Here is a 114,256-nt window from a genome sequence, read left to right on the forward strand (position 1 = left end):
GTCGAGCGCAGTAATCGCGACGTCGTCAAGCGAAAGCTTGCCCTGATTGATGAGGTCCTGTGCGCGTCCAGGGGTTGCCACCAACAGATCTACGGGGCGGGCGAGCGAGCGGATGTGGTGGTTGATGTTCACGCCGCCGACCACAGAAAGGACGCGCAAGCCTAAAGCATTCGCGGGCTCATCGAGGCGATCGTGGATCTGCGTCGCGAGCTCACGCGTCGGTGCAAGCACCAAAGCGCGCGGGCGAGCCGGCTTCGAGGCACCAGTGTGAGTCAATCGGGTGAGGATGGGAAGGCCAAAGGTGAAGGTCTTGCCAGAACCCGTCGGACCGCGGCCGAGGACGTCTTTGCCAGCGAGGGCGTCGGGGATTGCCGCCTGCTGGATAGGGAAAGGTTCCGTGATGCCCTGCTTGTTGAGGACACGTACGATTTCTTGAGGTAAGCCGAGGTCGGCGAAAGTAGTCATTGCCCTTTAGCTTAGTGGCCAAGCCTCATGATTCCGTAATCCCGAAAGCACACAAAGTCCGGATTGACCGGCGCGGAGGCCCTAGGGCTAAAACGAGTGCAGCGCCAAGACCCCAAGAAGAGGACCTAGCGCTGCGCAAGATTCGGTGGCGTCAAGCCAGCTGAATCTAAAGCTCGCTCAGGCTGCGATCGGCTGACCACTCGATGTGGAAGGTGCCTTCCTTATCCACGCGCTTGAAGGTGTGAGCGCCGAAGAAATCGCGCTGACCCTGGATGAGGGCAGCGGGCAGGCGCTCAGCGCGCAGGCTGTCGTAGTAGGACAGGGAAGAGGCAAAGACCGGTACCGGTAGGCCTAGTTGGGTCGCGGTGACAACCACGCGGCGCCAAGGCGCAATGAGCTCGGAGAGCTCGCCCTTGAAGTAAGGATCGAGAATCAGGGCCGACAGCTGCGGGTTGGTGTCATAAGCCTCGCGGATGCGGTCCAGGAACTTAGCGCGGATGATGCAACCGCCGCGCCAGATGGTGGCAAGGTCGCGTGGGTCAACGTCCCAGCCGAACTGCTCAGAGCCCGCCTTGATCTCATCGAAGCCCTGGGAGTAAGCGATGAGCTTGGAAGCATAGAGTGCCTGGCGCACGTCCTCGATGAACGCCTGCTTGTCGACGTCGGTCTCGATGACGCCGGCTGGAAGCTCACCCTCCTGGGCCGCTGCGCGCTGCTCGGTAGCCGAAGAAAGAGCGCGAGCGAAGACAGCTTCAGCGATGGCAGTAACCGGAACACCCAGCTCTAGGCCATTGATGGCGGTCCAGCGGCCGGTGCCCTTCTGGCCGGCGGCGTCAACGATGACGTCGACAAGCGGCTTGCCCGTTTCCGGATCGGTCTGTGCGAGAACCTCAGCGGTGATCTCGATGAGGTAGGAGTCGAGATCGCCGGAGTTCCATTCCTTGAACACAGCAGCGATCTCGGCAGGCTCGAGGCCAGCGCCGTAACGCAGCAGCTGGTAGGCCTCGCCAATAACCTGCATGTCGGCGTACTCGATACCATTGTGGACCATCTTGACGAAGTGGCCGGCGCCATCCGGGCCGATGTGGGTCACGCACGGGGTGCCGTCAACCTTGGCAGCAATCGATTCCAGGATGGGGCCGAGGGTCTTCCAGGACTCAGCAGGGCCACCGGGCATGATGGACGGGCCGTTGAGCGCGCCTTCCTCGCCACCGGAGATGCCGGCGCCAACGAAGTGCTTGCCCTTGGCAGCTACTTCCTTCTCACGACGAATGGTGTCGGTGTAGAGGGCGTTTCCGCCATCGATGATGATGTCGCCTTCATCCATGGCTGCAGCCATCTGGTCGATTACTGCATCGGTAGCCTTACCTGCCTGAACCATGATGATGGCCTTGCGCGGGCGCGCAAGCGATGCGACGAAGTCCTCGACGGTCTCGGAAGGGATGAAGTTGCCCTCGGAGCCGTGTTCTTCGATGAGCTTGTGGGTCTTCTCCGGGCTGCGGTTGTAGACGGCTACGGTGTTGCCGTTGTGGGCGAAGTTGCGGGCCAAGTTAGAGCCCATAACAGCCAAGCCGACAACGCCAATGTGGGCGAGTTCAGTCTTTTCAGTCATGTGCTCTATCCTACGTCAGACTTTCCCGCTATTCTGTCATGGCATGAGCCAAGAAAACCCAGACAAGTTTGAACTCATGGCGAAGATGGTCGCCACCGTCCAAGAACGCCCGCTTTCCGCTGAGGAAATCGCGGTTTTCAACGCCCACAACCACGGCCTTGGCGGGCTGCTCGGCCTGGACTTTACTTTTGTGTCGAAGGACGAAGTACGTGCCCAGCTTGAGGTCAAGCCTGAGCACCACCAGCCGTGGGGCGCGGCCAACGGCGGCCTTTATTGCTCCATCGCGGAATCCGTGGGCTCCATTGCATCCTTCGTTGCAGCGGCTGCACCAGTAGTTGGAATCAACAACAACACCGACTTCATCCGCTCAGTGTCTGACGGAATTCTGGAAGCCGTGGCAACACCAGTACAGCTGGGTCGGCGCACCCACATCTGGTGCATTGAGATGCGCCAAGCCGGCAAACTCATTGCGCGCACGAACCTGCGCACAATGGTCAACCCATAGTGCTGCGGACCCTAGGGAGTGCTGTGTACTCCCTAGGGCTTTGTTTCCGCCCTAGAGCCAGTGGTTGCGGCGGAACCACCACCACATGACCGCGACCACGAGCACCATGACGCCTAGCGCCATGAAGTATCCGCCAGCCCAGTGCAGTTCCGGCATGACATCGAAGTTCATGCCGTAGATGCCAGCGACCAGGGTAGGAGCAGCCCACATGCCGACCACGGCAGAGATGGTGCGCATGTCGCTGTTTTGCTGCATGGTCACCTTGGCCACAGAGGCGTCGATAAGCGAGGTGAGGCGCTCGTCAAAGCCTGCCACCTGGTCCTTGACCACGAGCTCGTGGTCGTTGACGTCGCGCAGGTAAGAACGAATCTGCTTCGAGATCAAGTCCTTGTGGTCATTGATCATGGCTTTCAGCGCGACCGAAAGCGGGTCAATGGCGTGCTTCATCTCCAAGATCTCACGCTTGAACATGTAGATCCTGTCAATGTTGAACTTGGTCTGCGGCGTAAAGACCTCTTCCTCGATCTCATCGACCTCGATGGCGAGCAGGCGCACGATCTCGGAGTAGCGATCCACCATCATGTCAAGAATCTTCCATGCCATGGCTACTGGTCCGAGTTCGACCAAGTCCTGCTCGTCCTGGACCGTGTAGGCCAGGTTTGGCAGCTTGGCAGAGTGGCGGACCGTAATGATGAAGTTGCTCCCCAGAATCATCTGGATTTCACCTGTGGAGATGATCTGGCGCTTATCAGCAACCTCATCGTGGTCGCGGTAGTTGACCGAACGGGCGACCATAAACAGTTGATCGTCGTAGCGCTCGAGTTTGGGGCGCTGGTGTGCTTGGACGGCGTCTTCCACGATCAGTTCGTGGATACCAAACTCGGACGCAACCTTGGTCATCTGGGACTCATAAGGCTCATGCAGGCCTACCCACACGAATCCGCGTCCGTATTCCTCCACAGTCTGCAAAGCCGTGTGCGGGGTGAACTCGCCCGGAAGTGACTCGCCATCGACGAAGACCCGGCAATGTTCTATTGCTCGTTCTGCCGGAACAGAGAAAGTGCGGGAGGAACTGGGTGGATCGTTCTTCTTGCGTGGCCTGAAGGGCGACGGTACAGACGGCATCGTTTCAGCCTCCTTCACTTTATGAGCAGACGTGAGCCGAAATTGGTTTCGGCAGGCAATTTTTAACTAGCGGGTAAAGCCTACACTGCCACGGGGCATATACTAGTTTTCATGCCTACTTGGAAAGAAGTCACCGCTGCCAACCCTGCACACTCAGAGAACTTTGCCCGCAAGTGGAAAATGCTTGCTGCGCAGGGCAAAGATATCCACGGTGAGGCGCGTCTAGTGGACGCAATGGTGGAGCGAGGCTCCCTAATTTTGGATGCAGGCTGTGGCACAGGCCGGCTTGGTGGCGAGTTGGTCAATCGTGGCCACAAGGTCGTCGGTGTCGACGTCGATCCCATCCTCATTAGCCACGCGGAGCATGATTTCCCGGACGGCCAGTGGGTGGTAGGTGACCTCTCGGAGGACGAGATTCCGGAGGGTAACTTTGACTTGGCCGTGGCAGCAGGCAACGTTATGACCTTCCTCGCAGTTGATGGCCGCGAGGCAGCCATTCGCAACATCTACAACTCGCTGCATTCTGACGGCCGTTTTGTCGTCGGTTTTGGTGAAGGCCGCGGCTGGGCCTTTGATGACTTCCTGACCCTAGCCAAGGAGGTGGGCTTCCGCGTTGACTTCCTTTTCTCCTCGTGGGATATGAAGGTATTCAAGGAGAGCTCGACATTCTTGGTAGCGGTGCTGACCCGCCCAGGCGCAGACCTGCTTTAGCGTCCAGATACAGTCCTAGAGAATGACCGTCCTAAAGAATCTCGAGAAGGGTTCGAAAACAGTTAACAGTTCGCGAACTGTTCTAAAGCAGCCCGGCCTGTCGCCGCAGCTGGTGTCCGTGATCCACAGGTCCGTGCCCGTGTCCGACGCGCAGACCATCGGCGTTTTCAATGGCTTCATGCAACCATGTGGTGGACCACTCAAGAGCGTCCGGCAGGGTTTCCCCCGCGCCAAGGCGTGCGGCTAGTGCCGACGAGAGCGAGCAGCCGGTGCCGTGCGTATTTTTCGTGTCTACCCGCGGGCTTGAAACCCGGCAGAGCACTCCTTCTGGCCCCACAGCGGCGTTGTCTGCGTGGCCTGCCTGCAAGTGACCGCCTTTGGCGATGACATAGGTGCCCGTTTCGCTGGCCCAGTCCTGAGCTATCGAAATCGCCTCGTCGAGACTGCTCGCCTGCGGCGTGGACGTTAGCACCGCAAGCTCTTTGAGGTTTGGCGTGATGACGGTGACCTGGCGGCAGAGTTCCCGTACTGCGGCTTCCGCCTCCTCGTCGAGGAGCCTATCCCCGCTAGTGGCCACCATGACAGGGTCCAAGACAACTGGGGTATTTGGGGCGAGTGCGTCCAAGAAGCGAGAAACACTGGCCACAATGTCCGCGGTGCCGAGCATGCCGATCTTCACTGCGTCAACCGCGACGTCGTCAAGCACAGCGTCAAACTGCTCCTGCAGGAACGATAGAGGGGGAGTGTGCACCGCACGCACTCCCTGCGTATTTTGCGCCACCAAAGCCGTGACCACCGACATGCCATAGGCTCCTGCGGCCATAAAAGACTTTAGGTCGGCTTGGACGCCGGCACCGCCCGTGGGGTCCGTTCCGGCAATGGTCAAAACGCGTGGCAAAGTGCCACGTGGATCCGTGGATTCCACAACTATCCCTTCGCTAGTACTAACTGAGTGCAGGTTCTTAGGGTCTAATCTCAGCCGTTTTCAACGGCACCCCTTGTCGTAAGCTTTGAGGTTAACAAAAAGCACTATCTGGCGGAGATAAATGGTGGCAGATTCTGCAGATTCGGCAGAATCAGTAGCTTGAGAACAAAACAGAAACCGCCCCCGCGTGAGCAAGCTTAAAAGCTTGGCCAGGCGGGGGCGGGATGCAGGATGGCTGGGAGGCGGCGCTGAAGTGCGCGCCTGGCCCGTCATCGGCGTGACTTCATTTACTTATTCTTGTTGATGAAGTTGCGAGCGATGCGCTGCTGATCGGTGATCTCCAGGTTGCCGCGGTCGCGGGAAATCATGTTTTGGATCCAGTTGACAGCAACAGTGGTGCGGTTGCGGAAGCCAAGGACGTACATGATGTGCAAGCCCATCCAGGAAACCCATGCCGGGAAACCGTCGAACTCGGTCTTGCCCATCTTCACAACAGCGTTGAAGCGGGAGATGACGGCCATGGAGCCCTTGTCGAAGTACTCGAATGCCTCGTGCTCGTTGGCGGTGGACTCCTCGTCGACCTTTGCCTTGATGAGCTTGGCAACGTGTGCGCCACCCTGGATAGCAACCTGTGCTACGCCTGGCAGGCGGTTCAGGGAGATCATGTCGCCGACCATGTAGACGTTGTCGTGCTGGCCCACGGTCAGGTCGTCGTTGACGGAGACGCGGCCAGCGCGGTCTGCTTCGACGCCAGCCTGGTCAGCAACCATCTTGCCCAGCGGGGAAGCGGACACACCAGCGGACCAGATCTTGGTTGCGCCCTCGAGGGTGACAACGTCCTCGTTCTTCATGTTCTTGTAGGTGACAGCGTCCTCGGTGACGTCGGTAACCATAGCGTTCAGACGTACGTCGACGCCGAGACGCTCGAGGGAGCGCTGAGCCTTGCGGCCAAGGCGCTTGCCGAACGGCGGCAGTACCTGTGGCGCACCATCCAAGAGGTAAATCTTGGCGCTGGTGGTGCCGTAGTTGGAATACTGGTCGCGCAGCGTGCGGTTTGCAAGCTCGGCGATCTGGCCGGTTAGCTCCACACCGGTTGGGCCAGCACCAACGATGATGAAGGTAAGGAGGCGCTCGCGCTCGACAGGATCGTCAACAAACTCAGCCTTTTCGAAGGCAGACACGATGCGGGAGCGCAGCTCAAGTGCGTCATCCAGGGTCTTCATGCCCGGCGCGAACTCAGCGAAGTGGTCGTTGCCGAAGTAAGACTGGCCGGCACCAGCAGCTACGACGAGGGAGTCGTATGCGAAAGTACGGCTAAAACCGTCGAGCTCAGCGGTAACGGTCTGATCCTCGATGTTGATATCGGTTACTTCGCCGTTGACGAAGTGGGCATTATCCTGGCCGCGCAGCAGCTGACGGGTAGAAGGAGCAATCTCACCGGCGGAGATCATGCCGGTTGCTACCTGGTACAGCATCGGCTGGAACAGGTGGTGATTCTTCTTGTCAATCAGGGTGATCTCGACGTCAGCATTCTTTAGCTGCTGTACTGCGTTGAGACCGCCAAAGCCTGCGCCGATAACGACTACGTGGTGGCGGCCGCCGGCTGGGCGGTAAGGGGTTTCAGCCATGGTGGGGTGATACCTTCCTGAGAAAGCGAAAATTTTTGTACCGAATCAGTCTAAACCCTAGATACCGTACATGCATACTTTATATACCTTAAACTGGCTCTTCCTCGGCATGGCGAGGTATTTAGGTGGGCTTTTCAGATTAAGGTGAGTGCAAACCCCTTAGTGCAGCTGGTCAAGGAGACCCCAAGAAAATGGTCAATTTTCCACACCTAGACACAATTGACGCTGCGCAATGGCCAAGCGTGGCGAATGTTCCTTCAGTGAGCTTTGGGCAGTTTAAAGCCCGACGCGCAGAGGCGGAATTTGCCAAGACATGCGACCTGGCGGAGATCGACCTTGATCCGGAAACGGATTCAGAAGACGGTCCAGACATGGAGGTCCTACACGATGCGCTGTTTACTCGCATTGCGGCTACGGGATGGCTTGGTTTTGCGGAGTCTTATCTAGCAGGCGAGTGGACTACGGAAAACTCGGAGAAGCTGGTGAAGGTTTTACGCTGCCTGCTGCAGACTGGGTATCGGCCCAAGGCTAAGGACCTTGCACCGGAACTTTCTGCTCCGGGGGAGCTTCCTGTGGAGCTGGTCCGTTTATATGCAGGCGACGGGTTTACACACAGCGGTGGCATTTTTGCCAGTGGGGTTCCCACGACGGTCCGCGAGGCGGTTCCTAGCTTTAGCCAACAGGCGGGCAGGAAAGAGCCTAAAGAACACCTTGTTGACGTAACTAAAGTCAGTGAGCCAACGAGCGTGGATCGTAGTGATTTGCGGGACGGCCAGCGGCGCAGCGCACAGTGGCTCCTCGACGCCACGCATTCCGGTGCGGGTACGCATCTTTTGGTTTATCCCGCGACGGGGTTGAATGTGGCGGTGGAGGCTGTGAGTCGACGCGCAACGGTGGATGTGTTGACGGCCGATGCTGAGCAGCTTAACGAGTTCAACGAGATCTTGTTGCTCGAAGGCGCTGCGGATTCGGTACACGTGCAGCTTAGCGACGCCGTGATTCCTCACCCCAAGCAGTGGCGTGGGCGTTATGACGCGATTGTGAGCGTGGAGAAACTAGAGCTGCTCACTCCGGCTGAGCGCAAGCGCTTTGTGAGCGTCCTGGACCGTTCCTTGGTGCCAGGCGGGCGAGTTGCATTGGCCTCTACTTTTGCGACGGATGCGATGACGCCTGCTGGGCGGGCAGCACTGCAGGTGCTGCGGGCTTATATCTGGCCGGGTTTGGATTACCCGACCATCGAGGAAACACACCAGCTCTTTGACAAGCAGTCCAATCTTCGCATCGTGGCACAGACTCACGTGGGTAGCCATTATGCGGAGTCGCTGCGTGAGCAGCGTAGCTACTTTGACGGGCACCTGCGCGAAGCAGCAGCAGCGGGATTCGATCCGGTATTCCGCAGGCTGTGGACCTTCCAGTTCGCGTTGCGTGAAGCGCTCTTCGAGCTGGGCATGATCGACGCCGTACAAGTAACGGCGACCCATCGCAATCGCGGCGGCCGCCGTTAGGACGCCATCGGCCACGCAGTAGCCCCAGGTAGGGTTAAGGGGCTAACGGGCTGAGAGGATAAGCGGTTAAGGAGTAACCACAGGGCGCGAGGCACGCTCGAGCAAGACAGCGATGGAGTCGTAGCTCTTGCCGGAGATCATCTCCAGGCCCATCTCACAGGTGCGGTTATCGGAGACATAAGCATCGAAGTGCTCAGCCTCAAGGGAAGCGCGCTCCTCACGGGTAGCCGATTCCACCAGCTCTGGGTGGAGCATGATGCGGTCACCGGCGGAGCCACAGCACATAGCGCCTTCTGGAACCTTGGCATGGCCACAGAGGTTGGCCAGCTGCACCAAGTCATCGCTGATGCCCATGTGCGCAGTGGAGCAGGTTGGGTGAACGGCGATGGTGCCCATGTTCTGGACGATCGGTAGGTGAGGGGCAACCTCATCGCGTAGCCACTCGACGACGTCCATGATGCGCAGCTGGGACCATAATTCCTTGTCGGCTTCGGAGAGCGCCTCTGGGACACTGTCGAGCAAGCCGTGGGTACAGCTGGCGGCATCCACGATGATGGGGAGCTTGCCGTGCTCAGACCAGTGCCACAGGTCGCGGACGATCTTGGTGGCCTGGTATTCGAAGCCCTCGGTGTAGCCCTTAGAAGACCAAGGAGTACCGCAGCAGTCGCCTGCTACATCATCCGGAATCCACACCGGTTGTCCGGAACGGCGGCCAAGCTCGACGACAGCGCGCGGCAGATCCACCGAATCCGGGGCGGCGCCAGCAGGGCGGCCAAAGATGCGGTTGATGCAAGCCGGGAAGTACAAGGCCTGTGCGCCTTCACGCGGTGTCTCCGGTAGACGGGACGCACCCTTAGGGAGTGGACCTGGCACGGTGGGCAGCAAGTCAGGGGAGATGACGTTGCGGGCCATGTTGGCGCCGAGCTCAAGTGGCTTGTGCGGAATCTTATTGGCGGAAATGACGCCAGCACGCGCGAGCTTCTCGACGAGCGCCCAACGCTGCGCGGTCGACAGGGCTACCTTCTCGGCCTTGGGGCCAGCTTCCTGCTTGCGCAGCTGCTTCATCACTGCGCCGGTGTCGATGCTGATGGGACACGGAATGGAACAGGTGCCGTCCGCCGCACACATGTCGACGGCATCGTACTGATATTCCTCTTGCAGCTGGCGCAGGACCGCAGAGCCTTCTGGTTGGCGGGCCATCTCGCGGCGCAAGACGATGCGCTGACGTGGGGTGACCGTGGCGTGGCGGGACGGGCAAACGGGTTCGCAGAAGCCGCACTCCACGCAAGGATTAATCATGTCCTCGACCTTGGGGAAGGACTTGAAATTCTTCAGGTGCACGGACTTGTCGCGGGTGAGCTTCACATTTGGCGCGAGGATGCCTTGCGGGTCAATCATGTTCTTGACTTCCCAGAAGAGCTCGAAGGCTTCGGAGCCCCACTCGTGCTCGAGGAATGGAGCCATGTTTACGCCGGTACCGTGCTCGGCCTTCATCGAACCTTGGTACTTGTCGATGACCAACTCAGCCAGCTCGTCCAGGAAGCTGGCATAAGATTCGCGTTCTTCGTCTAGATCGAAGCGCGGGGTAAGGAAGAAGTGCAGGTTGCCGAAGGCGGCGTGTCCCATCACCGACTCGGGGTAGCCATACTTGTGCTGCAGATCCAGCAAATCGGCGGCTGCGTTGCCTACCTCTGCGGGCGGGAAGCAGACGTCCTCGGTGATGTAGGTGGTGCCGTTCGGGCGGTCGGCTCCGAGCAGGCCGTACAAACCGTTGCGGAGCTCCCATGCGCCGCGCATGCCCTCTGGTGTGGTCTCGAATTCGAGTGGGCGTAAAAGCGGCGCGTCCTTGAGGACCTCCTTGAGGCGCTCCATCGCGGATTCGAGATCGGCGAGGTCGGTGCCGCCTACCTCGACGAGCAGTGCTGCTGCATCGTCATCAAGGTCGATCCAGGACTTTGGCGCGTGGGCGTAGTGTTCTGCCGAACGGCGCATCACCGGTGCGACGAGGAGTTCGCAGGCTTCAGCGCCGGCCTCCATGATTGGGTGCACGAAGTTGGCTGCATCGCGCAGGTTCGGTAACTCGACCCAGGTCGTGGCCTTGACCTTGGGAAGTTTTACCGTCTTGATGACGGACTCGACGATGGCGCCGAAAATGCCTTCGGAGCCGACGAGGAGGCGCTTTAGGATCTTGACCGGCTCGTCCTCGTCGAGGAAAGCGTCAATGCGTAGGCCGTTGGTATTGCGGATGGAGAACTTCTTGCGCAAGAACTCCACCATCTCGGTGTTCGCTCGCAGGCGGTCGCGGAAGGCGAGGAGGTTGGCGTGAAGTTCAGGTTCCTGTGCACGGAAGGCATCGTCGCCGCGAGCGGTATCGACAATGGTTCCGGAGGGCAAGACGAAGACGAGCTCATCGACGCAGTGGTAGCTATCGCGCTCCAGCGAACAGCGCATGCCGCCGGAGTTGTCGGCGAGGACGCCGCCGATGGTGCATACAGAGGTTGATCCTGGGTCCGGGCCGAGCATGAATCCGTGCCGGCCGAGGACTGCCTGGGCGTCGCCAAGCACAACGCCTGGGCGGGACCACAGCTTGCTGCCGCCATTCCTGACCTCCATGCCGGTGAAGTTGGTCTTCACATCAACCAAGATGTCATCTGACATTGCTTGGCCGTTGAGCGAGGTGCCCGCGGCGCGGAACGTCATGTGGCGGCCGTTCTCGCGGCAGTAGGTCATGAGCCTAGACAAGTCGCTGGCACTACGCGCTGACACTACGATTTGAGGAATAGATCGGTAGGGGCCGGCGTCGGAAGAGAATCGGACAAGGTCTGATAGGCGTCCGTGCACGTTTTCCGGACCGACGATGGCCTCCATGTCTTTGATGAGCGACATGGGGGAGCCGTTGGTGTACTTCGCTGGTACAGCATCTGCCTGGCTCGTTGATCCCTGTGGGCGAGAAATCTTTGTTGAATCGGGACTCAGAAGCTTTTGCATACACTCAACTTAGTCCCAGATATCTGTTGACCGATAGTAAGTGTGGCCTAAGGTCACCTTTGTTTAACCACGGTTGGGGGCGGCGAGTTTAGACCCCTTCATTAGCGGTATCCCAACGTCCGAAACTGCTAGTTCATTTAACGGGATGTTGTGCTATGGTTTGGAAATCAATCAATCCATAGAAAGATATTCACCACGTCGGTGGGATCGGGAAAGGGAAGTTGGGCTCAGGGGTGTCGTTCCTGGGGGCAAGGTCCCTAACCTTTACCCCCACAGATTCCACTCACAATGAAGGTGCCTGATGGCAAGCCGGACATGCGAGTGGGGGAAGAGGTGGGTAACTTCCAAGTAGTAAGGGCGAGCCACATGTCGAGTATGACTTCTCACCAGTATGAAGTAGCCGATCCGTCGGCGGCGCAGGATGCGCAAAGCAGCTCTGAGAAGCTAGCGGTTTACGCATTTCCCATCGTGATTGTGCTGTGTGCAATTGCAGCCTTCATGAGTCCGTCGACCTTTGTCCCGGTTAGCTCTTATACGAGCCAGCTGCTTATGGTCATTATGTTCTCGATGGGTCTTACTCTGACGGCCCCGGATCTTGCGCTCGTTGCCAAGCGTCCATTGCCCATCCTTATTGGCGTTGTATGCCAGTTTGTGGTTATGCCGACCAGTGCGGTGCTTGTTGCTAAGTTGCTGGGGCTTAATGACGCCGTTACTGTCGGCCTAATCCTGCTTGGTTCGGTTCCTGGTGGTACGGCATCCAATGTCATGGCGTACTTGGCAAAGGGTGACGTGGCACTGTCTGTCGCTATGACGTCCGTTTCTACCTTGGTTTCCCCAATTATGACGCCACTGTTGATGCTGTGGCTGGCAGGGCAGAGTGCTGAGGTTGATGGTATGGGCATGATGTGGTCGCTGGTTCAGACGGTCCTCATCCCGGTCGCACTTGGCCTGTTGCTGCGCGTTGTGGCAAGCAAGGCGGTTGATTATGTCATCCCGGTGCTCCCGTGGGTGGCTATCGTCGGTATTGGTGCAGTGGTTACTGCGGTTGTGTCAAAGTCGCAGGATAAGCTGCTGACGGTTGGTCTTGTTGTATTCCTCGGTGTGGCCATTCAGAATGTCATTGGATTCCTCTTTGGCTACTATACGGCGAAGGTAACTCGTCAGCGCGAAGCAGCAGCGCGTACGACGGCTATCGAGGTTGCCACCCAGAACTCCGGTTTGGCCTCCGCGCTGGCGCTGCAGTTCTTTACGCCTGAGGCTGCATTGCCAGGCGTTGTGGCAGCCGTGTGGGCGAACATCACGGGCGCGGTATTCGCAGCACTCGTCCGCCGTAAGCCTTTGCCCGCTGAGGAGGCCCCAGAGGAACTACTGAATGAGCCGGCGCACGTGAGCTAGTGGTGAGGTTAGGTGGGCCCCTTATATAAGGGGCCCGGGGGATAACGACACAAATCCTAAATGACATAATGTACATTATCGGACAATTATTGAATAGTGGCGTTACGTCTATACGTCCCCGTGCATCTATATCGATTTGTCGGCACTCACGTATCAATTAGTTCTTGTGACGCGCATTTCCCCGGCTGGGTGCAGACGTCGCCGAGCGGCTTGGCTTTGTCCTGGGCTACTCGCGCGGCTCAACTCGTTGGATTTATATTGACCCGGTTGTTGGTCTGGCTTGTTGGTCCGACTGCTTGCCCCCGGTTTGGGTCCGGTTTTGGTCTGGCTCGGACGCGGTGGCTGAATTTGGGCTTTTTCGGCTTTTGGGGTTGCTTCTGCCCTAACTGAGTACACCACCGTTTAATGTCACTGTGACGTTAAACGGTGGTGTGAGTGGGAATTGCGGGTGTGCTCTAACGGCGGTTGTATGCAGTGATAAGTTGCCAGCCCGTAAGAATGCCGAGCAATACTGCGATGCCAAGGAGTAGCCACATTTTCTGGAAGCCGACGAATACTGCGAAGCTAATGAGCACCACGAGTCGGAACCAGATGACTGGGATTAGATGTTGAGAGTTCATGCCTGCGTATTGCTAGTTACTTCCGTATTGCTAGTTATTTCTGAAGCGTGACGCGAATGTTTACTTCGCCTTCTTTTTCAATCTTGGCCGCGATCATCTCTGGAGTCTCAATTCCGTAATCTAGACGGTTGACCGGAATGTTGCCGCCCATAACGATGGTCTCACCGTCGCGAACAACGTCGAATTCCTGGGTGACCTTCTTGGTCTTGCCCTTGATCGTTAGGTCGCCGGTCAGCTTAACCTTGGCCACCGAGCCGTCGTCTGGCACTGCAGAAATATCAGCAGGCTCAGTCAGAGTGAACGTGGCTTCAGGGAATTGGCGCGTGATAAACAGCTTGTCCTTCATGTTTTGGTCACGAACCTTTTTATCCGTGGTCAAGGTGGTCATGTCCACGGTGATCGTGCCTTCTTCGATCTTGCCGTCTTTAATGACAGCCTGGCCGGTCACGTCCTTGGTGGAGCCGGAGGTCGTGGTCTTCTCAGCAGGCAGAACCTCGTTGATGGTGAAACCAACCGAGGTGAAATTATGTGGCGTACCAGCAACAACGTTCCAGGTGCCATCGACATCGGTGCTAGCTGGCTTGGTGTGCGCTGCATCAACAGGCTTTGTCTGGACACCACGGCCCATGTAAATCGAATAGAACAACGGGCCAAGTGCAACCACCGTGGCGACGAGAATTAGCACCACGAAAATGGAAATGACCAGCTTGCGGTTACCTAGAAGTTTCTGCATTTTTCCTTATCTCAATTCCTCGAGCCGACGTGCCAAGGCGACGAGTTCAGAACACAGTTCCTGGAGCTCATCTCCATCTGCACCTTCCTTCGCTGCCATTGCGACGTCCTCGGCTGAGCAGCGTAGTTCAAATAATCCATCCCGCAATTCATCAGCACGCTCCGGAGTCATGATCACAGCGTTCTTCGGAATTGATGTACCCGAAACGTTATTACGCTGCTCATATGCGCGTTGCTTGCATGATGCGCTACAGAATTTGCGAGGGCGTCCGCGCCCTCCTTGTGGGATCTCCTTGCCGCACCATTGACACGATGCGACAGCACGGTCGCGGCTAGCTTGACGGATCACCTGTTACACCTTAGTCCATTTAACCCGGGGTGGGAACAAACGCACGCTGTACTTCGTTATACTGTTAGTTTCTTGGGTGATTTATATCAACCCTTCCGAGCACTCTTTATGAAAAGGATGATGTTGCATGGCAGATCGCGTACTCCGTGGTAGCCGTATGGGCGCCGTCAGCTACGAGACGGACCGTGACCACGACCTAGCACCACGCCAGATGGTCAAGTACCGCACCGAAGACGGTGACATCTACGAAGTTCCTTTCGCAGATGATGCGGAAATTCCTGAGGAGTGGATGTGTAAGAACGGTAAGCTGGGCACCCTTATGGAGGGCGAAGGCGTAGAATCCAAGCCAGCCAAGCCGCCACGTACCCACTGGGACATGCTGCGTGAGCGCCGTTCCATCGAGGAACTCGACGAACTGCTTACCGAGCGCATCGATCAGCTGCGCTCCCGCCGCCGCTCCGCTGCTCGTCTGCTCAAGGAGCAGCAGGAGAATCAGAGCTAGAACTCGGTTTCTGCAGCGCCGCACATGCTGTACATAGCGCACAAAAGGGGCGCGCTACTTCCCCATTGCTGGGAATGTAGCGCGCCCCTTTCGTCTTAGTAGGCGGCTCATGGTGAGCCGCTCGGAGCCTACTCGGCTTGCTTTGCCTACTTAGACTTGCTGCCGAACTGGTGCTTCAGCAGGGACTGTACCTCGTCAGCGAAGTCGCCGGTCCAGGCAAAGCCTTCTTTGAGCTTGCCAGCCAGGCCCGGAAGGGAGCTGTGGCGGTAAGTGTAGGACGCGATGTTGCTGACCTCGCCAGCCAAGTCCTTGGCCTGCTCGGAACGGTGTGCAATGCCCCACTTGGTGACCTCGAAGAGGGAATCCTTGACGAAGGAGCCGTCCAGCTTCGACTCACCGTACTCGCGCTCGGTGAAGGTGATTGGTACCTCGCGTACATCCCAGCCATCCTTGACAGCGCGGAAAGCCAAGTCAACCTGGAAGATGTAGCCAGCTTTCGACAGGTCGTCGAAGTCGATGGACTCCAGCAGCTCACGCGTGAATGCGCGGTAGCCTGCGGTCATGTCGGACAGGCCGGCGCCCAGCGCCACGGAGATGTACAAGTTGCCCAAGCGGGACAGGTATTCGCGGGAAGCAGGCCAGTTGATGGTCTCGCCGCCCGGTACGTAGCGGGAACCGATGACGAGGTCCGCGCCCTTGTCGATCTCAGCGAGGAGCAAGTGCAGCTGCTCAGGTGCGTGGGAACCGTCAGCGTCCATCTCACAGAGGACCTGGTAGTCGCGCTCCAAGCCCCACTTGAAGCCAGCAATGTAAGCACCTAGGAGGCCGCCCTTGCCCTCACGGTGGAGGACGTGCAGCTTGTCATCCTCAGCAGCCAGCTTGTCTGCAGCCTCACCGGTGCCGTCAGGCGAGTTATCGTCCACGATCAGAATGCTGACCTCTGGGGTTGCCTTGCGGACACGGCCGGTGATCAGCGGAAGGTTCTCAATCTCGTTGTAGGTCGGGATGATAACCAAGGTGGAAGCGTGGGTAGTGCTCACGTTTTAAAGCTCCTCGTTGTTTGCTGCCGGTGTAGCAGAGTTTTGTTTAGGCGCACGTTGCTTGCCACGGGCTCCTGGCTTTTCAAGATTGCCTGTCCTGCGTGCAGAACGGAGAGCAAGTAGTGCGCTGACTGTTCCAATGATAACCATGAGCCATTGCAGGAGCGAACCATACCTCACGGCAAAGGTCACTCCCTTGCGCAGCGGCAGCGTCTCAATGAGATACTTCGGCTCAAAGATTTCGCTGTGTTGGCTCACCCGGCCATCCGGATGGACAATGGCCGAGACTCCCGATGTTGCGGCGATAACCACGGCGCGGTCAGTCTCCAAGGCGCGCAGGCGGCTCATGGCTAGTTGCTGATAGGTCATGTCGGAGTAACCGAAGGTGGCGTTGTTCGTAGGCGTCGAAAGAATTTGAGCACCGTTGTTCACCGAACTGCGGAATGCCTGGTCGAAAGAGACCTCGTAGCATGTGGCCACACCGACGAGAACGTCGTTCATCGTGACCACACCGGGGCCGTCGCCCGGCTTGAAATCGCTGGCTAGGTCGACCATGTCCGTGAACTTGCGGAAGAAATTCCGCATAGGCATCGTCTCGCCGAAGGGCTGCAAATACTTCTTGTAGTGGTGCTCTCCTACTTCCCCACCTGGCTCGAAAACCTGCATGGTGTTGCGGTAGCCCACCGCGTCCTTCGTTAGCGTACCCACCAGAACGGGCGCGTCGATGGCGTCGACGGCGGCGTCGATAAGCATGCGTGCCTGCGCATCCTTAAGAGGATTGACGTCGGAGGAATTCTCCGGCCAGATCACCAGATCGATGGGGTCTTCCTTGTTTTCCTGGGCCGCATTGGCGGCTTCCTGTGTGACTCGGACGTGGTTTTCCAATACGGCCCTGCGCTGGGCGGCAAAATCCAGGCCCATCCGCGGGACGTTGCCCTGAATCGCGGCTACCTTGACTTCGCCCACAGTATGGTCCGGGCGGTTGATACCGAGTCCCGCCGCGAGCCCTGCCACCAAGGGAAGCACCACTGCCGCCAGCGCAGCCGCACGGAGTTTTCCGCGGGCCTGTACCAAACCCACCAATCCGCACGCGCACATGACGGTGGCGAAAGTGATGAGCGCTGGCCCGCCCCACGGCGCCAGATTAGCCAACGGCCCTTCAATCTGTCCCCAGGCAAGGCGGACCCAGGAAAAGCCGCCGAAGGGAACGCTCGAGCGCAACATCTCGACCGCTACGTAAAAGAACGGGAACAAGAGGAAACCCGACCTCATGCGGGCAAGTGCAGCCCCGCCGATACCTAGCAAGATGGCATAGAGGGAGAGCCAGAATGCCAAAGCAATGTAGGGGAAATTACCCACCAACTCCCCGATCCACGGCAAGGTGAGCAGATAGAGAAAAAACGCGTGAAGGCTGGCGATTGCGGCTCCAGCTTTCAGGCTCACGCTTGAGGCTCTCCACGGCACCAAGGCGGCAAAGAGCAACGCGATACCGAGGATCCCCATGGGCCACCAACCCAGTGGCTCAACAGCGCAAAAAGTAACACCGCCTGAAACGCCGGCAAGCGCTAGGCGGCACAGAAATTGTTTCATTACTTCTTGGAGTCTCCCGCATCGTTTCCGGAGTCGTCGGCCGAGCCACCGGTGAAGTCATCAGGATCGAGGTTCTCGGTCCACTGACGGATCTCTTCCTCGTCGAGGACCTCCGGCTCTGGGCGGCTCCCCTGGGCACCGCCTGGATACCCGGTTGCTGAACCGTAGTCCGCAGCGTTTCCGAAGCTTCCATAGGAATCATGGTGCTGCGCCATGGGCGAAGCTTCAAAGATGCGGGTGCCCATGTGCTCAATCTTGCGCACCATAGAAGCCGCGAGAATCGTGCGCGCCAGGGAGCGCGTTGGCGCAAAGATGAGTAGCGCGCCGATGAGCGTTGAGACAAACCCTGGCATCGATAGCAACAGGCCGCCTGCCAGCGTCAGGCCCACGTTGCCGGCGGTCTTGCCAGCTTGGTTTCCGTCCATGTAGTAGATCCCGTCTTGCCCGCGCACAATCTGGCGGCTCATGATGCGGCGGATTTCAATACCTGCGAGGGACATGCCGAAGAACATCGACACGAACAAGGCCACGAGTGCCCACAGGATTCCAATCCACTTGGCCACGGCCCAAAAGGCGAGTGTCTCAAGCAAGGTATAGGCGATAAACAGAACGAATGGCATGGCCTCTACCCTACCCATCCGCGGTGAAGCGTCCTGGGTTTAGTTCCGCTTCTTTTACGGCCCTGTGTTGATGGGCTGGGTGAGATAGTACTCGGTTTCTACTTCCTGTGGGGTGGCGTAGTCCAATGCTTCGTGAAGTCGCTTAGTGTTCCACCAATGCACCCACCGCAAGGTGGCCAGTTCGACTTCTCCGACCGACGTCCACGGGCCCTGGGCATGAATCAGTTCCGCCTTGTAGAGACCGTTGACTGTTTCGGCTAGAGCATTGTCATAAGAATCGCCGATTGTTCCCACACTCGGGCGGATTCCTGACTCAGCTAGCGCGGTGGAATACTTCAGTGACACGTACTGGCTGCCCCGATCGCTGTGGTGAATTAGTTGGTTTCCATGGATTCGTCCTGCAGTCGTTAACGCATGTTCCAATGCCTCCATGGGCAGCGCATCGGTGCGCATTGTCGAGCGTGTAGCAACACCAACAATTTTTCGGCTGAAGACATCCACGACAAACGCGGTGTAGGCGAATCCTGACAGGGTGCGAACGTAGGTAATGTCGGCAACCCAAAGCCTGCCTGGTGCCTGCGCACGGAAGTTTCGGCGCACTAGGTCCGGGCGATGATCCGGTGTCTTCGGGCTAATCGTTGTCACAGGGGTTCGCCCACGTCTGCGGCCAGAAACACCTGCAAGTTTCATTAGTCGTGCAGTCTTGTCGCGACCAATATGAAAGCCTTCACGGTTCATCGCGTGCCACATTTTGCGGATACCGTAGACCGAGAAATTCTCCGCATGCACACGCTGTATCTCTGGGATGAGCAGGCTATCGCTTAAGGCTCTTGCACTGGGAACACGTGTGGTAGCTTTGCGGTAGCCGCGTGAAGTAATGAATCCACGATCTGCTTGTTTAAGGACTCGACAGATGGCCTCGACCCCAAACTGATCTTTATACGTGTCGATGTAGGAGATCATTTGGTCGTGGGTCGGTCGAGTTCCGCTGCGAAAAAAGCCGAAGCTGTCTTAAGAATCCCGTTTGCTCGTTTCAGTTCGCGGTTTTCGCGGCGCAGACGCTTGAGCTCTTCTTCCATTGTTTCGCCGCCTGAAGCGTCAGAATTATCGCGTACTGAAGCGCTGTCACGGTACCAAGCCCGCAACGTGTGGTGAGATACTCCAAGGAGCTCGCCGACCTCCGTGTAGGCGCGTTGCAGTGAGCAAGATTCCAGGCGGACCATTTCGATGATCTGATGGACCGCCTTGTCCTTGAACTCGACGGAATACTTTCTAGGCATAGTTCAATCCTTCCTTAGCTGAGGTAGGAACTAAACCCAGGACGCTTCACGGCATACATGCCGTGGCCAACACCCGCTGACGTGTTTTCTACAACCGGAATCTAGGGGCAGTGAACGCAACGGTTAGACTCGCAGCCATGACTGATACCCCTGAAACGCCTCACGTAGGTTCGCCGCTGCTGCTTGACGACGCCGTCCATGGAACCGTCGCGCGTTTCCAACCGGTAGCCGGTGCGACGACGGCGGAAGACTGGATTGAAATCGCAGGACTGGCTCAGGATTTCGGCGACGGCAATGTCTACCTCGCCCAGAACGCAGCATTGGAGCTGCGCGGTGTCCACGACGTAGCGCAGCTTGTTGCTCGCGTTAGCGCTCCTGCATTGAGCACGCTAAGCCGGCCTGTCTTGGCTTCCCCTCTCTCGGCAGCAGCGCGCGAACTGGCCCGCGATATTGCGGCGGTTTGTGAGGGGCTGGAGGCGGCTTCTGAGCTTGTCCTAGGCGTCGATGACGGAAGCGGCGACATTGTTGCGGAGGGCGTCGACTATGGCGTGCTCTTACGCGGCACTGACAGCGCTCAGCTGATTGCGCAGGGCGTGCTTTCCGACGCTGTGCTGGCCATCGAGGACCTCGTGCCCGCCTTGGTTAATGCGATTGAAGAAGCGGCGGCGAAGGCGCCGGAGGAAGCGTCTGCGGATACAGGCCGAACGGAAGAGCTGAAGCTGTCTGCAACGGAGACCTCGGACAAGCCGACCCAGCCCATCGGCTGGCTGGCTGAGCATACCCCTGAAGAGCGCGTTGACCTAGGAGCAGGACTGCACAAGGGAGTAATCCCAGCGGAGTTCGCGGACCTGATCGGACGCCTCGACGTCGATATCACGGTCACCCCGTGGCAGGGGCTCGTGTTCCATGACATCGCGGAAGGCGACGCCGAAGTGGTCCTGCGCGTGCTGGCACCACGTGGGTTTATCTTCGACGTGAATTCGCCTTTGCTGTAACAAGTAAGAACAAGCTAGCGCGGCATATGGCGCCACACGGGGCGCGGAACCACGCGCATGACCCATGCCAACGCTTGGAGGGGACGCGGAATCCAGAGGGTGCGGCTGCGCGGCGCGTCAGCAGTGCCCGCGCCCTTGCCAGACATGGCATCAACCACGGCGTCGGCAACCGCGTCTGGGGTCACCGAAAGCGGTGCTGGCTTCATTCCGGTGGTCATGGAACCGATGACAAAGCCCGGGCGCGCGGTAATGAGTGCGAGCGGGCTACCGTGCAGGCGATCGGCAAGTCCTTGGCAGAAAGCATCGAGACCAGCCTTGGTGGAGCCATATACGTAGTTGGCGCGCCGGGCACGCCACCCAGCGATGGATGAGAAGGCGACGATGTGGCCGCGGGTCATCTCATCAGCAAGTACCGTCAGCATCGATACCTGGGCGCCATAGTCCACCAAGGCGATATCGAAAGCATGGGCTTCATCGCGCTCAGCACGGTCTTGGTCACCAAGGATGCCGAAAGCCACTACGGCGGTGGTGATTCCGTCGCTGTGCTCGCACAGCTCACGTGCCGCCCGAAATACGGCACGGTGCTGCTCGACGGCGGTGGCGTCGAAGTCGAGAGTATGGACTGCAGTTGCGCCCGCGGCACGAAGCTTCTTAATGTGCTCGTCCATGCCGTGGGTGCCGCGTGCTGCAAGGACAATCTCGTTTCCCGGAGCAAGACGCTGCGCAATCTCGCCACCGATGTCACTGCGCCCGCCGAGGATCAACACACCTGCCATCTAGCGGACCTCGCGGGGTGCCTGGTTGACGGATTCGTATCCATCCGCGGTGGTGTACACGATGTCCTCAAGACGCATGCCCCACTTGCCTGGCACGTAGATGCCCGGCTCGATGGAAAAGGCCATGCCCTCCTCAAGGACCAACTCGTTGCCAGCCATAATGAAGGGCTCCTCGTGGGTAGACAGGCCAATGCCGTGTCCGGTGCGATGCGTGAAGTACTCGCCGAAGCCGGCTTCCTCGATGACCTCACGGGTAGCGCGGTCGACTTCCTGTGCAGTCGCGCCGGGCTTGGCTGCTGCGCGGCCAGCTGCCTGGGCGCGCTCCAGTACTGCGTAAGCGTCCTGGAAGTCCTGAGGCGCTGCGCTCAGATCTCCGCCCACAACGTAAGTACGGGTGGTGTCGGAGTGATAACCCGAAGGCAGGGTGCCTCCGATGTCAACGACCACTGGATCGCCTTTGCTCAGCACGCGGTCACCGTAGTCGTAGTGCGGGTTGGCACCGTTAGGGCCAGAACCGACGATGATGAAGTCGACCTCCACGTGTTGGCGGAGGATCAGGTCGCGCAGGTCCGCTGCGACGTCAGCCTCGGTGCGTCCTGCCCGGAGCAGACCAGGAACAGCAGCGTGGACGGCGTCGATAGCCGCGCCCGCCTTGGTCAGCTCCTCCAGCTCGGCGGCGTCCTTGCGGGTAAACAACTCGGCCAAGGAGTAGGTGGCCAGCACGTACTGAGGCTGTGCACCAGACTGGGCGGACTCAGCAAGCAGGCCCTGGATGCGCAAGACGTGGTCAGCGGTCAGCGATGCACCAAGCGCCACCGTGGGGGTACTGGAAGATGTCGTGGCGCGCAGAGGCTCGCAGGCGAGCTCATAAGGGTTCTCGCCATCGCTCCAGCCGCGCAACTCCAAACCGAGCTGCGCCACAGGCGAGGAGCTAAGCGTTTCGATGTCCGTAGACGGGGCAACGATGAAAGGCTTGCCCGTGGGGCCAAGCACCAAAGCGGTTAAGCGCTCGTGGGAGGAGACCCAGGAACCAGTGAGATAAGCAAAGTCGGCACCGGTACCCAAAATAAGCAGGTCAATCCCCTTTTCAGCGGATACCTCTTGAGCCCGCTGCAAGCGGTCGGCGTATACAGACACTGGAAAAGCACTGTTTGAATCAGACATGTGCACGAGCCTACCCCGCGTACCCCGCGTGCCTTCATTTCAGGGGACGCGGTGTGCTTAAGCGCCGATGGCCACGACGCCGCGCTGAATTGCATCGATGGCGCGCCGGGCATTGCGGCGGATGTCTTCCTCGTAGCCGGTCTTGGCGATCTGCTGCAGCATGTCCACCACCTGGCGGCACCAGCGCACGAAGTCGCCGGGGGTAAGTTCCGCACCGGCTTCGTTCGCGGCAGCCATGCAGTATCCCAGCGGGGCTCCGGCGGTCCACTGATGGATGGCAAGTGCGAAGCCGGCCTCCGGTTCACGGGTGCGTGGAAGGTTGTGGCGGGCCTCGTCGGCGATGAGCTCGGTGTAGATGCGATATGTAGCTTCCATGGCGTCGGCCATGGCATCCGTGGCCGCTTCCGGCTCGCCGCGGGTTTCCTTGCGGTTTTCAAAGATGCACAGGGATGCCACACCGGCTAGCTCCGCTGGGTCTAACTCATTCCAGATGCCGCGCTTCAAGCACTGCGCTACGAGCAAGTCTGACTCGCTGTGGATCTGGGAAAGGCGCTCGCCTTCATCGGTGATGACTGGGCGGCGGTCTTCGCCAAAGCCTTCGAACTCGACGTAGTCCATCTCAGAGAGCAAGTCGACGATACGTCCGAAGGTCTTGCCCAAGGTATCGGTAGCCCGCTCGACCTTCTTGCTGACCTTCTCGAGGTCCCTTTCGCGCCGCGCCAGTTTTTGCGCGATACCCGCCAGTTGCTCGCGGTCGGTTGCTGGCCACGAGTGGGCCGGATGGTTGCGGATGGCGTCGCGTAGCTCGCCCACCTTCTTGTTGGTGCGGTTGCGCGGCGCCATGCGCATCTTCTTTGGGCGGTCGTAGCGGTTGCGCTTGAAGGAATCTTGTATGAACTTGGTGTTGCGACGCGGGTTTTTCTGCACCGGACGCGGGAGCTTCATGCGGCCCACGACGATTGGCGGATTGTTGATGCCGGAGACATCGATGCGGCCGGACCATCCAGTTTCGGTAGTCACCCATGGGCGTGGGTCCGCGGTTTGATTCGCGGGAGTGACCACGACGGCAAGAATGGGATGCTTCTTTCCAGCGATGGCGATGACGTCGCCCAGCTGGAGACGGCTGAGCACCACGGCGACCTCTTGGTTGCGCTGCGCATTGTTGTTGGCGCGCACCGACTTCTCCTCGTCGGTGAGCTTGCGACGCAGGCGGATGTAGTCCATGAGGACCTCTGCTGGGTCTTCACCATCGCGTGATGGAGGTGCGAGTGCATCGATGGCGTCGTCAAGCTGATTGCGCAGCTCCCGCACGCGGTGCTCCGCCTTTTCGATCTCACGGGTCTCCTCGACGACCGAGCCATCAGCTTGGAACTGCGCGAAGGACTTCTCGAGCAGGCGTAGTGACTCCTCGAAGCCCAGCATGCCCAGCAGGTTGATAGCCATGTTGTAGCCGGGCGCAAACGTGGAAATCAGCGGGTAGGTACGCGTGGAGGCCAGACCTGCGACCGCATGCGGATCCATAGCTGGGGCCCACTGCACCACGGCATTGCCGATGGTGTCGATGCCGCGACGACCCGCGCGGCCGGTTAACTGTGTGTACTGGCCCGGGGTGAGATCGACGTGCGCCTCGCCGTTGAACTTCACCAGCTTTTCCAGGATGACCGTGCGAGCAGGCATGTTGATGCCCAAGGCAAGAGTCTCGGTGGCGAATACGGCGCGGACTAAGCCTTGCACGAAGAGGTCTTCGACGATGTGCCGGAATGCAGGAAGCATTCCCGCGTGGTGGGCCGCAAAGCCGCGGGACAATGCTTCGCGCCATCGCTTGAAGTCAAGGACCTGAAGATCTTCTTCTGGAATGCCCTCGACACCTGCGTCGATGATGGCCTTGATGCGCTCGGATTCTTCTTGCGTGGTGAGCACCATGCGGCTGCGCAGACACTGGTGGAGCGCGCCATCGCAACCCGCGCGGGAGAAGATGAACGTGATGGCAGGGAGCATGTCCATGCCCTGCAGAACCTGGAGAGTCTCAGGGCGGCCCAGCGGACGGTAGCGGTCCTGCGGGCGGGAGGCGCCGGAACGGCCGCGGCCACCGCGGGAGTTACGTGAATCGCGGTCACCGCCCTTGTGGCGGGCACGGGCGCGGAAGCCCTGGCCCGAATGGGCGTCGTTGCGCCCGTCGTCGCTATCGCCCGCCTCAAGACGACGGATGCGCCGTGCCAACTCGGCATTGACTTGGCCGCCGGACTCGGGCTCAAACAGTGGGTAGATCTTGCGGCCAATCATCATCCACTGGTCCAGAGGCACCGGGCGATGATCAGAGACGATAACCGTGGTGTCGCCGCGCACGGCGGAAAGCCACTCGCCGAACTCCTCCGAGTTCGACACCGTGGCGGACAGGCCGATGATGGAGACACTCTCGTGGAGATTCAGGATGACCTCTTCCCACACTGCGCCGCGAGAGGCATCGGCGAGGAAGTGGACTTCATCCATGACCACGTGGCTCAGGCGGTCCAACGCCCCGGACTCTGCGTAGATCATGTTGCGCAGAACCTCAGTGGTCATGACGAGGATTTCTGCCTGGGAGTTGATGGAGACATCGCCCGTGAGCAGGCCGACGGCGTCCGCGCCGTGTGCGGCGACAAGATCGTGGTACTTCTGGTTGCTCAGCGCCTTGATGGGCGTGGTGTAGAAGCAACGGGTTCCGCGGCTTAGCGCCAGGGACACAGCGAACTCGCCCACAATGGTCTTGCCCGCGCCGGTGGGCGCGCAGACGAGGACACCGTGTCCTTCTTCAACGGCCCGGCATCCCTCGACCTGAAAATCATCCAGCGGGTGGGACAGTCTATCGCGGAAGGTATCCAGGTGTGTGGAAGTCATAAGTCCTCAGGTTACCCGCTGCTACAGGACGTCGTCGAAGAAGCCCGCGTTAGGCGGCGTACTTGGCGCCGAGTTAGGCGCTGCGGAAGGTGCGGTTGGCGGCGCGCCATGAGTGCGGGGTGCCAGGTGCGAGGAAGAAACAGGTTGTGCGGCTTCAACCGGCGTAGGCAGCCCGATACCCGTGGTGTCGTCATCCAACGCCGAAGCAGACTCGTCGTCCACATCCAACCAATCCGGACGGTTGCGGTTGCGCCGTTTGTCATTGATGCGGCAGAACTGGAACGCGGACTCGATGAGGACCTCGAGCGCTACGCCCAAGACGATCATCGAGAAGACTTCCTGGCCCGGAGTAACCACCGCCGCGAAGATGAGGATGACCACAAAAATGATGCGGCGCTTGTTCCTGATCACTCGGTATTCCAAGATGCCGATGATGTTGAGCATGACTACCAGCAGCGGGATCTCAAAGCTCACGCCGAAGATGAGGAGCATCGCGAGAAGGTAGTAATAGTAGCGCTCACCAGTCAGAGCGGCCGTTTGGAACTCCTCGCCCATGCTCATGAGGAACTCAAGGCCGACGGAGAGAATGTAGTAGGCCAGTACGGCGCCGCCAACGAAGAGAATGACGGCGGTGGTAACGAAGATGAAGGTGTACTTCTTCTCGTTCTTGTGCAGGCCAGGCACGATGAACGCCCAGATTTGGTACAGCCAAACCGGTGAGGCCAGCACAGTGCCAGCGAGTGTGCCCACTTTCAAGCGCAAAGTCAGCATTTCAAACGGGCTGGTGGCCAAGAGGCGGCACTCCCCGTCAGCGCTGAAGGAGGCGCGGCGCTCAGCAGGAAGTTCACAATATGGGCCACGCAGGATCTCGCCTAGCGGGCGCAGCCCCAAGGGAGCTTGTTCGTACCAGATGAATCCGATGACGGCGCCGATGGCGAGCACGACGAGTGAAATGACGATGCGCTTGCGCAACTCCTGAAGGTGCTCAACCAGCGTCATCTCGCCCATGGGATTGGACTTACGCTTGCCGAACCTCTTGAGCAGGGGTCGCTTACGCGCTGGCCTTTGTTGGCCAGCAACACTTCCCTGTGCAGACATTGACATCGACCTTCCGTGAAAAGAAAAATCTGGAACAAATAAAGCGCCTCCGACACGGCTAATGCGTGTCAGAAGCGCTCACCACATCTATGAGTTTGGGTTGCCTTCAGAACGCGGCTGGGACTGGCGAGGCTGCATTTCCGGGCTGTTCCAGAACTCTTCGTCAGTCTGCTTCGCAGGCTTTGCGAGCTGGCCCTGCTGTTCATTCTCAGCCTTCATCTCGTTGACCTCAGACTTGAAAATGCGCATCGAACGGCCCATAGAGCGAGCCAGCTCAGGCAGCTTCTTGGCGCCGAAAAGCAGGACGACGACGAGGAGGATAATAAGTAATTCCCTAGGACCGATTGGCATGGGTGCCTCTTTCTGTTCGACAGGCTCATGTGGAGCTGGTCTATTGAGTTAACTTTCGGCTATTGAGTATAACGCTCAAGGGCCGTGATTCGCCGATCTGCAATTGCTTGAACAAGTGGTTCAGGGCCCACGACTCGCACTCTATCAGCTTGGCTGAGTGCGAAACGAATAAACCAGTCCTCGCCGCCAATTGGCATCGTTGCAGCTACACGACCATTTTTTAGTGTCTCACCTAAAGTTATATCGTGCTGCTCAGCAAGCCAAGTGAATTCTGGTTGAATCTCTAGTTGCGCAGTCTTGGCGTGTCGCATTTCGAAAGGCTGGTCAGGGTCAAAGTCGAGCTGACGAACGCGCGGATTAGCCTTTTCTTCCAGCACTTTTACTTGACGCATGCGGTCAAGGCGGAAGGTGCGGTGTGCGCCTACAGACTCGTCCCAGGCCACGAGGTAGGGCTCCGATTCGAAGATGAAAATACGCGCCGGATCGACGGTACGTTCCTTTTCTTGGTTGCTTGATGCGGACCAGTACTTGAAGCGCACGCGTTGGCACTTGTCGACGGCGCCCGCAAGCGCGGCCTGCACCTCGGACTCAGTGGGGTCGATGTGCGCCAGCGAGTCGTAGATGGCTGCGGTCTTTTCGTCCATGATGTCGCGCAGCTTTGCAGCGGCGGACCGCACAGCGGCAGTGTCGATTAGACCCGGCATGGCTTCCAAGGACTCGAGGGTCAGCAGCAACGCGCCCGCCTCCGTAGGCGTGAGACGCAGTGCCTGGGTCAAGCCCTGATCGTTGTAGATCTGGATACCGTCGCGGTAATCAAAGGAAAGATCGATGAGGTCCTCTGTATTACGCCCAACGCCTGAACAAAAGAGGCGATCCACCGCGTCCTTGAGCTCCGCTGGTGTCATCCCCAGGTCCGTGGCGGCCTCCATTGGGCTTTGCCCTGGGTGGTTGCGGAAATAGGGAATCAGATTAAGTGAGCGCACCAGCGCCTGGAGCTTTTGGGAACCATCAGCCATGTCTACTTCTCCCCTTCCTGCGGGCGTTCTGCGGTAAGCAGCTCGATGATGGCGGCGCGAACCGCGGCGGGCTCGAGGACCTCAACGCCTGGTGCATAGCTAGCAGCAGTGCGAACAAGCCAGTCCTTTTCCACCCCATTCATGGCATAGAGCCCATCTTCCCGCTGTTTGCCAGCAGCAGCGAGCTCGAGCGCGCTGCCCTGCGGGATCGAAACGAGCGCGTCCACGGTCTCGCCGCGTTGGAGAGCCTCAACAACGAGGTCTTGCAGCGGGCCAGGCACAGTAAGGTGCGTGGCGTCCTGGCGCGACCTTTTGACGTTATCGATGCGCGTTGCACGGAACACGCGGGCCGCCTCACGGTCAACGTCCCAGCCAACCAAGTACACGCGGCTGTTGTGGTTGACTAGTCCCCACGGGTCCATCGTGCGCCGCACTGCCGGCGAGGAGGGCGTGGCGTAGTAATCAAAAGTAATGCGGAGATGCGCGCGCACCGCCGTGATGACTGCGGTGGTCAGCTCCGGGCTGATGCGGGTGATGTCGTTGACCGCAACGTAGACGGGTGCGCCGCTCAGGTCGCGGGATGCACCAGAGGCTGCGATCTTCGTCCACGCCGACAGCGTGAAGTCACTCAAGCCGCCTGGCTTGCCAATTCCGCCAGCCACGCCCAAGACCATGGCCTCCTCAGGAGTGAAGTCAACGGGCGGCAGCTGGTACTCGTCCTGGTTGAGGCGGTACATCGATCCATCCTCGCCACTGGAGTGGACCACTGGGACACCCGCGCGCTGCAGCGTGACGACGTCGCGCGAGAGCTGTTTTAAGAAGGCCTCATCGCTGCGATTCTGATAGCCCTCGACATTCTTGCGGATCCAAGCCGCGCTGCGGTCCGGGCTGCCGCCACCATGTGCCGCGCCTTGCAAGGCAAAGGAAAGGTTGGTCAGCCGCTCGACGGCCTCGTCGCGCTTTGCCGGATTCCCTTCAGCCATGCGGGCATGCTCCTTCACATCGGTTATATGCAAACAGGTTTATTTAAGAATACAGCGCGCATACCTGCACCGCGCCAACCATACGCACGGGATATAGGCAGGCACGGGAACTAGGCGTTGTGCTCCATGTAGTCTAACAACGCTTGCAGGCGGGGATCCTCTGAAACGAACGGGTCAGAAAACTCCTCCGTCATGGGCTCAGGGCGGTTGACCTTCAAGCGTGTCCAGTCCACAGTGACATTAGATCCCAGCCTGCGCGCCTCCGCCAGGAACTGCCCGCGCAACTTGGCGCGCGTGGTCTGCGGCGGGGTGTTGATGCACTTAGCAATTGCTTCGTCAGTGGTCCAACGCTCCACCATTCCGCGGCTTTCCAAGATGCTGAACAAACCGCGGCCCGGCCGGATGTCGTGATAGGTCAGGTCAATCTGTGCCAGCTTCGGGTGGCCCCACTCCCCGCCCAGGCGGTCGCGGTAACGGTCTAGCAGTCCGCGCTTAATAACCCAATCGATCTCGCGGTCAACGCCCGAGAAGTCCTGGGTCTCAATGGCATGCAATGTGCGCTCCCACAAGTCGACCACGCGCGCCATCTCAGCCGACGGGGTGCCTGCGTCTTCGCGCTCGTTAAGCCAGCGGCGGGCGGCGTCGCATAGCGCCTGCTGCACCTCCAACGCAGTGATCGTGGAACCATCAGCCAATGGCAGCGGCGTTCGCCCCGTCGTATCCCTGGCAATCTCGCGAATGTGGTGAATCGGATCAACAACCTCGAAGCGCGGAACGTCGAATCCGGCCTCGAACATCTCCAGCATCAACAACGCAGAGCCGACCTTGAGCGCCAACGTCGGCTCGGACATGTTGGAATCGCCCACGATGACGTGCATGCGGCGAAAGCGCTTTGAGTCACCGTGCGGCTCGTCGCGGGTGTTGATGATGGGGCGCGAACGAGTGGTCGCGGAAGAAACGCCTTCCCACACCTGGTCGGCGCGCTGCGAAAGCAGGAAGTGCGCTGATTCCTCGCCTCGCGCGGGCTGAACCTTTCCCGCACCGCAGATCAGCTGGCGGGTAATCATGAATGGAAGCAGGGCTACGCCCAAATCCTTGAGCACCACGTGCCGGCTGATGAGGTAGTTCTCGTGGCAACCATAGGAATTGCCGACCGAGTCAACGTTGTTCTTGAACAGGTACACCGCGCGGGGCTGTTGTTCCGCCGCGAGAGCTTCCTCAGCGCGGCGTGCTAAGTCATCAACCACGCGGTCGCCAGCGCGCTCATAGTTGATGAGCTGGGTGAGGCTATCGCACTCCGCGGTGGCCACCTCCGGGTGGGAACCTACATCGAGGTACAAGCGTGAGGCGTTGGGATGAAAGATATTCGAGGAGGAGTACTCGTCCACCACGGGACGGAAAAGGATGCGGGCGATCTCGTCCGGAGTCATTCTCCGTTGATCGCCGCTGGCACTCGAGGTGATTCCGTATTCGGTCTCAATTCCCATAATGCGGCGGGCATAGACCGGACCTGTGGCGAGTTCCCCCACGATTATTCGCCGCCCTTTTGTACGTAAGCGCGCACGAATTCCTCGGCGTTGTTCTCCAGCAGTCCGTCGATCTCGTCAAGGAGATCCTCGGTGCCGGCGCTGTTGATGCTAACCTGGCCTGCGGCCAAGTCCTCAGATGCGTCGCCGTCGTTTCCGCCGTTGCCAGCGTTGACCTGGGATTGGTTTCCACTCATAGCTCTACTTTTCCTTTCTTAACCATGTTTAGAGTACTCGACGTTTACGCCCATGTGGCCGAGCTTGGCCAATAGCTCCTGGGAGTCTGCGGAGTCCGCAATGAGCTTCTCGACGTCGTCAGCGCCAAGCCCGCGCGTATCGTCCAGCGCTACGGTTGCCGTGCCCGTCGGGGTGCGGAAAGACAGTGTCTGCCAGCTGGCCGCCAGCAGATCTTCGCTGTACTTCTGCGTGATACTGCCGCGGAAGAAGGCGCGGGTGTCGCGAGGCGGATTATCCGCAGCGCGGGCGATGTCCTCATCGCTGACGAGCGTGCGCATGCGTCCCTTGCGCACGAGCGCGTGGTATAGCGACTTCGCTGGGTCGATGTCAGTGTACTGAAGATCGATGAGCGCAAGCTTCGGGTTCGCAGGATCCACGCCGCGGTCCATATAGCCCTTGATGAGCTGGTACTTGGCCACCCAGTCCAAGAGATGCGCTGCCGACATTGGGGCGGCAGACAGCAGGCCTGTCACCTCGTCCCAGGCTTCGAGCACGCGCTTGTCGACGTCCGTCACCGCAGCGACGCGCTTGCGGTAGACCGCGAGAATCTCGAGTGCTGTGAGTTCGCGGTCGTCTTTGAGCTGCAGCTTGTGGGTCAAGGTGAGGTCGTGGCTGACCTTAGATACCTCGGCCACGGCGTCGCGCAGCTGCAGATCGCTAAAGTCAACGCCGGCTTCGATGGCATCGAGGACCAAGGAGGTCATGCCCAGCTTCAAGAAGTTTGAGGTCTGCGACATGTTCGCGTCGCCGATGATGACGTGCAGGCGCCCGAAGTCCGCTGCCACGGCATGCGGCTCGTCACGAGTGTTGATGATGCCGCGGTTGAGCGTGGTCTCTAGCGAGATCTCCTGCTCGATGTAGTCGGCACGTTGGGAAATTTGGAAGCCGGCCTCCTCGCCGTCTTGTCCCCTGCCCACGCGTCCTGCACCAATGACTACCTGGCGGGCGACAAAGAAGGGAATGAGTCCCGCAGCGATGTCGCCAAAGTCGGTGCTGCGGCGATACTGGTAGTTCTCGTGGGAACCATAGGAAGCGCCTTTGCCGTCCACGTTGTTCTTGTAGAACTTCAGCGGCGGGCACGGATCATGGTTGGCGAGCACCGAGGTGCCCTGCTCTGTGAGCTCCGCGACGGATGCGGCGGCGCGGCGCAGGATGAGGTCACCGGCAGCGTCGTAAAGCATGGCGTCCCAAGCATTGGTGCACTCTGGCGAGGAATACTCGGGGTGTGCGTGATCGACGTAGAAGCGCGCACCGTTGGCGGTGACCACGTTGGCAACACCAATGGCATTGGGGTCCACGATGGGTACCGTCTGGTAGCGCTTGAGGTCGAAGCCCCGGGAATCTCGCAGCGGGTGCTCCTCGCGGAAATCCCAGCGCGAGCGGGCCCCTGTATGCAGCGCGGCATAAGCGACGACCGCGTGAGTCGAGGTGACAATAGGTGACATCTCCGGGTTAGTTGGCGTGGAGATGCCGTATTCAGTTTCAGTTCCTAAGACGCGTGCCATGAGGTGCTCCTAAAACCCATCAGCTCAACGCGGGTGACCTCGGCGCCGGCCTCGGTTCCCGCGACAATCTTTGTCCACTCCTCCGGGCTTGCGGAGGTTGGGACATACTCGGACTCCGCTTGCTCCGCGGCGATCGCTTGGCGCAAGTGATTCTCGGTGATGCCTTGGGCTGCGCGGGCATCCCCGGCCAGAGCCTCCTTGATGGCCAGCTTCTTCGCGCGGGCGATGATGTTTGCGATCATCGCGCCGGACACGAAGTCGCGGTAGTAGAGAATGCGCGGCTCATCGTTCAAGTAGTGCAAGCGCACGAATGGGCGCTCCGAATACAGATCCTCTACCGCGGCGTCGATAAGAGCATCGACATCGCCCTGGTGCGGGACCTTTTCCCCCAAGTGGCGGGAGAAGATATCGCGTGCGCCCTGCTTGTTGGGGCGGTTCACACGAATCTTGATGTCGAGGCGGCCCGGGCGCATAATCGCGGGGTCAATGAGTTCCTCGCGGTTGGTGGCACCGATGACGATGACGTTGCCCAGCTTCTCGACGCCGTCGAGCTCCGTCAACAGCTGTGGGACCACGGTGGTCTCCATATCGGAGGACACGCCGGAGCCACGCGTGCGGAAGATGGACTCCATCTCGTCGAAAAAGACGATGACAGGACGCGCGGCGTCGAGAGCCGCCAGCTCGCGGGCGCGCTCGAAGATGAGGCGAATGCGGCGCTCGGTCTCGCCGACATACTTGTTGAGCAGCTCTGGGCCCTTGACGTTGAGGAAGTAACTCGGGCCGGCGCTGCCCATCTTATTGGCAAGAGAATTGGCCACTGCCTTGGCGATCAGGGTCTTGCCACAGCCGGGAGGGCCGTATAGGAGCACGCCTTTGGGCGGCTCGAGGTCATACTGGCGGTAGAGATCCGGATGCAGGAAGGGTAGCTCCACGGAGTCGCGGATTTGGGAGATCTGCGCGTCGAGGCCGCCGATGTCCTCGTAGGTGACGTCAGGAACTTCCTCCAGCGAGAGCTGCGCAACCTCGGTCTTTTCGATCTTCTCTAGTGCGACGCCGGACTTGGAGTCGATGAGGATGGTGTCGCCAGCGCGTACGCCCTCGCGGAGACGGGTGGCGAGCAGAACGACCTGTTCCTCACCAGAGGAATTAGCCACGATGGCGCGAGAGTCATCGACTTTTTCCTGCACGGTGGCAAGGTTGCCGGTATCTGGATGCCCGCAGCCTTCGACGACCACGAAGCCGTCGCCAAGCCGCACCTGCTGGCCCACGCTGAGGCTGCCCGGCTCCAAGTTGGGCGAGATCTTCAGGCGCATGGGCCTGCCGTTGGTATAGACCTCGGCATCACGGCGGGAGTCGTGCTCGCGGCCTGAGTATCCGAGGAAGACGCCATAGGTCGAAGCAGGCTCGGAAAGGGCGTTGACTTCAGCGAGCATCTGCTGCAGCTTGTTGCGAGAGTCCTGCAACAAGGATGCGAGCTTGGTGTTGCGCTCGGCGAGCTGATCAATCTGCCGTTTGAGGTCGGCGGTGTGACTTGCGTCGTTCATAGCTACACACTAGCGCGTACGGCTCTCCGCAAGGTTAGGTACCCCTCATTCGTGAGGGTGCACCCTGGTGTGCTGTGTTTGGCGCGCAGGGCTTGGGCGGCGTTACTTGCGAGCGCGGCGCTGCGGGCGCGGCGGGGTTACGCCGTCGGCAAGGCGGCGCGTCCAGATGAGGAATGCGGTGTGTGCGTTCATGCGGTGTTCTGGGCGGGTAGCCAAGCCCTCGACCTTCCACTCGCGCACGAGGGACTCCCAAGCCTTAGGCTCGGTGAAGCACTGCAGCTCGCGGATGCCCTCCATGACCTTCATCAGCTGTGGGACGGTGGCCACGTAGGTCATGAACACGCCGCCAGGAATCAGGATGTCGCGCACCTTCTCGAGGTGCTCCCATGGCTCGAGCATATCGAGGATGACGCGGTCAACTGGGCCGCCCAACTCGTCGACGGTGACATCGGCCAAGTCACCCAAGCGCGGCGACCACCACTCCGGCTGATTACCGAAGTATTCCTTGACGTTGTCCACCGCGTACTCGAGATGATCGTCGCGAACCTCGTAGGAGAAGACGTGGCCCTCTGGGCCCACAGCACGCAGCAGAGTCATCGAAAGCGCGCCAGAACCCGCGCCTGCCTCCAGGACGCGGGCGCCCATGAAGATGTCGCCCTCCACCAGGATCTGAGCAGAGTCCTTGGGGTAAATGACGGCGGCGCCGCGCGGCATCGACAGCACGTGGTCCACCATGAGGTGGCGGAAGAGCAGGAAATCGCTGCCCAAAGTCGAGCGCACGACAGAGCCCTCGTCCATTCCGGCGATCTCGTCGTGGCGGATGATGCCCTTGTGCGAGTGGAATTCCCCGCCCTCTTCGAGCACCACGGTGTAGTGGCGGCGCTTAGCATCGGTCAGCTGGACGCGATCGCCATAGTGAAATGGTCCGGAGTAAGGCATCGTGGGGATTCCTATGCTTTCTGTGGAGAGGGTCTAGTTAACCTACCAAGTATGCCTCAATGGCCTCGCCCATCCATACTTGGTCGCGTTCGCCGACCATTTCGCGGGCCGAGTGCATCGAGAGCATGGGCACTCCGACGTCGACAGTGTCGATGCCGAGCCGCGTTGCGGTGATGGGGCCGATGGTGGAGCCACACGGGACGTCGTTGTTGCCCACGAAGCGTTGGAAAGGAACTCCTGCTCGCTCACACGCGCGTTCCCACAAGGAAACAGTGGTGGCGTCGGAGGCATAGCGCTGATTACCGTTGATCTTGGTGACCGGACCCTTGCCGATGATCGGATGGTGTGTCGGATCGTGCTTGCCTACATAGTTCGGGTGTACGGAGTGCGCGGCGTCGGCAGATACGCAGGAGGAGCGTGCGAACATCTGGTAGCGCTCCTCTTCGTTGGCGCCGAGTGCGCGGCCGGTACGGCCCAGCACGTCCGCCAGGATTGGACCAGCAGCACCAAAGCGGGAGGAAGAGCCCACCTCCTCGTGGTCGAAGGCGGCCATAACGAGGACGTCGTTATGCGCAACCGCGCCCTTCTGTGCCGCGTTCTTCATGGCTACTAAGGAAGCATGGACCGAAGCCAGGTTGTCCATACGGCCAGCTGCGATGAGTGGTTCACCGACGCCGAAGACGGCACCGCGCTGCGCGTCAGCGGTGATGAGATTAAAGGCCGAGATCTCGTCTTTTTCCACACCGATCTTTTCCGCAACGACGCTCAAGACGGAGGCATCAGGAGTGCCAACGGAAAGCACTGGCTGCATGTTGTGCTGGCGGTCCGGCTTGAACTCGTCTTGACGGTAGAGGTGGATGGCCAAAGAAGGCAGACGCAGGATTGGGCCGGTGTTGACCAGGTGGTGCTCGCCATCCTTGGTGACTACCTGGCCAGCAACGGTGAGCTCGCGGTCGAACCACGTATGCAGGAGCGCGCCGCCGTAGATTTCCACTGCGACTTGCTGCCAGCCGGCGGAATCAAAGTCCGGGGTGGGTTTTAGGACCAAGCCTGGTGAGTCAGTGTGAGAGCCTACGATGCGGAAGGCCGAGTTCTTGTCCGCACCTTCGGGCACATACCAAGCCATTACTGCGCCACCGCGAACCATGACGTGTCCGCCAGGCGCCGCTGACCACTCGGCGGATTCATCTTGACGGACGAAGCCTTCCTCCTCCAATTGGCGCGCTACTTCGTGCGCTGCGTGATAGGAAGAAGGGCTTGCAGCAATAAAATCGAGGAACTCATCCGAAATACTCATACCCCCTACTTTGCCATGAATGCTCGGGCGCTAGGCTAAAAGGACCATGGCTGATGCACGCACTCCCCGACCGCTGGCGCTTTCACCGTCACGGGCCTCTGACTATAAGCAATGCCCATTGCTCTACCGCTTCCGAGCAATTGACAAACTCCCCGAACCGAAGACGCTGGCACAGGTGAAGGGAACGCTGGTTCACGCGGTTCTCGAAAACACCCACAAGCTTCCCCGTGAGCAGCGCGACTACCCCACTGCGGTGAAGATGATTAAGCCGGAGTGGGAGAAAATGGTGGCGGCGGATTCGGAGCTTAAGGAGCTGGTGCCTGACGACGCCACTCTCGACTTCTTCGTCTCTGCCCGGGACCTGGTCAAGGGTTACTTCCAGATGGAAAACCCGCAGGGCTTCGACGCCCAAGAATGCGAGATGTACGTCGATACTGTCTTGCCCAACGGCGTACCGGTCCGCGGATTTATCGACCGTGTTGATGTGGCGCCAACGGGCGAGGTGCGCGTTGTTGACTACAAGACGGGCAAGAAGCCGCTCCCCCGTTACAGCCACGATGCCCAGTTCCAGATGCGTTTTTATGCGCTGGTCTATTGGCGCATCCTCGGGACCATTCCAGCCCAGCTGCGCCTGATGTACCTCAAGGTGCTGGACTCGATGTTCCTTGCACCAACTCGGGAGGAGCTGGAGTACTTCGAGCGCGACCTTGGCGATTTGTGGGCGAAAATCGAAGGTGACGGCAAAGAGGGCGTCTTCCGGCCAAAGACCTCGAAGCTGTGCGGCTGGTGCTCCTTCCAAAAGCTGTGCCCCGAGTTCGGCGGCACCCCTCCGGAGTACCCGGGCTGGCCCGGGTCCACGGCGGACGTTTCCTAGTTAACAGCTAGCAACTCATAAACAAAGGCTGCCGAGTACACATTGTTATCTTCGAGTACTCGGCAGCCTTTTTTGATTTTCTGTCTTTAGAACAGACCAGAGATGGTTCCGTTGGTGTCAACGTCGATGTTGTTCGCGGCCGGCTTCGTAGGCAGACCCGGCATGGTCATGACGTCGCCGGTAAGGACGACGATGAATCCAGCGCCGGTACGTGGCAGAAGCTCGCGCACATGCAGGGTGTGGTCTTCCGGTGCCCCCAGCGCAGACGGGTTGTCCGAGAAGGAATACTGCGTCTTAGAGATGACGACTGGGAATTCATTCCAGCCGTTGTCCTTGATGTACTGCAGGTCCTTCTTCGCCTTGGGGCCATACTCGATGTGGGTGGCACGGTAGATTTCCTTGGCGACGGTCTCGATGGACTTCTCGACGCCCTCTGCTGGGTCGTAGAGCTGGTGGGCTGCGCCGTCCTGCAGGTTGTCGATGAGCGTCTGAGCAAGTTCCTTTGCGCCTTCGCCGCCCTTGCCCCAGACGTCTGCCTCGGCGAGAGCAACACCGAAGTCCTCAGCCCACGTGCGCATGAACTCACGCTCGGCGTCGGTATCGGTGAAGAAGGAATTCAGAGCGACAACTGGGCGTAGGCCAAACTTCCGTAGGTTCTCTACGTGGCGCTCTAGGTTTACGATGCCCTTGCGCAGCGCATCCAGGTTTTCGGTGGTGAGGTCTTCACGAGCCTGGCCGCCGTTGTACTTCTGGGAGCGGATGGTTGCTACGACCACTGCACCGGCGACGTCGAGATCGCCAAAGCGAGCCTTGATGTCCATGAACTTCTCGCCACCAAGGTCTGCACCAAAGCCAGCTTCGGTGAGGACGATGTCGCCGAACTCCATAGCAGTCTGGGTAGCCAGCAAGGTGTTGCAGCCGTGGGCAATGTTGGCGAACGGGCCGCCGTGCACGAATGCCGGGGTGCCGCCCAGGGTCTGGACCAAGTTCGGGTTCAGGGCATCGCGCATAAGCGCGGTGAGCGCGCCTTCTGCGTTGAGCTCACGTGCGGTGACGGGCTTTTGATCGTAGGTGTAGCCGACGGTGATGTCACCGAGGCGCTTCTTCAAATCCTCGAGGTCCGTAGCCAAGCCCAGGATTGCCATGATTTCGGACGCTGCGGTGATGGTGAAACCAGTTTCTGCCGGGACTCCGTGGGCGGGTCCACCGAGTCCGGTGACGACGTTGCGCAGTGCACGGTCGTTGACGTCGAGGCAGCGCTGCCAGGTCACGCGTCGAGGATCGATGCCTAGTTGGTTGCCTTGATGGATGTGGTTATCGATGATTGCCGCAAGAGTGTTGGTGGCGGCGGCAATGGCGTGGAAGTCACCGGTGAAGTGCAGGTTGATGTCTTCCATTGGGACGATCTGAGAGTAACCGCCGCCAGCGGCACCACCCTTGATGCCCATGACTGGGCCTTGAGAAGGCTCGCGCAGAGCGACGATGGCCTTGTGGCCGAGGAGGGAGAGCGCATCGGTGAGGCCGATGAGCGTGGTGGACTTGCCTTCGCCGGCAGGAGTTGGCGAAACACCCGTTACCAAGACCAGCTTGCCCTTGGGCTTAGAGTGATCCAGCTTGGTGATGTCGACTTTGGCTTTGGTGTTGCCGTAAGGGATGAGAGCTTCTGCCGGGATGCCGGCGCGGTCTGCGATATCGGTGATGGGCTCGAGGTGGTGAGCCTGGGCGATTTCAACGTCTGTCAGGTGGGTAGTCATGGCTTTATGCTACCGAGAAAAAGCCGCTTGATCCGGCCAAATTCAAAGATTTGGGGGCCAAGCGGCTGGCTTTAAACTTACCTTTTGTGGTGGGTAATTCAGGTGCCTCAAGAAGCTAGGCGATAACTGCACCCAAAAGGTAGCTCAGCAGGACAGAGGCCACGATGGAGACCGTACCCGGGATGAGGAATGGGTGGTTGAAGACGGCCTTTCCGATGCGGGTAGAACCAGTATCGTCCATCTCGACCGCTGCAAGCAGAGTTGGGTAGGTCGGGAGAATGAACAGAGCAGAAACTGCTGGGAATGCTGCCAGCGCGGTAAGTGGGCTTGCACCCAGAGCGAGAGCAGCTGGAAGCAGTGCCTTGGTGGTAGCTGCCTGGGAGTACAGGAGCGCTGCTGCGAAGAAGAGAACCACGGCGAGCATCCACGGAGCGGACTTGATGATGTCACCAGCCATTGCCTGGATGTCTTCGAGGTAGTGGTTGATTAGGGTGGTGCCGAGCCAAGCGACGCCCAGAACACACATCGAGGCAGACATGCCGGACTTGAACACTGGGGTGTTGAGAACGTCCGCGGCCGGAATCTTGGTGATCATCACGATGAGTGCAGCGGCGGTCAGCATGACCGTCATGATTGCCTCGTTACGTGGCAGGGTCGGGTCGGTGATGAGGCCGACCTGCTCAGAGGTCAGGGTTGCCCAGATCATGACGATGACGATGGCGGCGAGGAAGATACCGATGGAGGCCTTAGCGCCCTTCTGGACAGTATGGCCGGACTCCCCCTTCGGCTTCGATACGAGGCCTTGTGCAAGGCGCTCCTGGTAAACCGGATCGTCGTCGAGTTCCTTACCGGCGTGGTTGGCAAGCCAAGCAGCCGGGAAGATGCTCAGGAAGGTAGCTGGAATCAATACTGCGAGAAGCTGCAGGTAACCAATGCCTACTGGCTCGAGGAGCGAGGCCAACAGGACGACTGCTGCGGAAATCGGGGATGCACAAATTGCCATCTGTGAGGCAACGACGGCGATGGACAGCGGCCGGGAAGGACGAACCTTGCCTTCCTTTGCGACCTCGACGATAACCGGAAGAGTAGAGAACGCAGTGTGGCCGGTACCAGCCAGTACGGTCATCAACCAGGTAACGATTGGTGCGTAGTAGGTAATGCGGCGAGGGTTCTTACGCAGGAAGCGCTCTGCGACATAAACCAGGTAATCCATGCCGCCAGCGCGCTGCATCGCCGCGATGGCAGCGATAACGGTCATGATGATGCCGATGACATCGAATGGGATGTCTTCGCGGGTAACGGGGATACCGGTAAGGCCAAGGGCCAGTACGCCGAGGCCGCCGGCCATACCGATACCGATTGAGCCGATGCGGGCGCCCAAGTAAATTGCCGCAAGGACAATGAGGATATGGACTATAACCATGAGAGTCTCCACAGGTTTGAAATGAATGGCTTCCTCAGCCCAAATTCATGAGGGAGCCATGCTCTGTCCCTCCTATTGTCCCCCAAACAATGTGGCTTTTGTTAGCCAAATCGCCCGTTTGTGTTTGTTCCCACATATTTAATTCTTTATATTACGGTTGGTTAATTGAAATTCACCAAACCCCCTGGATATACAAAAAGCCCGGTTCGAACGAAGCTTTCCGTCCTCGCGTCACCCTGCCCTTTTAAGGGGGTGCCACGAGTCGAAAACTAGTCCGAAACGGGCTTTTGAAACTCTTATCTCTTAAGGCCGCGCAGATCCCCACACGGCCTTAAAGTGGGAATTAATCCTCGTCGACGTAGAGCTGGCCGCGGAACTCTGGGTGCATAAGGTTCTCTACGGACAGGACCTTCGACAGGGTTGCCTCGTCCATGAGACCCTTCTCCAGGACTAGCTCCTTGACGCCCTTGCCAGTCTTCAGGGACTCCTTGGCGATTTCGTCACCGTTGTGGTGGCCGATGAACGGGTTGAGGTAAGTGACGATACCGATGGAGTTCTCGACGTATGCGCGGCAGACATCTGCATTTGCGGTGATGCCAGTGACGCACTTCTCGCGGAGTGTATCAACGGCGTTGCCCATGATGCGGATGGACTGGAACAGTGCCTCGCCGATAACCGGCTCCATGACGTTGAGCTGGAGCTGGCCGGCTTCAGCGGCCATGGTGACGACGTGGTCGTTACCGAAGACCTTGAAGCAGACCTGGTTGACAACCTCTGGGATAACCGGGTTGACCTTACCCGGCATGATGGAGGAACCAGCCTGGCGAGGAGGCAGGTTGATTTCACCCAGGCCAGCGCGTGGGCCAGAGGCCAGCAGGCGCAGGTCATTACAGATCTTGGCGAGCTTCATGGCGGTGCGCTTGATCACGGAGTGCAGAAGCACGTAAGCGCCACAGTCGGAGGTTGCCTCGATTAGGTCGCGAGCGGTCTTGATCTCGAGGCCGGTGACCTCGGACAGGGCGGCGGTGACCTGGTGGCGGTAGCCGGCTGGGGTGTTTACGCCGGTACCAATTGCGGTTGCGCCGAGGTTGATTTCCAGCAGACGCTTCTGAGCGTCACGCAGGACAGCTTGCTCTTCGGCCAGGTTGTGGGCGAAGGCCTTGAACTCGTCACCAAGGGTCATTGGGACTGCGTCCTGCAGCTGGGTACGGCCCATCTTCAGAATGTCCTGGAACTCGTTGCCCTTCTCGTGGAAGGATGCCTGCAGCGCGTCGATGCGCTCAATGAGGGCATCAAGCGAGAAATACAGGCCGAGGCGGAAACCGGTTGGGTATGCGTCATTGGTGGACTGCGACATGTTGACATCATCGTTCGGGTTGATGATGTCGTAAGCACCCTTTTCCTCGCCGAGGTACTCGAGAGCGAGGTTTGCCACAACCTCGTTGGTGTTCATGTTCAGTGAGGTGCCAGCGCCGCCCTGGAATACGTCCAGTGGGAACTGGTCCATGCAGCGGCCCTCATCCAGAATTTGGTCACAAGCCCAAATGATGGCTTCTGCCTTCTTCTTTGGCAGAACGTGCAGACGGCGGTTTGCCATCGCGGTGGCCTTCTTTACCATCACCATGCCGCGGATAAAGTCCGGGATGGTGTTGATGGTTACGTACGAGATTTGGAAGTTGTCGATTGCGCGAAGGGTGTGGACACCGTAGTACGCGTCATTCGGAATTTCCAGGGAGCCGAGAAGGTCGGTCTCGGTACGAGTCTTCTTCGAAGACTTCGTTGCCTTAGCAGCATCCTTTGCTTCAGAGGCGGATGGCTTTACACCTTCCTCCTTGGCGTCAATCTCTACATCCTTCTTAGTGGTCTTAGCCATTTGGCGGGACTCCTTAGTAGGTTAATGCTCGCTATTTATTCACGAACATTTTGAACGATGAAAGGGTGAGTAAACTCAACGCCCATCGTAGCCAGCCCCGCCGTATGGGTGCCCGATCTATGGGATAAATCTAATAATTACCCCTAAAAGCGGGCGATACGGAGATCGGAAGCCAAAATGGCTTCGGCGCCCAGCGCAGATAGCTTGTCCATGATGTGGTTTGCCTCCTTGCGTGGGACCATTGCGCGGACCGCTGCCCAGTTCTCGCGAGCTAGCGGAGATACGGTCGGGCCGGTGAGTCCTGGCGTAACTGCGGATGCGGCATCGAGATTATCCGTCGAAACGTTGTAGTCAATCATCAAGTAGTTACGTGCGTGCAAAATACCTTGGATGCGGCTGAGTACTACTTGCTCGGCAGGCGTGACTTCCTGTCCCTCGCGCTTAATCACCACTGCTTCAGAGGTGATAATTGGCTCGCCAAATGGCTCGAGCCCCTGCTGTCGCAAGGTGGTGCCTGTCGAGACAACGTCAGCGATCGCATCGGCGACGCCTAGGTGGATGGAGATCTCTACCGCGCCGTCGAGGCGAATCACCTCGGCCTCAATGCCGCGAGTCTTTAAGTCGTCACGAACCAAGTTCGGGTACGAGGTAGCAATGCGCTTTCCAGCGAGCTTCTCAACCGTCCAGTTTTCGCCTTGGCGGGAGGCATAGCGGAAGGTCGAAGTGCCAAAGCCCAGGCCGAGGACCTCGTTGAACTTGGCCTTGGAGTCTCGGGCAAGGTCGCGGCCAGTGATGCCAAGGTCTAATACACCTTGTGCGACGTAAATAGCGATGTCTTTGGGGCGGAGGAAGAAAAACTCAACGTCGTTCGCCTCGTCGACGATGTTAAGGGCTTTGTTATGGCCGCGGCCTTTGTAGCCTGCTTCGGCCAAAATCTCTATTGCTGCCTCTGACAGTGAACCCTTATTAGGGACGGCAATCTTGATCATGATGGAACCTTCGCAATAAGCCACATCGCTCTTGCTGCGTTAGCAATCAGAGGGCGGTGGGAGTCTTAAGTGAATGGGATGACGTTACGGGAAACGCGTTTACAGATATTTGTAAATGTCTTCTGGCTGCAGGCCGCGCTTGAGCATCATGACCTGAGTCCAGTAGATGAGCTGGGACATTTCTTCAGCGAGTTCTTCGTCCGACTGATATTCGGAAGCAATCCAGACTTCGCCAGCTTCCTCGATGATCTTCTTGCCAAGATGATGGACGCCCTTGTCGAATGCTTCTACGGTGCCGGAACCCTCTTGGTGGGTGGCAACCTTCTCGGACAGTTCAACAAAAAGCGACTCAAAATTCTTCACGGTTTCCTATTCTTCCACAGATACGCATACAATGTCATAATTGGTGTTTAAAATATCTCTTCTGGAGCTACCACTACCCTATTTGTGAGGGCTTGACCTACCTGCATCAACGGCGTACTTATGAGGCGTCTAGCTTCGAATCTGCGCAAACCACGCGTAAATGTCAGCGGCGCCCGCGCCGTGCAAGTGGCGAGAATTATGCAGGGAGGATATTTCCACAACCTCTTCTGGGACCTCCACGCGATTGTCTTCCGGGAGACCAATGACCGTGCACCCCGCGTCAACGGCGGCGCGCATACCTGCGGCTGAATCCTCGAAGACCAAACAGTCACGCGGGTCCAAATCCAATCGACGGGCCGCTTCGACATACATGTCCGGGGCCGGTTTGCCTGTGGGTACTTCGTCGCCACAGATCGTGTCCACAAAGAAGTGCTCGCCCAACTCAGCGATAGCGGAGCCAGCCACATAGCGTTCCGTATTGGTGGTGACCATCATCGGGATCCCGTCGGCGTGGAGCTCGCGCAACAGCTCCGGCACACCAGGGAAGATTTCGAGATTGCCGTGGAAGAGGCCTTTTACATAGTCGAACATCGCCATGCGGTAACGCTCGACTTCATTTGGGGCAACCTCTACCCCAGCCAAGCCTGCGCAGATATCTAGCGTCGTCTCAAAAGTGACACCGACTGTGGCCAAGCGCTCCTCGTGCGTCATTTCGTGGCCCAAAAGGCTCGACAGATAAAGCGTCGCCTCCGCCCACAATGGCTCCGAATTGGTCAGCGTTCCGTCCATGTCCCAAAAGATGGCAGCGGGACGGATAGTGTGGTTAGGAGGGGTCATAAAGAGTGAATGTGTCTTAGAAATCTAGCTCTGGAAGTTGAGAAAGGGCATCGTCGTCAGCGCCCGTGGCGGCGGATGCGTTGTAGATCAGTTCAGTGAGCTCTTCCTTTTCCTCCGGCTCTAAGATGGCGTCAGCATTCTTGCGGTTGAAGGCGCCGAGTTCCTCGACGGAGCGGTTGATCACAGCCGTCAAAGTCGGGCCATCAGGATCGTCCGGCAATGCATCGAGGTCGTCGAAAAGCTTCTCCACAATGGTGCGCAGCTCCGGCAACGCTGCTGCATCGAAAGGCGCTTCCCAGAATTCCTTCTCATCTTCTTTGAGGTAGCTGCCGGTGGCAAAAGACTCTAGGTTGCTGATGAACTCATCAATGTTGGGCTGAAAATCTACGCGAATGCTCATGCAGTGAATTCTGCCCTAAGTTCCCTAGGCCCGCACGCCAAGCAGCGAATCAAGTGCGGTGCGGATGAGCTCCCCAGCCTCGTCATTGTTCGCGCCGCGATCTGCAGATGCCCACGCATCAACGGCCGCAAGTACAGCTGGGGTGTCCAAGTCGTTGGCCAGTGCCCCGCGGATTGCGGCCACGAGCTCCTGCGCAACTTCGAGAGAACCTGGGTTCTGCAGCGCATCGCGCCATACTCCGAGGCGCTCATTTGCCTGTTCTAGGACCTCATCGGACCAGTCGCGTTCAGCACGGTAGTGGCCTGCGAAGACACCGAGACGGATCGCGGAAGGATCAACGCCTGCTTCCACCAACTTGTGAACGAAAACCAGGTTGCCCAGCGACTTCGACATCTTGACGCCGTCGAGGCCAATCATGCCGGTGTGGACATAAACCTGGGCCATGCGCTCTACCCCAAGGGCCGCTTCAGCATGGGCTGCGGAGAACTCATGGTGCGGGAACTTCAAGTCGCTGCCGCCTCCTTGGATATCAAAAGGCGCGCCTAGGCGGTTGGTCGCAATGGCAGAGCACTCGATGTGCCAACCAGGACGGCCCGGGCCAAAGGGAGAATCCCAGGCAGGCTCGCCTTCGCGGTGCGCGCGCCAGACCAATGCATCCAACGGGTTGCGCTTGCCGGGGCGATCGGGATCACCGCCGCGTGCGGCAAAGAATTCCGCCATCTCGGCTGCGGTGTAGTTGGACTCGTAGCCAAAGTTCTTAGTGGCGTCGATCGAGGCATAAACGTCGGGGAACTCAGGATCGTCAACTACGTAAGCCGCGCCGGCGTCGATAAGCTTGCTCACCATCTCAGTGACTTCATCGATGACTTCCATTGCGCCCACGTAATCCTGCGGCGGCAAAACGGAAAGAAGCTCCATGTCGGAGCGGAACAAATTGATCTGCGAGGTCCCCAGCTCACGCCAGTCCACTCCGTCGCGCTCAGCGCGCTCGAACAGTGGGTCATCAACGTCGGTGATGTTCTGGACGTAGTGCACCTGGTAGCCGTTATCCAGCAGCTGGCGGTAAGCCAAGTCGAACGTCAGGTAGGTCGCTGCGTGGCCCAAGTGCGTCGAATCGTAGGGGGTGATGCCACAGACGTACATGGTGGCAGTTTCGCCGCTGACCTCTACCTTGCGGATGGTTTCATCCGCAGAATCGTAAAGATGCAGTGCGTGAGGTTTCCCGGGAACAGTATCAACGCGGGGTGTGGGCCAAGAATGCATGCGGTCTATCGTAGCCCCGCACCCGCACCTAATGCACGTTCAGATGCATTAGGCATGAAGTAAATCCTCCTAAGGCTGCAGGACGCCGAGCGCCAGCAGAATCATCACCAGAATGCCCACTGGGATGCGGTACGCAGCGAACCACTCGAAGGAGTGGTTGCCCACGAACTTCAGTAACCAGGCAATGGAAGCATAGCCAATGACGAAGGCGATGAGCGTGCCCACCAACAACTGCGCGCCAGTGGCGGACTGGCCGACGGAGGGGCCAAAGGCGTCGCCAAGCGAGAAAAGCCCCGAGGCCAGCACAGCAGGAATGGCGAGCAGGAAGCTAAAGCGCGTGGCGACCTCGCGGTCCAAACCCATGAAAAGGCCGCCCGAAATGGTACCGCCGGAGCGCGAGACACCTGGGATGAGCGCAAGGCACTGGCATAGGCCCATGACCACGGCATCTTTCATCGTAAGCTCGTCGAAACCGCGCTCCTTCTTGCCCACCCGTTCGGCCGCGATGAACACGAAGGAGAAGATGATGAGCATGGCGGCGGTAATCCACAGGTTGCGGAGGTTATCGCGAATCAGGTCTTTACCAACAACGCCCAAGATGCCGATCGGAATGGAGCCGACGATGACCATCCACCCCATCCGATAGTCCTGGCCCCGCTGCTCCTTGTTGAAAAGTCCGCGGAACCAGCCGGTGATAATTTGCCAAATCATGCCGGCAAAGTAGACCAAGACGGCTGCTTCAGTACCCAGCTGAATGACTGCGGTAAAGGAAGCACCTGCATCCTCGCCCCAGAAGAGCTCTGAGATGATGCGAAGGTGCCCGGAGGAGCTCACGGGTAGAAACTCCGTGAGGCCTTGGACGATGGATAGGACAATGACCTGGATCCAGGACATCGCGTCTGTTGCTGCTGCGGTATTCACTCGGGAGAGCATACATACCGCGGCACACTTCGGGATTTACCCACGCTGGCTGCTACGATAAACAATCGTGAAAGCACAGGCCAAGACAAAGAAATTGATGCCTCTAGCGCTGGCCATTAGCACTCTCGCGTTGAGTGCATGTCAGCCGGAAACGGGAGTCGGAGGAGATCCTGACTCGGCTCTGAAGGCAAACGCTACCCCGGCGCCGAGTTCCTCGTCTGCCGGCAAACCCGCTGGCAAGCTCGCCCAAGTTGATGCGGATGTCGTTGACTTGGCCGCTCATGGCGATACCATTGCAGCGCGGACCAAGGCAGAACTTTTGGTTGGCTCCCAGAAGGACTTCCTAGGCGGTTCCCCGAAGAAGGTTGCCATCGATGACAGGTGCGGCGACCTTAGCTCTTCCGAGCAAGGCTTTGTCCTCGCGTGCGGCGACAAGGTCTTGCTCATTGACCCCGCCAAGCCGGAAGCGCCTGAAGAGGTCGCAATGGAAGAAGAAACTCCGGTCACCGTGGCCACGCAGCTTTCCTCGGGCGAGCTCTTCGTCGGTTCCCACGAGTCCAACGCCGTGGGCATTTACGTCGATGGCAAGCGCGACCGCGAGATCAAGGTCGAGGAAGGCTCAGATCAGCTGTTGGCCGTTCCGAATCTCGACGGCACCGATAACGTGGTTCGAATTCTGCGCGCTGACTCCACGATTCAGTCCATCGACTGGGAGAAAGATCGTGCGGGCGGCCGTTTGCGTGCGGGTCAAGGCATCGGCCAGATTGCGGTTGGTGAGGGCGCGATTGTCCTCGGCTCCGACACCTCCGGCAAGCGCCTGGCGGTCTATACCGCGGACGACGTAATCCGCCTCCACCAGTACGGCAACGTCGACGGCACCCCTTGGGCCGTGGCCTGGGACCCTGCTCGCAAGCTGGCATGGGTGACCACCACCGATACCGGGAAGGCACATGCGTTCTCGATCGAATCCGGAGTGCCGATGGCTAAAGGTAGCGTAGACACTGTCGCTGATGCGCAAAACATCGCCGTGCTTGACGACGCCACCCTCGTCACCGCCTCAGCCACAGGTGACGGCATCCAATTCATTTCCGATCCTGACGTGAAGTAGGACCCCAAAATGCAACAAACACGTGTCGATAAGGCCCGCAAAGCGGCGTATCAGCTTGCTCTGAAGGGCATGTTCAAACTTTCGCCAGAGCGTATCCACCTCATCATGATCGGTGCCCTCAGCGGTCTGCAGAAAGCGCCCTTCTTGCACCGTGGTCTGCACAAGATTGTACCGGTTAATGATCCGGTCCTCTCGCAGGAAGTATTTGGAGTTACCTTCCCGCGCCCGCTGGGTTTGGCAGCTGGCTTCGATAAGAATGCAACCGCGGCGGATACCTGGAGCGGCGTGGGCTTCGGCTACGCGGAGCTAGGCACCGTGACTGCGAAGGCACAGCCTGGTAACCCATCCCCTCGCCTGTTCCGTTTGAAGGCAGACCGCGGCATTCTCAACCGCATGGGCTTTAACAACGAGGGTGCCGCTGCGGCGGCACGGCACCTACGTGCTCGAAAGACCTCTGACGTCATTGGTATCAACATAGGCAAGACCAAGGTGACTCCGGCTGAAGAAGCCGTAGCGGACTACCGCCAGTCTGCTTCCGTTCTTGGCGACTTGGCCGACTACCTCGTGGTCAACGTTTCTTCGCCGAACACCCCGGGCCTGCGTGACCTTCAAGCGGTCGAGTCCCTGCGTCCGATCATGGCTGCGGTTCAGGAATCCACCTCTTCCCCGGTTCTGGTCAAGATTGCCCCGGACCTTTCTGATGAGGACGTTGACGCCGTGGCAGACATGGCCGTTGAGCTTGGCTTGGCGGGCATCGTGGCAACCAACACCACCATCTCCCGTGAGGGGCTCAAGACCCCAGCCGATAAAGTTGCCGCGATGGGCGCTGGTGGCGTCTCCGGCCCTCCTGTGGCAGCTCGTTCCCTGGAAGTTCTAAATCGACTGCACGAACGCGTCGGCGATAAATTGGTGCTTGTTTCTGTAGGCGGAATTGAGACCCCCGAACAGGCCTGGCAACGCATCGCAGCGGGTGCTTCCCTCCTACAGGGCTACACCGGACTCATCTACGGTGGCCCGGACTGGATCCGGGACATCCACCGTGGAATCGCGCAGCAGATTCATGCGCACGGCTTGCGCAACATCTCTGAGGCAGTCGGCTCTGGGCTGCCTTGGAAGAGCTAAGCCCCAAAAATAAAAGCGTCCCTGCCTCGATTCCTTTAGCTGAGGCAGGGACGCTATTCTTGCCGCTACTGCTGTGGTGGGACCTTGGTCATGCCGGTGCGCCTAATGATGAAGGCACACAGCAATGCGCCGACAAAGTAAGCGAATACGAGCGGCTGGCCAGTGACCATAAGCGGCTCGGTGGGCATGAAGCGGCCCGCCACGATGGCGATGAGCGCCATAACCAGGGCGATGAGCTGGGTGCGGCTGCCCTTCTGGTCTTTGCGAACCGTGCTGAATGCGCCGACCAAGATCGCAGCGAAAACAATGAACACCACGTTCCACGTCCACTCGAAGGGGGCGCCGAATCCGTCGTTGACGATGGCGAGAACCCCCAGCAACACGAGCACGAAGGCCAGTGCTGAAAAGGCACCGCCAACGCGCCATGCTAAAGGAATTGTCACGCCCTCGGGGTTATCCATGGCAGGATCGCCTGCGTGTCGATTGTTTCCGGCGGTTCCTTCGATGGGTGAATGCTTGTGGCTCATAGAAAGAAATACTAAGTGGTCTCGTACCAACCCCAGGTAATGGCACGGCCAATTGCGTGGAAGTTTAGGTTAAAGCCCAGCACAGTTGGGGTGGACTCTGGGTCGATGTCAAGTTTCTCGACGTCCACCGCATGAACCACGTAGAGGTAACGGTGCGGTGCATGTCCGGCCGGCGGGTTGGGGCCGTAGTAGGTCTTTTTGCCCGAGTCGCCGCGCAGGCTGACGACGCCCTCGATGCCAAGGTCTTCAGCCGAACCAGCGCCGGTAGGAAGCTCGGTGATGTGGGCCGGAATGTTAAATGCAGCCCAGTGCCAGAAGCCTGAGGCAGTTGGGGCATCAGGGTCGAAGCACGTAACGGCGTAGGACTTGGTGCCTTCTGGTGCTCCACTCCACGCAAGCTGCGGGGAGATATCCTCCGGTGCGCGGAATCGCGCTTCGATTTCTTCGCCCTGGGTGATATCGGTCGAGGTCAACGTGAAGGATGGCAGGTCCTTGAGCGGCGCATATGGATCTGGGCCAGGGAAACGGGAGTCATTTGTGTATGAAGTCATAACTCAGTTGTACCTGAGGTCACACCTTGCTGTCGATGGGGCGGGCATCACCCTCCGGAGACTATGGGAGACTCCGGCCAGTGTCATGCTTACATTGATGTGTTTTCATCTTCGAGTAAGAGCCATAATTAGTGCAGCTTTTTGCGCTCTGAACTGCCGATTTGTTTATGTGCGGCGTTTCGCGCTACAGTATTCGAGTGCCCAGCCGAGAGGCTGAAAATCACCCAGCCCGGGTGGCGGAATGGCAGACGCGCTAGCTTGAGGTGCTAGTGTCCTATTAACGGACGTGGGGGTTCAAGTCCCCCCTCGGGCACAATTGTGAAGTCTCGCGACATCGTTCCTACGGTGTCGCGACACTTTTCGTTTTGCTACTTAGCCCCTGGTCGATCTGCGTAACTGACGAGGAAGCCGCGTCCGGGGCAGTACCGGTGGGCTTCGTTGTCAGTTGTGCACGTTTCAGCTTCTGCCGTCGGTCCTCGGCGCGATGTGCAGGGCCTTGCGTCGTGTTTGTGGCAGGTGCCGGCTCCGCGGCGTCCTGCTTTGCCCGCTGGATCTGCATAACTGCCAACGAGAGCCTCTGTGAACGCAAAACTGACGCTTTCGTTGTCAACTACGCACATCGCACCGCCACAGCGCATCACTGCACCGGGCGGCCGCCACAAAGAAAGCGCCCATCCCCAAGCTTGGGAACAGGCGCTCAGTTTTGCTGGTGCTGGCGGCCCTACGGCCTCAATGTTGCTTTAAACGGTCTCAGGCTCCGCGGCATCAGGATTGAGCGCTGCTACCTTCGGCTCCTTGGTCGCCTTGAAACGGTCCAAGACGTACTTCACCACGATCGGGAGAACAGACAAGCCAATAATCAGCAGCATGATCTTCTCGATAGAATCTGCGATGCCCGGAATGTTACCCAAGAACATACCAACCAGATTCATGGAGAGCACCCAGGCAATTGCGCCAGAGACGTTCCATACCACGAAGTTCTTGTACGGCATTTCCGCAGTACCGGCAGCAACTGGGATAAAGGTGCGTACAATCGGCACAAAGCGGCCCAAGACCAAAGCTACTGGGCCGTGCTTCTCAAAGAACTCCTCAGCCGACTGCAAGTGCTCGGTCTTAAGAACCTTCGCGTCGTCCTTGAAGAGTCGACGGCCGAATCGGTGTCCCAGGTAGTAACCCACCTGGTCACCCAAAATGGCCGCAACAATTCCTACAGCAAGCAGCGTCCAAATATTGACATCCAGCTGCTCACGCAGGATAGCTGCGGTAACCAGCAGTGAGTCGCCCGGTAGGAACGGGAATAGCACGCCGGACTCAATAAACACGACGATGCCAATGCCGGCAATAACCCAAGGGCCAAAGGCCTCCAAAAGGGTTGCGGCGTCCATATAGGACAAGAGATTGGAAATTGCGTCCATTCGATTCTCCAAAAAAAGGCGCTGCAGGCCGCAGCGCGAGTAACCGCCTTCTAGTATCGTCTGCAGCCCGCCCATCTCCTAGCTCGACGTGCGATTTCACCGCAAATTGTCGTGAGCAACACAGCTTAGCCACAGGTAACCCAATTCCACATCGCAAGTTCCGAGCGCTACTGTTTTAGCCTATGACCCAATTTCTAGGATGGTTGCGCTCTTTCGGAGCCTTTCTCGCGGAACTGTCCAAGTCCGCGCTTTCATCCATCCACAATTGGTCGATGGCCCGGTGGGCGATGGCTCTAGGAGCGATCATCGCCATTGTGGTCGCAGCATTGCTTGTCGACGTCCCCGACATCGCCGACCTACGTTCCTGGGCGGAGGGCCTTGGGCCCTGGTTCGTCGTTGCCTTTGTCCTAGGTTATGTCATATTTACGCAGTTTCCGCTGCCCCGCACCATTTGGACCGTGGCGGCTGGCGTCTTGTTCGGGGCGTGGTTCGGCCTCGGCCTATCTCTCCTCGCTTTGACGCTCTCGGCGATGATTTCGCTCCTGCTGGTTCGCTGGCTCCTCGGTGACTGGATCCGACCTCACCTCTCCCACCCTGCTGTCTTCAAGATCAATTCGCGGCTGGAAAGGCGCGGGTGGCTCGCTATCGCCAGCCTCAGAATGGTGGCCGGTGTGCCCTTCTCCATCCTCAACTATGTAGCCGCATTGACGCCCATCCCCGTCGGGCAATTTACGCTTGCGACACTGATCGGTTCGATTCCCACGACTGCCCTAGGCGTATTCTTCGGCGACGCCCTCACCGGCAAATCCGAACCGTGGCTTTTCGTTGCCATGGCCATTCTCGCGGTCTTGGGCATCGGCGGATTAGTCCTAGACTCCAAACTGCCGCAACGTCCTTAAATCCTCCGCCGGAGGCGCGGGGTCAAGTTTCATATATAGATTTTGGCGACTATGCTGAAGCGCAAACAGCTACTCGTTGCACTATTTGAGGAGACAGCATGCTCGCTGTACACGCACGTTACCGCGGCCGTTCGGTTCGCCGCGCTGAATTGGTTCAGCGCTCTGCTTCCGCGCTGTCAACATTGGACGGCGTCGGCGAGTTCCAGGTCCTCGGCGTTGAGGACATCTGTGCAGTTGCTTACTCAGCGTCTTCAGTATGCGACGTTGTCATGGCATTGCTTGCCGACGGCGACTGGGCCATCGGCATCGGAGTCTCTCCAGGTTTGACTGGCGACGAAGAAGCAGCGCGTGAGGTCGCCACCGGCGCACTTAAGGGATCGGCCCGCGCGGGACAGGTCTACGCCAAAGTAAGCAAGCGTGGTCGCGCTTCCGAAGCCGCCGACATTGCCGCAACCTTTGCGCTTCTCGGCTTTGTCCTCCACAAGCGCACCATGGAAGGCCGCGAGGCGACGTCGCTAGTTCGCGCGGGTCTCAACCAGAACGAAGCAGCTGAAGAGCTGGGAATCTCTAAGCAAGCGATGTCGCAGCGCCTGCAAGCTGCCGGTTGGGCTGCTGAGATGGCTGGCTGGCAACTTGCAGTACACGTCATCGAGCGCGCCAACACTCCTTCTTAGTAGCCCAGATCAGCCTTCGTGAGCTCTGGCGTGGTGACGAAGTCGACGAGTCTTTCCACCGCACCGATGAGAGTGGAGTCGAGGTCGCGGAAGGAATTCACAGCAGTGTAGACACGGCTCCAGCCCTCCTTCGGGTCGGACCAGCCCACCCGCTGACAGATTCCAGTCTTCCAGTCTTCCCCGTAGGGAACCTCGGGCCATGCCCGCAGGCCTAGCCGCTCGGGCTTTACCGCAGCCCAAATGTCGATGAACGGGTGGCCGGTGACGAGTACGTGCTCTCCTACTGTCTGCGTTAGTCGAGTTTCTTTGGACCCCTCTACTAAGTGATCTGCCAGAACTCCGACCCTGCGACCAGGACCTGGCTGGAATTCGGCGAGTCGCTCCTCGAGGTTGTCGAGGCCTTCGAGGTACTCGACAACAACGCCTTCTACTCGCAGGTCGTGACCCCAGACCTTCTCTACGATAGCTGCGTCGTGGATACCCTCGACCCAGATGCGCGAGGGCGCAGCAACCTTGGCCTCAACGTTGCTAACGCGGCGCGAGCCGGAGTTGGACTTTTGCGGAGCCTGCTTTTCCACATAACGCGTCAGTGTGACAGGCTGGCCTTCGAGGAGAAAACCACCTTCGACCAAATTGAAGACACGCTCATTGCCTCGCCGATCCTCGAGGCGGACCACGGGGCCATAGACGGTCTTGTCGACTCCCATCACCGCGCCAACAAAGTCGTCGCCGCGGACTTCCACGACGAGCCCCGGCTCGGCTGGGACCTTGGGATACTCCTTCTTCTGTGTCCGTTTGTGACCTGCAAAAATGTCGCCGCCATATGGATCGATACTCATGGGGAGAAAGTCTATCCATTAAACTTTCTGGCCATGGATATGCGCGCCGAGGTTTGGTCTCCTTTACAAAATACTGCCGTCTGGTTGGGAGCATGGCTGTGGGGATATGAGTCGACAGATGATCTTCTGGATGTGCTGCAAGAGCTCGGAGGGATGCAGACGATGGAAAATGAGGAGCCCTTCATCGAGCTCCTTTCAACCTTGCGAGCCGAAACTTCAGAACTCATCGAGGCGCAGCAGCGCGAGCCCGTCTTTAGGCTCATCCTCTCGGGCCCTGGTGAGTCACCGGCATTGCCGGCGGGTTCGGAGTCGTGGAAGGCGGCGTCGGAAAGCGCTGAGGGCGCAATCGTGGTGCGCACCAATGATACAAGCCGTCACTTAGTTCTCATCCCCCACTATGGCAACACCAGTACCAGCTGGAAGCTCTATGAAGAGACTCTTCCACTGCCCGCACCCTCGTGGTTAAGCCCCGGCGAGGCCGACGCATTGCTGAGCCAGGCGACCAACCAGGCCGCCACTCTCATCGAGGCCGGCGGTTATTCCACAGATGCGCTACATAATCCGCGTCTTGCCGTGGGGTCCCTCAGTGACTTCTACGACACTCCTGGCTTGCCGGAATCGGTGCCACCGCGCGCTGCGAAATTGTTTGCCCGTGCGGATCGCGTCGGCGCAATCATCGAAACGGTGACCGAGCGAATGGCTGACCACAGCCTCGACCATCATCTTTTGGCACTGTGGCGACATATTAGGCAGGCTCGCATGGCGGGTGTGTCCTATGCGTTAACTGACTTTGCCCGCTGAAACCGGAAGGCTTCAACGGGCAATGCTTCTAAGGGTGGATGCTACTTGGCAGCGGCTGTCGGCTTGCGAAGCGACCAAATGTCGCAGCAGCCTTCAGCGCAAGGTGCGCCGTTGACGGTGCAGCCCTGAACGGTGACATCGCCTAGGGACTCCCATGGCTTTTCTTGCTCCAGCTCCTCGATGAGATCGACAACCATCGACGAGAAGGCATCGGTGGGGCCCGCGGTGCGGGTGCGCTCCACGATTACTCCCATTTCGTCGGCAGCCTGCTGAAGCTCGGTGTCGAGGTCCCATACGACCTCCATGTGGTCGGAAATGAACCCAATTGGGCAGACGACCACTGCGTCGACGCCGTTCTTCTCATGGATTTCAGTGGTGTGATCGACAATGTCCGGCTCGAGCCAAGGGGTCTTCGGGCTGCCCGAACGAGACTGCCAAACTAGGTCATAATCGGTGATACCTGCGGCCTCGGCAACGAGACGCGAGGCCTCGGCGACCTGGCGGGAGTAGATGTTCTTGTCCCCTTCTCCACCACCGACATTGTCGTGCGCGGTGGGTACGGAGTGGGCAGTAAACAGCATGCGCGCTTGCTTACCCTCGGGGATCTTTGCATAGGCGTCCTTGACGGCCTGCGCCATTTCGCCGATGAACTTGGGGTGATCGAAGAATTGGCGGATCTTGGTGAATTCGATCTGCGGAAGGCCCTTCTCCTCGAGGTGTGCCCGCAGCTTGACGATGTCCTCGTCGTACTGGCGGCACGCGGAGTATCCGCCCCAAGCGGAGGTGGCGAGGACGGCTACGTTGCGGACGCCGTCTGCGGCCATCTGCTCAACCGCTTCTGTTCCAAAGGGATGCCAGTTACGGTTTCCGAAGTAGATCGGTAGATTATGTCCGCGTTTTTTGAGCTCCGTCTCGACATGATCGATGATCTCGCGATTGAGTTGATTCAGCGGACTTACTCCGCCGAAATGGAAATAGTGCTCGCCTACGACTTCTAGGCGCTCGCGTGGAATGCCCCGCCCGCGGGTGACATTCTCTAAAAACGGAACGACCTCCTCGTTTCCTTCCGGGCCACCGAAAGAAAGAACGAGGAGGGCGTCGAAGCTGCGGGCATGCTGTTGTGCGTCAGTCATACCCCAACTTTACCAACCAAAGGCTGGGGCTTAGAGGAGGCGCACGACATTAGGGGCCATGCCGGATTGGCGCACAGGGGAAATCTGAACGTTGGATCCAGACTGAGGGGCCTCAATCATGGTGCCGTCGCCAAGATAGATAGCTACGTGCTGGTTGCCGCCAGGTCCGTAGAAAATAAGGTCGCCGCGCTGCATTTGGCTAGCTGGGACCTGGGTGCCCTTCTGGTACTGGTATCCGGAGTAGTGCGGAAGCGAAATGCCCGCGCCGGCGAAGGCGTAGAGCGTCAGGCCAGAACAGTCGAAGCCGACCTTGTTGTAATCGCCGTAAGAGTCGGCAACACCGCCGTCGCGGATGCCCTTGGTCGGGCCATTCGCGTCACCGCCGCCCCACGCATAAGGAACTCCGATCTGGGACTGGGCGCGAGCGATAACCGCTTCAATCTTTGAGTTACGGTCAGCATTGCCCAGAACGTTCGTCGCTTCCTCTGTGACATCGTCAGTGGTTTTCAACCCACCCAGGACATCCGAGACGGCGCCCGTCAGGGAGTCGTCGGCGGTGTTCGTGTTGCCGGAGCCTTGCAGTGCGGCCAGCTGGGAAGAGCCCTGCGCGAAAGCGTCGAGCTCTTCCTGGGTTAAGCCAGTGTGGTTAGGCTGTGCGGCGCCAACAATGGCTGCCGCCGCACCAATAGCGGTGGCTGCAAGTTTCAGTGAGCCGGAATCCAAGGAAGAACCTTGCATGGAAATTCCGTCAGAAGAGAGCTTCTGCACGTTTGGATCAGAGGACAACTCTTGGGCCGCTTGAGCAGCCTTCCGAACGTCGCTCGCAGAAAGCTGGTTGCCGGACTTCTCAGCGTGGAACTCACGCTCTACCGTTTCCTCGGAAGTAAAACCACTGTTGTCATCCGATGCCCCTGCAGTTGGCTGCTCCTGGGATGCCGCCGTGGTGGCGGATTCGGTTGCAGACTGTGTGTCTGGCTGGGCAGCAGACTCGTTCGCCGACTCGGTGGCCGATTGTGCAGACTCCGGGGCCGCAGCCTGGGGGGGTGCTCCAGGAGTCTGGGGAGCGGTCTGAGAGTCGGTGGATTGCTCACCAGTCGACTGGTTTGCCGCACCTTCGGTCAAGTTATTTGGCTTGACGTTTTCTTCATTATTGGAATCGGGTTGTTCGCTTGAATCCAGCCCTTTGGCTTGATTTAGCGCCTTTTGAACCTCGGCGTGCTGCTGCATGAGCGCTTCGCGCTGGGACGAGAATTCTTCGACCCGGGAAGCGCTGTCTTCCAAGGTCTGACGTGCAGCTGCCTCGGCCTCAGTAGCGTGCTCTTCGCGCTGCTCGGCCAACTGCTGGGTTTTGCGAAGCTGCGATTCCTTGTTCGCCTTTTCCGTGCGCTCCCGTTCCAGCTGATCCAAGATTGCTTGCTGATCCTTGGTTTGGGTCCGCAAGTAGGACTGACGCTCGAGCATGTCTCCGCGTGCGTCGTTGCCTGCTGCTGCAGATACTGCATCGGAGGTGTTGGCGCGGCGATAAGCAGTACGCGACAGTTCGTTGAGCTTGGCCTGGGCCCGTTCAACGTCGGACTGTGCGGTGTTGAGTTCGCCGCGTGCCGTGGTCGTGCCGCGGCGTGCTTGCTCGGCTTCGGTACGCGCATCCTGGAGATCAACGAGCGCGCGGTTGACGTCCTCGCGACGAAGGCCGATCTCGGCCTCAATTTTGGCAACCTGCTCCGCGATGGAAGCGATGGCGCCGGCGAGGTCCGCAATTGATGGGTTATCAGAGGACAGCAGGGACTGGATGTCTACCGGTGCTGCTTCCTGAGCAACAGCGGGAGTCATGGTGGAAACGGTTGACAACGCCGCAGTAGTTGCGACGGTAGCTAGAAGCGTCTTCAGACGCCTAGAGCCAAACTTGAAGGTGGTGGCCACGAGAGGTATCTCCTAGACGCCCACGTAATCCTGGATTGTCGACTCGCATCTCACCTAGATATGCCCGTTCAGAACCTATGCAGCTGCCAGCTGCTACCCGTTGAGGAGCAGGAACTTTGTTGCAATTGGCATAGGTATGCCCGGGACTAATGGGTCTCGAGGACGAACATGTCGTGGTCTATGGACCCTTCTCCCCTGACTAATTCGCACAAAGTCAGGAAAATCGACGTCGTCTAGCGCAGCGCTCTCTACGCAACCGTCCAGGAGTACCTGGCGCCGGATATAAAAGTAGAGGGTGCTGTCGAGCACATCAGCCATAAGTGAAAGTGCGTGAAGGAAGACTCTGCGCCGCGGTGCCGCGCGATGAGCTTCAAGGCGCCTGCCCTATTCGATAGTCCTCCCATTAGGTGGCCTATAGCTATGGCAAACGCGGGACTGCATTACGCGTCATCCTCGCCGTCGAATCGTATGAACCGCTCTAAAGTCCATGGCCTCCCGGACGCCGCGACACCGTGACACCTTGTGTCACTGAGAGGGCTGTCCGTCTTGCAGCCACGAACCTTGAACGGGCCGCACGAAGCGAACCCTAACGAGTGACTCGCTGTGGCTCAGTACTGCCGTCCCCTTAGCGAGAACCCGTCGATAGTCTCCTTCGACCGATGCCCGAAAAGCCGGCGACAGGGAAAGAGCGCGTTGCTAGTCCCCAATCGGAATGTGGGTGTCTTAATTTTGAAAAATTCGAACACTGTAATCGGCTACGTGGGATTGAACTTGTCGCTTCCGCTGTGTTCGAAAATCTGGCGACACGTCTGTATCGCTTTGTTCGAGTTGGCCTAAGCCAATGAATGCGATTGCCGAACAATCAAGAAGCTTCCATTGCGTCCTCCTGAACCAGGCGGCGATTCTCAATCCTTCTGCTTCCACTCGAGGTGTGCTTCCCCACATACCCGTGTGTCTACTCGATTGAGAGTCAAGGCTTGGCCCATGAACGTATGGAACAAGAATCAACCCGTGAGTCGATACTGGAACCATACGTCACCGACACACCCTGGCGCACACTTTGCTCAAAATTCACATGCGTCCCGCTGGGCCACAGGGCGTTACACCGGCGGTCAACCTGCAACGATTTTGTTACATTCCCGTGACTGTGACTTTGGTCACATCTAAGGCTTGACTGGCCACTTAAGGCCCCTTCCGCACCCCTCCCCCACCTCCTGTCAAGTCAGGGTGGTTGACCAAACCCCTTCCCCACTGCCCTCTTTGCGGGCGCGGTGGTCGGCCTGATGGCCGATTTCGCAGACGTCTCCGGTGTCGTGAATCGCGGTTCGGAGTCCAAGTTGAGCCCCTCTTGGTAACAGGGCTATCGGGTTTCGGGCGTAGTTCGAGCGTTAAAAGTTGGGGATTTTTGGGGCCGTTTTCAAGCGTGTTTCCCGGACTGGTTTCGGCGTGTGGATTGCTCGTCGGGATGAGTGTGGGAGGCGTCGGCTGAGTCTCGTGAGGGGTGCTCGTAGGGCTGTCCGAATCGGGTTAGTGTTATATTTTTTCGAACAAAACTAAGCCGTTTTAAACATCCTGCGGTGTCTCTTTCTGAGATGCCTCGCGGCTAATTTATTGCCGTCCGCGTAGCGCTCGCCGCGCGATAGGCGGACCATCCCGCGACGCCGGCGAGGGCTAAAGCGAGGGCTATGATCGCCATCCAGTGAACGGTGAAGTGATCGGTTCCGGAATAGAACTGCTCCAACACGGAGGTCTGATCGAGGCCCTTCGGTATGGCTCGCTCGGCGGCTTCGATATTTGCCCGAGTTAGTGAATCGCTTACGGCCGAGATATGGGTCGGCGTCTGAACGATGACAGTATCGAGCCCAGTCGCCGACTGGAGATCTTGTGCAATGTCGCGTGCGTCAGCGGCGCTAGCCGAAAAACTGTCCACTACGGCGATGCCGTGATCTGGATGGAGGGATTTAATGATCTCTTCCTGGATTTCTAGATCATTGGCGATGCGGGGATTGCTAAACGCTACGCCGTCCTGACTGAGTTGGTCGGAAAGGTTTGCTGGGTCGACGTCTTCTGGGATCATTGCGATTGCCCTCCCCTATGTCGATCGTTTTCCTGAATTCTCCAGTGGGCCTGCTGTGAGCTACTTGGGTCTGCCGCCCACGGTGGCTTGATTGCTGTTACTGAAACTATCGCTCGGCGCCCAAATTTCGGTGGGTGACGCGCCGGTCCCCCTAAAATGATGAAACAGAACGCTCGTACTGTTATAGTTAACACGGTCGTCGGTTTGAACCACTAGACTGGTTTCTGAACCTTCGCGTTCTTCTCGCTTCTAGTGCCTGAAATTCAGCGCTTGTTCCGTTCCTTATATATAGATGTATAGGGTGCGGGCTAAAGCGCTCCAGTTCGGGTAGGGCTAGAAGCAAGGAACAATTTGTTCTATCAACAAGGAATGGAGCTCCCTGTGACTGAAAGCCTGAACTCCTTCGGCGCCAAGAAGACCCTTGATGTCAACGGTAAGTCCTACGACTACTTCGACATCAACGCGGTTCCAGGCCTGGAGAAGCTGCCGTACTCCCTTAAGGTGCTTGCTGAGAACCAGCTGCGCTACGAGGATGGCAAGAATGTAACCAAGGACCACATCAACGCACTCGCTAACTGGGATCCGTCCGCTGAGCCGGACACTGAGATTCAGTTCACCCCGGCCCGTGTCCTGATGCAGGACTTCACCGGCGTTCCGTGTGTGGTCGACCTCGCCACCATGCGTGAGGCAGTTTCCGCACTCGGCGGCAAGCCAGAGCAGGTTAACCCGCTCAACCCGGCTGAGATGGTTATTGACCACTCCGTCATCGTTGAGGCTTTCGGCTCCCCTGAGGCTCTCGAGAAGAACGTTGAAATCGAGTACGAGCGCAACCAGGAGCGTTACCAGTTCCTGCGTTGGGGTGCTGAGAACTTCTCCAACTTCCGCGTAGTTCCTCCAGGAACCGGTATTGTCCACCAGGTCAACATCGAGTACCTCTCCCGAGTTGTCTTCGATAACGAGGGCGTTGCCTACCCAGATACCTGTATCGGTACCGACTCCCACACCACCATGGAGAACGGCCTCGGCATCCTCGGTTGGGGCGTTGGCGGCATCGAGGCTGAGGCAGCAATGCTCGGCCAGCCGGTTTCCATGCTCATCCCGCGCGTTGTTGGCTTCAAGCTGACCGGCGAGATCCCGGTAGGCGTTACTGCAACCGACGTCGTTCTGACCATCACCGAGATGCTCCGCGAGCACGGCGTAGTTCAGAAGTTCGTCGAGTTCTATGGCAACGGTGTTAAGTCCATTCCTCTGGCAAACCGCGCCACCATCGGCAACATGTCCCCAGAGTTCGGTTCTACCGCTGCGATCTTCCCGATCGACGAAGAGACCATCAAGTACCTCGAGCTCACCGGTCGCCCAATCGAGCAGATCGAGCGCGTCGAGGCTTACGCAAAGGCTCAGGGCATGTGGCTCGAGCAGGATGCTCCAGAGGCAGAGTACTCCGAGTACCTCGAGCTCGATCTGTCCACCGTTGTTCCTTCCATCGCTGGTCCGAAGCGCCCACAGGATCGCATCCTGCTCTCCGAGGCTAAGGAGCAGTTCCGTAAGGATCTGCCTACCTACGCAACTGGCGACGTCGTCGTTGACGAGTCTTCCATTGAGGCAAAGCGCATGACCGCTGAAGGCGACGCTGACGAGTCCTTCGTCGACGTCACCGGTGGCCTGAACAACTCCCGCGAAGGCCACGGCGAGTCCGCAGCTAAGGGCGGCTCCGGCCGTCAGTCCAACCCAGTTACCGTCACCTCCCCGAAGGGCGGCGAGTACACCCTGGACCACGGTATGGTTGCTATCGCTTCCATTACCTCTTGCACCAACACCTCTAACCCCTCCGTCATGGTCGGCGCTGGCCTCATCGCCCGCAAGGCCGCTGAAAAGGGCCTAACCTCCAAGCCATGGGTTAAGACCATTTGCGCACCTGGTTCCCAGGTTGTTGATGGCTACTTCCAGCGTGCAGACCTGTGGAAGGACCTTGAGGCTCTGGGCTTCTACCTCTCCGGCTTCGGTTGCACCTCCTGCATCGGTAACTCTGGCCCGCTGCCAGAGGAGATCTCTGCAGCTATCAACGAGCACGACCTTGCTGCTACCGCGGTTCTTTCCGGTAACCGTAACTTCGAGGGTCGTATCTCCCCGGACGTCAAGATGAACTACTTGGCTTCCCCAATCATGGTTATCGCTTACGCTATTGCTGGCACCATGGACTTCGACTTCGAGACCCAGGCTCTTGGCCAGGATCAGGACGGCAACGATGTCTTCCTCAAGGACATCTGGCCTTCCGCCGAGGAGATCGAGGACACCATCCAGAAGGCTATCTCCCGTGAGCTCTACGAGGCTGACTACGCTGACGTCTTCAAGGGCGACGACGCATGGCGCTCCCTCGATGTTCCGGAGGGCGAAACCTTCGAGTGGAACGAGGACTCCACCTACATCCGCAAGGCACCGTACTTCGACGGTATGCCAGCAGAGCCAAACCCAGTCGAGGACATCAAGGGCGCTCGCGTTCTTGCCAAGCTGGGCGACTCCGTCACCACCGACCACATCTCCCCTGCCTCTTCCATTAAGCCAGGCACCCCAGCTGCTCAGTACCTGGATGAGAACGGCGTTGAGCGCCAGGACTACAACTCCCTCGGTTCCCGTCGTGGTAACCACGAGGTCATGATGCGTGGTACCTTCGCCAACATTCGTCTGCAGAACCAGCTGGTTGACGTTGCAGGTGGCTATACCCGCGACTTCACTCAGGAAGGCGCTCCTCAGGCATTCATCTTCGATGCTTGCCAGAACTACAAGGCAGCTGGCATCCCGCTGGTTGTTATTGCAGGTAAGGAGTACGGCACCGGTTCTTCCCGTGACTGGGCTGCCAAGGGCACCAACCTGCTCGGCGTTAAGGCTGTCATCACCGAGTCCTTCGAGCGTATTCACCGCTCGAACCTCATCGGCATGGGCGTCATTCCGCTGCAGTTCCCAGAGGGCGAGTCCCACGAGTCCCTAGGCCTGGACGGCACCGAGTCCTTCGACATCGAGGGCATCGCAGCTCTCAACGAGGGCGGTATCCCGAAGACCGTTCACGTCACCGCAACCAAGGAGTCCGGCGAGACCGTCGAGTTCGACGCTAAGGTCCGCATCGACACCCCAGGTGAGGCTGACTACTACCGCCACGGCGGCATTCTGCAGTACGTTCTGCGCCAGATGGTCAAGTCCTAATCGGACTGACTCTCGGAGGATGGCTTCCTGCTAGCAAGTATTTGGTAGAAGGCAGCCGCCTCCGCTTATGGGCCGCCGGCTTTCGCCGTGCGGCCCTCCTTTATCTTATTTTGATTATTCTTATTGCACTTTTGAGGAGACTTCCATGCCTATCGTGAGCGATTCTGAGCTCAACCGACGTCGTCACGAAATCTTGGTAGGTGCCCGAAAGTGTTTTGCCGAGCATGGCTATGAGGGCGCAACCGTGCGCCTTCTCGAAGAAGCTACGGGAAAGTCGCGTGGTGCGATTTTCCACCACTTCGGTGACAAAGAGTCCCTATTTTTGGCACTGGCCCAGGAAGACGCCGCTCGCCAGGCTGAAGTCGTTGCAAACAACGGTCTGGTTGAGGTGATGAGCGAAATGCTTCGCCACCCAGAGCGCCATGATTGGCTGGCCACTCGCCTCGAGGTGACTTCCATGCTCCGCACCGATCCCTCCTTTGCCATGCGTTGGCGCGACCAGCAGGAAGTCTTGGATCGGGCGGTGCGTGCACGTTTGGAGAGCAACGCCGAGCAAGGGCGCATGCGTGACGACGTCTCCATTGACACGTTGGTGCTTTATTTGGAGACCTTCATGGATGGTTTCATCAACCGTCTTGCACTAGGTGATACCGCGAACCTAGAGGCGGTTCTGGCCTTGGTCGAGCAATCTATCCGCGGCAGCCGTCCGAGAAAGCAAGCTTCTACACCAAGCTGAACCTAGATGCTAGAGACCGGGTTGGTGCCGTTGTAGAACTCCAACGGGGTGTTCGGGAACTCATCGCGTCCCACGATCTCGGCCACAACCTGTGCCACGAGATCGCGGCTGGTCTCCTTTTCCGTGGACGGCGACTCGAGAACCTCGATGCCTTCTGCGGGTTCATCACTCAAGGCGGAAGGGCCAAGGATGAGGTAGTCGAGCTGTGAGGCATTGAGGCGATTGTCCACTGCCTTCTTGGCCTCGACGTAGGCGTACCAGGATGTGTCGTCAGGGTTAGCAGTATTGTGGGTCGCGCCAACATAGGAGATCATCACGTACTTCGGGGTGGGCTTGCCAGCTGCTTTGAGCTGCTCGAGTGCGTCGATCGTGGCAAGCGCGCCATCGCGATCCACAGCAGTTGTGAGCTCTGCTCCCCCGCGGCCGCCGTTTCCGGCGCCCCAAACCACGACGTCGTAAAGCGTGAGCAAATCTGCCCACTCGTCAACGCTGAGCTCAGTGATGTCCTTGATGACTGGGGTGGCGCCGAGTTTCTCGATCTCTGGGGCTTGGTCGGGGTTGCGGACCAGTGAGTGAATCTCGTAACCCTTCTCAGAAATAAGAGGTGCGGAGAGCAGACCGATCTTGCCGTGTCCGCCGATGTACAAAACTTTCTTAACTGTGGTCATGACGCCCCACCCTACGCTAACTGTGAGCTTGGCCCCGTTTATTGGTCGCCAGACAATTAAGAGGTGAGAAGCACTAGAATCAACTCCATGATTGCCATCATGACTGTGACCGGCGCTGATAGCACCGGAATTATTGCTTCTGTAACTACTAACCTCGCTGAGCTCGGGGTGAACATTGTCGACGTTTCGCAGACACTCATGTCCGGTTTTTTCACCATGATTCTGCGCGTGGAATTTGATGAATCTGAGGTATCGATCCAACAGATTCAAGAGCGCATGAATAAGGTGGGCGAAGACATTAACCAGTCCATCCGCGTACAGTCTGAGGCGCTGTTTACAGCGATGAATGAGATCTAAATATGCTCAATCGTTTTAATACCGTAAGTATTCTCGACACGATCGAGATGATCGACAAGTACCGTCTCGACATCCGCACGGTGACCATGGGTATCTCCTTGCTGGGATGTACGCGTTCATCCATGGATGCGACTGCCCAGGCGGTATATGACCTGGTGACTGAACGCGCAAAGCACCTGGTTGAGGTGTGCGAGGGTATCGAGGCGGAGCTCGGCATTCCGATCGTTAATAAGCGCATCTCCGTCACGCCGGTATCGCTCATCGTCGCAGGCGTCGAAGGAAACCCCGTTGAGGTGGCCAAGGCACTCGATCGCGCAGCCGCTGAGACCGGCGTGAACTTCGTCGGTGGTTATTCTGCTCTCGTGGAAAAGGGCGCTACCACCGCGGAAAAGAAGCTCATCAATTCGATCCCTGAGGCCCTGTCTACGACAGAGCTCGTATGCTCTTCCGTAAATATCGCGTCCTCGCGCGCGGGCATCAACATGAATGCCGCCAAGCGCATGGGCGAGGTCATCAAGGAGGCCGCCGAACTGACCAAGTATCAGTCGGCGATCGCCTGTGCCAAGCTGGTGGTCTTTGCAAACTCCGTGGGCGACAACCCGTTCATGGCGGGTGCCTTCCACGGCATCGAGGAACCGGATTGCGTGGTTTCCGTGGGCGTTTCCGGCCCCGGCGTGGTGGACCGTGCGTTGGGCAACCTCGAGGGTGCCACCCTGGATCAGGTTGCCGAGGAGGTCAAGAAGGCCGCGTTTAAGATCACGCGTGCTGGCCAGCTCGTGGGCAACATGGCCTCCGAGCGCCTTGGCGTTCCCTTCGGCATCATTGACCTTTCCCTGGCACCAACCGCCGAGCTCGGCGATTCCGTGGCACACATCCTGGAGCACATGGGCCTTGACCAGGTCGGTACTCATGGCACGACAGCCGCATTGGCACTGCTTAACGACGCCGTGAAGAAGGGCGGCATGATGGCATGCTCGCGCGTCGGCGGCCTTTCGGGTTCCTTCATCCCCGTCTCTGAGGACAAGGGAATGATCGACGCAGTGCGTTCCGGTGCCATCTCCATGGACAAGCTGGAAGCCATGACCGCAATCTGCTCGGTCGGCTTCGACATGATTGCGCTTCCTGGCGATACCTCTGCGGCAACGATTGCCGGCATGATTGCTGATGAAGCCGCCATCGGTGTGATGAACCATAAGACCACCGCGGTCCGCGTTATTCCAGTACCGGGGGCCAAGATTGGCGACGAAGTCAACTTCGGTGGCCTGCTCGGATACGCTCCGGTCATCCCGGTCAACACCATGGGCAACTCCACGTTTGTCAATCGCGGCGGCTTCATCCCCGCCCCGGTCCACGGCTTCCGTAATTAATGGCGCGTGAGTAATGGTGAAGGTTTCACCCTTCACCGTTGCCCGTGCTCCACGGATTCTCATCCATGAGGTTTCGGGCGCTGCGTCAGTTCGCTAAATTCATTTCGTCTACCGTTGCGTAGGTGGCGACCTCGGCCACAAACGCGGGATCGTGGCAGGTCAATACTATTGCCGTCGATGCGGAGAGCGCGTTGTGAATGAGCCGATGGACCATCACTCTGCCACGGGCGTCGAGAAGCGTGTCCGGCTCATCAAGAATGAGAATACTGCGGCGCAGTGCCACCGCGTAGGCGACCTGCGCGACCCGCAATTGCGAAGCCGAGACGTCCAGAGGGTGCTCCTCTAGAGGCAGGTCAGGTATGAGATCTGGCTCCTGCACCCACGCCCCAATGGTGGATTCGAGCACCTGGTCCATGGGCGATTGCAGCGCCATCGCGATGCTGGGATGGGCGGGTTCATCGCTGTCGAGGCCAGCGGCTGCGCGCAGCAACGTGGTCTTGCCTGAACCGTTTCCGCCACGCAGCCACAGCACTCCTCCAGGCCGCAGCTTCAAGTCCACCGGGCCAACCTCAAAAGTGCTGGATTCCGGAGCTTTGAGGTGCCACCAGCGCCTGGGTTTCGCACCGCGCGTAGCACGTACCTGGGAAATAGTGACGCTTTCCGAAGTCGGAGCCACGCGGGCAAGGTCAAAAATGCCGTCTGCGCTGGTGTCGTGTTCAACGAGGATGACCGCGGTTTCTTTCAGCGTTCCGAGATAGCTGGCGATGCGCTCGCGTGAATCGGGATCGAGGCCTGCCCACGGCTCGACCACGATGAGCACGGGTGGCTCGGCTATTGCGACCTGCGCGAGCGCAAGCCGGCGTGTTTGACCACCAGACAGGCCGGAGGGTTTGCGCGTGCCGTCGAGGGCGACGTCGCATAGCGCCTGCTCTACCCTGGATTTCATGTCCTGCGGATCCATCCCAAGGTGTTCCAACGCAAGCGCTAGTTCTTCCCTGACTGTCTCGCGCAGGAGAGATACGTGTGCTGCCGCATCGGCGCCGATTACCGTGGCAACACCCAAAATCTCTGCGAGTTGATGCGCAACGTCGTCGGCATTTTCGCTAAAGCCCACGCGAATGGTCTTGCTTGTTCCAGGGACTAGATCCATAGCAATACTCCAAGAACGCTGATGATGGGCAGTGCCCACCGTACGATACGCTGAGCCAGGCTGTCTGGAACGGGGGCCAAAACCGTGCGCCGGCCTGGTCTGTCGAATCCGATCGCAGTTAAGGCCTGGCCCCGTTGCGCACCCTGGGTGAGCAGGCGTGCGATCACCGGGATGATGACGCGGGAGGCAACGTTGCGTATGGAAACCTGCACGCCGCTGAGGCGGTTGGCGTCGCGTACCGCGGCGATGGCGCGCGCACCCTCGGGCAGGGATTGTAGGGAGGCACCCACCACGTAGGCAGCTTTGTGGCCGAGGCGGGAGGCTTGGAGCCACTTGGCGACGTCGCTGACCTTAACCATGGCGGCAGCCGCCACGATACAGCCCATCAAGGCGGCGAAACGTAGGGAAAGTTGGCCTGAAAGAAGCAGGCCATCACTGGTGAGCAATGGGAATATACGGTCAGTGCCGTAGGGCGCGTGAATGAGCACCATCGATGCCGCGGCGGGAAGGGCAAGCACCGTGGTGGTGGCGACCACCGCTATCGAGCGTGATGCGATGGTGCCAAGTATGAGCCACATGATGAGCACAGCCGCATTGAGCAGGGGTGAGTTTACGGCCACGATGAGAAACCAGGTGGAGGCTGCGGCGCTAAAAACAGTGGCTGGGTGAATCATTAACGCGGGCGCAGGCTTTCGAGGGTGCGCTTCGGCAGTGCCTTGATTGCTGCCCACACGATGAGGAAGACGATGGCCTTATCGAGCGGATCGGAGATGAAGGACTGCAGGGTCACCGAAGCGATAAGCGAGTTACCGAGCTCGCGGAAGAGCGAGACCACGGCGCCCGTTCCCAGGCCAGCGGTGCCGCCGTAAACGAATGCTGCGACGGGCGCGGCCAGCATGCCGGAGATGATTCCGATGATGGCGCCGGAAAGGATGACGGACCACCACTTCTTGAAGGCACCCTTGTTGATCGCCCAACCCGCAAGGAAACCGGTCGCAGCCGATACAGCCGCAAATGGCAGGGCTGCCGGGTTGAGAAGACCCCACACCACGGAGGATAGAGTACCCGTGGCCAGGCCAGCGATAGGGCCGGCAATGGCGGCGACGAGGATGGTACCCACGGAGTCGATGTAGAGCGGTACACCAATGGAACCGATGATCTCGCCGACGACGATGTTGAGGACCAATGCGACAGGGATGATTGCGATGGTTCGGGCGGGAAGCGCTGGCAGCGCGCCTGCAAGCAGCAAGGCGGCACCGAGCAAGTAGCCGACCAAGGTGATGAGTGCTTCAGTGGAGCCCGCGACGGACTCCCAGGAAGTCGGACGGACCAAAACGAGATAGATCCAGGTGGCTACGACGATGAGCGCACCGGCGATTACCAGGCCTTTGCGGGCTGGCGTTAAAGAGATCTGTGACATGAAACTTTCACTTTGGGAAGTAGTAGATGTACAAAGTGTTGGCAAAATTCTGCCCTATGTCACCTCGGGCAGCCCATCAATAATAAGCGCACTAAACGCGACGAGCCAAAATCCCGGCCGCACGGGTGAGCTCTGCGTGCGCGCCTACGATATCTACGGCGGTCACCACGTGTGCGTTGGCCTGTGCATCCCAATGTCCCCGTAGGTCCGCTACGGATGTTCCGCGCAGCAACTGCGACTCAGCCTCCACGTCCACGGTGGTGGTGTGCTTAAGGAAGTCCACCTTGCCGAGCGCGATCATGCAGGTGAGCAGGTCATGGATTTGAGCCTGGTAGCCTTCCCCTTGCTCTTGATGGAACTCGAAATAGAAGCGCAGGATCTCTGGAAGGTGGCGGGCCACCGGATGCTCGCCAAGCTCCGCGATGAGTCGCTCCAAGCGTGGCGGCGCGATGAGAAACTGCTCGGTCACTTCCAGTGAGCACAGCGTCGCTTGGCTGTCGCTTTCGCGCAAGGCGGCAAAGACCTGCTTTGCGGCATGCGGGTCTACCCAGAAGTTCCACTCCGCTGTGGGCGTGGTGTTGCCGCGGTAGTTTACTGCGCCGCCCATCACCGTCATCTGGCTGAACTTGCTCACCCCGGCTAGCGCTGCATTGGTGAGCGGACCGGTGACGATGAGCTGCACGCCCTGTTCAACAGAGTTGTTCCACAGGTCCCGCCAGTTGTAATCGGAGTGCCAGTCTGGGGCAGTGACGTAGCCCAGGCCAGCTGGGCCATGGGTTTCCGGGGTCGTTACCAGTGGAACCTTCAAGGGAACTGGGTGGCCGGGTGCCACGGGAATCTCCCCTAGCCCGCATTCGCTGAGAATGAACGCCGCGTTGCGAGCAGTGGTGTCGACGTCGATGTTGCCGGCCGTCGTGGTGACACCAACGAGTTCAATCTCGCCAACGTGGTGAAGCGCCGCGAGATAAATGAGGGCAAGGGCGTCATCAATTCCGGGATCGCAATCAAGCAGGATGCGGGGCGTGGTCATCGGCTAAAGACTCCTAAAAGACGAGGTTATCGAGGAATTTCTGGGCGCGCTCCGTCTGCGGGTTGTCAAAGAACGCATTGGGTTCGCCGGTCTCTACGATACGTCCTGCGTCCATGAACACAATCTGGTCCGACACTGCAATGTTTAGGCGAGCTCAACAATCTCCATGTATTCGTCGTTCCATAGATCCTCATCGCCATCAGGCATGATGATGACGCGCTCGGGCTTCAGCGCCTTGACCGCACCGGGGTCGTGTGTAACCAACACGACGGCGCCGGTGTAGGTGGAAAGTGCGTCGAGCACCTGCTCACGAGACTGCGGGTCCAGGTTGTTGGTCGGCTCATCCAGCAGCAAGACGTTTGCGCGCGAGGACACCAGGGTTGCCAGCGAAAGGCGGGTCTTCTCACCACCGGATAAGGTACCGGCGGGTTGCTCCAGCTTGTCGCCGGAGAACATAAAGGCACCGAGGAGGCCGCGGAGATCCTGTTGGCCTGCGTCCGGGCAAGCTTCAATGGTGTTCTCCCACACGGTCTTGTTCGCGTCGATGTTGTCGTGCTCTTGCGCGAAGTAGCCGATACGCAGACCATGGCCGGAAACAATGCCGCCCTCACCGTCGGTGCGTTCTACTCCCGCAAGCAGCTTCAGCAACGTGGTCTTACCAGCGCCGTTGTAACCGAGAACAACCACGCGGGAGCCCTTGTCGATGGCGAGATCGACGCCGGCAAAGACTTCCAAGGAACCGTACATCTTGGTAAGACCCTTAGCGTTCAGCGGGGTCTTGCCGCACGGCGCGGGCTCAGGGAACTTAATGTGCGCGACCTTGTCGGCCACGCGCACTTCGTCCAGTTGGTTCATCATGCGGTTCGCGCGGGCAAGCATCTGCTTGGCAGCGGCCGCCTTGGTGGCCTTCGCGCCGAGTTTGGCAGCCTGCTTCTGTAGGGCCGAAGCCTTCTTCTCCGCATTGGCGCGCTCACGTCGGCGGCGAGCTTCGTCGGTAGCGCGCGCATCCAGGTACTTCTTGAATCCCATGTTGTAAATGTCGGCCTCGGCGCGCACCGCATCAAGGAACCAGATCTTGTTGCACACAGCCTCAAGGAGGTCCACATCGTGAGAGATCATAATGAGGCCGCCCTCGTGCTTGGACAAGAAGCCGCGCAGCCACGTAATGGAGTCAGCATCCAAGTGGTTAGTCGGCTCATCCAACAGCAAGGTGGTCTGGGATTTGCCCGAGCCAGTCGACGCTGCGAAGAGGATCTGCGCAAGCTCCACGCGGCGGCGCTGACCGCCGGAGAGAGTCTTCAACTGCTGGTCAAGGATGCGCTGCGGCAATCCTAAGTTGTCGCAAATCTGCGCACACTCGGCGTCGGCTTCGTATCCGCCAAGAGCGTGGTACTCCTCCTCCAGGCGGGAATACTTGCGGATGGCTTTGTCGCGGAACTTCTCATCCGTGGCAGTCTCCATCAGCTCCTGCTGCTTTGCCATACGACGCTTGATCTCGTCCAAACCGCGGGCGGAGAGAACGCGCTCTCGCGCGGTGATCTCGATATTGCCTTCACGGGAGTCCTGTGGCAGGTAACCAATGGGGCCGGAACGCGTGACAGAGCCGCCATAGGGCTCGGTCTCCCCTGCCAGGATGCGCATCGTGGTGGTCTTGCCTGCACCGTTGCGTCCGACCAGCCCGATGCGGTCACCCGGCTGCACTCGCAGGTGCTGGCCGGGAGCGTCGAGAAGCGTACGTGCGCCCACGCGCACCTCGAAATCATTGGTCACAATCACGAGGAATCAGTCTATCAACCGGCGCTAACAGGTCATAGCTGAGCCAAAACCAGAAAACAAGAAGAGTCCCGCGGCCATTCGGCAGCGGGACTTATCAGGATGTGGAAGTTTAAATTACTCGCTTAGACTGCAAAGCCCAAAGCCTGCAGCATCTCTCGGCCTTCCTCGGTAATCATATTCGGACCCCATGGCGGCATCCAGACCCAGTTGATCTGGACGGCGTCGGCAAGCTTGTTGCCCACCACTGCGTCTTCAACCTGCTCACCAATGACATCGGTAAGCGGGCAGGCCGGCGAGGTCAGCGTCATGTTGATCATCGCTGTCTCCTTGCCGTCGACGTCCTCGAGCCAGACGTCATAGACCAGGCCCAGATCAACCACGTTGATACCGAGCTCCGGGTCAATGACGTCACGCATGTACTCGGTGATGTCGAAGACCTTGGCAATCTGTGCCTCGGTTTGGGGCGGACGGTCGCCGCCGCCATCGAAGTTGGCGTTGGCATCCTGGTATGGATCTACTGGGTCAGACATTTATTTCTCCAGTTCATTGAGCGCTTCCACGGATGCGGCCTGGAAGGCCTTCCATCCGAGGAGAGCGCATTTAACGCGGGCGGGGAACTTTGCGACGCCGCCGAAAGCAACACCGTCGCCGATGATTTCATCATCGCCTTCGACTTCGCCACGGGAGGTCACCATCTTCTCAAACTCTTCGAGCTTTTCTTTGGCCTCAGACAAAGATTTGCCAATGATTTCCTCAGCCATCACAGAAGTCGAGGCCTGCGAAATGGAGCAGCCCTCTGCCTCATAAGAGACATCCTCAACGGTCTTGCCATCTGCGGAAAGCTTTACGCGCAAGGTGATCTCGTCCCCGCAGGACGGATTGACGTGGTGGACCTCAGACTGGCCCTCGCGCAGGCCAGCGAACTTCGGGTTCTTATAGTGGTCCAGGATGACATCCTGGTACATGGAATCTAGATTCATTTACTCCACTCCAAAGAATTCGCGTGCAGCCTTGACGGCTTCGATGAGCTTGTCCACTTCTTCCTCAGTGTTGTAGAGGTAGAAGCTAGCGCGGGCAGTCGAGTTGATGTTGCCCGCACGATGCAGCGGCCACGCGCAGTGGTGGCCAGTACGGATGGAAACACCGTGCGAATCGAGCACCTGACCCAGGTCATGCGGGTGGATACCGTCAACCACGAAGGAGATGGCACCACCGCGTTGCTCGGTGGTGGTTGGACCAACGATGCGCAGACCAGGGATCTGCTTTAAGCCTTCCAGTGCGCGAGCAGTGAGCTTCTGCTCGTGGGCGTGGATGTTTGCCATGCCCACTTCGCTCAGGAACTTGACGGCTGCGCCAAGGCCCACGACCTGGCTGGTCATCTGCGTACCCGCCTCAAAGCGAGTAGGCGGGGCTGCAAAGGTGCTCTTTTCCATTCGGACGACTTCGATCATGGAGCCGCCGGTCAGGAATGGCGGGAGCTTTTCCAACAGCTCTGCCTTTCCGTAGAGCACGCCGACACCATTCGGGCCGCACATCTTGTGTCCCGAGAAGGCAGCGAAGTCCACGTCGAGCGCGTGGAAGTCCACGGCCATGTGCGGAACTGACTGGCAGGCATCCAAGACGACGAGAGCGTTTACGGCACGAGCGCGGCGAACCAGTTCTTCGACGTCAGCGATTGCACCCGTGACATTGGACTGGTGCGTGAACGCGACGACCTTGACGCTCTCATCAAGCTCGAGGGAATCGAGGTCGATGCGGCCGTCTTCGGTCATCGAGTACCACTTCAGCGTGGCGCCGGTGCGCTGGCACAGTTCCTGCCATGGGACGAGGTTCGCGTGGTGCTCGAGCTCGGTGACGACGACGGTGTCGCCCTCCCCTACATAGAGATCACCTGCACGCTCATCCGACAGCGTGTAGGCAACCTCATTGAGGGCCTCCGTTGCGTTCTTGGTGAACGCAATCTCGTCACGGTCGGCGCCAACGAAGGCAGCGATGGCCTGGCGAGCAGACTCGTAAGCATCGTCGGCCTCTTCGGCCAGCTGGTAGGAACCACGGTGGACTGGAGCATTCGTGCCAAGCACGAACTCCTCCTCCGCCTTCCAAACTGGCAGTGGCCTTTGGGAGGTAGCTCCCGAGTCGAGGTACACCAGCGGCTTATCGCCGCGCACGGTGCGCTCGAGGATCGGGAACTGCTTCCTAATGGCAGTTACATCGAAGTTAGACATTAGCCTTCTTACTTAACAAACTGATCGTAGCCGGACTCTTCGAGCTGGTCAGCGAGCTCTGCGCCGCCGGTCTTGATGACCTGGCCGTTGGCAAAGACGTGCACAAAGTCAGGCTTGACGTAGTTGAGAATGCGCTTGTAGTGGGTGATCATCAGGATGCCGCCGTTGGTTTCCTCCTGGAAGCGGTTGATGCCCTCAGAAACAACGCGCAGAGCGTCGACGTCGAGGCCGGAATCGGTTTCATCCATGATGGCGAACTTAGGCTTCAGCAGATCCAGCTGCATAACCTCGTGGCGCTTCTTCTCACCACCGGAGAAGCCCTCGTTAACAGCTCGGTGTGCGAAGGACTTATCGATGGAGAGCTTCTCGCGAGCCTCGGTTAGTTCCTTGTTCCACTCGCGCAGCTTCGGAGCCTCACCGCGGACAGCGGTGACAGCGGAGCGCATGAACTGAGCCATCTTGACGCCCGGGACCTCGGTTGGGTACTGCATAGCCAGGAAGAGGCCAGCGCGAGCGCGCTCGTCAACTTCCATCTCGAGGATGTTTTCGCCGTCGAGCAGGATCTCGCCCTCGGTTACTTCGTACTTCGGATGGCCGGCGATGACGTAGGACAAGGTGGACTTACCGGAGCCGTTAGGGCCCATGACAGCGTGGGTCTCGCCGGAGTTGATGGTGAGGTTAACGCCCTTGAGGATTTCCTTAGGCTCGCCGTTCTCGTCGTTCGGGAGGACCTGCGCGTGGAGGTTCTTAATTTCCAGGGTAGACATTGAGTTATACCTGCTTTCGGGGATTGTTAAGCGTTGATTTTTTCGAGCTCGTCAATGACGCGGGTTTCCAGATCCTCGCGCAAGGACTCAACCGGAATACGGGAAATGACCTCGGAGAAGAAGCCGCGGATGATGAGTCGGCGTGCCTCGGCAGCCGGAATACCGCGGGACATGAGGTAGAAGACCTCAAGATCATCGAAGCGGCCTACGGTTGCGGCGTGGCCTGCACCCACGATCTCACCGGTCTGGATCTCCAGGTTCGGGATCGCATCGGCGCGTGCGCCTTCAGTAAGGATGAGATTGTTGTTGGTCTCGTAGGTATCGGTGTTGTTTGCATCCTGGCGGATCAGAACGTCACCGACCCAGCAGGTACGGGCTTCTTTGCGTCCAGATTCGACGGTGCCGTCAGCCTGGTTGGTGCCCTGCAGGGCACCCTTGTAGAACACACGGGAACGGCAGTTCGGCACGGAGTGGTCCACCAGCAGACGGTTCTCAAAGTACTGTCCAGCATCTGCGAAGTAGACACCGAGCATCTCAGCGTCGCCGCCAGGAGCTGTGAAGGCAACGCGTGGAACGATGCGCACGATCTCGCCGCCGAAGATGGCGGTGTTATGGCGCAGAACAGAATCTCGACCCATGGAGGCGACCTGGTGGCCCAGGTGTACCGCGTTGTCTTCCCAATCAGCGTCGACAACAACGGTGACGTTGGCGCCGTCGCCAAGCAGGAATTCAACGTTGTCAGCATGGGTGCCGGAACCGACGTACTTGAGCACGACGGTGGCCTCTGCGTGGTGGCCAACCTGAATGGAAGTAGCACCAAAGGAGGTGACTCCCTCGCCTGCACCGGTGATGGTGATCTCGACGGGGTCGTTGACCTGTGCATCCGCATCGATGGTCACGATCTGTGCCTCCGGCATGGATGTCCATGCCTGCGCGGCAACGCGATCGGCAGGAGCGCCAGCGGTGCCCAAGCGGGCGTCATCGGGAGCAACAGTCTCAGTCGACACGCCTGCTGGGGTGGTTACGGAAATCTTCTGTGCAACGGCCGGTGCGAACTCGCCGTTGTGCAGACCGCGCAGGTGGCGCAGCGCGATGAAGCGCCAGACCTCGTCGCGGCCGTGTGGAACCGGGAAGTCATCGACGTTAAACGAGGTGAACTGGTCACCCTTCGTGACGTCAGCCGGATTGAATTCGTTGGAGGCAACCACTTAGCCCACCGATCCTTCCATCTGTAGTTCAATAAGGCGGTTGAGCTCGAGGGCGTACTCCATCGGGAGCTCCTTCGCGATTGGCTCCACGAAGCCGCGCACGATCATCGCCATTGCCTCCTCTTCCGCAATGCCGCGGGACATGAGGTAGAACAGCTGCTCCTCAGAGACCTGGGAGACAGTTGCCTCGTGGCCGAGGGTCACGTGATCGTTGCGGATGTCGTTATACGGGTAGGTATCCGAACGCGAGTTGTTGTCCACGAGCAGTGCGTCGCACTCGACGTTCGCGGTGGAGTTGGAGGCGTTCGCGTTGACCTGCACCAAGCCACGATAGGCAGCGCGGCCACCGTTGCGGGCAACGGACTTCGACACGATGTTGGAGGAAGTACGCGGTGCCATGTGAACCATCTTGGAACCGGTGTCCTGGACCTGACCCTCGCCAGCGAAAGCCAGGGAGAGGACCTCGCCTTTAGCGTGCTCACCAGTCAGCCAGCAGGACGGGTACTTCATGGTGACCTTGGAACCGATGTTGCCATCGACCCATTCCATGGTGCCGCCCTCTTCGACCTTGGCACGCTGGGTAACTAGGTTGTAGACGTTGGTGGACCAGTTCTGGATGGTGGTGTAACGGCAACGTCCGCCCTTCTTGACCACAATCTCGATAACGCCGGTGTGCAGGGAGTCCGAGTTGTAAATCGGAGCGGTGCAGCCCTCGATGTAGTGAACGTAAGCGTCTTCCTCAACGATGATGAGGGTGCGCTCGAACTGACCCATGTTCTCCGTGTTGATGCGGAAATAAGCCTGGAGCGGGATGTCCACGTGAACGCCCTTCGGGACGTAGACGAAGGAGCCGCCGGACCAACAGGCGTTGTTCAGTGCGGAGAACTTGTTGTCGCCTGCCGGAATAACGGTGCCGAAGTACTCCTGGAGGATCTCCGGGTACTCCTTAACTGCAGTGTCAGTGTCGACGAAGATGACGCCCTGTGCTTCAAGGTCTTCACGGATCTTGTGGTAGACCACCTCAGACTCGTACTGAGCCGCAACACCAGAGACCAGACGCTTTTTCTCTGCATCCGGAATGCCGAGCTTGTCGTAGGTTTCCTTAATGTCGGCGGGAAGGTCATCCCACGTCTGGGCCTGCTTCTCCGTGGAACGGACGAAGTACTTGATGTTGTCGAAGTCGATAGCGGAGAGATCCGGGCCCCACGTTGGAACCGGCTTCTTGTTAAAGATGCGCAGCGCCTTCAGCCGGGATTCCAGCATCCACTCCGGCTCGTTCTTCTTCTCAGAGATATCGCGGACAACGTCCTCGCTGAGTCCTCGGTGAGCTGCCTGACCCGCTTCGTCGGAATCGTGCCAGCCGTACTCGTAACCGCCGATGGAAGAGATGATCTCGTCATCACTCATCTTGGTCTCGAGGCCTGGTGCTGGTTGTGCCTGAGTCATAACCCGCTCCTTTCGTCTAAAGATTTGTTTTCCGGTCAGGGCTGACCGGAGTCAAGGGGATGTTTGTGGTGCAGATTCCGTGGCCATCCGCAATGGAAGCCAAGGGCTGCACGTGTTTACCTAATAGGGCAGAAAAGACTTCCTGCTCAGCCTCACACAACTCCGGATGTTCCGCAGCCACGTGGGCTACGGGGCAATGGTGCTGGCAAATCTGCACACCGTTGCCCGCACTATTTACCGTGGCAGCGTAACCATGTTCATCAAGAACCTCAGCGAGTTTCTTCGCCACTTCCTTTACAGACTCGTCATCCCGCACAAGTGGTTTAACGTCTGCCAGAAGTTTCTCGAAACGTGCTTTGGCAAAGCTACGCACTGCCTCGGCACCGCCGGCCGCGCGCAGGGCGTCCAGGGCATCGGAAGCAAGCGCGTCGTAAGCATGACCAAATTGCGCACGCCCACGGTCGGTGAGGCGGAAATGCTTGGCAGGGCGGCCACGCCCGGCAGAATGGGGCCGGCGATGGACAACCTCTGTTAGCTCTTCTTCCACCAGAATGTCTAAGTGCCGGCGAATTCCGGCGGCCGAAAGACCTAGGCGCTCGCCGAGGTACGACGCCGTCACCGGGCCGTCCTTGAGGAGGAGAAGCATGACCTGGCGGCGGGTATCGCCCTCGGTGGTTCGGGTCTCTTTATCTGTGACCATGTGCTGCACCTCCTTGTTAAAAACGAACGTCTATTTTTAGACAACACTAGTGTTCCCTAATTCATTCCCAATTTCCACCAGCGCTGGTCCCGGCGTGGCGTACCTTCACCCCCGTTTGAACAGAAGGCCCGCTAAAGTGTTTCTTTATGAAACAGCGTCTCACTGCCTTCCTAACGGGTGTCCGCGAGGACCTCCCGCGTTTTGGCAGTGCGGGTTCTCGTTCCGCGCAACTGCACGCTGATTCAGATGATGCAACGAGGGGCTCGCTTTCCGACGCCCTATATGACCTGCTCCCCGACGATCCTGAGGTTCGCCCGCGCACCTCTATTAATCAACTACGCGCCTTTTTCGTCCTGCGTTGGATGGGAACACTTGGCGCAATCCTTATCGCGGTTGGCGGCCTGGGGGCGGGCGCTCTCCCCGTGGTGGGTAATCCTTATGACAACGTTCCATTCGGCTCTTTAATGTCTCGCATGCTGCAGTCGGCCTCAGCATTGGTCTTTTTGGGTGTCGGGCTCATGGTGACCGCATGGGTACTCATCGCACCTTTCGTGGGGACGCCACTACGCGGTGCCCGTGGCATAAAACCTCGACGCTTGCTAACCCAAAGCCAGCTCTGGCGAACGTGGGCGGGTTGGGTCATCCCACTCATTTTCACCGCTCCCCTGTTTACGCAGGATATTTATTCCTACCTTGCTAATGGCTCCATCGTGGCCCAGGGGCTCGATCCCTATTCAGCAGGCCCCGTTCAGTTATTGGGATCGGAGGACCCACTAGCGCGCTCGGTTCCATTCATCTGGGCCAACTCGCCCTCGCCCTATGGCCCTGTGGCACTGGGCCTCGCGGCCATAGTTAGCTTGCTCACGCATAACTCGATCATCCTCGGTGTTATTGCGCATCGTATTCTCTCGTTGGCGGGCATCATTGCAGCGGGATGGGCGACCTCGCAGCTGGCACGTCGCTGCCGAGTTTCTCCAGAATCAGCGCTTTGGCTGGGTATCTTGAACCCACTGACTACCTTGCACCTAGTGGGCGGTATTCATAACGAGTCGGTGATGTTGGGGCTGGCACTCGTGGGCGTGGAACTGGGCCTGCGCGGGGTCGATAAGTTGGGTGGAAGACCCGTGTGGTTCTATTTCTTGGCCTCGGGCCTGCTCATTTCTTGCGCAGGCATGGTCAAGGTGACGGGCTTTATCGGCTTGGGTTTTGTGGGCATGGCCCTGGCCCGAGTGTTGATGCTGCGGCGCGGTAAATCCAGCCTGGGTGCCATAGCTAGCGCAACCGCAGTCCAACTCGGCATCCTCATCCTGTCCATCGGCATCGTCACACTTGCATCCGGCATCGGACTGGGCTGGATCACGGGCCAAGGTGGTGCCGCAAGCATTCGCTCTTGGCTTTCCTCTAGTACCGCCGTGGGCGTCGGCGCCGGCTTCCTAGGGATGCTTTTGGGTTTGGGCGACCACACTGAGGCAATCCTCTCCTTTACCCGCGCGGTAGGCGTGCTCATCGCCACCGGATTCATGTTCCGCATGCTCCTTGCAACGTACCGCGGAAGCATCCATCCGATTGGCGGTCTGGGAATCTCGACGCTTGTGTTAGTCGTTTTCTTCCCTGTGGTCCACCCGTGGTACATCCTCTGGGCGGTGTTGCCGCTTGCGGCTTGGGCTAACCGGCTCATCTTCCGCCTCACTGTGGTGATTTATTCGGCTGGGATGAGCTTCTTCGTTCTCCCGCGCGGCCTTGGCCTCCCGCCGGGCACGATCGCTGTCATCTATATTTCCGCAATTGCTGCATACGTCGTGGTCATGAGGCTGTGGACTCTCCTATTACGTCGCTCAAGAATTAGTGTCCTAAACTAGTCCTTCGTGAATACAACTTTCGATGGATCCCCAGCTCTCGAGCTGACGGACGTAGTCAAAACCTACGGGGACAAAAGAGCCGTAGACGGGCTCAGCTTCCATGTGAATCGTGGAGAAATGCTGTGTCTGCTGGGCCCCAATGGTGCGGGTAAGACCACGACTATCGAGATGTGCGAGGGCTTTAAGAAGCCGACGTCGGGGAGCATTCGTGTCCTTGGCCTCGACCCCAGCACAAGTCCCGATGCCGTACGGGAGCGCATCGGAATCATGCTGCAAGGTGGTGGCTCTTATTCCGGAATTCGCGTCCGCGAGATGCTACAGCTTAGCGCGAAGTACAGTGCCAACCCCCTCGACCCGGATTGGCTCATCGAGAAGCTAGGACTCAAGGGGCTCGAGAAGAACACCTACCGCCGTCTCTCCGGCGGTCAGCAGCAGCGACTTTCCTTGGCGCTAGCCATCATTGGCAGGCCGGAGCTGGTCTTCCTAGACGAACCCACCGCAGGTCTCGACGCGCAGTCGCGGCTAGCTGTGTGGGATCTCATTCGTGCGCTGCGCGCAGACGGCGTGACCACTATCCTAACTACCCACCTGATGGATGAAGCGGAGGCGCTTGCCGACAGAGTGGTCATCATTGATCACGGACACATGGTGGCTCAAGGCACCACCGCCGAGCTGATGGAATCCACGGGGTCTCCACTCATTAGCTTTGAGACCTCGACCGAAGTTGACCTCGCAGCGCTGCGTGCGGCAGATCTTCCTACGGATGCCACCCGCCCACTGCACTACCGCGTCGAGACTCCGGCCACCCCGGAGGTCATCGCCCGCCTAGCGCAAGAGTTGGCACGACAATCCGTGACCTTGCGCAGCCTCGACACCACACACCGCAATCTTGAGGACGTCTTCCTTGACATCACCGGCCGCGAGCTGAGGAGTTAAGAACCATGTCACGTTTTGAACCAGGAACTTTCACTCCCAATCCGCAGCGCGCCAGCGTATGGGCTATGGCCCGGGCACAGGGAGCTATCGAGTCAAAGCTGATGCTTCGCCACGGCGAGCAACAGCTGCTCAGCATCGTCATTCCGCTCGCGCTCCTTATCGGTGCGGCCCGCATGGAGAGCGTCACCGGCCAGGGACTCAAGGAAGTTTTCCCCATGGTCTTGGCTGTGGCCTCCACCAGTTCGGGATTTACGGGTCAGGCTATTTCTCTTGCCTTTGACCGCCGCTACGGGGCGCTGAAGAGAACCGGCGCCTCCGGTGTACCCGCATGGACAATCATCGCGGGCAAGATTGCCGCGGTCTTTTCCATGGTGGTTCTACAGGTGGTCGTGCTGGGTGGTGTTGCTTTTCTGCTAGGGCTGCGTGTTGGCCTCTCGGGGATCGTGCTCGCCTTGTTTACCCTCGTGCTGGGTGTGGCTTCCTTTACTGCACTAGGTTTGCTGCTCGGCGGAACCCTGAGCTCCGAGATGGTCCTCGCGGTGGCGAACCTCATTTGGTTCATTCTCATGGGTGTTGTCGGTTGGGCCATGTATTCCCAGGGCCTCGGCAATGATGGGCTTCTTACGCTCGTTCCTACGGTCGCTATGGCAAGTGCGCTAAACGATGCCTTCAACAACATGTTTCCTTGGCAGGAACTGTTGGTCCTTATCGCATGGGCCGGGGCGGCGTCGTTTGCAGCGGTCCGTTGGTTCCGTTTCGAAGGCTAAATGTGACTTTTGTCTTTTTCCCGGTTTCCAGCGTGAAGGGTTTCGTTTCGAGCACACCCGCGCGGTAGTCTTTTTAACGTGAATTCCGGTAATAAAGTAACGACGTTCTTCCGCGAGGCGACGCCCACGAATAAGCAGCAGCGCCTCATCGCACTGATTCTGCTCATCTGCCAGGGTGGCATCACGGTATCGGGCGCTATTGTCCGCGTTACTGGTTCGGGCCTTGGCTGTATCACCTGGCCGGAGTGCCACCCGGGTTCGCTGGTTCCGCTGTCCGGCGCGGCGCCGTGGATCCACCAGCTCATCGAGTTTGGTAACCGCCTGCTTACCTTCGTGGTTTCCGCCGCAGCCGTGGCCGCCATCGTCGCCATGCACATGGCTCGTCGCCGTACCGAGCTAAAGGTCTATGCCTGGCTCAACCTCGCCGGCGTTATGGTCCAGGCCGTCATCGGCGCCATTTCCGTGTTCCTAAAGCTCAACTGGTGGGCTGTGGCGCTGCACTTCCTGCCGTCCATGATCTTGGTGTGGCTGGCTGCAATGCTCTACTCCCGCATCCTGGAGCCTGACGATGGAACTCCTACCCGTATGTTCCCGCAGGCAATCCGCGTCATGGCAGCGATGGCAACCATCGCCCTGGCAGTCGTATTGACCACCGGCACCATGGTTACCGGCTCCGGAGTTCACTCCGGCGACGATGGCGTAGGCATGGAAGGTCGCCTTAACGTCGACACTGAATTCATGGCTGTCGTACACGCTATGTGCATGTACGCCTACTTGGCCTTGACGCTCATCGTCGTCTTCATGCTCTACCGCTTCCGCGCCTCCGAGCTGGCCAAGAAGGCGGGCTGGGTGCTCATCGCCTGCATCTTGGTCCAATGGGGCATCGGCGTAGCTCAGTTCTACATGCACATCCCACGCTGGACTGTTCCAATCCACATCGGCATGTCTTCGGTGGTTACCGCCTTTACCGCCCTGCTCTGGGCACATGGATTACGTCGTACTGGTGGTTCGGAGAACCTTGTGACAGGTTCCCCCGCTGCCGAAGAAAAGTACGCTGCGCGTCGAGCAGCGTTGGCGCAGCGTTGACAAAGTTAGCAAGCCGCTAGCATCTTCATTCCGCTCTTCGGGCCACCCCCTCGGAGGGCGGTTTTGCTGCATATACAGGCCGCGCTGGGATAGCCTTTGTATATGTACGCAATTCAGGTCAACCAGACTGGCGGCCCAGAAGTTCTCGAGTATGTCGAGGTCCCGGCCCCCACTCCCACTGAGGATCAGGTGCTTGTCGACGTCATCGTTGCCGGCGTCAACTACATCGATACCTACTACCGCGAAGGAATCTACAACGCCGCCACACCATTCGTGCTTGGACTTGAAGGCACAGGCCGAGTCGTTCACGACCCAAAGGGAGAAATCGCCGAGGGAACCATGGTCGCTTGGGACCATGCTTTTGGTTCCTACGCTGAACAGGTCTGCGTATCCCGCGACCGCATTGTTGCCGTGCCTGATGACTTCCCACCAGAGGTTGCAGGGTCAATGCTCTTGCAGGGCATGACGGCTCATTACCTGGCTAATGGTGTCTACCAGCTCGGCGAGGGCGCCTCCTGCCTGATTACTGCCGGCGCTGGCGGCGTTGGCCTCATCTTGACCCAGATGGCCAAGGCGCTGGGGGCCACCGTCTACACGGTCGTCTCCACCGATGAAAAGGAACAGCTCTCCTACGAAGCTGGTGCGGACCAAGTATTCCGCTACGGTGAGGGCCTGGCGGAGCAAGTGCGCCGCTTCAACGGCGGCCGCGGAGTCGACGTCGTCTACGATGGCGTCGGCAAAGACACCTTCAACGAGTCCCTTGAGGTTGTCCGTCCACGCGGCACCGTGGCTCTGTTTGGTGCCGCATCCGGCCCCGTCCCGCCCATGGACCCACAGTTGCTCAACAAGCATGGCTCCATCTTCCTGACACGTCCTTCGCTGGGTGCTTGGACCGCTCAGGAGGGCGAGTTCCAGATGCGTGCACAGGCAGTCGTCCAAGCCGTCACAGACGGCGACGTCACCTTCAACGTGACCGCCTCTTATCCCCTCGAGGACGCCGCTCAGGCTCACCGGGACATGCACGCCCGCAAGACCACCGGCTCGATTGTCCTGCGCGTGCGCGAGGACAACTAGCGCAGAAACTTTATGGCGCCGTACTTAACGTACGGCGGTACTTAACGTACGGCGCCGTTCTGCTTTCCTAAACATCCCTAGATGGCTTTTAAAGCTCTCCGAGAGCTTAGAACCAGACGGTGGACCAACCCAGCATGCTACCGATGGATTCCCAACCGAGCACGGCATCGATAGACAGGCCGATGAAGAGAACTGAAAGGTAGTTGTTGGAGTAGATAAACAAGCGCATCGGCTTGACCTTCGCGCCGTTCTTCACGCCCTTATGCAGAGCTATAGCAATCCACAGGAAGACTGCACCTGAGACCACTGCGGCAACGAGGTAAATCCACGAGGCAGCCGGAATGATGAGGAAAGTCACGATGACGGTGCCAACGGTGTACCAAACGATCTGGCGGGTGACCTCCACCTCTGGTGCCACGACGGGCAGCATCGGCACGCCTGCCTTGCGGTAGTCCTCCTTATACTTCATGGCCAGGGCCCACGTGTGCGGCGGGGTCCAGAAGAAGATGATGAGGAACAGGACGATGGCCTGCCACCACTTGTCCGGCTCGCCGGCCGGGGCGTTGTCGCGGATGACCGCCCAGCCGACCATTGCCGGCATACAGCCTGCGAGGCCACCCCAGACGATGTTCTGGGAGTTTCGCATTTTCAAGAACTTCGTATAGACGAACACGTAGAAGAAGTTCGTCAGGAGCACGAAGAAGGCTGCAAGCCACGAGTGCGCGAGTACGCCCAGCCAGAAGACGGAAAGAAACAGCATGATCCACGCGAAGATGGCTGCGTTACGGCGCGAAATCTTGGCGCGTACCAGCGGCCTTGCACGCGTGCGCTGCATCTTCTGGTCGATCTCATAGTCGACAACGTTGTTAAAAGTATGAGCAGCTGCCGCGCCCATCCAGCCGCCGAAGATGGTGGACAGAATCAGCCAGAAGTTATCCGTCACGGACTCGATTCCACGCTGTGCCTGGAGCATCGCCGGGATTGCGGCAACAAGGAGGAGCTCAATGATCCTCGGCTTCGTCAGCGCAAAATAGGCCTTGATCGTCTCCAAGGATTATTCCTCCAGTATCTGGCATGGGTGTATTTCAGCTGCCTGGGTAAGAGGCCGCAATGTAGTAGTCGGCTATTCGGGTTAAATAGTTCCCGCGCGCGGCCGTGGCTTCTTAACCATGCCAGCCTACAGTTTCTCAGACAGTTTCAATAATCCGCCACGGGCAAATGAAAATCTCGTCACTGACAAATCAAAACCTCTAGACTTGAGGGGTCAATGAACATTCGAACCTAAAAGTGAGGCTTCCCACAGTGTCGCAAGAAAAGCTGTCCCCAGAACTGCAGGCCATGGTTGAACGCCGTTACCCGGCTGACTGGACCGACGTGGATACTCGCGCAGTAGATACTGTCCGTGTCCTGGCCGCGGACGCCGTCCAGAAGTGCGGTTCCGGCCACCCGGGTACCGCGATGTCGCTGGCGCCCCTCGCCTACACGCTCTACCAGCGCGTCATTAATCACGACCCTAACGATGTGAAGTGGGCTGGCCGTGACCGCTTTGTCCTCTCCGTTGGCCACTCCTCGCTGACCCAGTACATCCAGCTTTACCTCGGCGGCTTCGGTCTCGAGCTTGATGACCTCAAGTCCCTGCGTACCTGGGGCTCGCTGACCCCGGGCCACCCGGAGGTTAACCACACCGATGGTGTTGAAATCACCACCGGCCCGCTCGGCCAGGGCCTGGCCTCCGCAGTGGGCATGGCCATGGCTTCCCGCAAGGAGCGCGGCCTTTTCGACGCGTCCGCACCCGCAGGCGAGTCCCCTTTCGATCACCACATCTACGTCATCGCGTCCGATGGTGACCTGCAAGAGGGCGTTACCGCAGAGGCCTCTTCCCTCGCGGGGACGCAGAAGCTCGGCAACCTGATCGTATTCTGGGATGACAACCGCATCTCCATCGAGGACGATACGAACATCGCGTTCAACGAGGACGTCGTCAAGCGCTACGAGGCATATGGCTGGCACGTACAGACCGTGGAATCCGGCGAGGACGTCGTAGCCCTCGAAGCCGCTGCCAAGGCTGCGCGTGAGGAGACCGAGCGTCCTTCCTTCATCCGCGTCAAGACCGTCATCGGTTACCCGGCACCTAACAAGATGAACACCGGTGGCGTACACGGTGCCGCCTTGGGTGACGACGAAGTCGCCGCAACCAAGGAAGTCTTAGGCTTCGACCCAGCACAGACCTTCGAGGTCTCCGACGAGGTCATTAACCACACCCGCAAGCTGCGCGAGCGCGGTGCTCAGGCCCACGTCGAGTGGCAGGAAAAGTTCGATGCTTGGGCTTCCGCTAATCCGGAGGCAAAGGCCCTCTTCGACCGCATGCAGTCCCGTGAGCTGCCAGAGAACTTTGATTCGGAGCTTCCGACCTGGGATGCCGGCGAATCCGTAGCCACCCGTAAGGCTTCTGAAGCTACCATTCAGGCACTGGCTGCTGCTGTCCCGGAGATGTGGGGCGGCTCCGCTGACCTTGCAGGCTCCAACAACACCGTTATCAAGGGCGCCGAGTCCTTCGGCCCAGAGTCCATCACCACTGGCGCTTGGAATGCCCAGCCATACGGCCGCAACCTCCACTTTGGTATCCGTGAGCACGCCATGGCCGCCATCATGAACGGCATCGCCCTGCACGGAAACACCCGCGTGTACGGCGGTACCTTCCTCATCTTCTCTGAGTACCAGTACCCTGCCGTTCGCCTAGGCGCCTTGATGTCTACTGACACCTACTACGTGTGGACCCACGACTCCATCGGCTTGGGCGAGGACGGCCCGACCCACCAGCCGGTAGAAACGCTCGCCGCACTGCGCGCTATTCCGAACCTCTCCGTCATCCGTCCGGCAGACGCCAACGAGACCGCGCAGGCATGGGCCGCTGCATTCGAGTACAAAGCTGCTCCAAAGGGCCTGGCGCTGTCCCGCCAGAACCTGCCTGTCCTCGAGGGCACCAAGGAGAAGGCACGCGACGGCGTTCGCCGCGGCGCTTACGTTCTGGTCGAAGGTTCCAAGGAAACTCCAGACGTCATCCTCATGGCAACCGGTTCCGAGGTTAAGCTCGCGGTCAAAGCAGCCCAACAGCTCGAATCCGAGGGCACCGCAGCCCGCGTCGTTTCGGCTCCGTGCCTTGAGTGGTTCGACGAGCAGGACGACGCCTACCGCGAGTCCGTTCTGCCTTCCGCTGTCCGCGCCCGCGTCTCCGTCGAGGCAGGCCTGGCAATGCCATGGCACAAGTACACCGGCACCTTCGGCCGCAATGTCTCCCTCGAGCACTTCGGCGCTTCTGCCCCAGCAGAGGAGCTCTTTGAGAAGTTCGGCTTCACTACCGCTGCGGTAGTCGACGCCGCCCGCGAATCCATCACCGCAAGCAAGTAAGGAAAGCATGTCTCACATTGACGAACTAGCACAGCTCGGTACCTCCACGTGGCTCGACGACCTCTCCCGCGAGAGGCTGGAGTCCGGCAACTTGGCGGAGATCATCAAGACCAAGTCCATCGTGGGTGTTACCACCAACCCGGCAATCTTCGCGGCAGCGATGTCGAAGGGCACCGCGTACGATTCCGCGATTGCTGCGTTGGAGGAAGAGGGCGCCAAGGCTGACGACGCCGTCTACTCCCTGGCGATCGACGACGTCGCCAATGCTTGCGATCTCTTCGCCGGCATCTACAAGGCATCTGAAGGCCGCGACGGCCGCGTGTCCATCGAGGTGGATCCGCGCATTTCTGCAGATACCCAGGCCACCATCCAGCAGGCTCGTGAGCTGTGGGCGCGTGTCAACCGCCCGAACCTGATGATCAAGATTCCGGCAACGGAGGGCTCGCTGCCGGCTATCGCAGACGCGCTTGCCGACGGCATCTCGGTCAACGTCACCTTGATCTTCTCCGTGGAGCGCTACGCCCAGGTCATCGATGCGTTCAAAAAGGGCATCAAGCGCGCTGCTGAGGCAGGTCATGACGTATCCAAGATTCACTCGGTCGCGTCCTTCTTCGTTTCCCGTCTAGATACTGAGGTGGACAAGCGCCTCGAGACCATCGGCACGCCGGAAGCTCTCGCGGCACGTGGCAAAGCGGGCGTCGCCAATGCGCAGCGTGCTTACGCCCTTTTCGAGGAAGAATTGCTCAACTCGGATGATCTTCCAGAGGGCGCAAACGTGCAGCGCCCACTGTGGGCATCTACCGGCGTGAAGAACCCGGAGTACCCAGCAACGCTGTACGTTTCCGAGCTTGCTGGCCCGCACACGGTCAACACCATGCCGGAAAAGACCATTGATGCGGTCCTTTCCGAAGGTAACCTGCACGGTGACACCCTCTCCGGAGCGAAGGCTGAAGCAGATGCAGTATTCGCTGAGCTCGAGGATTTGGGCATCGACTTCCAGGACGTGTTCGCAGTGCTGGAGAAGGAAGGCGTCGACAAGTTCGTCGCTGCTTGGGATGAGCTGCTCGAATCCATGGCTGCTCGTCTTTAACTAAAGAATTCTTCGCCTTGCGCCCCGCTGACTAACCTCAGCGGGGCGCTTGTCGCTAGAATGTGTCGCTGGACAAAGATTTGGGAAAGGAAACCCTGTGACGGAATCGAGCGCCTGGGTAAATCCACTGCGCAACGAGAAGGATAAGCGCCTCCCGCGCATCGCCGGCCCTTCCGGCATGGTTATCTTCGGGGTAACCGGCGACCTCGCCTACAAAAAGCTGCTGCCAGCTATCTACGACCTTGCCAACCGCGGCCTCTTGCCCGCGGGCTTTACTTTGGTAGGCTACGGACGCCGCGACTGGGACAAGGACGCTTTTGCCGAGTATGTGCTGGGAGCCGTCAAGGCTGGCGCCCGCACCAAGTTCAACGAACATGTTTGGCAGCACCTAGTCCAAGGCATTGAGTTCGTGCATGGCGCTTTTGACGACGCTGGCTTCGACGGCCTTTCTGCTCGCCTCGCGGAGCTCGATACCTCACGCGGTACCGGCGGCAACTGGGCTTATTACTTGTCTGTCCCACCAGAGTTCTTCTCGAGCATCTGCCACCAACTCGAGCGTGTGGGTATGGCGAACAGCGCTAACGACTCGTGGCGCCGCGTCATTATTGAAAAACCTTTCGGTCACAACCAGGAATCCGCGCGCAAGCTCAACGAAATCGTCAATGCAGTGTTCCCCGAGTCCTCGGTCTTCCGTATTGACCACTACTTGGGCAAGGAAACCGTACAAAACATCATGGCTCTGCGCTTTGCCAACCAGATTTTCGAGCCGATGTGGAACGCGCATTACATCGACCACGTGCAGATTACGATGGCTGAGGACATCGGCCTCGGTGGCCGCGCTGGCTACTACGACGGAATCGGCGCTGCCCGTGACGTCATCCAGAACCACCTGCTGCAGCTGCTCGCGCTCGTTGCAATGGAGGAACCATCCTCATTCGCGCCGGAAGCTCTGCAGGCCGAAAAGATCAAGGTGCTGCGTGCGACGCAGCCGGTGCACCCGCTGAACAAGACCACTGCCCGCGGCCAGTACTCGGCCGGATGGCAGGGCTCTGAATACGTGCGCGGTCTTCGCGAAGAGGAAGGATTCGATCCTGCCTCCACCACCGAGACTTATGCTGCCTGCACCCTCGAGGTAAATTCGCGCCGCTGGGCAGGTGTTCCTTTCTACCTGCGCACCGGCAAGCGCTTGGGCCGTCGCGTCACGGAGATCGCCTTGGTCTTCAAGACCGCGCCGCATCAGCCTTTCCACAAGGGCCAAGCCGAGTCGCTGGGCCAGAACGCCGTGGTCATCCGTGTCCAGCCTGACGAGGGCGTTACCATGCGCTTCGGCTCGAAGGTGCCGGGCTCCACCATGGAGGTTCGCGATGTGAACATGGACTTCGCCTACGCGGAGGCCTTCACTGAAGAGTCCCCCGAAGCCTACGAGCGTCTCATCCTCGATGCCCTCCTCGACGAGTCCTCCCTCTTCCCCACCAACGAAGAGGTTGAGCTGTCCTGGTCCATCCTCGATCCCATCATCGAGTACTGGTCCAAAGCTGGCCAACCTGAGGAATACCCCGCGGGAACGTGGGGCCCTGAGTCTGCCAATACGATGTTGCGCCGCCGGGGCCACTCCTGGCGCCGACCATAAGGAGAAGAAGCGTTGATTATTCCATTGCCTGACACCACGACGCGCAAGATCTCCAAGAAACTCGTTGAGGCCCAAGAACACTACACCTTGACCACCGGCCGCGTGCTGACCCTCATCGTTGCTGCCAACGAAGGCGACGACATCGAGGCGATTCTTTCCTCCGTGCGCGACGCCTCCCATGAGCACCCGTCACGCGTGCTCGTGGTCATTGCTGGTTCCCACTTGGAAGAAACTCATCTCGATGCCGAGCTACGCGTCGGTGGCGAGGCTGGTGCTTCGGAGATCGTGGTCATGCACTTGAAGGGAGCTCTGTCTGCGCAGGCCGAATCCGTAGTCACTCCGCTGCTGCTCCCGGATACCCCGATTGTGGCGTGGTGGCCCACGAAGTGCCCGGAGCACCCTGCCCGCAGCCCGATTGGCAAGCTCGCGCAGCGCCGTATTACCAACGTGGCCTATGGCGAGGGCGCAACGCACGAAGAACTGATGCAGCTCTCCCACGGGTACACCCCGGGTGATTCTGATATGTCCTGGGCCGCCATTACGCTGTGGCGCGGAATCGTGGCCTCGGCCCTAGACCGCCACCCTCATGAACCGGTCGAGTCAGTAGAAGTATGCGGGGCACAACTCAACCCAGCAGCGGACTTTGCTGCAGGCTGGCTTCTCGACGCCCTGAGCGTTCCAGTACACCGCAACGTTACGCAGTCGCCGGAAAAGGGTTCCTTCCCCATTCATTCTTTGCGCTTCAACCGCGTATCTTCCCACGTCACTGTGGAAGTGGTCGACGCAGGAACTGTTCGCGTACAAGTTCCTGGCTCTCCGGACTCTCTGGTCTCTTTGGGCATCCGTTCACAGGCGGAGGTCCTTTCTGAAGAGCTACGTCATCTCGATTCCGACAAGACATACGCGCATACGCTTCGAGCTTTGCCGCGCGTGGACTACAGTTAGCCCTACTACTATTTTTTGACCCTTAAGGATCTCACTGACATGGTCACTCTTCACCGCGTGAGCGATGTAGACGAACTCATATCCTCTGCCGCCCTTAAATTCATCGACGTCGTGACGGCGATTCAGGCCCCGGGCGGCGGGCTCCACAATGATGGCGTTGCCCGCGTGGTTCTCACTGGCGGCGGCGCTGGCATAGGAACACTCCGCGAACTGGCTCGCCTTGATGCGGCAGCACATGGCCAGAGTGAGGACTACCCTGCTCTGGCAATTGACTGGACTCGCGTCCACGTATTCTTCGGTGATGAGCGAAATGTCCCAGTTTCTGATCCTGATTCCAATGAGGGTCAAGCCCGTGCTGCTCTTCTCCACGAGGTAGGCATTCCTGAGCAACACATCCATGGTCTCGATTTAGGCGCCATCGCCATGGAGCATGCCGCTAAGGCATATGCCGGCGAGATTGCCGAATTCGCCCCAAACGGCTTCGACCTTCACTTGTTGGGCATGGGTGGCGAGGGGCACATCAACTCGATGTTCCCGCACTCCCCTGCGGTCCTCGAGGAGGAGGAACTCGTTGTGGCAGTTCACGACTCTCCGAAGCCCCCGGCAGAGCGGGTTACTTTGACCCTCCCTGCGGTTAACCGTTCCCAGCGGGTGTGGTTCCTAGTGTCCGGTGCTGAAAAGGCTGAGGCTGCGTCTCACATCGTTAAGGGCTCTCCTGCTGTGGAGTGGCCGGCTGCTGGTGCACACGGAACCCAGGAGACAATCCTCTTCCTGTCCGATGACGCAGCGGGTGAACTCTAACAACTCGTTGAGAGATCTGCGTATCTGCCAACGAAGCGCCTCCGCAAGCGCTTTGTGAGCCTTTCGTTGGCAGTTATGCACGTTTTAGGGTGGGATATACCGATAGCACGGAGCCCGACAGCTCCGAAGCTAGGCATAGAAAAAGCCCGCGTTGACCATTAACAGTCAACGCGGGCTTCTTCTTACGCGATTAGACGCCGAATGCCTGGATCAGGTTCAGCGCAACGATGCACGCCAACCAGATAATCACCATGACAATGGTGTAGCGGTCCAAGTTCTTCTCCACGACCGTGGAGCCCGAAAGGTTGGACTGGACGCCTCCACCGAAAAGGCTGGACAGACCGCCACCCTTACCCTTGTGCAGGAGAACAAAGATAGACATGAGGATCGCGGCAATCACCAGGATGATTTCCAGGGCCAAGATCATAGGATCGTTCCTCTCAAACTTTATTAATTAACTCCGGACCACTTTACACCACGACGTGGGCCGGACGATATTCCGACCCACGCCTAGGTTCCAGAGTTAAACTGCAGTCGACGCGTTCGCAGCGAGCTTGGCGAATTCGTCACCAACGAGTGATGCGCCGCCGACCAGGCCGCCGTCAACGTCCGGCTTACCCACAATCTCAGCCACGGAATCAACCTTGACAGAGCCACCGTAGAGGATTCGGATGCCCTCTGCTACCTCATCGCCTGCAAGCTCACGGACGAGGTCACGGATTGCCGCACATACTTCCTGTGCATCGTCAGCCGAAGCAACCTTGCCAGTACCGATAGCCCACACTGGTTCGTAAGCAACGACGGTCTTGGAAAGATCCTCAGCGCTCAGACAAGCGAGGGAATTGCGGGTCTGGTTGACCACGTAGTCAACGTGGGTGCCAGCTTCACGGACATCGAGCGGCTCGCCAACGCAGACGATCGGGCTGATGCCGTTCCTCAGCGCAGCAGCAGCCTTCTCTGCGACGAGCTCGTCGGTCTCACCGTGGTACTCGCGGCGCTCGGAGTGACCAACGACAACCCAGGTGCAGCCGAGTGCGGAGAGCATCTTGCCGGAGACTTCGCCGGTGTAGGCGCCGGACTCGTGCTTGGAGATGTCCTGAGCACCGTAGGTCAGCTCGAGCTTGTCGCCCTCAGAGAGAGTCTGCAAGGTGCGCAGGTCGGTGAACGGAACCATGAAGGCAACGTCGACCTTCTCGTAGTAGTCCTTTGGAAGGGAGAAGTCGAACTTCTGGATGGAAGCGATTGCTTCCTTGTGGTCGAGGTTCATCTTCCAGTTGCCGGCGATAAGTGGCTTACGTGCCATAGTGGGAAATTCCTTTCTTAAAGAGTTTAGTGGCTCGATTAGGACTGCAGAACCGATACACCCGGCAGCTCCTTGCCCTCAAGGAACTCGAGGGAAGCGCCACCACCGGTAGAGATGTGGGAGAAGCCGTCCTCATCAAGGCCAAGGAGGCGGACGGAAGCGGCGGAGTCGCCACCACCGACAACAGTGAAGGAGCCGTTGTTCTTAGTTGCATCGATAATGGACTGAGCGACGCCAGCGGTGCCCTTGGAGAATGCCTCCATCTCGAACACACCCATTGGGCCGTTCCAGAAGAGGGTCTTGGAGGAAGCAATCACCTTGTCGAATTCCTTAACGGACTCTGGCCCGATGTCTAGGGACATCCAGCCCTCTGGGATGCCGTCGAGGGCGACAACCTTGTTTTCCGCATCAGCGTCGAACTCGGTTGCAGCAATCAGGTCAACTGGCAGGACAATCTTATCGCCGAAGCGCTCAAGGAGGTCCTTGCAGTTGTCGATCTGGTCTTCCTGCAGAAGGGAGTTCTGGACGTTGTAGCCCTTAGCAGCTAGCAGGGTGTAGCACATGCCGCCGCCGATGATGACCTTGTCTGCCTTGCCAGCAAGAGCCTCAATGACGCCGAGCTTGTCAGATACCTTGGCGCCGCCGAGCACAACGACGTATGGGGACTCAGGCTTTTCAGCAACTGCAGCGAGAGTCTCTACCTCTTTCTGCACGAGCTTGCCGGCGTATGCGGGCAGGCGCTTGGCGACGTCGTACACAGAAGCCTGTGCACGGTGGACAACACCGAAACCGTCGGAGACGAATGCACCATTGTCAGCGGCAAGGGCAACGAGCTCGTCTGCGAAAGCACCGCGCTCTGCCTCGTCCTTAGAGGTCTCACGTGGGTCGAAGCGGACGTTTTCGATGAGCATTACGTCGCCATCGTTAAGGCCGTTGGCACGCTCGTGAGCGTCTTCACCGGTGACGTCGCCAGCCAGTGCGACGTACTGGCCGAGAGCCTCGGAAAGAGCCTCAGCTACAGGAGCCAGGGAGTACTTCGGGTTGACCTCACCCTTAGGCCGGCCAAGGTGTGCGGACAGGATAACCTTGGCGCCGCCCTCGACGAGTGCCTTGATGGTAGGCAGCGAAGCGGTGATGCGTCCGGAGTCGGTGATGTTACCCTCATCGTCCAGTGGGACGTTGAAGTCGGAGCGGACGAGTACGTGGCGGGACTCAACGCCTTCGGCGATGAGATCATCTAGGGTCTTGAAAGCCATAATTTTCTCCTTAATCGATTTTTAAAAAGAGTTCTATATAAGAATACCGGCCCACGCCTAGCCCAAGTGGGCAAAGTGTGGGCCGGTTAATCATCCAAGTGAGGTCTTTAGGACTCGCAGCGGATTAGAGCTTGGAAGCGACCAGGGAGGTGGTGCGTACGAGCTGGTTGGTGTAGCCCCACTCGTTGTCGTACCAGCCGAGAACCTTAACCAGGTTGCCGTTGGAAACCTTGGTTACGCCAGCATCGAAGATGCAGCCGTGCGGGTCGGTGATGATGTCGGTGGAGACGATTGGGTCCTCGGTGTAAGCCAGGGTCTCGCCGAACTCGCCGACAGCAGCTTCCTTGATTGCAGCGTTGACTTCTTCAACGGTGACGTCGCGGGAAGCGGTGAAGGTCAGGTCTGTTGCGGAACCCGTGATGGTCGGAACACGCATTGCGTAGCCGTCCAGCTTGCCCTCGAGTTCAGGCAGAACCAGAGCAACAGCCTTAGCTGCACCGGTGGAGGTAGGAACCATGTTCACAGCAGCGGCGCGTGCACGGCGTGGGTCCTTGTGAGGAGCGTCCTGGATGCGCTGGTCACCGGTGTAGGAGTGAACGGTGGTCATGAGGCCCTTCTCGATGCCGAACTTGTCGTTGAGAACCTTAGCCATCGGAGCTAGGCAGTTGGTGGTGCAAGATGCTGCGGAGATGACGTTGTGGTTTGCAGGGTCGTAAGAATCGGAGTTGACGCCGTAAACGAATGTTGCGTCCACGTTCTTAGCAGGTGCAGAGATGATGACCTTCTTTGCGCCAGCCTCGATGTGAGCCTTTGCAGCCTCACCGTCGGTGAAGAAGCCGGTGGACTCAACAACGATGTCAACGTTGTGGTCGGACCACTTTAGGTTCTTTGGATCGCGCTCTGCGGAGACTGCGATGCGGTGGCCGTTGACGGTGATGGACTCATCGTCGAAGGAGATTTCGCCATCGAAACGGCCCAACACGGAGTCGTACTTCAGCAGGTTTGCGAGGGTGCCGTTATCGGTCAGGTCGTTGACTGCAACAACCTCGAGGTCGGTGTTGCCCTGAGCAATTGCACGGAAGAAGTTGCGGCCGATGCGGCCAAAGCCATTGATGCCTACGCGGATGGTCACTGTTATTTCTCCTCTAAAAATCGAGTAAACGTTCGTGTTGGTCCGAGGCATCTCCTCTAGTTCTGCCTTATGCGAAGAACCTCGGTGAGTTTTCCCAACACGGCCGATACTACCGAGCAAACATAGTGCGTGCAGCGGCTGAGCGCGGGTGCAGAAAGTTGAATGCCGAAACCAGAAAAGAGGCGTACAATATTGCAACCTGTGTCTAAGCGCTTGGTAAATATGCGCAGGAATTCACCTGCTTTTGCCCGTATATGTTGTTTTATGTTGATAAAGGTGGGATATGTCACTCCCCCAGCTTAACGGCAGATAATCAACAATAACGGGAGAATTTCACAGCAAGAAAATTAGCTTCACCGCCCCGAATGTGACCGTTTTGCCCAATCAAAAACCGCCCCATCCGATCGGACAAGGCGGCAGGCAATACTGAATCGAACTAAACCAAAACCTTTAGGACTGGTCGAAAAGATCCTCCGTCACTGAGTCATTGGTGTCGGGAATCTGCAATTCTTCCGCCCGTTTGTCAGCCATCGAAAGCAGGCGGCGAATGCGGCCAGCCACCGCGTCCTTGGTCATGGGAGGATCTGCGAGGCGACCTAGCTCCTCGAGTGAGGCTTCACGGTGCTGTACACGCAGACGTCCGGCATCGGCAAGATGTTCTGGCACGTCATCGCCCAAGATCTCCATCGCACGTTCTACTCGAGCTGCCGCGGTGACTGCGGCGCGCGCCGATCTACGAAGGTTTGCGTCGTCAAAATTGTCCAAGCGCTTCGAGGTATCGTGTGCCTCGCGCTTTACGCGTTTCTTCTCCCACGTCAAACGAGTTTCTTGCGCACCCATGCGGGTCAGCAAAGCGCCAATGGCGTCGCCGTCACGCACGACCACACGGTCTGCCCCCCGGGTTTCTTTCGTCTTAGCGGCGATACCAAGGCGTCGCGCGCACCCCACAAGAGCAAGCGCCGCCTCTTGGCAAGGGCACAATACTTCCAGAGTGGAAGAACGGCCAGGCTCGGTCAACGCTCCCTGCGCCAAGAATGCGCCACGCCATGCGGCTTCGTTATCAGCAATCGAGCCGGAGATCACCTGCGGCGGCAAACCCACCACGGGATGGCCTGAGCGGGTGATAAGTCCGAGACGTCTAGTTAACTCTTTTGCCCCTGTAGCAATACGCAGCTGAACCCGCGATTTCTTCTGTGAAGTCGCAGGCCCTACGACGTGAGTGCCGACCTTCAGCCCGAAGAGTTCTTCAAGTCCATCAACAAAGCGGTCAGCAATACGCTGATTATCAAGCTCAACCTCATAAGCCATCTGATCGCCGCTAATGGTTAACTCGCCGGCAAAGCGCAAAATGGCTGAAATCTCCGCAGCTCGTGCGGATTGGCGCGGAACCGAGACTTCAGTGAGTTCGTCCTTGACCTGATCGGTCAATGAAGCAGACAAAGTCTTTGCCCCTTTCTTAAAAGCATTGGAGCGTGTGCCAAGAAGCACACGGCAGTTTTTATAGTTTAGCGAGATACGTTCAATGCCGACGTTTCAGGTCTCTTAGCCCTTGACAAGCTCGCCCAGAGCAACCGACAGCTTCTCCGGGTCATGTTTGTTTGTACTTGCTCCATTTCCGTCTCTTTGGCTAAGGTCCGCGAAGGATGCTTTAGCACCCAAAACGCTCGCGGCGCGTTGCAAATAGACCCGCTCACTTTCGCTCGGGATTGCGCCTTCATCCACCAAAACTCGGTCGATTCTTAGATTAGGCGCGTGTTGAGCCAAAACGTGTAAGTGCCTCTCCGCAGAAAAGCCATGCGTCTCCCCTGGCTCAGCCGACAAGTTGAGTACCACAACGCGCAGTGCATGGGAATTACGCACTGTATCGACAATTTCCGGGACCAACACATGCGGCAGAACCGAGCTAAACCAAGAGCCAGGGCCGATGGTGATGAGGTCGGCGTCGGCAAGCGCGGCGACAGCCTCAGGATTTGCTTCGGGGTACTCAGGAAGGATCCTTACTCTTCGGACTTGACCAGGAGTCGATGCCACCGCGACCTGCCCGCGGACGGCCCGCATAATTCGAGGATCGTCATCCAATCCGGCAACCTCAGCTTCGATATCGAGGGGCTGATTAACCACGGGAAGCACTCGACCGTGGGACTCAGTGAGCACCGCTACCGCGTCCAGAGCGGCCTGATAATCGCCGAGAACATCGGTAAGCCCGGCAATGAGCAGATTACCCACCGCATGACCGGCCATGGCCCCGTTACCGCCGAATCGATGCTGGAGAGTCTGCGCCCACATCTTGCCTGCTTCAGTATCGCCAGACAGGGCCGCCAACGCCATCCGGAGGTCTCCGGGCGGAATGATGTCGAGCTCACGGCGAAGACGGCCAGAAGAACCACCGTCGTCTGCGACCGTGACGATTGCCGAGATTCGTTCAGCATTACTCATTCGCGCGGCTAGCAGGGTTTGGTAAAGGCCGTGACCGCCACCCAGGCATGCCATGTGTGAAAATCGAGTCATTGGTTCTAAAAGAGCTTTCCGGGTAATGAAATAGGGGCGAGATTAATCCCGCGCAATGTCGCGGTGGAGGGTATTGACATCCAGATCTTCTCGCTGACGCAAGCGGCGAGCAATCTCCTCTGACACAGCGACGGAGCGGTGATGTCCACCTGTACACCCGACGCCCACGGTGATGAAGTTTTTACCCTCGTGGCGGTAACCAGCGAGCATGGTCTCAAACATCTCCAAGAAATGCTCGATGAAGTTCTCTGCAGCAGGGTGGGCGAGGACGTAATCAGAGACAGGTTCATCGGTGCCTCGATATCCGCGTAGTTCCGGAACCCAATAAGGGTTGGGAAGGAATCGCACGTCGACGACCAAATCCGCGTCTCGTGGGGAGCCGTGTTTGAAGCCGAACGACTCAACGGTGACGTGCTGGGTGTCCTTGCTCATGTCACCAAATGCTGCTTCGATGGCACGACGCAGATCATGAATTGACAGGTTTGTGGTGTCGATGATGATGTCGGCGCGCTCGCGCACCTCAGCCACAACCTGGCGCTCCCTCTGGATGCCGGCCTTGAGCGTTTCATCGCCCTGCAGCGGATGCGTGCGACGAACAGAATCAAAACGGCGGATCAGCACGTCATCGCGCGCATCGAGAAACAGAACCGTGGGCTTCATGCCCAACTGCGTGACCTCATCAATGGTCTCCAGCAGTGAACCATGAAACATGCGGGAGCGCACATCGGTTACCGCAGCAACCTTCTTGACCTTCGTCTCTTCCAAGGAACACAGCTTTAGAAGATCCACAATGGCTTTTGGCGGGATGTTATGGGCCACGTAGTAGCCCTTGTCCTCGAGAACCTTAGCTGCCGAGGTGAGGCCGCCGCCGGACATGCCAGTAATGAAGACCGGCGGTGTTTCTAAGTGCGTCATAGCAACCATCTTAACGCGCCAAAGCTGGAAGGTTCCTGAAGATTCCTAACTATGCAGGTGTTCAAAAACTACGCTGGCCAACTTGGGGCCAAAGCCCTTTACGGCGGCAATTTGCTCGACGCTAGCCTCTTTCAGCTTCTTCACCGAGCCAAAGTGCTTGACCAGGTCAGTCCTGCGCTGTGGACCCAACCCAGGCACACTGTCCAGCACAGAGGAACGCATGCGTTTGGAGCGCTGCTGGCGGTGATAGGTAATGGCGAAGCGGTGAGCCTCGTCGCGGATCTGTTGCAGCAAGAACAACGCCTGGGAGTTTCGCGGCAAGATAACTGGCTCATCGTCACCGGGAACCCAGATCTCTTCCAAGCGCTTGGCCAAGCCGACGAGAGTGACGTCGACAATGCCCAGCTCGTCAAAGACTTCCTGGGCAGCGGCTACCTGCGGCGCACCGCCATCAACGATGAAGAGCTGCGGCGGATACGCGAAACGACGCCCAGCTTCAGCAGACTCTTCCGTCACCTTCTCGTCAGCGAAGGTCGACTCCTCCACCTCTTCGTCTGGGTTGGCCAGCTTGTCTTCATTGTGTCGCTTAAAGCGACGCCGCGTGACCTCAGCGATGGAGCCGACATCGTCCGAGCGGCCGTCGCCAGCTGCTTCCTTAATGCGATAACGGCGATAGTCCGACTTGCGCGGAAGCCCATCCTCAAAGACCACCAAAGAAGCGACAACGTCCGTGCCCTGAATGTGGGAAATATCCGTACACTCTATGCGCAAAGGCGCCTGGTCCATGCCCAAGGCCTCCTGAATGTCCTGCAGCGCGGCAGAGCGTGCTGTGATATCGCCAACGCGCTTGAGCTTGTGTTGACGAAGCTGCTCCTTGGCGTTCTTCTCCACGGTCTCCATCAGGGATCGCTTGTCGCCGCGCTGGGGCACGCGCAAGTCCACGTGCGCACCACGCAGCTGCTCCAACAAAGACTTGACCTCAGCTGCCTCGTCCGGCATAGCCTGGACCAGGATTTCTCGTGGGATCACGTTGCCGAGGTGTTCCTCGGTATGGGACTCCTGATCCACCCCTCGCCTATTGAGCGCAGCGTCTTCTTCCAATTCCTGCTTCTGCCTGTCAGCAGCGTCGGAATAGAACTGAATGAGGAAGTTCTGCATGAGGGCCGGAAGTCCGGGGTCAGGTTTGCCTTCCTCGAGTGGCTCGAGTGGGGCCTGATCACCAGAGCGCTCCACGACCCATCCGCGCTGGCCGCGGATTCGCCCATTGCGTACGTGGAAAATCTGTACCGCTGCTTCTAGCTCATCGGAGCTAAAAGCGATGAGGTCGGCGTCGGTGCCATCGCCGAACACCACGGCTTGTTGTTCCATGATCTTATTGATGGCGCCCAGGTCGTCGCGCAATCGGGCGGCAAGCTCGAACTCAAGATTCTCCGCAGCTTCCTCCATGCGCTGGGTCAGCTCGCGGGTTACCTTGCTGGTGTTGCCGTTCATAAAGGAAACCAGCTCGTTGACCGTCTCACGGTGCTCGTCCTTTGACACGCGGCCGATACACGGCGCATCGCACTTGCCGATGTAACCCAACAGGCACGGCCGGCCGAGGCGCTCGTGGCGGTTGTATACGCCCTTGGCACAGGTGCGCATAGGAAAGACGCGGGTCAGTAGGTCTAGGGTCTCGCGTACTGCCCAGGCGTGCGAATAAGGGCCGAAGTAACGCACGCCTTTGCGGCGCGGCCCGCGATAGAAGAACGCACGTGGAACCGCCTCTCCCACCGAGACCGCCAACATCGGGTACGTCTTGTCGTCGCGATACATGACGTTGAATCGTGGATCGAAACGCTTAATCCATGTGTATTCCAATTGGAGTGCTTCGACCTCGCTGGCCACCACGGTCCACTCCACCGAAGCCGCCGTGAGCACCATCTGCCTGGTGCGTGGATGCAGCTGCGTAATGTCCTGAAAGTAATTGGACAAGCGGGCCCGGAGATTCTTGGCCTTGCCGACGTAGATTACCCTTCGGTTTTCGTCGCGAAACTTATAAACGCCCGGTTCCGTGGGTATCGTTCCGGGCGCTGGCCTGTATGTTGTGGGATCAGCCACGTTAGTCCTGCGGCATGTACTTGGCTTCAAGTTCGCGGAACTGGCGAACCTTAGTGATTACGTCTTGTTTGTCACCAGACTGCAGTGCCCAGACAGGAACGAACTCGAAATCGGGAAGCTCGATGCGGGCCATACGCTCCCCCTCTGGGAAGGACAGCCCATACACAACCTGCCATGGGTAGAAACGAGTGCCGACAATATTGCGGACCTCGACTCCGTCCTCGTTAGCCCGCAAGCGTGGGCGGGTCAGTGCAATCCACGACAAGATGGAAATCAATACGCCGACGCCGGGGAATGCAAACTTATCAATCGTGGTCACCGCCGCACCTGTAAAGGAGACGTCCAAGGTAACACCCATAAAGATGTGGATAGCCATGACGAGGACTACCCAACCAATCGCAATCTTGCGTAGGTATGGAGACTTGGTCTCATAAAGCCAAGGTTTGGTCGACGTCAGCGCAAAAGGGTCTGCGCTGGTGTAGGCCAGAATCTCGGCATCAGATAGGTGCTTGCGAGATGTAGTCTCGCTCGCCTGAGATTCGTGTGCGTCCGTCATTTAGTCCTTCTTCTCACCTATTTAAGCGTCACTACAGGTTAGGCGCAGGCGTTTAGCCTGCCAGTCCGTCCAGTGTACGCAATTTCATGACGGTGTCTAAAGCCGCAACCATCGACTCAGCGCCCTTGTCTTCATCAGATGTATCAAAGCCTGCACGATCGACGGCCTGGGAGTACTCGTTAACTGTCAACACGCCGTTCGCCACGGGCGTCGACTCGTCGAGTGCAATGCGCGTCAGGCCTTGGGTGACCGAGTCACAGACATAGTCGAAGTGCGGGGTTCCGCCCTTAACGACGCAGCCCAAAGCCACGACGGCGTCGTGAGAACGAGCCGCTGCTTGGACAACGACAGGCAGTTCCAGTGCGCCAACCACGCGCAGCTCGGTGACCTTGGCGCCACATGCTTGAGCGGTTTCGATCGCGCGCTTATGCAGTTGATCGCAGATTTCGGCGTTCCACGTTGAAGTAACGATCGCGACGCGAACGCCCTCGGCCGAAACGAGCTGGATGTCTGGCAGGCCTTCTTTAGCCATCACGGTCCTTTCTAAGAAGTGCTAATTTTTAGCTGTGCTCGGAGTCCCACTGCGCAACCTGCGGCAGATCATGGCCCATACGGTCACGCTTGGTGCGCAGGTAGGTGATGTTGTCTTCATTGGCAGCAACAGCCAGATTAGTGTGCTGGGAGACGTCGACGCCAAAGCCAAAGAGGCCGTCGCCCTTGTGCGGATTGTTGGTCATCAAGTTGGCGGAAACAATGCCAAGGTCTCGCAAGATCTGGCCCGCAACCGAGTACTCGCGTGCGTCTTCGGGCAATCCCTGTTCGAGGTTGGCGTCGACAGTGTCGAGGCCCTTGTCCTGCAGGTGATAGGCCTTGAGCTTGTTGACCAAGCCGATTCCACGACCCTCTTGACCACGCAGGTAGACCACAACCCCCTGTCCGGCCTCCTGCACCGCCCGCAAAGAGGCGTTGAGCTGAGGACCGCAATCGCAGCGACGCGAACCAAAAACGTCGCCAGTAAGGCATTCGGAATGCACACGCACGAGCACATTCTCCGCGCCCTTAAGCGCCTCGACGTCGCCTGCGACTAAGGCGATATGCTCGCTCTTGTCGACGTCGTGGGTGTAGCCGATCGCAGTAAACACGCCGTGCTCAGTAGGCAGGCGGGTAGACACCGAGCGCACGATCTGAGTCTCATGGTGGCGGCGCCATTCGATGAGCTGCTCGATCGAAATCATCGACAAACCATGGGCATCTGCGAAGCGGCGCAGCTCCGGTGAACGCGCCATATCGGTCGGGTCTTCTTCCGATACGATCTCGCACAGCACGCCCGCCGGACGCAACCCGGCCAGTCGGGCAAGGTCGATGGAAGCCTCAGTGTGGCCGTCGCGCTCCAGCACGCCGCCGGGTCGAGCAGCCAGCGGAACTACGTGACCAGGGCGAGTGAAATCTCCGATCTCGGAGGTCGGGTCAGCCAGGCGCCGGATGGTCTCGGCGCGGGAACCAGCCGAGATACCCGTCGAGCCAGTCGCAGCATCTACCGTGACCGTGTAGGCAGTGTGGCGAACATCTTCGTTAACCGCGATCATCGGCGGAAGATTGAGGCGAGCACAATCTTCGGGCATAAGTGGCGCGCAAATATAGCCGGAGGTGTATCGAACCATAAACGCCACGAGCTCCGGAGTCGCAAGCTCGGCGGCGAAAATCAGATCTCCTTCATTCTCACGGTCTTCATTGTCTACCACCACCACGGCTTTGCCGGCAGCGATGTCAGCAATAGCTTGTTCAACGGTATCGAGTTTGACGGAAGATTCTGCAGCGGTCATAAAGACTTACTCTAGCCCTTGCCGTTGGCGCCGGAAGCGTTAGGCCCAAACATTTTTTCCACGTACTTGGCCAGCACATCTACTTCGAGGTTGACTGCGGCACCAACTTCCAGCTGCCCGAATATGGTGTCGCGCAGCGTTGTCGGAATGAGAGAGACCTCGAACCAGTCTGCGCCGATGTTGCTTACCGTCAGCGAGGTGCCGCTGACTGCGATAGAACCCTTCTCTACCACGTATCGCGCAAGTCCGGCGGGCAGCTCGAAACGCAACACCTCCCAGTTCTCAGACGGGGTGCGCGAGATGAGTTTCGCAGTGCCGTCGACATGGCCCTGCATGATGTGGCCGCCCAAGCGGGTAGTTGGAAGCAGAGCACGCTCCACGTTGACCTGGGACCCCACGCGCAGTTCGCCGAGCGCCGAACGATTTAGGGATTCCTGCATGACGTCGGCGATGAAGACGTCCGCGGTTCGCTCGGCCACGGTGAGGCACACGCCGTTGATTGCGATGGAGTCACCAAGGGCGGCGTCGTCAAGTATCTTAGGCGCGGCGATTCCTAAGCGGATCGCGTCTCCCTGCCGCTCCAAGGAAGCGACCGTGCCGATTTCTTCCACGAGTCCAGTAAACAAAATCTATCCTTTAACTTTTAATCTCGAAGGCTTGACTCTACTCGTCATCCACGTATGGCCTGCGCACGTACTCGATGAGCACATCGTCGCCCAGCACGGTGGTGCCCACGCGCTGAAAACGACGCGCATCCTGCAAGGTTTGGGCCACCGGATGGGCCAACACTCCCCGCCCCTCTCCGAGCAACAGCGGCGCAATGTAGGCCTGCACCGCATCCACGTATCCGGCATTGAGGAAGGCGCTGGCCAGCCCGGCCCCGCCCTCGACCAACACGTCGCGTGCGCCCGCCTCATAAAGCGAAATCAGTGCGTCATCGATGTTGGCAAATTGATCGTAGCCAAGTTCGCGCAAATGCGACGATGCCGCTCCCGCATCCTCTAAGTTCCTTTGGCCAATCACGACGCGGCGCGGCTGTTGCTCCCGCAGCGTGCCATCGGGGAAACGAGCGGTCAACGAGGGGTTGTCTGCCAGCGCGGTGCCGGTGCCGATAATGATGGCGTCACGCCGCGCGCGGTCGACGTGCACCCATTCACGCGCGTGCTCCCCGGTAATCCATTGACTTGTACCATCGCTTGCCGCGGTAAAACCGTCGAGTGTTTGCGCAAACTTTAGGGTCACGTGCGGGCGGCCCAGGCGCAGCGAAGTCAACCACGGGATGAGAGCATCGGACACGGGCAACTCCGCAGGCGCTTCAATCTGTGCGACCTCAATGCCCGCGGCGCGCAGAGTCTGCGCCCCGCCAGCAGCCACGCCGTTCGGGTCAGGATGCAGGAAATATACCTGGGAAATATCCGCCGCGATAAGTGCTTCCGCGCAGGGGCCAGTGCGCCCAGTGTGGTTGCACGGCTCGAGTGTAACGACTGCTATGCCGCCGCGGGCGCTGCTGCCGGCCTCTTGTAGGGCCATGACCTCGGCATGCGGCCCGCCTACGGGCTGAGTGGCGCCAGTGCCTACGAGGTTGCCCTCGGCGTCGAGAATGACTGCACCCACCGGCGGGTTGGGGCTCGTCGTGCCGCGCACGGATTGACCCGCCTCCATCGCACGGATGAGGGCGGCATCGAGGTCAAGCTTCATAAAGACTTTCTGATTGCAATTTCCGTTTGGTCAAGGACGGTCCCGCGAAAGGTTCGGGATGTGAAGCGGTTAGAAAACTATTGCGAGGCCAGCTGGCGCAGTTCCTCGACTGCTGCGGCCTTGTCTGCTTGCTTGTAGATGGCAGAACCGGCCACGAACGCGTGGCAGCCAGCTTCCGCGGATGCAGCGATGGTCTCGGCGGAGATGCCACCGTCGATTTCGATCAGGGTATCGAGGCCCTGCTCATCAATGGCAGCGCGCAATGTGCGTACCTTATCCAGCATCTCAGGCATAAACTTCTGGCCTCCGAAGCCAGGTTCAACCGACATTACCAGTGCCAAATCAAAGTGCTCTAGTTTGTCCAACCACGGCTCGATGGGAGTGTTGGGCTTGATGGAAAAGCCCGCCCGTACGCCCATGCCGCGGATTTTATCCGCCAGCGCGAGCGCCGCATGCTCGTCAGCGACGGCTTCCACGTGGAAGATGATGCAATCAGCGCCTGCCTCAGCGTAGGTTTCGACCCACTTTTCCGGTTCCTCAATCATGAGATGAACGTCCAAGACCTGATCCGTGATGCCATCAACAGTCTTGGTGATGTCAGGGCCGAAGGACAGGTTGGGCACAAAGTGGCCATCCATGATGTCGACGTGGATCCAGTCAGCGTTGTGTACCGCACGTACCTCTTCCCCCAAACGGGAGAAGTCAGCGGCGAGAATCGAAGGGGAAATAATCGGTGCAGGCATGGTGTTCAGTCTAGACCTTCCCTTCGATTGCGCGCAGCCACTTCTTTATCAGCTCGGCTAACGCTTAGTCACGACGAAGCGCGGCGAAGAACATCGCGTCGGTGCCGTGGCGATGCGGCCACATCTGGACCGACTTGTGGTGTCCAACGTCACCCATATCCGGAATGAGTTCGTGGGCATCGAGCTCCACGGCGCCCAGCTTGGCGACGGCGCGATCCACAACGTCGCGCGTTTCCCTCAGGTCCGGCGAACACGTCGAATAAACCACGACACCGCCGGGGCGCACGAGCTTGAGCGCGGATTCGAGCAGCTCAAATTGCAGCTCGTTGAGTTCGGCGATGTCGGACTCGGACTTGCGCCAACGAGCCTCCGGACGGCGACGAAGGGCGCCAAGGCCGGAACACGGGGCATCGACAAGCACGCGATCGAAGCCAGCCTCAAGGCCGGGGTTACGGCCGTCAGCTACGTGCACACGAACAGGCAGATCCGCAACAGTCTTCTTGATGAGCTCAGCGCGGTGCGGCGAGACTTCCACCGCATCGACATGGGCCTGCTCAATGCGTGCCAGCGCACCCATGAGGGCCGCCTTGCCGCCAGGGCCCGCACACAGGTCGAGCCACCGCCCGGAATCAGTACCTGCAACGGGTGCTTCGACCACTGCGCGGGCAATGAGCTGCGAGCCTTCATCCTGGACCGCGGCAAAGCCCTGCTTCACAGGCTCCAGATCACCCGGATCACCAGATTCCATGTAGACGGCATAGGGCGAGTACTTGCCTTCTTCATTGCCGGTCATAAGCGCCAGCTCCTCGGCGCTAATCTCGCCGGGACGCGCTACTAGGTGAACGATAGGACGCTGGGAGTCGCCTTCCAGCGCTGCTTCGAGTTCGCCCAAGCCGACAACCCGGCTAAAGGACTGTGCGATCCACGCGGGATGCGCGTGCTTGAAGGCCAGTGCCGCGATCTCGCCCTGCGGGGCGAGCTTGTCGAGCCACTTCTCGGCTGGGGTGCGCGTGATGGTGCGCATGATGCCGTTGGCAAAGCCCTTGGCTTTCTCAAAGCCTGCGGCCTCAACCAAACGCACAGTGGTGTCTACGGCAGCATGCGGCTCCACGCGGGTAAAGAGCACCTGGTAGGCGCCCAGCCGCAAAGCATCCAAAACCTCAGGGGCAATCGCATCAAGCGCACGGGACGAGCACTCCCCGATGACTGCATCGAGCACCCCCTCGGTGCGTAGAGAACCATAGGTCAGCTCGGTTGCAAAGGCAGCGTCGCGGCCTTCAAGCTTGTGCACGCGCAAAGCCTTGGGCAAGGTCAGGTTCGCAAACGCATCATCGCTGTGAACGCGGCGCAGTACCTCAAAGGAGACCGCACGAGCGGTGTCTACGCCGCTTCGTCGCGCAGCCTGGACGAAGGAGTTCTTCTCCTGCGCGCCCCGCCTGCCTCGAGGGTGGTGTGAATTACGCGAGTTATTCTTGCCATTGCGCTGTAAAGATCCGCGTTGTGCGTCACGCGCATACTGCTTACGCCCATCGGCCTTGCGCTCGGAATCGCCGCCTTTGGAGCGGGAACGGAAACCACCACTCATGAGAACCTCACCTCTTTGTTGCCGCCCAGGCCGCGCGCCCAGTCTGCAGCGTTCATCATCTTCTTGCCAGGGACTTGCAGACGCTCCAGCTTGACTGCCGCATCAGCTGTGCCGACGTACACGGACTTCTTCGTAATGTGCGCCTCACCTGGTGCGAGGGCAACGCCCTCAAGTGCCGGGTCAACGCCTATGAGGCTAACCGGGCCAAGCTTGACTCGCTCCTCCCCAAGCATGGTCCAGGCACCCGGGGCCGGGGTGTGTGCCCGAATGTGGCGGTCGATGGCTTCCGCGGAATCCTGCCAATTGACGCGAGCATCCTCAACTGCGATCTTGTGCGCGTAGGAGGGTGCGCCCGATTGCTCGTGTGGGGTGATGGTGCCTGCCGCCAAGCCGTCCATCGTTTCCACCAAGAGATCACCACCGGCATAGGCCAGGCGGGTGAGAAGATCGTCTGCGGTATCAGTTGCCTGAATCTTCTCTTCGAGCGTGCCCAGGATGACGCCGGTGTCCAATCCCTTATCGATACGGAAGGTAGTAGCACCCGTGACTTCATCGCCGGCTGCGATCGCAGCTTGCACTGGGGCCGCACCGCGCCACGCAGGTAGCAAGGAGAAGTGCAGGTTGACCCAGCCATAGCGCGGTAGGTCAAGAAGATCCGGCGTAATAAGGTTGCCGTAGGCCACAACGGGGATAGCCTCAGGAGAAAGATCCCGCAGACGTGCGCGCAGCGCCTCGCCGTCCTCGGTGCCGGGCTTGAGGGTGCTTGGGGTGAGCACCTCGATTCCATGTTTTTGAGCCAGCTCTTTCACCGGGCTGGGGTGCAGAGTACGGCCCCGGCCCCTGCGCGCATCGGGCCTAGTGATGACCGCGACAACCTCATGCTTGGAGGCAATGAGCTTTTCCAAAGCCACCACTGCGGGCTCCGGGGTACCGGCGAAGACAATTCGCATGCTGAACCTTTACTTCTTTCTTCTCTTGTTGCTCTAGTTTCTTAGGCTGCTCTAGCTACTAGGAGTTAAACCACTCTGAATTGCGGATAACCTGCATCGCTTCTTTGCGCCGCTCAGGGGTGAGCCTTTGCAGGAACAAGACGCCATCAAGGTGGTCAGTCTCATGCTGAATGCAACGCGCCATCAACCCGGAGGCCACCATCGAGATGGCATTGCCCCGTACATCGCGGCCGTGGACCACGACCGATTCATAGCGCTCGGTGTTTTCGGTGATGTCCGGAATCGATAGGCAGCCCTCGGGGCCGTCCTGCGTCTTGTCCCCCAACGGGGTCCACACCGGGTTGATGATGGCCCCACGCAAGCCGGTCTGAAAGTGGGAGCAGTCATAGACAAAAATGCGCTTGGTCAAACCAATCTGGTTTGCGGCAAGGCCTACTCCGCCGGCCGCGTCCATGGTCTCCAGCATGTCATTGGCCAAGGCCTCAAGCGATGAATCAAACTTTTCAATCTCGGTAGCACGAGACGTCAAGACTGGATCGCCGTACATGCGAATTGCTCTGATTGCCACTGCGGAACCACTACCTTTCAAACAATTACGTCGCACTCGACAATAGTGGACATGCCAGACACAGCGGCGGACTGGGTAGACCCAGCAGCACTAAACCGTCTCCACCACGCGCTCCACGTCCATAAGCTGGCGTTTAGCCGACGTGAATTGGGTCTACCTGAATGCGCAGTGGCAGCTCGTCCTTACGGGCGCTGCGCGCAGCGTTGGCGTTGCGCAGCGCCGTGCCCAGCTGTGAGCGCGGCCCCAACGGGGTGCGGATGAGTGCCCTTTGTGGCGGCCCAAAGCGCTGTTCGTCATACTCACCGGGCAGGGTGACTCCGGGCGGAAGCGGGACCGGGCCCAGGATCTCAGCATGCTCAGGCAGCTCTGCAATCGAAAGAAAGTGATCCAGTGCGGCATCCGCTCCATCCACGGCTGCCATATGCACGGCCGGTGGGAAGCGCACTTCCCGACGCCCCGCCAGCTCAGCGCGCGCTGCTGCCACCATGTCCCAATTCACTAAATATTGGACAACTGCTAACGCCTCATCCGCAGCGATAATCACTTCCCCGCCTTTGGAGTGCGGGCTCACCAAGGTCGCTGCCGCAGCCCACTTGGCCAGGGCCTCTTCGGTTGCGCGCAGATCCTGACGATTGAGCAGCGTGGCAGCTTCTAGCAGCAGCGCCGCGCCATAATGACCGCCGTCCGCAACATGGGGTTCCGCACCGGGAGTCGCAATGACAAGTGCCGGCTCCCCTGGCACTTCATCGATGACCTTGTTACCGCCAGACATGACAATCCGCGTGCTTGGAAAGGCGCGACCCAGCTCTTCCGCCGTACGCTCCGAGCCCAATACGATGGCGCGCAGGCGCGGCGAGCCGCATTCCGTGCACCGGAACTTGGAGTCGATGCGCCCGCACCACGTACAGGTTGGCAGGGATGCTTGGCCCTCATGCCCACCGTGCGAATCACCCGGCAGGCCAAGCGGACCGTTGCAATGGCGGCACCTTGCCGGGGCGCGGCAATTCCCGCATGCCAGGATGGGCGCGTAGCCCTTGCGCGGGACCTGCACGAGAACTGGTTCGCCGCGGTCGAGGGCACGACGCGCGGCTTGGTATGCAGGACCGCTTAGCGACGTCGTTCCGCCCTGCAGGTCACGCGCCACCTGGAATCCGAAGGCTCCGACCGGCGTGATCGCAGGACGCCGCGCCGAAAGCGTCGACTCACTCGGCACTAGGTCGTGCGCCCACCCCGACTCCACCAGGAGCTGCGTCTCCGCGGTGCGCGAATGACCGGCCAAAATAAGGCTGCATCCCTCCAACGCAGAGCGCGTGGTGAGCACCTCGCGCGCATGTACGTAGGGCTTGAGATTATCCACGAGATTGTCGTCGCCATCGTCCACGATGACGGCAAGGCGCAGATTCGCCACCGGAGCAAAAGCCGCAGACCGCGTGCCGATGACGATGCGTGCCTGGCCTACCAAGGCTGACAGATAGCGCCGGTACCTAGCCTGCGGGCCAGTGGCGTTGCCGAGCACGGTTACCTGTTTAGCCGCGACTATCTCGCGCAGCGCACGCTCGAGCTTGTCGACGTCACGTTGATCCGGCACCACGATGAGCGAGCCGCCTCCGTCTACCGCGATTTTTGCAACCAAAGCAGCCAGCGCTGCCGCCCAATCATCGCCGGGTGCTACCTGCCAGGCAGCGCGCGCAATGACGCCGCCTAGCACTGTATCCACGAAAGACTCGCCGAACTGATACGCGGACCAGCTGGACAGATCGGGTTCGCTGGCGTCTCCCAGCTCCTCCCACGGCGTCGACAAGTCTGATTCTTCCGCCTTGGCATGACGCGGAGGGATAGCGGAACGAATGATGTCGGAGCGAACTCCCCCGTACCGGGCAGCAAGCGATTCGACGAGTTGTGAGAGCTGCGCTGGATAAACTGCAAAGGGTGAGATCACTCGGTCGAGATAGCGCAGCTCGCCCGCGAACTCCGAGTCGTTGCGGCGCTCAAGAACGATGGCGTCGCTAAGCCGCCCATTGAAGCGGATACGTACGCGAACCCCAGGCTGTGCAGCCTCCGATTGTTCCTCGTCCACGCGGTAGTCGAACCCACGATCTAAGTGAGCAACCCCTAAAAGAGGCAACACCCGCGCGACCGGTTTGTGGGCGGCGGGTGTTCTCTTCGGCATAGGCTCAGATTCTACAGGCCAGCTGCCTTTCGCAATGCGGCGGCACGGGAGGTCGACTCCCATGGCAGGTCAACGTCGGTACGACCGAAGTGGCCGTAGGCCGCAGTCTGCCGGTAGATAGGACGCAACAGATCGAGATCACGGATGATGGCCGCCGGGCGAAGGTCGAAGACTTCGTTGACTGCCGCTTGAATAGCGGCGTCGCTGAGCCCCTGATGTGCGGTGCCGAACGTCTCGACGTACAGGCCCACCGGCTTCGCACGGCCGATGGCGTAGGCCACTTGCACCTCGGCCCGATCGGCGAGTCCTGCGGCGACGATATTCTTAGCCACCCAACGCATTGCGTAAGCTGCGGAGCGGTCAACCTTACTCGGATCCTTGCCAGAGAAGGCACCGCCGCCGTGGCGGGCCATGCCTCCATAGGTGTCAACGATGATCTTGCGGCCAGTAAGACCCGCATCGCCCATTGGGCCGCCGAGGATGAAGGATCCGGAAGGGTTAACCAGCAAGGTGGTTTCTTCGCCGTAGTACTTTTCCAAGCCAGCATCCTGGATGACCCACTCGACGACGTGCTTGCGCAGCTGTTCCTCAAGCCACTTCTGGGTCACGTCTTGGTCATGCTGGGTGGAAATGACGATGGTGTCTAAGTGCGAAGGAACGTTGTTGTCGTCATAGGCGAAAGTCACCTGGGTCTTGCCGTCTGGGCGGAGGTGATCAACGATCTTCTCCTTGCGCACCTCGCTGAGGCGGCGGGAAAGACGGTGCGCCAGAGCGATGGGCAGCGGCATGAACTCGGCGGTCTCGTTGGTGGCGTAGCCGAACATCAGGCCTTGGTCGCCGGCGCCTGCGGAGTCATTCTCCTCATCAAAGTCGTCACCGCGATCGCGGGCCTCGGTAGAGGTGTCGACGCCGGCGCCGATTTCCTGGGACTGCTCGCCAATGGCGACGTTTACGCCACAGGTATGTCCGTCGAATCCGACGTCAGAAGAGGTAAAGCCGATGTCCGTGAGAGTCTTGCGCACCAATTGCGGGATCTCGACATAGCCGGTGGTGCGGACCTCACCTACTACGTGGACCTGGCCGGTGGTGACTAGGGTCTCGACGGCGACGCGAGCATGCGGGTCCTTCTCGAGCAGCGCGTCGAGGATGGTGTCGGAGATTGCGTCGCAAATCTTATCCGGGTGTCCCTCAGTCACAGACTCACTGGTGAACAAACGGGTAGCCGGTGCATGGTTAACAGTCACAAATATTCCTTAGTGCAGAAAGAAGTGCTTATTTAGCGTTCATTGCATGGTTCTGGCCCCAAGCTTTAACAACTAGCCAGCATAGACCAAGCGGTCTATTAATGCAATTAGGCCGGTCTACTAGCTGAGGATTTGATTCACAGCATCCAGGATCTGCGCTGCGACCACATGCTTTGAGCCATGGGCAACGACTTGCGGCTCGCTATCCCGGCGTAGAATCCACCCTTCGCTGGTGGTCTGGCCGAAGACCTTGCCCTCGCCCACTTCGTTAGCCATGAGTACATCGCAACCCTTGCGTTCAAACTTCGCTTGCGCGAACTCCAAAGCCGTATGGGTGGAATCGCCAGTCTCGGCTGCAAAGCCGACGATGACGACGCCTTCTTTGAGCTCTCCTGCTGCACGCTGGGCCACCAGCCCCTTGAGGACATCGGGATTTTCCACGAGCTGGAGTGAGGAGAGAGCGTCGTCAGCCGTGCCCTTTTTCATCTTTGAGTCGGCGACAAGCGCTGGCCGGTAGTCAGCGACGGCTGCGGCCATGATGATGACGTCGGCGTCCTTCGATTCCTCAGCCATTGCAGCCTCTAGGTCTGCGGTAGAGACCACGTTTCGGATTTTGGCTCCGGATGGCACAGGAAGCTCAGCGGTATTTCCGGCCACGATGACTACCTCTGCCCCGCGCTGCGCTGCAATCTCGGCTAACGCAAAGCCTTGGCGCCCAGAAGAGCGGTTGCCGAGGTAGCGCACTGGGTCTAGGTTCTCCTGGGTGCCTCCCGCGGAGATGACGACCTTCTTGCTTGTCCAATCATGCGGGATACGGTAGCCGTCTAGCTCAGTGCGCACGAGCTCCGCGATCTGCGCAGGCTCAGGTAGACGGCCGGGGCCAGAATCCTTACCAGTAAGCCGTCCATGGGCAGGCTCCATGACTGTGATACCACGGCGACGCAGCGTAGCAACGTTTTCAACGGTGGCCGGATTGAGCCACATCTCGGTGTGCATGGCCGGTACTACGATGACCGGGCACGTGGCCACAAGCACGGTTGCTGTCAGCAGATCATCTGCGCGGCCTGCAGCGATTCGGGCGATGACATCTGCAGTAGCCGGCGCGATAACAACGGCATCAGCATGCTGGCCAATATTGACGTGCTGCACCTCATCGACGGCATCGAATACAGTTGTGGAGACGGGATTGCCGGAGAGCGCTTCGAAGGTTGCAGCGCCAACGAAGTTTAGCGCAGCGGGCGTTGGAACAACGCGGACTTCATCGCCGTGCTCTTTAAGGTCACGGACCAAGTGGCAAGCCTTGTAGGCAGCGATTCCGCCAGCCACGCCAACGACGATGCTACGCGGCTGCTTCGCCAGCTCCTGGCTGCTAGTAGGAGCCGCTAGATTCTCAATTGCGTCAGTCACCCGCCCGAGTCTACAGGGTGGTACTCCACGCACTTGAACATGCCGAAGGCCCCCAATCACATCGGGTGATGCGAGCGGGGGCCTTAACGGGAGAAAGCTTACTTGCCTTCCTCGTGGTCGAGGAGGCCAGCTTCAATCTCACGAAGAGCGATGGAAAGCGGCTTCTCGCCGGCCTCAGGAGTTACCAGAGGTCCAACGAACTCGAAGACGCCCTCATCCTGCTCTTGGTAGTAGCTGTTGATCTGGCGCGCGCGCTTTGCGGCGAAGATCACCAGTGCGTACTTGGAAGAGACCTTGTCGAGGAGCTCATCGATCGGAGGGGCGGTAATGCCCGTTGGCGGATCGAATACTGGCTCTGGCTTCTGGGCCTCAGTATTAGCAGGGGTGGTCACGTTAGTCACATGCACCTTTACTTCACTTGGAAATGGTCAAAATCTAGTTCTATCCCTGCAGGATATCACTAATTGCTGCCACGGCGTCATCAAGATTTTCATTGACAACCACGTGGTCGAACTCGTCTTGAGCGGCAAGTTCCGCGTGTGCGGTTTCTAGCCTGCGGTCGATGACATCCTGCGGCTCCGTTCCACGACCGGTCAAGCGCTCAACGAGCACTTCCCAGGATGGTGGCGCCAAGAACACGGTTTTTGCCTCAGGCAAAGCCGCCTTGACGTTGCGAGCCCCTTCCAGATCTACCTCGACAAGCACGGGGCGACCAGCTGCCATTGCCTCTTGTACAGGACGGGCAGGAGTGCCGGAGCGCTGCAGGCCACCGTGGATTTCTGCCCATTCGAGCATCTCCCCGGCGTCGATACGCTGTTGGAAGGTTTCAGGAGTAACGAAGAAATAGTCAACCCCGTCCTGCTCACCAGGTCGGGGTTGACGCGTCGTCATTGAGACGCTGAAGTACAGCTTGTCGACGTCATTGCGCAGGCGCGAAACTACAGTGGACTTACCCACCGCGGACGGCCCAGCCAGAACGACTAGGCGACCGCGT

The 114,256-nt window shown here is 59.0% G+C and carries 104 protein-coding genes, 1 tRNA gene and 1 riboswitch (2 of these 106 only partly in view); of the genes, 27 read left to right on the forward strand and 78 right to left on the reverse strand.

The annotated features are described in order from the left end of the window. Both I6I72_RS00300 and gndA read right to left on the reverse strand, forming a co-directional pair. Nucleotides 1-465, reverse strand: the beginning of a protein-coding gene (locus tag I6I72_RS00300) for a DEAD/DEAH box helicase (protein WP_049063597.1). Its footprint begins 927 nt before the window's first position; 465 of the gene's 1,392 nt are visible here — the first part of the coding sequence; it begins with the start codon at nucleotides 463-465; its stop codon lies beyond the left edge, outside the window. Nucleotides 466-631: 166 nt separating this feature from the next. Then, a complete protein-coding gene (gene gndA / locus I6I72_RS00305) occupies nucleotides 632-2,077 on the reverse strand; it encodes an NADP-dependent phosphogluconate dehydrogenase (RefSeq protein ID WP_049063595.1) in 1,446 nt (481 codons plus the stop codon). Nucleotides 2,078-2,120: 43 nt separating this feature from the next. Between gndA and I6I72_RS00310 the strand changes: the two genes are divergently transcribed. Then, nucleotides 2,121-2,582, forward strand: coding sequence for a PaaI family thioesterase (locus tag I6I72_RS00310; protein ID WP_172453480.1), 462 nt, complete (start codon nucleotides 2,121-2,123; stop codon nucleotides 2,580-2,582). Nucleotides 2,583-2,633: 51 nt separating this feature from the next. On the opposite strand, the gene corA is transcribed toward I6I72_RS00310, so the two are convergent. Continuing rightward, complete coding sequence (gene corA / locus I6I72_RS00315; RefSeq protein ID WP_049063593.1) at nucleotides 2,634-3,707, reverse strand: magnesium/cobalt transporter CorA; 1,074 nt, start codon at nucleotides 3,705-3,707, stop codon at nucleotides 2,634-2,636. Nucleotides 3,708-3,818: 111 nt separating this feature from the next. Between corA and I6I72_RS00320 the strand changes: the two genes are divergently transcribed. Next, on the forward strand, nucleotides 3,819-4,418 hold the full coding sequence (locus I6I72_RS00320) for a class I SAM-dependent DNA methyltransferase (protein ID WP_005531477.1): 600 nt from the start codon (nucleotides 3,819-3,821) through the stop codon (nucleotides 4,416-4,418). A gap of 82 nt (nucleotides 4,419-4,500) precedes the next feature. Here I6I72_RS00320 and thiD read toward each other — a convergent pair whose 3' ends face one another. Together thiD and I6I72_RS00330 are read right to left on the reverse strand one after the other, a co-directional pair. Then, nucleotides 4,501-5,343 (reverse strand): bifunctional hydroxymethylpyrimidine kinase/phosphomethylpyrimidine kinase, encoded by an 843-nt coding sequence (gene thiD / locus I6I72_RS00325; protein WP_049063591.1) that lies wholly within the window; start codon nucleotides 5,341-5,343, stop codon nucleotides 4,501-4,503. Further along, nucleotides 5,331-5,427: riboswitch (TPP riboswitch) on the reverse strand. Its footprint overlaps the gene before it by 13 nt. Nucleotides 5,428-5,630: 203 nt before the next feature. After that, complete coding sequence (locus tag I6I72_RS00330) at nucleotides 5,631-6,971, reverse strand: NAD(P)/FAD-dependent oxidoreductase (protein WP_005531479.1); 1,341 nt, start codon at nucleotides 6,969-6,971, stop codon at nucleotides 5,631-5,633. Nucleotides 6,972-7,162: 191 nt separating this feature from the next. Here I6I72_RS00330 and I6I72_RS00335 point away from each other — a divergent pair, with 191 nt between their 5' ends. Further along, a complete protein-coding gene (locus I6I72_RS00335; protein WP_049063589.1) occupies nucleotides 7,163-8,476 on the forward strand; it encodes a class I SAM-dependent methyltransferase in 1,314 nt (437 codons plus the stop codon). 66 nt (nucleotides 8,477-8,542) lie between these two features. On the opposite strand, the gene I6I72_RS00340 is transcribed toward I6I72_RS00335, so the two are convergent. Then, nucleotides 8,543-11,464, reverse strand: coding sequence for an FAD-binding and (Fe-S)-binding domain-containing protein (locus I6I72_RS00340; protein ID WP_201807248.1), 2,922 nt, complete (start codon nucleotides 11,462-11,464; stop codon nucleotides 8,543-8,545). 366 nt (nucleotides 11,465-11,830) lie between these two features. Here I6I72_RS00340 and I6I72_RS00345 point away from each other — a divergent pair, with 366 nt between their 5' ends. Beyond that, nucleotides 11,831-12,859, forward strand: coding sequence for a bile acid:sodium symporter family protein (locus tag I6I72_RS00345; RefSeq protein ID WP_201807250.1), 1,029 nt, complete (start codon nucleotides 11,831-11,833; stop codon nucleotides 12,857-12,859). A gap of 455 nt (nucleotides 12,860-13,314) precedes the next feature. Here the strand turns inward: I6I72_RS00345 and I6I72_RS00350 are convergent, their stop codons facing one another. Genes I6I72_RS00350 through I6I72_RS13560 form a run of 3 tightly spaced genes read right to left on the reverse strand, consistent with a single transcriptional unit; the run spans nucleotide 13,315 to nucleotide 14,557 of the window. Beyond that, nucleotides 13,315-13,479: a hypothetical protein gene (locus tag I6I72_RS00350; RefSeq protein WP_005531483.1), complete on the reverse strand. Its 165-nt coding sequence runs from the start codon at nucleotides 13,477-13,479 to the stop codon at nucleotides 13,315-13,317. A 34-nt stretch (nucleotides 13,480-13,513) separates the two neighbouring features. After that, nucleotides 13,514-14,212 (reverse strand): YceI family protein, encoded by a 699-nt coding sequence (locus I6I72_RS00355; RefSeq protein WP_005531484.1) that lies wholly within the window; start codon nucleotides 14,210-14,212, stop codon nucleotides 13,514-13,516. 6 nt (nucleotides 14,213-14,218) lie between these two features. Next, nucleotides 14,219-14,557 (reverse strand): hypothetical protein, encoded by a 339-nt coding sequence (locus tag I6I72_RS13560; protein WP_080548661.1) that lies wholly within the window; start codon nucleotides 14,555-14,557, stop codon nucleotides 14,219-14,221. Between the two features lie 130 nt (nucleotides 14,558-14,687). On the opposite strand from I6I72_RS13560, the gene I6I72_RS00360 reads away from it, so the two are divergent. Then, nucleotides 14,688-15,062 carry an RNA polymerase-binding protein RbpA gene (locus I6I72_RS00360; RefSeq protein WP_034657500.1) on the forward strand — a complete coding sequence of 125 codons (375 nt, stop codon included), beginning with the start codon at nucleotides 14,688-14,690 and terminating at the stop codon, nucleotides 15,060-15,062. 146 nt (nucleotides 15,063-15,208) lie between these two features. Here I6I72_RS00360 and I6I72_RS00365 read toward each other — a convergent pair whose 3' ends face one another. From I6I72_RS00365 to I6I72_RS00380, 4 genes are all read right to left on the reverse strand, one after another. Then, a complete protein-coding gene (locus I6I72_RS00365) occupies nucleotides 15,209-16,102 on the reverse strand; it encodes a polyprenol monophosphomannose synthase (RefSeq protein WP_005531487.1) in 894 nt (297 codons plus the stop codon). A gap of 3 nt (nucleotides 16,103-16,105) precedes the next feature. Then, entirely contained in the window at nucleotides 16,106-17,692 is a 1,587-nt protein-coding gene (lnt, locus tag I6I72_RS00370) for an apolipoprotein N-acyltransferase (RefSeq protein ID WP_005531488.1), read from the reverse strand. Then, on the reverse strand, nucleotides 17,692-18,312 hold the full coding sequence (locus tag I6I72_RS00375) for an FxsA family protein (protein WP_034657502.1): 621 nt from the start codon (nucleotides 18,310-18,312) through the stop codon (nucleotides 17,692-17,694). Before I6I72_RS00375 ends, lnt begins: the two co-directional genes overlap by 1 nt. 54 nt (nucleotides 18,313-18,366) lie before the next feature. Then, nucleotides 18,367-19,592, reverse strand: a protein-coding gene (locus tag I6I72_RS00380; protein ID WP_201806497.1) for an IS3 family transposase whose coding sequence is annotated in 2 segments (ribosomal slippage) — nucleotides 18,367-19,313 and nucleotides 19,313-19,592 — 1,227 coding nt in all. Because the reading frame shifts where the segments join, the coding sequence is not laid out codon by codon here. Nucleotides 19,593-19,729: 137 nt separating this feature from the next. On the opposite strand from I6I72_RS00380, the gene I6I72_RS00385 reads away from it, so the two are divergent. Then, nucleotides 19,730-20,587 carry a hypothetical protein gene (locus I6I72_RS00385; protein ID WP_201807253.1) on the forward strand — a complete coding sequence of 286 codons (858 nt, stop codon included), beginning with the start codon at nucleotides 19,730-19,732 and terminating at the stop codon, nucleotides 20,585-20,587. 14 nt (nucleotides 20,588-20,601) lie between these two features. On the opposite strand, the gene I6I72_RS00390 is transcribed toward I6I72_RS00385, so the two are convergent. From I6I72_RS00390 to I6I72_RS00450, 13 genes are all read right to left on the reverse strand, one after another. Beyond that, the gene (locus I6I72_RS00390) at nucleotides 20,602-21,363 is read right to left on the reverse strand and encodes an SDR family oxidoreductase (RefSeq protein WP_100087843.1); all 762 of its coding nucleotides are present in this window, start codon (nucleotides 21,361-21,363) and stop codon (nucleotides 20,602-20,604) included. Beyond that, nucleotides 21,364-22,527, reverse strand: a complete 1,164-nt coding sequence (locus I6I72_RS00395) for a M24 family metallopeptidase (RefSeq protein ID WP_201807256.1) — start codon at nucleotides 22,525-22,527, stop codon at nucleotides 21,364-21,366. A gap of 57 nt (nucleotides 22,528-22,584) precedes the next feature. Beyond that, nucleotides 22,585-25,404, reverse strand: coding sequence for a DEAD/DEAH box helicase (locus I6I72_RS00400; RefSeq protein ID WP_201807269.1), 2,820 nt, complete (start codon nucleotides 25,402-25,404; stop codon nucleotides 22,585-22,587). A gap of 21 nt (nucleotides 25,405-25,425) precedes the next feature. Beyond that, entirely contained in the window at nucleotides 25,426-26,502 is a 1,077-nt protein-coding gene (tatC, locus tag I6I72_RS00405; protein WP_005531498.1) for a twin-arginine translocase subunit TatC, read from the reverse strand. Nucleotides 26,503-26,589: 87 nt separating this feature from the next. Further along, nucleotides 26,590-26,853, reverse strand: a complete 264-nt coding sequence (gene tatA / locus I6I72_RS00410) for a Sec-independent protein translocase subunit TatA (protein WP_046645989.1) — start codon at nucleotides 26,851-26,853, stop codon at nucleotides 26,590-26,592. 59 nt (nucleotides 26,854-26,912) lie between these two features. Continuing rightward, nucleotides 26,913-27,869: a helix-turn-helix transcriptional regulator gene (locus I6I72_RS00415; RefSeq protein ID WP_201807274.1), complete on the reverse strand. Its 957-nt coding sequence runs from the start codon at nucleotides 27,867-27,869 to the stop codon at nucleotides 26,913-26,915. 2 nt (nucleotides 27,870-27,871) lie between these two features. Further along, nucleotides 27,872-28,852 carry a helix-turn-helix transcriptional regulator gene (locus I6I72_RS00420; RefSeq protein ID WP_049145792.1) on the reverse strand — a complete coding sequence of 327 codons (981 nt, stop codon included), beginning with the start codon at nucleotides 28,850-28,852 and terminating at the stop codon, nucleotides 27,872-27,874. Nucleotides 28,853-28,962: 110 nt separating this feature from the next. After that, nucleotides 28,963-30,339, reverse strand: a complete 1,377-nt coding sequence (pafA, locus tag I6I72_RS00425) for a Pup--protein ligase (protein WP_049145931.1) — start codon at nucleotides 30,337-30,339, stop codon at nucleotides 28,963-28,965. A gap of 44 nt (nucleotides 30,340-30,383) precedes the next feature. Further along, nucleotides 30,384-30,575, reverse strand: coding sequence for a ubiquitin-like protein Pup (locus I6I72_RS00430; protein WP_005531508.1), 192 nt, complete (start codon nucleotides 30,573-30,575; stop codon nucleotides 30,384-30,386). 18 nt (nucleotides 30,576-30,593) lie between these two features. Beyond that, nucleotides 30,594-32,120, reverse strand: coding sequence for a depupylase/deamidase Dop (gene dop / locus I6I72_RS00435; RefSeq protein WP_201807285.1), 1,527 nt, complete (start codon nucleotides 32,118-32,120; stop codon nucleotides 30,594-30,596). Further along, the gene (arc, locus tag I6I72_RS00440) at nucleotides 32,105-33,664 is read right to left on the reverse strand and encodes a proteasome ATPase (RefSeq protein WP_049145795.1); all 1,560 of its coding nucleotides are present in this window, start codon (nucleotides 33,662-33,664) and stop codon (nucleotides 32,105-32,107) included. The genes dop and arc overlap by 16 nt, the downstream gene beginning before the upstream one ends. 102 nt (nucleotides 33,665-33,766) lie before the next feature. Then, nucleotides 33,767-34,603, reverse strand: coding sequence for a tRNA (adenine-N1)-methyltransferase (locus tag I6I72_RS00445; protein ID WP_070508578.1), 837 nt, complete (start codon nucleotides 34,601-34,603; stop codon nucleotides 33,767-33,769). Nucleotides 34,604-34,640: 37 nt separating this feature from the next. Continuing rightward, nucleotides 34,641-35,900: a M18 family aminopeptidase gene (locus I6I72_RS00450; RefSeq protein ID WP_049145799.1), complete on the reverse strand. Its 1,260-nt coding sequence runs from the start codon at nucleotides 35,898-35,900 to the stop codon at nucleotides 34,641-34,643. Nucleotides 35,901-35,946: 46 nt separating this feature from the next. Between I6I72_RS00450 and I6I72_RS00455 the strand changes: the two genes are divergently transcribed. Continuing rightward, nucleotides 35,947-36,774: a RecB family exonuclease gene (locus I6I72_RS00455; protein ID WP_034657506.1), complete on the forward strand. Its 828-nt coding sequence runs from the start codon at nucleotides 35,947-35,949 to the stop codon at nucleotides 36,772-36,774. 86 nt (nucleotides 36,775-36,860) lie between these two features. On the opposite strand, the gene I6I72_RS00460 is transcribed toward I6I72_RS00455, so the two are convergent. From I6I72_RS00460 to I6I72_RS00500, 9 genes are all read right to left on the reverse strand, one after another. Continuing rightward, complete coding sequence (locus I6I72_RS00460; RefSeq protein WP_049063567.1) at nucleotides 36,861-38,528, reverse strand: formate--tetrahydrofolate ligase; 1,668 nt, start codon at nucleotides 38,526-38,528, stop codon at nucleotides 36,861-36,863. A gap of 115 nt (nucleotides 38,529-38,643) precedes the next feature. Further along, nucleotides 38,644-39,951, reverse strand: a complete 1,308-nt coding sequence (locus I6I72_RS00465) for an anaerobic C4-dicarboxylate transporter (protein WP_005531521.1) — start codon at nucleotides 39,949-39,951, stop codon at nucleotides 38,644-38,646. A 343-nt stretch (nucleotides 39,952-40,294) separates the two neighbouring features. Next, nucleotides 40,295-41,824 (reverse strand): aspartate ammonia-lyase, encoded by a 1,530-nt coding sequence (gene aspA, locus I6I72_RS00470; protein WP_049063566.1) that lies wholly within the window; start codon nucleotides 41,822-41,824, stop codon nucleotides 40,295-40,297. Between the two features lie 143 nt (nucleotides 41,825-41,967). Further along, the gene (gene hisG / locus I6I72_RS00475) at nucleotides 41,968-42,813 is read right to left on the reverse strand and encodes an ATP phosphoribosyltransferase (protein ID WP_049063613.1); all 846 of its coding nucleotides are present in this window, start codon (nucleotides 42,811-42,813) and stop codon (nucleotides 41,968-41,970) included. 99 nt (nucleotides 42,814-42,912) lie between these two features. Further along, on the reverse strand, nucleotides 42,913-43,176 hold the full coding sequence (locus tag I6I72_RS00480; protein WP_005531527.1) for a phosphoribosyl-ATP diphosphatase: 264 nt from the start codon (nucleotides 43,174-43,176) through the stop codon (nucleotides 42,913-42,915). 129 nt (nucleotides 43,177-43,305) lie between these two features. After that, a complete protein-coding gene (locus tag I6I72_RS00485) occupies nucleotides 43,306-44,013 on the reverse strand; it encodes an HAD family hydrolase (RefSeq protein ID WP_049063564.1) in 708 nt (235 codons plus the stop codon). 16 nt (nucleotides 44,014-44,029) lie between these two features. After that, on the reverse strand, nucleotides 44,030-44,413 hold the full coding sequence (locus tag I6I72_RS00490) for a hypothetical protein (RefSeq protein WP_005531532.1): 384 nt from the start codon (nucleotides 44,411-44,413) through the stop codon (nucleotides 44,030-44,032). Nucleotides 44,414-44,437: 24 nt separating this feature from the next. Then, nucleotides 44,438-45,676, reverse strand: coding sequence for a cysteine--1-D-myo-inosityl 2-amino-2-deoxy-alpha-D-glucopyranoside ligase (gene mshC, locus I6I72_RS00495; protein WP_110333207.1), 1,239 nt, complete (start codon nucleotides 45,674-45,676; stop codon nucleotides 44,438-44,440). Nucleotides 45,677-45,745: 69 nt separating this feature from the next. Continuing rightward, nucleotides 45,746-46,570, reverse strand: a complete 825-nt coding sequence (locus I6I72_RS00500) for an undecaprenyl-diphosphate phosphatase (RefSeq protein ID WP_172454580.1) — start codon at nucleotides 46,568-46,570, stop codon at nucleotides 45,746-45,748. A 94-nt stretch (nucleotides 46,571-46,664) separates the two neighbouring features. Here I6I72_RS00500 and I6I72_RS00505 point away from each other — a divergent pair, with 94 nt between their 5' ends. Both I6I72_RS00505 and I6I72_RS00510 read left to right on the forward strand, forming a co-directional pair. After that, on the forward strand, nucleotides 46,665-47,705 hold the full coding sequence (locus tag I6I72_RS00505) for a hypothetical protein (protein WP_049063561.1): 1,041 nt from the start codon (nucleotides 46,665-46,667) through the stop codon (nucleotides 47,703-47,705). Nucleotides 47,706-47,714: 9 nt separating this feature from the next. Beyond that, a complete protein-coding gene (locus I6I72_RS00510; protein WP_049063559.1) occupies nucleotides 47,715-48,827 on the forward strand; it encodes a quinone-dependent dihydroorotate dehydrogenase in 1,113 nt (370 codons plus the stop codon). Between the two features lie 65 nt (nucleotides 48,828-48,892). Here the strand turns inward: I6I72_RS00510 and I6I72_RS00515 are convergent, their stop codons facing one another. Both I6I72_RS00515 and I6I72_RS00520 read right to left on the reverse strand, forming a co-directional pair. Further along, nucleotides 48,893-49,354, reverse strand: coding sequence for a hypothetical protein (locus I6I72_RS00515; protein ID WP_236081471.1), 462 nt, complete (start codon nucleotides 49,352-49,354; stop codon nucleotides 48,893-48,895). 11 nt (nucleotides 49,355-49,365) lie between these two features. Then, nucleotides 49,366-49,905, reverse strand: coding sequence for a YbhB/YbcL family Raf kinase inhibitor-like protein (locus tag I6I72_RS00520; protein ID WP_005531543.1), 540 nt, complete (start codon nucleotides 49,903-49,905; stop codon nucleotides 49,366-49,368). A gap of 227 nt (nucleotides 49,906-50,132) precedes the next feature. Between I6I72_RS00520 and I6I72_RS00525 the strand changes: the two genes are divergently transcribed. Further along, nucleotides 50,133-50,218, forward strand: a tRNA-Leu gene (locus I6I72_RS00525). A 427-nt stretch (nucleotides 50,219-50,645) separates the two neighbouring features. Here I6I72_RS00525 and I6I72_RS00530 read toward each other — a convergent pair. Continuing rightward, entirely contained in the window at nucleotides 50,646-51,320 is a 675-nt protein-coding gene (locus tag I6I72_RS00530; RefSeq protein WP_188093115.1) for a DedA family protein, read from the reverse strand. A 182-nt stretch (nucleotides 51,321-51,502) separates the two neighbouring features. Here I6I72_RS00530 and I6I72_RS00535 point away from each other — a divergent pair, with 182 nt between their 5' ends. Then, nucleotides 51,503-52,219, forward strand: coding sequence for a TVP38/TMEM64 family protein (locus I6I72_RS00535; RefSeq protein ID WP_049062398.1), 717 nt, complete (start codon nucleotides 51,503-51,505; stop codon nucleotides 52,217-52,219). Between the two features lie 98 nt (nucleotides 52,220-52,317). Then, nucleotides 52,318-52,893 carry a hypothetical protein gene (locus tag I6I72_RS00540; RefSeq protein ID WP_005531549.1) on the forward strand — a complete coding sequence of 192 codons (576 nt, stop codon included), beginning with the start codon at nucleotides 52,318-52,320 and terminating at the stop codon, nucleotides 52,891-52,893. Here the strand turns inward: I6I72_RS00540 and I6I72_RS00545 are convergent. Further along, nucleotides 52,890-53,732 (reverse strand): DUF3097 domain-containing protein, encoded by an 843-nt coding sequence (locus I6I72_RS00545; RefSeq protein ID WP_046645968.1) that lies wholly within the window; start codon nucleotides 53,730-53,732, stop codon nucleotides 52,890-52,892. The genes I6I72_RS00540 and I6I72_RS00545 overlap by 4 nt on opposite strands. A 33-nt stretch (nucleotides 53,733-53,765) precedes the next feature. Here I6I72_RS00545 and I6I72_RS00550 point away from each other — a divergent pair, with 33 nt between their 5' ends. Beyond that, nucleotides 53,766-54,533, forward strand: coding sequence for a hypothetical protein (locus tag I6I72_RS00550; RefSeq protein ID WP_049062397.1), 768 nt, complete (start codon nucleotides 53,766-53,768; stop codon nucleotides 54,531-54,533). A 41-nt stretch (nucleotides 54,534-54,574) separates the two neighbouring features. Here the strand turns inward: I6I72_RS00550 and I6I72_RS00555 are convergent, their stop codons facing one another. The 3 genes from I6I72_RS00555 to I6I72_RS00565 all read right to left on the reverse strand — a co-directional run bounded on the left by I6I72_RS00555 (nucleotide 54,575) and on the right by I6I72_RS00565 (nucleotide 59,663). After that, complete coding sequence (locus I6I72_RS00555; protein WP_049062396.1) at nucleotides 54,575-55,666, reverse strand: ferrochelatase; 1,092 nt, start codon at nucleotides 55,664-55,666, stop codon at nucleotides 54,575-54,577. Between the two features lie 30 nt (nucleotides 55,667-55,696). Next, nucleotides 55,697-57,586, reverse strand: a complete 1,890-nt coding sequence (locus tag I6I72_RS00560) for a DIP1281 family NlpC/P60 protein (protein ID WP_201807294.1) — start codon at nucleotides 57,584-57,586, stop codon at nucleotides 55,697-55,699. A gap of 1,603 nt (nucleotides 57,587-59,189) precedes the next feature. Continuing rightward, nucleotides 59,190-59,663 carry an Rv1476 family membrane protein gene (locus I6I72_RS00565; protein WP_049062394.1) on the reverse strand — a complete coding sequence of 158 codons (474 nt, stop codon included), beginning with the start codon at nucleotides 59,661-59,663 and terminating at the stop codon, nucleotides 59,190-59,192. A 381-nt stretch (nucleotides 59,664-60,044) separates the two neighbouring features. Between I6I72_RS00565 and can the strand changes: the two genes are divergently transcribed. After that, entirely contained in the window at nucleotides 60,045-62,861 is a 2,817-nt protein-coding gene (can, locus tag I6I72_RS00570) for an aconitate hydratase (RefSeq protein WP_204083554.1), read from the forward strand. Nucleotides 62,862-63,006: 145 nt separating this feature from the next. After that, nucleotides 63,007-63,597: a TetR/AcrR family transcriptional regulator gene (locus tag I6I72_RS00575; RefSeq protein ID WP_049062392.1), complete on the forward strand. Its 591-nt coding sequence runs from the start codon at nucleotides 63,007-63,009 to the stop codon at nucleotides 63,595-63,597. A 2-nt stretch (nucleotides 63,598-63,599) separates the two neighbouring features. Here I6I72_RS00575 and I6I72_RS00580 read toward each other — a convergent pair whose 3' ends face one another. Then, entirely contained in the window at nucleotides 63,600-64,265 is a 666-nt protein-coding gene (locus tag I6I72_RS00580; protein WP_201807296.1) for an NAD(P)H-binding protein, read from the reverse strand. An 87-nt stretch (nucleotides 64,266-64,352) separates the two neighbouring features. Here I6I72_RS00580 and I6I72_RS00585 point away from each other — a divergent pair, with 87 nt between their 5' ends. Together I6I72_RS00585 and I6I72_RS00590 are read left to right on the forward strand one after the other, a co-directional pair. Then, complete coding sequence (locus tag I6I72_RS00585; protein WP_005531569.1) at nucleotides 64,353-64,622, forward strand: ACT domain-containing protein; 270 nt, start codon at nucleotides 64,353-64,355, stop codon at nucleotides 64,620-64,622. Between the two features lie 2 nt (nucleotides 64,623-64,624). Next, a complete protein-coding gene (locus I6I72_RS00590) occupies nucleotides 64,625-65,989 on the forward strand; it encodes a PFL family protein (protein ID WP_049062389.1) in 1,365 nt (454 codons plus the stop codon). 85 nt (nucleotides 65,990-66,074) lie between these two features. Here I6I72_RS00590 and I6I72_RS00595 read toward each other — a convergent pair whose 3' ends face one another. From I6I72_RS00595 to I6I72_RS00650, 12 genes are all read right to left on the reverse strand, one after another. Further along, a complete protein-coding gene (locus tag I6I72_RS00595) occupies nucleotides 66,075-67,139 on the reverse strand; it encodes an ATP-binding cassette domain-containing protein (protein ID WP_049062388.1) in 1,065 nt (354 codons plus the stop codon). Next, a complete protein-coding gene (locus I6I72_RS00600) occupies nucleotides 67,130-67,813 on the reverse strand; it encodes an energy-coupling factor transporter transmembrane component T (RefSeq protein ID WP_049062387.1) in 684 nt (227 codons plus the stop codon). Before I6I72_RS00600 ends, I6I72_RS00595 begins: the two co-directional genes overlap by 10 nt. Continuing rightward, nucleotides 67,813-68,559 carry a glycosyl transferase family 9 gene (locus I6I72_RS00605; RefSeq protein WP_049062386.1) on the reverse strand — a complete coding sequence of 249 codons (747 nt, stop codon included), beginning with the start codon at nucleotides 68,557-68,559 and terminating at the stop codon, nucleotides 67,813-67,815. The genes I6I72_RS00600 and I6I72_RS00605 overlap by 1 nt, the downstream gene beginning before the upstream one ends. A gap of 91 nt (nucleotides 68,560-68,650) precedes the next feature. Continuing rightward, on the reverse strand, nucleotides 68,651-69,589 hold the full coding sequence (locus tag I6I72_RS00610) for a nucleoside hydrolase (RefSeq protein ID WP_049062385.1): 939 nt from the start codon (nucleotides 69,587-69,589) through the stop codon (nucleotides 68,651-68,653). 144 nt (nucleotides 69,590-69,733) lie between these two features. Continuing rightward, nucleotides 69,734-71,365 (reverse strand): ABC-F family ATP-binding cassette domain-containing protein, encoded by a 1,632-nt coding sequence (locus I6I72_RS00615; protein WP_049062384.1) that lies wholly within the window; start codon nucleotides 71,363-71,365, stop codon nucleotides 69,734-69,736. Nucleotides 71,366-71,487: 122 nt separating this feature from the next. Next, the gene (locus I6I72_RS00620) at nucleotides 71,488-71,895 is read right to left on the reverse strand and encodes a metal-sulfur cluster assembly factor (protein WP_005531583.1); all 408 of its coding nucleotides are present in this window, start codon (nucleotides 71,893-71,895) and stop codon (nucleotides 71,488-71,490) included. Further along, nucleotides 71,896-72,345, reverse strand: a complete 450-nt coding sequence (gene sufU / locus I6I72_RS00625; RefSeq protein ID WP_049062383.1) for a Fe-S cluster assembly sulfur transfer protein SufU — start codon at nucleotides 72,343-72,345, stop codon at nucleotides 71,896-71,898. Beyond that, nucleotides 72,346-73,590, reverse strand: coding sequence for a cysteine desulfurase (locus I6I72_RS00630; protein WP_046645958.1), 1,245 nt, complete (start codon nucleotides 73,588-73,590; stop codon nucleotides 72,346-72,348). It lies immediately after the preceding gene. 8 nt (nucleotides 73,591-73,598) lie between these two features. Next, entirely contained in the window at nucleotides 73,599-74,357 is a 759-nt protein-coding gene (gene sufC, locus I6I72_RS00635; RefSeq protein ID WP_005531589.1) for a Fe-S cluster assembly ATPase SufC, read from the reverse strand. A 26-nt stretch (nucleotides 74,358-74,383) separates the two neighbouring features. Next, on the reverse strand, nucleotides 74,384-75,565 hold the full coding sequence (gene sufD / locus I6I72_RS00640) for a Fe-S cluster assembly protein SufD (RefSeq protein ID WP_049062382.1): 1,182 nt from the start codon (nucleotides 75,563-75,565) through the stop codon (nucleotides 74,384-74,386). After that, nucleotides 75,566-77,011, reverse strand: coding sequence for a Fe-S cluster assembly protein SufB (gene sufB, locus I6I72_RS00645; RefSeq protein WP_049062381.1), 1,446 nt, complete (start codon nucleotides 77,009-77,011; stop codon nucleotides 75,566-75,568). It lies immediately after the preceding gene. A gap of 16 nt (nucleotides 77,012-77,027) precedes the next feature. Further along, the gene (locus I6I72_RS00650; protein ID WP_005531593.1) at nucleotides 77,028-77,711 is read right to left on the reverse strand and encodes a helix-turn-helix transcriptional regulator; all 684 of its coding nucleotides are present in this window, start codon (nucleotides 77,709-77,711) and stop codon (nucleotides 77,028-77,030) included. Between the two features lie 146 nt (nucleotides 77,712-77,857). On the opposite strand from I6I72_RS00650, the gene mptB reads away from it, so the two are divergent. From mptB to I6I72_RS00675, 5 genes are all read left to right on the forward strand, one after another. Further along, nucleotides 77,858-79,570: a polyprenol phosphomannose-dependent alpha 1,6 mannosyltransferase MptB gene (gene mptB / locus I6I72_RS00655; protein ID WP_049062380.1), complete on the forward strand. Its 1,713-nt coding sequence runs from the start codon at nucleotides 77,858-77,860 to the stop codon at nucleotides 79,568-79,570. A gap of 6 nt (nucleotides 79,571-79,576) precedes the next feature. Further along, entirely contained in the window at nucleotides 79,577-80,506 is a 930-nt protein-coding gene (locus I6I72_RS00660; protein ID WP_049062379.1) for an ABC transporter ATP-binding protein, read from the forward strand. A 5-nt stretch (nucleotides 80,507-80,511) separates the two neighbouring features. Next, nucleotides 80,512-81,273: an ABC transporter permease gene (locus I6I72_RS00665; RefSeq protein ID WP_034657510.1), complete on the forward strand. Its 762-nt coding sequence runs from the start codon at nucleotides 80,512-80,514 to the stop codon at nucleotides 81,271-81,273. Between the two features lie 78 nt (nucleotides 81,274-81,351). Next, nucleotides 81,352-82,359: a COX15/CtaA family protein gene (locus I6I72_RS00670; RefSeq protein WP_049151702.1), complete on the forward strand. Its 1,008-nt coding sequence runs from the start codon at nucleotides 81,352-81,354 to the stop codon at nucleotides 82,357-82,359. Between the two features lie 102 nt (nucleotides 82,360-82,461). Next, nucleotides 82,462-83,433: a quinone oxidoreductase family protein gene (locus I6I72_RS00675; RefSeq protein ID WP_049151703.1), complete on the forward strand. Its 972-nt coding sequence runs from the start codon at nucleotides 82,462-82,464 to the stop codon at nucleotides 83,431-83,433. A 106-nt stretch (nucleotides 83,434-83,539) separates the two neighbouring features. Here I6I72_RS00675 and I6I72_RS00680 read toward each other — a convergent pair whose 3' ends face one another. Then, entirely contained in the window at nucleotides 83,540-84,484 is a 945-nt protein-coding gene (locus I6I72_RS00680) for a heme o synthase (RefSeq protein ID WP_049145838.1), read from the reverse strand. 287 nt (nucleotides 84,485-84,771) lie between these two features. On the opposite strand from I6I72_RS00680, the gene tkt reads away from it, so the two are divergent. From tkt to pgl, 5 genes are all read left to right on the forward strand, one after another. Then, a complete protein-coding gene (gene tkt, locus I6I72_RS00685; protein WP_168712900.1) occupies nucleotides 84,772-86,841 on the forward strand; it encodes a transketolase in 2,070 nt (689 codons plus the stop codon). A gap of 7 nt (nucleotides 86,842-86,848) precedes the next feature. Further along, complete coding sequence (gene tal, locus I6I72_RS00690; protein WP_049151705.1) at nucleotides 86,849-87,931, forward strand: transaldolase; 1,083 nt, start codon at nucleotides 86,849-86,851, stop codon at nucleotides 87,929-87,931. A gap of 97 nt (nucleotides 87,932-88,028) precedes the next feature. Then, entirely contained in the window at nucleotides 88,029-89,561 is a 1,533-nt protein-coding gene (gene zwf, locus I6I72_RS00695; RefSeq protein ID WP_049062373.1) for a glucose-6-phosphate dehydrogenase, read from the forward strand. 12 nt (nucleotides 89,562-89,573) lie between these two features. After that, entirely contained in the window at nucleotides 89,574-90,506 is a 933-nt protein-coding gene (locus I6I72_RS00700) for a glucose-6-phosphate dehydrogenase assembly protein OpcA (protein ID WP_005531605.1), read from the forward strand. 39 nt (nucleotides 90,507-90,545) lie between these two features. After that, on the forward strand, nucleotides 90,546-91,307 hold the full coding sequence (gene pgl, locus I6I72_RS00705) for a 6-phosphogluconolactonase (protein ID WP_005531606.1): 762 nt from the start codon (nucleotides 90,546-90,548) through the stop codon (nucleotides 91,305-91,307). Nucleotides 91,308-91,497: 190 nt separating this feature from the next. Here the strand turns inward: pgl and secG are convergent, their stop codons facing one another. The 22 genes from secG to gmk form a co-directional block, all read right to left on the reverse strand. After that, nucleotides 91,498-91,734 carry a preprotein translocase subunit SecG gene (gene secG / locus I6I72_RS00710; protein WP_005531608.1) on the reverse strand — a complete coding sequence of 79 codons (237 nt, stop codon included), beginning with the start codon at nucleotides 91,732-91,734 and terminating at the stop codon, nucleotides 91,498-91,500. A gap of 96 nt (nucleotides 91,735-91,830) precedes the next feature. Continuing rightward, nucleotides 91,831-92,610 (reverse strand): triose-phosphate isomerase, encoded by a 780-nt coding sequence (tpiA, locus tag I6I72_RS00715; RefSeq protein ID WP_049062372.1) that lies wholly within the window; start codon nucleotides 92,608-92,610, stop codon nucleotides 91,831-91,833. A 38-nt stretch (nucleotides 92,611-92,648) separates the two neighbouring features. Beyond that, on the reverse strand, nucleotides 92,649-93,866 hold the full coding sequence (locus I6I72_RS00720; protein WP_049062371.1) for a phosphoglycerate kinase: 1,218 nt from the start codon (nucleotides 93,864-93,866) through the stop codon (nucleotides 92,649-92,651). 124 nt (nucleotides 93,867-93,990) lie between these two features. After that, nucleotides 93,991-94,998: a type I glyceraldehyde-3-phosphate dehydrogenase gene (gene gap, locus I6I72_RS00725; RefSeq protein WP_034657516.1), complete on the reverse strand. Its 1,008-nt coding sequence runs from the start codon at nucleotides 94,996-94,998 to the stop codon at nucleotides 93,991-93,993. Between the two features lie 450 nt (nucleotides 94,999-95,448). Next, nucleotides 95,449-96,438, reverse strand: coding sequence for a DNA-binding protein WhiA (whiA, locus tag I6I72_RS00730; RefSeq protein WP_005531616.1), 990 nt, complete (start codon nucleotides 96,436-96,438; stop codon nucleotides 95,449-95,451). A gap of 102 nt (nucleotides 96,439-96,540) precedes the next feature. Continuing rightward, on the reverse strand, nucleotides 96,541-97,506 hold the full coding sequence (locus tag I6I72_RS00735) for a gluconeogenesis factor YvcK family protein (protein WP_005531618.1): 966 nt from the start codon (nucleotides 97,504-97,506) through the stop codon (nucleotides 96,541-96,543). A gap of 42 nt (nucleotides 97,507-97,548) precedes the next feature. Further along, nucleotides 97,549-98,430 (reverse strand): RNase adapter RapZ, encoded by an 882-nt coding sequence (rapZ, locus tag I6I72_RS00740; RefSeq protein WP_049062370.1) that lies wholly within the window; start codon nucleotides 98,428-98,430, stop codon nucleotides 97,549-97,551. A 36-nt stretch (nucleotides 98,431-98,466) separates the two neighbouring features. Further along, a complete protein-coding gene (uvrC, locus tag I6I72_RS00745) occupies nucleotides 98,467-100,518 on the reverse strand; it encodes an excinuclease ABC subunit UvrC (protein ID WP_005531623.1) in 2,052 nt (683 codons plus the stop codon). Nucleotide 100,519: 1 nt separating this feature from the next. After that, nucleotides 100,520-101,074 carry a PH domain-containing protein gene (locus I6I72_RS00750; protein ID WP_005531625.1) on the reverse strand — a complete coding sequence of 185 codons (555 nt, stop codon included), beginning with the start codon at nucleotides 101,072-101,074 and terminating at the stop codon, nucleotides 100,520-100,522. A 52-nt stretch (nucleotides 101,075-101,126) separates the two neighbouring features. Continuing rightward, complete coding sequence (ribH, locus tag I6I72_RS00755) at nucleotides 101,127-101,606, reverse strand: 6,7-dimethyl-8-ribityllumazine synthase (RefSeq protein WP_005531627.1); 480 nt, start codon at nucleotides 101,604-101,606, stop codon at nucleotides 101,127-101,129. Nucleotides 101,607-101,634: 28 nt separating this feature from the next. Beyond that, nucleotides 101,635-102,897 carry a bifunctional 3,4-dihydroxy-2-butanone-4-phosphate synthase/GTP cyclohydrolase II gene (locus I6I72_RS00760; RefSeq protein WP_049062368.1) on the reverse strand — a complete coding sequence of 421 codons (1,263 nt, stop codon included), beginning with the start codon at nucleotides 102,895-102,897 and terminating at the stop codon, nucleotides 101,635-101,637. A gap of 11 nt (nucleotides 102,898-102,908) precedes the next feature. Then, on the reverse strand, nucleotides 102,909-103,523 hold the full coding sequence (locus I6I72_RS00765) for a riboflavin synthase (RefSeq protein WP_049062367.1): 615 nt from the start codon (nucleotides 103,521-103,523) through the stop codon (nucleotides 102,909-102,911). Nucleotides 103,524-103,560: 37 nt separating this feature from the next. Then, nucleotides 103,561-104,595, reverse strand: coding sequence for a bifunctional diaminohydroxyphosphoribosylaminopyrimidine deaminase/5-amino-6-(5-phosphoribosylamino)uracil reductase RibD (ribD, locus tag I6I72_RS00770; protein WP_005531633.1), 1,035 nt, complete (start codon nucleotides 104,593-104,595; stop codon nucleotides 103,561-103,563). A gap of 77 nt (nucleotides 104,596-104,672) precedes the next feature. Beyond that, the gene (gene rpe / locus I6I72_RS00775; RefSeq protein ID WP_049062366.1) at nucleotides 104,673-105,338 is read right to left on the reverse strand and encodes a ribulose-phosphate 3-epimerase; all 666 of its coding nucleotides are present in this window, start codon (nucleotides 105,336-105,338) and stop codon (nucleotides 104,673-104,675) included. Nucleotides 105,339-105,402: 64 nt separating this feature from the next. Further along, on the reverse strand, nucleotides 105,403-106,923 hold the full coding sequence (locus I6I72_RS00780) for an RsmB/NOP family class I SAM-dependent RNA methyltransferase (protein ID WP_049151706.1): 1,521 nt from the start codon (nucleotides 106,921-106,923) through the stop codon (nucleotides 105,403-105,405). Next, the gene (gene fmt / locus I6I72_RS00785; RefSeq protein ID WP_049151707.1) at nucleotides 106,920-107,873 is read right to left on the reverse strand and encodes a methionyl-tRNA formyltransferase; all 954 of its coding nucleotides are present in this window, start codon (nucleotides 107,871-107,873) and stop codon (nucleotides 106,920-106,922) included. Before fmt ends, I6I72_RS00780 begins: the two co-directional genes overlap by 4 nt. Before the next feature lie 58 nt (nucleotides 107,874-107,931). After that, a complete protein-coding gene (def, locus tag I6I72_RS00790) occupies nucleotides 107,932-108,441 on the reverse strand; it encodes a peptide deformylase (RefSeq protein WP_034657519.1) in 510 nt (169 codons plus the stop codon). 133 nt (nucleotides 108,442-108,574) lie between these two features. Continuing rightward, nucleotides 108,575-110,611: a primosomal protein N' gene (locus I6I72_RS00795; protein WP_049151708.1), complete on the reverse strand. Its 2,037-nt coding sequence runs from the start codon at nucleotides 110,609-110,611 to the stop codon at nucleotides 108,575-108,577. 11 nt (nucleotides 110,612-110,622) lie between these two features. Beyond that, the gene (gene metK, locus I6I72_RS00800) at nucleotides 110,623-111,855 is read right to left on the reverse strand and encodes a methionine adenosyltransferase (protein WP_049151709.1); all 1,233 of its coding nucleotides are present in this window, start codon (nucleotides 111,853-111,855) and stop codon (nucleotides 110,623-110,625) included. 120 nt (nucleotides 111,856-111,975) lie between these two features. Continuing rightward, entirely contained in the window at nucleotides 111,976-113,214 is a 1,239-nt protein-coding gene (coaBC, locus tag I6I72_RS00805) for a bifunctional phosphopantothenoylcysteine decarboxylase/phosphopantothenate--cysteine ligase CoaBC (protein ID WP_049191675.1), read from the reverse strand. Between the two features lie 146 nt (nucleotides 113,215-113,360). Beyond that, entirely contained in the window at nucleotides 113,361-113,663 is a 303-nt protein-coding gene (rpoZ, locus tag I6I72_RS00810; RefSeq protein WP_005531648.1) for a DNA-directed RNA polymerase subunit omega, read from the reverse strand. Nucleotides 113,664-113,703: 40 nt separating this feature from the next. Then, nucleotides 113,704-114,256, reverse strand: partial view of a guanylate kinase gene (gene gmk, locus I6I72_RS00815; protein WP_005531650.1) — the 3' portion only. 17 nt of this gene lie beyond the right edge of the window; only the last 553 of its 570 coding nucleotides appear in the window; its start codon lies beyond the right edge, outside the window — the gene reads right to left on this strand; the stop codon is at nucleotides 113,704-113,706.

Source organism: Corynebacterium striatum (genome assembly GCF_016728105.1).
Taxonomy (GTDB): Bacteria; Actinomycetota; Actinomycetes; order Mycobacteriales; family Mycobacteriaceae; genus Corynebacterium; species Corynebacterium striatum.

What these genes read in the sequence shown, in the direction of transcription:
- gndA (WP_049063595.1), bottom strand. Translation starts at nt 2,077, where the DNA reads ATGACTGAAAAGACTGAACTCGCCCACATTGGCGTTGTCGGCTTGGCT.
- I6I72_RS00310 (WP_172453480.1), top strand. Translation starts at nt 2,121, where the DNA reads ATGAGCCAAGAAAACCCAGACAAGTTTGAACTCATGGCGAAGATGGTC.
- corA (WP_049063593.1), bottom strand. Translation starts at nt 3,707, where the DNA reads ATGCCGTCTGTACCGTCGCCCTTCAGGCCACGCAAGAAGAACGATCCA.
- I6I72_RS00320 (WP_005531477.1), top strand. Translation starts at nt 3,819, where the DNA reads ATGCCTACTTGGAAAGAAGTCACCGCTGCCAACCCTGCACACTCAGAG.
- I6I72_RS00330 (WP_005531479.1), bottom strand. Translation starts at nt 6,971, where the DNA reads ATGGCTGAAACCCCTTACCGCCCAGCCGGCGGCCGCCACCACGTAGTC.
- I6I72_RS00335 (WP_049063589.1), top strand. Translation starts at nt 7,163, where the DNA reads ATGGTCAATTTTCCACACCTAGACACAATTGACGCTGCGCAATGGCCA.
- I6I72_RS00340 (WP_201807248.1), bottom strand. Translation starts at nt 11,464, where the DNA reads ATGCAAAAGCTTCTGAGTCCCGATTCAACAAAGATTTCTCGCCCACAG.
- I6I72_RS00345 (WP_201807250.1), top strand. Translation starts at nt 11,831, where the DNA reads ATGTCGAGTATGACTTCTCACCAGTATGAAGTAGCCGATCCGTCGGCG.
- I6I72_RS00350 (WP_005531483.1), bottom strand. Translation starts at nt 13,479, where the DNA reads ATGAACTCTCAACATCTAATCCCAGTCATCTGGTTCCGACTCGTGGTG.
- I6I72_RS00355 (WP_005531484.1), bottom strand. Translation starts at nt 14,212, where the DNA reads ATGCAGAAACTTCTAGGTAACCGCAAGCTGGTCATTTCCATTTTCGTG.
- I6I72_RS00360 (WP_034657500.1), top strand. Translation starts at nt 14,688, where the DNA reads ATGGCAGATCGCGTACTCCGTGGTAGCCGTATGGGCGCCGTCAGCTAC.
- lnt (WP_005531488.1), bottom strand. Translation starts at nt 17,692, where the DNA reads ATGAAACAATTTCTGTGCCGCCTAGCGCTTGCCGGCGTTTCAGGCGGT.
- I6I72_RS00375 (WP_034657502.1), bottom strand. Translation starts at nt 18,312, where the DNA reads ATGCCATTCGTTCTGTTTATCGCCTATACCTTGCTTGAGACACTCGCC.
- I6I72_RS00385 (WP_201807253.1), top strand. Translation starts at nt 19,730, where the DNA reads ATGACTGATACCCCTGAAACGCCTCACGTAGGTTCGCCGCTGCTGCTT.
- I6I72_RS00390 (WP_100087843.1), bottom strand. Translation starts at nt 21,363, where the DNA reads ATGGCAGGTGTGTTGATCCTCGGCGGGCGCAGTGACATCGGTGGCGAG.
- I6I72_RS00395 (WP_201807256.1), bottom strand. Translation starts at nt 22,527, where the DNA reads ATGTCTGATTCAAACAGTGCTTTTCCAGTGTCTGTATACGCCGACCGC.
- I6I72_RS00400 (WP_201807269.1), bottom strand. Translation starts at nt 25,404, where the DNA reads ATGACTTCCACACACCTGGATACCTTCCGCGATAGACTGTCCCACCCG.
- tatC (WP_005531498.1), bottom strand. Translation starts at nt 26,502, where the DNA reads ATGTCTGCACAGGGAAGTGTTGCTGGCCAACAAAGGCCAGCGCGTAAG.
- tatA (WP_046645989.1), bottom strand. Translation starts at nt 26,853, where the DNA reads ATGCCAATCGGTCCTAGGGAATTACTTATTATCCTCCTCGTCGTCGTC.
- I6I72_RS00415 (WP_201807274.1), bottom strand. Translation starts at nt 27,869, where the DNA reads ATGGCTGATGGTTCCCAAAAGCTCCAGGCGCTGGTGCGCTCACTTAAT.
- I6I72_RS00420 (WP_049145792.1), bottom strand. Translation starts at nt 28,852, where the DNA reads ATGGCTGAAGGGAATCCGGCAAAGCGCGACGAGGCCGTCGAGCGGCTG.
- pafA (WP_049145931.1), bottom strand. Translation starts at nt 30,339, where the DNA reads ATGGGAATTGAGACCGAATACGGAATCACCTCGAGTGCCAGCGGCGAT.
- I6I72_RS00430 (WP_005531508.1), bottom strand. Translation starts at nt 30,575, where the DNA reads ATGAGTGGAAACCAATCCCAGGTCAACGCTGGCAACGGCGGAAACGAC.
- dop (WP_201807285.1), bottom strand. Translation starts at nt 32,120, where the DNA reads ATGGCACGCGTCTTAGGAACTGAAACTGAATACGGCATCTCCACGCCA.
- arc (WP_049145795.1), bottom strand. Translation starts at nt 33,664, where the DNA reads ATGAACGACGCAAGTCACACCGCCGACCTCAAACGGCAGATTGATCAG.
- I6I72_RS00445 (WP_070508578.1), bottom strand. Translation starts at nt 34,603, where the DNA reads ATGCCTTACTCCGGACCATTTCACTATGGCGATCGCGTCCAGCTGACC.
- I6I72_RS00450 (WP_049145799.1), bottom strand. Translation starts at nt 35,900, where the DNA reads ATGAGTATTTCGGATGAGTTCCTCGATTTTATTGCTGCAAGCCCTTCT.
- I6I72_RS00455 (WP_034657506.1), top strand. Translation starts at nt 35,947, where the DNA reads ATGGCTGATGCACGCACTCCCCGACCGCTGGCGCTTTCACCGTCACGG.
- I6I72_RS00460 (WP_049063567.1), bottom strand. Translation starts at nt 38,528, where the DNA reads ATGACTACCCACCTGACAGACGTTGAAATCGCCCAGGCTCACCACCTC.
- I6I72_RS00465 (WP_005531521.1), bottom strand. Translation starts at nt 39,951, where the DNA reads ATGGTTATAGTCCATATCCTCATTGTCCTTGCGGCAATTTACTTGGGC.
- aspA (WP_049063566.1), bottom strand. Translation starts at nt 41,824, where the DNA reads ATGGCTAAGACCACTAAGAAGGATGTAGAGATTGACGCCAAGGAGGAA.
- hisG (WP_049063613.1), bottom strand. Translation starts at nt 42,813, where the DNA reads ATGATCAAGATTGCCGTCCCTAATAAGGGTTCACTGTCAGAGGCAGCA.
- I6I72_RS00485 (WP_049063564.1), bottom strand. Translation starts at nt 44,013, where the DNA reads ATGACCCCTCCTAACCACACTATCCGTCCCGCTGCCATCTTTTGGGAC.
- I6I72_RS00490 (WP_005531532.1), bottom strand. Translation starts at nt 44,413, where the DNA reads ATGAGCATTCGCGTAGATTTTCAGCCCAACATTGATGAGTTCATCAGC.
- mshC (WP_110333207.1), bottom strand. Translation starts at nt 45,676, where the DNA reads ATGCATTCTTGGCCCACACCCCGCGTTGATACTGTTCCCGGGAAACCT.
- I6I72_RS00500 (WP_172454580.1), bottom strand. Translation starts at nt 46,570, where the DNA reads ATGTCCTGGATCCAGGTCATTGTCCTATCCATCGTCCAAGGCCTCACG.
- I6I72_RS00510 (WP_049063559.1), top strand. Translation starts at nt 47,715, where the DNA reads ATGCAACAAACACGTGTCGATAAGGCCCGCAAAGCGGCGTATCAGCTT.
- I6I72_RS00515 (WP_236081471.1), bottom strand. Translation starts at nt 49,354, where the DNA reads ATGAGCCACAAGCATTCACCCATCGAAGGAACCGCCGGAAACAATCGA.
- I6I72_RS00520 (WP_005531543.1), bottom strand. Translation starts at nt 49,905, where the DNA reads ATGACTTCATACACAAATGACTCCCGTTTCCCTGGCCCAGATCCATAT.
- I6I72_RS00530 (WP_188093115.1), bottom strand. Translation starts at nt 51,320, where the DNA reads ATGGACGCAATTTCCAATCTCTTGTCCTATATGGACGCCGCAACCCTT.
- I6I72_RS00535 (WP_049062398.1), top strand. Translation starts at nt 51,503, where the DNA reads ATGACCCAATTTCTAGGATGGTTGCGCTCTTTCGGAGCCTTTCTCGCG.
- I6I72_RS00540 (WP_005531549.1), top strand. Translation starts at nt 52,318, where the DNA reads ATGCTCGCTGTACACGCACGTTACCGCGGCCGTTCGGTTCGCCGCGCT.
- I6I72_RS00545 (WP_046645968.1), bottom strand. Translation starts at nt 53,732, where the DNA reads ATGAGTATCGATCCATATGGCGGCGACATTTTTGCAGGTCACAAACGG.
- I6I72_RS00550 (WP_049062397.1), top strand. Translation starts at nt 53,766, where the DNA reads ATGGATATGCGCGCCGAGGTTTGGTCTCCTTTACAAAATACTGCCGTC.
- I6I72_RS00555 (WP_049062396.1), bottom strand. Translation starts at nt 55,666, where the DNA reads ATGACTGACGCACAACAGCATGCCCGCAGCTTCGACGCCCTCCTCGTT.
- I6I72_RS00565 (WP_049062394.1), bottom strand. Translation starts at nt 59,663, where the DNA reads ATGATCCCAGAAGACGTCGACCCAGCAAACCTTTCCGACCAACTCAGT.
- I6I72_RS00575 (WP_049062392.1), top strand. Translation starts at nt 63,007, where the DNA reads ATGCCTATCGTGAGCGATTCTGAGCTCAACCGACGTCGTCACGAAATC.
- I6I72_RS00580 (WP_201807296.1), bottom strand. Translation starts at nt 64,265, where the DNA reads ATGACCACAGTTAAGAAAGTTTTGTACATCGGCGGACACGGCAAGATC.
- I6I72_RS00585 (WP_005531569.1), top strand. Translation starts at nt 64,353, where the DNA reads ATGATTGCCATCATGACTGTGACCGGCGCTGATAGCACCGGAATTATT.
- I6I72_RS00590 (WP_049062389.1), top strand. Translation starts at nt 64,625, where the DNA reads ATGCTCAATCGTTTTAATACCGTAAGTATTCTCGACACGATCGAGATG.
- I6I72_RS00595 (WP_049062388.1), bottom strand. Translation starts at nt 67,139, where the DNA reads ATGGATCTAGTCCCTGGAACAAGCAAGACCATTCGCGTGGGCTTTAGC.
- I6I72_RS00600 (WP_049062387.1), bottom strand. Translation starts at nt 67,813, where the DNA reads ATGATTCACCCAGCCACTGTTTTTAGCGCCGCAGCCTCCACCTGGTTT.
- I6I72_RS00605 (WP_049062386.1), bottom strand. Translation starts at nt 68,559, where the DNA reads ATGTCACAGATCTCTTTAACGCCAGCCCGCAAAGGCCTGGTAATCGCC.
- I6I72_RS00610 (WP_049062385.1), bottom strand. Translation starts at nt 69,589, where the DNA reads ATGACCACGCCCCGCATCCTGCTTGATTGCGATCCCGGAATTGATGAC.
- I6I72_RS00620 (WP_005531583.1), bottom strand. Translation starts at nt 71,895, where the DNA reads ATGTCTGACCCAGTAGATCCATACCAGGATGCCAACGCCAACTTCGAT.
- sufU (WP_049062383.1), bottom strand. Translation starts at nt 72,345, where the DNA reads ATGAATCTAGATTCCATGTACCAGGATGTCATCCTGGACCACTATAAG.
- I6I72_RS00630 (WP_046645958.1), bottom strand. Translation starts at nt 73,590, where the DNA reads ATGTCTAACTTCGATGTAACTGCCATTAGGAAGCAGTTCCCGATCCTC.
- sufC (WP_005531589.1), bottom strand. Translation starts at nt 74,357, where the DNA reads ATGTCTACCCTGGAAATTAAGAACCTCCACGCGCAGGTCCTCCCGAAC.
- sufB (WP_049062381.1), bottom strand. Translation starts at nt 77,011, where the DNA reads ATGACTCAGGCACAACCAGCACCAGGCCTCGAGACCAAGATGAGTGAT.
- I6I72_RS00650 (WP_005531593.1), bottom strand. Translation starts at nt 77,711, where the DNA reads ATGGTCACAGATAAAGAGACCCGAACCACCGAGGGCGATACCCGCCGC.
- mptB (WP_049062380.1), top strand. Translation starts at nt 77,858, where the DNA reads ATGAAACAGCGTCTCACTGCCTTCCTAACGGGTGTCCGCGAGGACCTC.
- I6I72_RS00665 (WP_034657510.1), top strand. Translation starts at nt 80,512, where the DNA reads ATGTCACGTTTTGAACCAGGAACTTTCACTCCCAATCCGCAGCGCGCC.
- I6I72_RS00675 (WP_049151703.1), top strand. Translation starts at nt 82,462, where the DNA reads ATGTACGCAATTCAGGTCAACCAGACTGGCGGCCCAGAAGTTCTCGAG.
- tkt (WP_168712900.1), top strand. Translation starts at nt 84,772, where the DNA reads ATGGTTGAACGCCGTTACCCGGCTGACTGGACCGACGTGGATACTCGC.
- tal (WP_049151705.1), top strand. Translation starts at nt 86,849, where the DNA reads ATGTCTCACATTGACGAACTAGCACAGCTCGGTACCTCCACGTGGCTC.
- pgl (WP_005531606.1), top strand. Translation starts at nt 90,546, where the DNA reads ATGGTCACTCTTCACCGCGTGAGCGATGTAGACGAACTCATATCCTCT.
- secG (WP_005531608.1), bottom strand. Translation starts at nt 91,734, where the DNA reads ATGATCTTGGCCCTGGAAATCATCCTGGTGATTGCCGCGATCCTCATG.
- tpiA (WP_049062372.1), bottom strand. Translation starts at nt 92,610, where the DNA reads ATGGCACGTAAGCCACTTATCGCCGGCAACTGGAAGATGAACCTCGAC.
- I6I72_RS00720 (WP_049062371.1), bottom strand. Translation starts at nt 93,866, where the DNA reads ATGGCTTTCAAGACCCTAGATGATCTCATCGCCGAAGGCGTTGAGTCC.
- I6I72_RS00735 (WP_005531618.1), bottom strand. Translation starts at nt 97,506, where the DNA reads ATGACTCGATTTTCACACATGGCATGCCTGGGTGGCGGTCACGGCCTT.
- rapZ (WP_049062370.1), bottom strand. Translation starts at nt 98,430, where the DNA reads ATGGTTGCTATGACGCACTTAGAAACACCGCCGGTCTTCATTACTGGC.
- I6I72_RS00750 (WP_005531625.1), bottom strand. Translation starts at nt 101,074, where the DNA reads ATGACGGACGCACACGAATCTCAGGCGAGCGAGACTACATCTCGCAAG.
- ribH (WP_005531627.1), bottom strand. Translation starts at nt 101,606, where the DNA reads ATGGCTAAAGAAGGCCTGCCAGACATCCAGCTCGTTTCGGCCGAGGGC.
- I6I72_RS00760 (WP_049062368.1), bottom strand. Translation starts at nt 102,897, where the DNA reads ATGACCGCTGCAGAATCTTCCGTCAAACTCGATACCGTTGAACAAGCT.
- ribD (WP_005531633.1), bottom strand. Translation starts at nt 104,595, where the DNA reads ATGAAGCTTGACCTCGATGCCGCCCTCATCCGTGCGATGGAGGCGGGT.
- rpe (WP_049062366.1), bottom strand. Translation starts at nt 105,338, where the DNA reads ATGCCTGCACCGATTATTTCCCCTTCGATTCTCGCCGCTGACTTCTCC.
- I6I72_RS00780 (WP_049151706.1), bottom strand. Translation starts at nt 106,923, where the DNA reads ATGAGTGGTGGTTTCCGTTCCCGCTCCAAAGGCGGCGATTCCGAGCGC.
- fmt (WP_049151707.1), bottom strand. Translation starts at nt 107,873, where the DNA reads ATGCGAATTGTCTTCGCCGGTACCCCGGAGCCCGCAGTGGTGGCTTTG.
- I6I72_RS00795 (WP_049151708.1), bottom strand. Translation starts at nt 110,611, where the DNA reads ATGCCGAAGAGAACACCCGCCGCCCACAAACCGGTCGCGCGGGTGTTG.